The following is a 111,961-nucleotide window of genomic DNA, read 5'->3' as shown; positions in this document are numbered from 1 at the left end:
TCCAGACCAGGGCCAAACGCATGACGCCCTATGAGGAGGCCTATTTCCGGCAGGAAGTACAAAACACGCAGCAGGCCGGACGTGCACTATCGCAGCAGCTACTGGGGCACAGGGAGTGGTTGGATACGTTTCTGGCGGCGTATGCACGATCATTGCCTTCTCAGGCGGGCCATGCCGGACGAGCCTGAAGTCCCGGTCTGCCTTGTGCCCTAGAAATCGTAAAAGGAATTGACCGTCAAGCGGCCGGCGCGGGGGTCGGTGCTAAGGCTAAGCGACGGGTTGATACAGGCTGAATGTAGAAGGCTGCCGCGGTAGATGACCATACGGTTGAATTTGGTGGGGATCATCCCCAGCAACGTGAACTGTGTGTCGGAACTGTCGAAATACCGTTGTGGCGGACGTGTTGCATTGATTTCTGCATAGTACGTATCCAAGTAGTGCTCGCGGGTTCCCTCCGTAATTTGCTGCAGCCCTGTCGCGTTGTGCCGGTAGAAGCCGGTACCGCCATGTTGCCCATCGCAAAGGTACAGCAGGATGGCCATGTGGTTCGGCGTGCTGGCGTCAAAGTGGGGCGTGCGTTGCAAGGGCCCCAGCTCCGAAGGGGCCAAGGTGGTCAGGGAGAATGCGCACATGCTTTTGCGCATCGGCAACTCTTGCGACACCCCAAAATTCGTCTGTATTAGCGGAACCAGCAGATCGGCAATGCTTTGCGAATAGTCTGCAGGTGCCTCTGCCCGGATGCCGGGGTAGCCTTTGCGACTCTCAAGATTGGGGTAGGGAGCAAATTGGCTGCGGCTGGCAAGCTCCAGCATGTGGTGGGGATTTACCAGAAAATCGTCCATGATGATCGCCTGGTGTTCTCCTATTGCCACCGATCGGATGTCTGGCGGCATGCTTATCGCAAACGGGTCTTTCATGGCGATTCGATCCTGTGGGGTGACAGTCCTAGCAATGCGAAACCGACAAAGCCTGGACCAGCTTGTGCTGTGCCCCTGTCGCCAGCATCACCACATCCGCGCCCGCGTTCGCGGCTTCGAGGCACAGGAAACTATGCCACTGCGCCTCGGGCACGTCGGCCATGTCGCGCGCTTGATCAACGCCCGGGTTCCACACCACAAGCGACTGGCTGCCGTGCGTCGTGATGTGGATGTGGCGCTGCCAGGTGCGGTCCTCCAGCGTGTAGTGGTGGGTGGGGGCGTTGGTGGTGGTAGCGGTGGTCTGCTGGTAGACCCGGTCGCAGGCACGGTCCAGAATGAACGGACCCGTATGTTGCTGCTGCGTGGCACCCGTCAATTTGTCGTCGTAGGGCAGATCCGCCAGTTCTGCGACCTGTACTTGTGTCACATCGCTTACCGCAAAATAGCTGTGCAGCGCCTGGGTCAACGCAAACGGTTGACCCCTGTGGTTGCCCGTCGCGAGCGTTTGTACGAGGGTTTCGCCCAAGTCGATCTGCAGGCTCACCGTAAGTCCGGGTGCAAACAGCGCCAACGGGTCATGCTGCGTGGCAGCTTTGCACGGTGCAAGGGTCAGGCTAACAAAGTCATGGGTGTCGGCTTGAATGCTGACAACCTCCCACGGCCGGTTGCGCACCGGTCCGTGCTGCATGGCGCCATCGGGTATGCCTTGCTTGCCAAACCACGGCCAGCACACCGGGACACCGCCGCGTATCGCTGCAGGTGCCGGACGCGACAGGGGCGACAACCAGAACACGTCGCGCTGCGCTGTGGGTTGCCACGACAGGACCTGGGCTCCTTGCAGAGCCACGATGGCAGTCCCATGGCGGGTGGTGAGCTGCAGGCATTCGTGGCCTGCATGGATAAGGGGGTGAATACGGGATTGCGTTGGCATACCCAAGCTTAGCGCAGGCCTTCGGCAAAGGCCCGTGAGAAAGCCAGTGCGCCATGCGCATTCAGGCTGCTGCAGTTGGGTGACACGGCGGTGGCACCATTTGGGCACGGGGTATCGCGGTCCAGCGACCAGAAGTGCAGGCCGCCCAAGTTCTGCTGCCGCACCCAGTGGGCGAGGGCGGTGGCATCTTCGGGCGTAAACACGTTGTCCCCGACATCGTTGATGCCCAGCATGGCCGTCACCTCGATCTGGGCCAGCGGCACGCCATGGCGGGCGTGCAGGTTACGTACGGCCTGGGTGGCCGATGCCGCCATGTCGCAGCGGCCATTGCGTACCACGCAGTTGGCAGGCGTAGCCGGGCCGTAGTCCATGACCATCAGATTGATGAAGTAGTTGTCCAGCTTTGCCTCGCGTATGGCGGCCAGCACGCTCTGGCCCTGCGCGTTGATGCTGCCCTGTCCGTCATCGCTGGCGGCCAGCGTGGCTACCGTAAAACTCAGGCGCAAGTGGGGGCGGCGCAGTTGTGCAGTCTTGATACGCAGGAGCAGGCTGCGCACCATGTCGGGCGTCTGTCCGGCTTCGATATCAAAGTCCAAGCCCACCAGCTGGGGCGACGCATAGCGGGCAACAAACTGCTCCATGCCGGTATCGCTGCTGCAGGTAAACATGTTGCCCTCTCCGCCGGTGGAGATGATGTAGGGCAGGCCGGCCCGCTGCAGTGCGGCGATATTTGCGTCGGCCACGGCTTGGCCCGCCAGCGTGCCCCAGTGCTCCTGTCCGCATTCGCCGGAGGCAAACGCCAGCGTCAGCGCGTTGGCGCCGGGCAGCAGTGTGGTGCGCGGTGCTGTGGCGACGACCTGCCGCGTCCCGGTCACCTGGGTCGCTGCAACTGGCAGCTGTGGCTCCAGCGCCATAGCCAGGTGCTTGTACGGGCTGTAGACGAATCGGGAATGCGGCGCGGTGTCAGCGGTGCTAGCGCAAGCCATCAGGCCCAAGCACAGGGCGCCCATCGCCAAAGCGCGCACGCTGGTATTGAAGGGTGTGGGTGGTGACGTGACGGGCATGGAGTCGGGTTTTTTACAGATCGTTGCGGGCAAAAAAAGTGGGCAGGGAAATGAGCCCTGCCCACTAAACAGACTGCGGTCGCCCCGATTCAAGCAGCCCCCATCGCTCAGGAACAAATTGATAGCAATGCGCAACTGGCTTCGTTTTGCATGTGGGGATCGATCCACATGACATCCAGATGACAAGATGCCACTATGCTACCAATTTTAACGGTTTGCAAGCAAAATTGCTGTAAATCAACTCAGTGAAAACCCGGGGTGAGCGGCTTTCAGAAGTCGCAGGTACTGGCTAATGGCGGCGTCATGGCTGGCACATCGTCAATGGAAAAATGGGCATTGGTCCGTAAACTCTGCACCTGCGCGTCCACCTGGGCCGGTGTCAGCAGCTGGTCCTTGGCATGCAGCACCCAGTCGACATCCTGCTCGTACACACGCGCGATATTTGATACCGGTAAAAGACCACCAGGCGAAAACCATTGGTTGAAATTGATGGACATGGGTACTACCGGGTAATTGCGTCCGCCGTGTTCGGCCAGTAGCGCCCCGTCGAGGTAGTGGCGCGTCTTACCGTCCTTGATCTGCAAGATCAGCGTATGCCAGCCGGACACCGAGCGCTTCTCCTGGTGGGCCTGGTTGTGGGCCTGCCAGGGTTCGATGCGAACTGTTTGCCAGGTGATGCCATACAGCCGCGTCACAGGGTCGCCCCAGCCGCCGTTGGGCAAGTATTCCCAGTCCACCTCGCTGAACTCGGGGTCGAAGTCGTGCTTCAACGGGCTGACGGCATAAAAACTTTGGACCACGACATCGCCATCCTCGCCCAGCACAGGCTCGTCGGAGAAGCGAATGCGGGCCGCGTACGTGCCCTCGAAATATTTGCGGGCCTGGCAGATCTGCGCCTGGGCCGTGCCCTCGGGCGTGCCGTCGGTGCTGGCGCGCAAGCGCAGCAACTGGTTGCCGGGGATCGCCGGGTCGGGCACCAGGGCGATGGTCGCCGGGCCCCAATGGGCTCCGGGTATTCCCGGGTGGCCCGCTGCATGGCGCAGCTTCCAGCCGTTTGCAACCAGTGCTTGCAGGTTGGGTTGGCTGAAGTCGTCAAAAAACAAACCGTGAAGATGCTCAGCAAACGCAGGGCTGAAGCCCATCGCGGCCGCTAGCACGGCGGCGATCACAAAGTGTTTGGCAGGCATGGCGAGACCTATAAAGCGGGCTCCGCAGGCCCCGGAAATTTGACAAAGAACATCAGTAGCAAGGCCGGCACGCCGCAGGCAATCGTCCACAGGAAAAAGTGCTCATAGCCCATGCGGATCTGGATGTCGCCGCTGATGGTTTTGGAGATGATGAAGCCCAGTTGCATGACGCCCGAGCCCAGCGCGTAGTGGGCGGTCTGGAAGCGCCCGGGCGCCACGGCCTGCATGATGAATAGGATCATGCCGACAAAGCCGAAGCCATAGCCAAACATCTCAATGGCCACCGCAGCGCCAATGTGCACGATGTCGCTGGGCAGTGTGCTGGCCAGGTAGTAGAAAACGGCATTCGGAACAGCCATCGCCACGATCAGCACCGGCATGGCGCGGCGCAGGTTCAGCCACGACGTGAAGTAGCCGCCCAGGATGCTGCCGACCAGGAAGGCCGCCGTGCCCACCGTGCCATAGATGCCGCCCACCTGCTCGGTGGATAGGCCCAGGCCGCCCTTGTCGCGCGCCTCGATCAGGAACAGTGGGCCAATGGTCTGAACCTGGCCTTCCGCAAAACGGAACAGCACGATGAACAGGACGGCCAGCCAGATGCCGGGCTTCTGCAAAAAGTCTCTGACCACTTCCAGTAAGGTGCGCAGAACGCTGGCCGCATTCAGGTCGCTGTGTTCGGTATTCAGCGTGCCGGGCAGGGCCCATGCGTTGTAGCTGGCCAGCACGGCCAATACCATTGCCAGCAACACAAAGATCGCCGACCAGGCGTTGAACACCCCGAACCGGGTTTCGAGATGACCCGCTAGCACCAGTAGGCCGCCCAACGTCAGAAATTTGGACGCGTTGAAAAATGCGCCCTGCCAGCCCGCATAGGCCGCCTGCTGCTTGTCGCTCAAGCTGGCCATGTACAGGCCGTCGCAGGCAATGTCGTGCGTGGCTGAGGCGTAGGCCAGTACAAAAAACACCGCAATGCTGGCCGCGAAGTACATTGGCAGTTGCAGTGCCATCGCCATCAGCGCCAGCCCCGCAGCACCGGTGAATTGCATGGCCACGACGATCAGCTTCTTGCTGCGCGCCATCTCCAGGAAGGGGCTCCACAGCGGCTTGAAGGCCCAGGCCAGCCCCAACAGGCCAGTCCAGCGCGCGATCTGGTCATTGGCTACGCCCATGTTCTTGAACATCAGGCCGGCAATCAGCATGACGACAAAAAATTGCATGCCCTGCACAAAGTACAGGCTAGCCACCCAGGTGATGGGCGATCGCGCAGGGGCGGTAGTGGCAGTGGTCATGGGGAATCCTGTCAGTCGTTGAATGAGGCGGGTTCAGGCGTGCGCCAGTTCCACGGGCGCGAAACCGGGCGCGGTGGCCTCGCCCTGCAGCCAGGCCTTGAGTGCCACCATGGCTCCGTCGGCGTAGCCCCAGGTCACAACGGCGGGGGCGCGTATGTCCATGACCTGGAATGGGTTCCAGATCGCCAGGTGCAGGTCCACACCGGCGGCGGTGCTGGGCACCCTGAAACGCCCTTTGTGGTTGGAGACCAGCACATTGCAGCGCCCGTCGCGCGGCAGCGTGCCGACATCCAGATCGCGCAACGCCGCTACCGGCAGGTATTCCACGTCGGTAAATCCCGAGAACAGTGCCTGCACCTGCTCCAGCGGCAAGCCCGCTTCCGACACGCCATCGCTGGCCACCGATGCCTGGGCAATCACGCGCAGTGGCTGGTTGCGGCTGGGCACGCGCGGCTCGCCAATGGCGGTCAAGCCACGGGCCCAGGCCCGGTTCACGATGAAAAGGTCTTCAGCTTCCCGTCCTGCGCCATACGGTGCCGTGTGCAGCGGGAAGCGGCTGGCCAGACCATCCACACGGTCGCGCGCTGCCATCAATGCGGTGGCGTCCAGCGCGCCGTTTTGCAATGCTGCGCCAATGGCCTGCAGTGCCGCGAGTTGCTCGGCCCGCGCGCCCTGCGCCAGCACCAGGTCGGCGCCGGCCTGCAGCGTCAGCACCGATGAGCGGGCATGGCCGTAGCGCTCGTACACGGCCTTCATCATCAGCGCGTCGGTGATGATGACGCCTTCATAGCCAATGGCTTCGCGCAGCACACCGGTCAGCACCTTGCGGGACAGCGTGGCCGGGTGATCGGGGTCGATCTGCGGATAGACGATGTGCGCCGTCATCACGGCGGGTGCGGTACTGGCCAGCGCACGGAACGGCACCAGCTCCAGCTGCTCCAGCTCGGCCAGGGATTTGTCCACGGTGGGCAGCGCGTGGTGCGAATCGGTGTGCGTATCGCCGTGGCCGGGAAAGTGCTTGATACAACAAGCCACGCCCTCGGACATGGCACCCTCCATCCACGCACCCGCCAGGCGTGCCACAGCCATCGGGTCGGCCGAGAAGCTGCGCTCGGCAATCACCGGGTTGGCGGGGTTGTTGTTGACGTCCACCACCGGCGCGAAATTCCAGTTGATGCCCAGGCTGCGCAGGCCACGCGACACGACGGCGCCCACATGGTGGGCCTGCTCCAGATCACCGCAGGCGCCCAGCGCCATCGCTGCCGGTGCCTGAGGCAGGAACGTGGCGCGTATCACGGAGCCGCCTTCCTGGTCCAGGCCTATCAGCGCCACCGGCCCCATGACTTCGTGCAGGTCGGCCGTCAGCTTGCGCACCTCGGCCGCGGCGCCCAGATTCTTGCGGAACAGGCACACCGCACGGATGTGGTGGGTGCGCAGGAAATCGGCCGTATCGGCATCGAGGGACGTGCCCTCGATATCCACCATCACCAGTTGCCCGGGATGCAGGGGTTTGTGTTGCATGGGTGGGTGCTCGGCAATCAATGGGTTTTCGTAACCTTGGCCAAAAAACGCGGCTCGTCGGGGTTGCGGCCGCGGGCGCGCGCCAGCTGTTCCACCATGGGGTAGAAGCTCTGGATCAGCGAAATCGGATCCAGGTCAATGGAGTCGGTTTCGACGATGGGCAGGTTGGTTCCGGGCGTGCCAGCTGGCGCGGCCAGTAGCACCTTGGCGCCGCGCAGGCGCATCTCTTCTGCCAGTGCCAGCAGGCCGGCCTGTGCCGGGCCACGCGGCGCAAACACCAAGAGCGGGTAGCCTTCTTCGATCAGCGCCATGGGGCCGTGCTTGACCTCGGCGCTGGAGAAGGCCTCGGCCTGGATGCCGCAGGTTTCCTTGAACTTCAGCGCGGCTTCAAGTGCCACCGGCATGCCGGTGCCGCGTCCGATGACGAACAGGCGGTCCACGTTCTGCAGCACCTCCACGGCCACCGACCAGTCCATGTAGGCCGCGCGGGACAGCACGCCCGGCAATGCCGACAACGCGGATTGCAGCACCAGATCATCCTGCCACGCCGCAACGACACGGGCACCTGCTACCAGCTGGGCGATATAGCTCTTGGTGGCGGCCACGCTGGCCTCGGTGCCGGCATGCAGCGGGAACACCCACCGCGCGGCCTGTGCCAGCGGAGAGTCTTCCTTGTTCACAAAGGCGGCCGTCACGGCACCGCCTTCGGTGAAGAAACGGGTGGGGGCCACCAGGTCCGGGCTTTGGCCGGATTGCGAAAAAGCCATCGACACCAGACCCTTGCACGCGATCTGCGACTGGTACAGCGTGATCAGCGACATGGGTAGCGATGTGACCAGGCGCCCCATGCGGGCCATGACCAGGTACGCCAAAAAGTGTGCCGCGTGGTCCGAGCTGCCACGTGCAACTGTCAGCACGGCGGACGGATTCTGTGTGCGCAACAGGGCCCCAAAGTCAAAGTATTCCTTGTCGTTGTGGGCCAGCTGGTGGGCCACGGCCTGCGAGGCTTCGCGCGCCTCAGAAAGCATCAATGTGTTCAACGGGATTCCCTTCAATGTAGACAGATTGCAGTTGCAGGTCGCGGTCCAGCACCACCACGTCGGCCCACGCGCCCATGGCCAGGCGGCCGCGGTCGACGACGCCCAGGTAGTCGGCTGCGTGGGTGGAGACGCGTTTGGACGCGTCCAGAATCGACAGGCCTAGCGTGTCCACCAGGTTGCGCAGCGCCTGGTCCAGCGTCAGCGTGGAGCCGGCCAGCGTGCCGTCGGCCAGGCGCACACCGCCCAGGCACTTGAACACCTGGTGGCTGCCCAGGCGGTACTCGCCATCGGGCATGCCGGTGGCGGCCGTGGAGTCGGTCACGCAATACAGGCAAGGGATGGAGCGGATGGCCACGCGGATGGCACCGGGGTGCACATGGATCAGATCGGGGATAAACTCGGCATACTGGGCATGGGCCAGCGCTGCGCCCACCATGCCGGGCTCGCGGTGGTGCAGGCCGGTCATCGCGTTGAACAAATGCGTGAAGCTGCGTGCACCATTGGCCAGTGCCTGCACGCCGTCATCGTAGGTGCCCAGGCTGTGGCCGATCTGCACGCGGTAGCCGGCATCGCACAGCGACTCGATCAAATCCATATTGCCCGGCACTTCGGGCGCCATCGTGATGACGCGTATCGGTGCCAACGCGTTGAGCTGGCTCAGCTCGTCGGTCTGCGCGGGCCGTGCAAAGGCGGGCTGTGCACCGAGCTTGCCGTCGTTGATGTAGGGCCCTTCCAGGTGCACACCCAGTACGCGGGCGCCACCGACAGCACGCGTGTGACAAATGCCGCCCAGCGCCTGCATGGCTGACACCAGATCTTCCATCGGCGCGGTCATCGTCGTGGCCAGCATGGATGTGGTGCCATGCTGTGCATGGACCTGGCTGATACGCACCGCGGCGTCGCCGCCTTCCATGATGTCGCGTCCACCGGCGCCATGCACGTGCAGGTCGATGAAGCCGGGCAGCACCAGCGGATCGCCGGAGGCACGTGCCGCCTCTTCGCTGATCGCCTTGCCGTGGATGTGCGCTATGCGGCCCTCGGCCGTGAATGCGATGGACCCGTGCACAAAGCCGGACGGCGTCAGGATGTTGCCGACAACCACCCTCATCGTTCGCGCCTCATCTCTGCGACGAAGTCGTAGTAGTCGCTGCGGCAGTAAGAGTGCGTCAACTCCACAGCTTGGCCCGATTCCAGGTACCCGATGCGGGTGATGAACAGCACGGCCTGGCGGTCGGGAATGCCCAACTGCTCAGCTAGGCGCGGTTGCGCATTCAATGCGCGGATGTGCTGCAGCGCGCGCACCGGTGTCTGCTGCACGCTGTCCAGGTATTCGTACAGCGAATTGCCGACCAGCATGGGGTCTGCAATGATGGTTTGTGGCAGCACGCTGACCTCGTAGGCCATGATGACGTTGTCGGCCAGGCGCAGGCGCTCCAGCCGCACGACCTTGGCGCCGGGCGACAGGCCCAGCGACAGCTGTTCGTCCGTCATAGCCACGTCGATCTTGCGCTCCAGCCAGCGCGACGATGGCGTGTAGCCCCGGCGCAGCAGTTCCTCGGAAAAGCTGGTCAGTTGCGACAACGGCTGCTCCAGCATAGGCGCGATGTAGTTACCCGAGCCGCGCTTGCGCACGATCATGCCCTGCGACACCAACTGGTCGATGGCCGAGCGGGCGGTCACGCGCGACACATTCAGCGTCTCGGCCAGCAGGCGCTCGGAGGGAAGGGCCTCGTCGGGCTTGTAGTGGCTTTCGCGGATCAACTGGGCCAGCCGGCGGGCCAGCTGCATGTAGATGGGTGAGCTGTCGCGGGGATCCGGCTCGAAGGTCAAGGTTTCGCCTGGTGTCATGGTGACTTTTCCAATGATTGGTGGACAAGCGTCAGGGCGCCGTGTACGGCGTCCTGGGGTGAAGCGATGGCGCGCGCGCGGGTAGCGCTGGCCAGTCGCGGCAAAAGTTGGCGGCCCACACTGCCGCAGATGGCCAGCGGCAGCTTGGCTTCTGGGTCCAGCGCTGCGGCCATGCGTTCGATGGCAGCAGCAGCCTCCACCAGCAGGGCCTCGGCCGCGGGGTCAGTGGCGGCGGATGCGAATACCGTTGGCGCCAGCTGGGCATATTCGTTCTGGCCGGCCGTGGCGCACCAGGCCTGCAGGGAATCACGGTGGTTGCCGCAGCTGTGGTGGATGCTGGCTGCCAGCGCGCCGCCAGGCAGGCGGCCGTCCATGACCTCCTGTGCGTGGGCCACGGCGCGCAGACCCAGCCAGGCGCCGCTGCCCTCGTCACCTACGGGGTAGCCCCAGCCGCTGACCTGGTGGCGTGTGCCGTCGGCGTACAGCGCTTCGCCCACGCTGCCGGTGCCTGCCGCCACCATGGCACCAGGTTGGCCGTTGTGGGCGGCCAGGAGCGCGATGTAGGCATCGTTTTCGACCGCCAGGCGGGCGAAGCCGGGGTTTGTGGCGACAAATTCATCGCACCAAGGCTGGTGGTGCACGCCGGACAGGCCGGCGCCCAGCGCGCACTGCGACCAATCGGGTACCGCCAACTCGGCCAGCGCAAACGCCTGCTCTGCGCCTGTCAGGATGTTGCGCCATGCCGCAGTCACGCCTTGCCCCAGGGCCGAAGGCCCGGCGCTCGCTTGGGCCATGACGGCACCTCCTCGGGTGGCTAATAGAACGCGGGTACCGGTGCCTCCACCATCTACACCCAACAAATACTTAATCATTGCGGTTGTGGACTTGCTGTGCCGCACCAGAATAGGGTGCTGTTTGAACGTGGGAATATCTTAACATACCAATTTAATACCACTGTTAGGGTTTCTTCGGAGTTTTGTGTAAGTTTTTGCGCGCATCAGGGACTACGGAACTCACCGGCCACTGTTGTATTGAGGTCATATTGCGAGGCAGAGTGTGCCAGCCGCGGCTGTCCCGAGTGCTGGTATGGTCTTGGTCTGGCGTCTCAAGCCAGTAGCGGGCGAAAGCAGAACCGCCAGCGTACCGCTACGGCTGAGTAGCACCTTTAAGACGCTAGGGCGGTCGGCTAACGCCCATGGCGCTAGACCAAGGTGCCAAATCGGCCTCCAGCCCTCGTGGAACGAGCGTAAGCCGCTATCACAAGCATAGCAACTAAACCGAGCCCTTAGCCTGCGAGTGCAGCCCCTGCATAGCCGAGTCCCGCCGCCACGCCGCCAAAACGGTTGCCCTCAACCAGCGTGGCGCCCGGCATTGCTTTGCGCAGGGCCTGCACTAAAGGGCGCAGCGCGGAGGAGCCGCCGGTCAGGTAGACAGCGTCCACGCTGGTCAGGCCAGAGCGCTGCACGCACGCCTGAGCGCACTCCACGACCTGGGCCAGTGCCTGCTGCAGCGTATCCGCCATGCCGGTGGCGCTGACGGTGGCGCCCAGGTGTTCGCTGGGGCCGTGGCCTAGAAAGTCGAGGTCGACCAGCGCGTCCTCGCCCGAGATCGAGCAGGCAATCTTGGCGGCCTCCACCCCGGCCAGCATACGGTGGCCGTGCTGGCCCTCCAGCGCATCCATCAGGCGGGCATGCAGGCTCTGGTCGGCATAGTCGGTCCACAGCTCCTTGGCAAAGTGCATCGCTTTGCGGCTGTAGGCCTGGTGGATAAGGTGCCAGGTGGTCAGGTCGAAGAACACGCTGTTGGGCACTGGGCGGCCGCCCGTGCCCACGTGGCGGTAACCCAGCAGTGGCATCACGGTGGATAAGTCCAGCATGCGGTCAAAGTCGGTGCCGCCTATGTGCACGCCGGTCGTGGCCAGGATGTCGGATGAGCGGTCGCTGATGCGGCTGCGTGCCGGGTTCAGGCGTATCACCGTGAAGTCGGATGTGCCGCCGCCAATGTCGACCACCAGTGCCGTAGTCTCTTGCGCCACGCGCTGCTCGTAGTCCAGCGCGGCGGCAATCGGTTCGAGCTGGAAGGCAATGTCGGTGAAGCCGGCCTCGCGGGCGGCGCGGCCCAGTGTCTCCTGCGCCAGTGCGTCGCGCTCGGCATCGTCGTCGACAAAATGCACCGGGCGGCCCAGCATGGCGCGGGTCAGCGGCTGGCCCACCTGCGCCTCGCAGCGGCGCTTGAGCTCCTTGAAGAACAGCACGACGATGTCAAAGAACCGCATGCTCTGGCCATTGACGGCCGTGTACTCGTCCATCAGGCGGCTGCCCAGCAGGCTTTTCAGCGAGCGCAGCAGCCGGCCTTCGGTGCCTGCCAGGTAAGCCTGCATCGCGTCCGAGCCATACAGCACGGTGTGCGTCTCGCTGGCAAAGAACAGCGCTGTAGGCATTTCAGCGCGGGCGCCATCCAGGGCGATCGTGTGGATCTGGCCATCGGCCCCGACAAGCGCAGCGGCGGAATTCGAGGTGCCGAAGTCAATGCCCAGCGTGAGACTGTGGTCCGGCTTACTGGGCACTGGCAGACGCCCCTAGCACCTGTTTGAGGAAGGCAGAGATATCAGCCACTTCCCGCGGATGCACGCTGTGCGGCATGGGGTAGGTGTGCCACTGCACCGGGTGGCCCAGTGCAGCCAGCGCGTTGCGCGAGTCTTCGCCGCGGGCCAGCACCACGACCGGGTCTTGTGTGCCGTGGGCCATGAAGACGGGTGTGGACGCATTGGCCTCGTTGCGCTCGCTGGCAAAGCGGTCTGCCAGCGGCAGGTAGCCGGACAGCGCGATGATGCCCGCCAGACGTTGTGGCAGGCGCAGGCCCGTGTGCAGCGCCATCGCACAGCCCTGGCTGAAGCCGGCCAGCACGATGCGTTCCGTGGGTACGCCGCGTGCCACCTCGTGGTCAATCAATGCGGTAATGTCTTTCTCGGATTTCTGGATGCCTGCGCTGTCCTGGCGGTCCACCAGGTTCAGGCCAAAGATGTCGTACCAGGCCGGCATCACATAACCGCCGTTCAGTGTGACCGGGATGCTGGGCGCGTTGGGAAACACGAAGCGTATCGGAGGGCAGCCGCGCAGGTCCAGCTGCGGCAGCAGGCTGGCGAAGTCATTGCCGTCGGCGCCCAGGCCATGCATCCAGATGACGGCGGCCGTGGGGTTGGGGGCGGATTCGAGTTCGATGCGGGGAAGCAGAGTCGATGGGGTGGCAGTCATGGCGGAGGGCTCGGTGGCAATTGCAGAACCCTCCATTGTCCATGAACGCCGCCGCGCGTGCGCAGGTGCTGCGCGCAGCGGTGCGCGCCGTGCCGGCTCAGTAGAAGCAGTCGGGGTAGACCAGGCGGGCCTGGTCCAGTGCGCGGTCACCCAGTGTGACGAGGTCTTTCAGGTCGCGCTCGCCGACGTTGGCATGGGCCAGGCCGGCGATCTCTTCCAGGTGCCGGTTAGCCGCCAGGATGTGGTGCAGGTCCTGCACCGTCATGTCCAGCAGCTCGAAGGCCAGCTGTATCGCCATCGCGCGGCTGCCTTCCCGCTCCCGCGGCAGCAGGCCGTGCAGATACACCGTGCCCAGGCACAGCGCATAAATACCTTCATGGGCCATCAGGTAGCGGCCAATGGGGCTCAGCGCAGGCGTCTTGGCATCCCGCACGGACACCAGCGCGTTGGACAGGAAGCGCAGGGCTGCGACTTCATCGAAGCGAACTTTTTGCAGTTGGCGGCTCCACAGCAGCAATTCCAGCTGTGGCGTCGGCCGTTGGAGTAGGGACGTTGTCATACCGCTAAGCCTTTTTAATGGAGGTCTCACGGTATCTATCGGCACGTCTTTACAAAACTAAAGAACCGCGCTGCGGCGGAACGTGGGCTCCCAATAATCTAGGCTTGGACTTGGAAACCGGACAAATGGTTGGCAATGTGCATCGCGTGGGCACGTTCGTACGAGGGCTTGTTCAGCTCGCCGTAGGCGAAGTGGGGGTGCAGCGGCTGCGTGCTTTTGCGGAAGTCGGCAATGGCCTGCTGCAGCCGCACCATCGCCAGCGTGGCATCAGTGCTGGTGTCCAGTGCAGGTGCCCCGGGGATAGGCTCGGCCAGATCATGGCTCATGCGCCCGCGCCACGAAAACACCTGAAAGGCCACGGCACCCGCTGTATTCTGGAACAGTGCCGATTTGGGTTGTGGAAAGCCGGTCAGCGAGAACTCGATGCTTTGTGCACAGTGGGTCAGCGTCTGCGCCCACGACCATTGCGCGGCCGATGCCAGCGCCGCGGCCCTGCCCAGGCGGTCCAGTTCGCGCTGTGCCTCGCTGAACGATGCAAACACCAGTTGCCGGTCGGCCGCGCTGGCCTTTTGGCAGGCCGTGGTCGAGGCTGCGACCACACCGGCTGCCGCGGCTGTGACGATGAAGCTTCTGCGTGAGGTGTGGGGATGGTGTGTATGCATGGCGAACAGTCCTAAGGCTGCCTGGGCAGCCAGCCCAGTCCGTGCGCATGCAAGCTTTGCACGTAGAGGCGGTCTGGGGTTTCGGTGATGGCGGTGGTCTCGGGATAGGCGCCGCTGGGGTCTTGCAGGTCGGCGACGATCTTGCCGTCTTCGGTAAACGCGACCACGTGGCCGTAAGACTTGGGTACGGGCCACAAGGCACGCGGCAGGCGCAGCGTCAGGCGGCGCAGCCAGGGTTTGTCGGCCATGTTGTCGGCCGTGGGGTTGCGCGGCTTGGCAAAGCCCATCCAGATTTTGCCGTCCAGGCCGCGCATCAGGTTGTCGGGGTAGCCCGGCAGGTTGTCCAGCAGTACGGTGGCTTGCGCGCTTGGTTTGGCCACGCTCAGGCCGCTGGCGCTTGTGGCAATCTTCCACAGCCGGAACTTGCCGGTCTCGGTGACAAACAGCGATTGCTCGTCGGCGCTCAGCGCCAAGCCATTGGCAAAGCTCAGGCCATAGGCGACCACGCGCGTGCTCTGGGTTGCCGGGTCGTATTCCAGCACGCGGCCGGTGGATGCGCCTTCGATGATGTCCAGCACGCTGGCCTCGAACGTGCCGCCCCAGTCCTTGGGCGCAAAGCGGCCGGATGCATCGCTGAAATACATGCGGCCATTCTTGGCAACGACCACGGCGTCGGCGTAGCGTATGGGGTCACCGTTGACGCTGTTGGTCAGCAACGTGATCTTGCGGTCTATCGAGATGGATAGCAGGCCCTTGACGGCATCTGCGGCGATCAGATTGCCCTGCGCATCGAAGTCAAAACCCAGCACACGCCCGCCGGTGTTGGCAAACACCTCCTGGACCGTGCCGTTGGGATTCATGCGCAGGATGTTGCCGCTGGCCACCGTGGTGTAGAGCTTGTTGTCGGGCCCGACCATGATGTGCTCGGGCCCGACCTCGCCCTGCAGGTCGATCAATTGCAGGTTGGCCAGCTTGGTGTTGACCGCATGGGGCCCGACATAGCCCGGCGCGCGGGACAGGTTGTAGGCGACCGGTGCGATGGGTACCGGCCACAGCAGCAGGTAGGCCACGGCCAGCATCACCAAGGCGGCCAAGCTGTACAAGATTTTCTTCATGGCGGGGCTCCTTTGTCAGAACGCAAGGATAGCCCCAGTGTGGGTGGCTGTTTCACCGCCGGGCCGCCCCAAAGGTGAAACGTGGCCCCCTTGGGCGGCAGGAAGCCACACGCAGTGGGCGACCGTGGGGGCAACGTGTTACCCCAACAGCGCCTGCGCAAATTCCCGCGCGTTGAAGGTTTCCAGCTCTTCCAGCTTTTCACCGACACCGATGAAATACACCGGAACGGGTCGTTCGCGCGCGATGGCGGCGATGACGCCACCCTTGGCCGTGCCGTCCAGCTTGGTGATGATGAGACCGGTCAGCTTCAGCGCGTCGTCAAAGGCGCGCACCTGGGTCAGCGCGTTCTGGCCGGTGTTGCCGTCGATGACCAGCAGAACCTCGTGCGGCGCCGTGCCGTCGGCCTTCTGGATGACGCGTTTGATCTTCTTCAGCTCTTCCATCAGGTGCAGCTGCGTTGGCAGGCGCCCGGCGGTGTCGATCAGCACCACGTCCTTTCCGCGCGCTTTGCCCGCGCTGACGGCATCAAAACTCACTGCTGCGGGGTCGCCACCCTCCTGGCTGACGATCTCGACCAGGTTACGGTCCGCCCACACGCTCAACTGTTCGCGCGCCGCAGCGCGGAAGGTGTCGGCCGCGGCCAGCAGCACGCTGGCCTGGCTGTCGCACAAGTGTTTGGTCAGCTTGCCGATGGACGTGGTCTTGCCCGCGCCATTGACACCCGCCACCATGATGACGGTGGGCTTGTTCTCGCCAATCACCAGCGGCTTTTGCAGCGGTTGCAGCAGCTCGGTCAGCAGTGCGACAAGGATGTTTTTGAGTGCCACCGGGTGGGTCACGCCACTGTCGTTAACCTTGCGGCGCAGCTCCGTCAGCAGATACTGCGTGGCGGGCACGCCGGCATCGGCCATCAGCAATGCGTCTTCGAGCTTTTCGTACAGGGCCTCGTCGATCAGCGAGCCGCCAAACACGGTAGAAATGCTACCCGCCGTTTTGCCCAGGCTGGACTTGAGCTTGTCCACCCACTTCTGGCGCTCGGGTGGCGTGGCGCTGGGTTCGGGGATGTCGATCGGCGTGACCAGCGCACTGCCGATCAGCGATCCGCCACCGGCGGGCGGAGTGAAGCTGGGGCGAATCGGCGCGGGCGCAGCCGGGGCGGGTGCAGCCGGCTCCGCTGCTGCAGGCGTGGCCGGTACCGGGGGAACTGGGGGTTTCTTTTTGAAAAAGCTGAACATGGGCTGGGTTCTTAGAATGGAGCATTCTATGAAACACATCCGTTTATCCCACCGGCCACCGGCCGTTCGCCCTACAGCCGCCCCCCGTTTCTTGCGAAGACCCGGTGTTCTGGCCCCGCTGCTGTGGCTGCTGGGCCTGGTCTGCACCGTACCGGCGCTTGCAACGGATACAGCATCTGTGGCCGGTGTGCAGCAGTTCACACTGCGCAATGGCATGGCGCTGATCGTCAAGCCCGACCACCGCGCACCCACCGCCGTCAACATGGTCTGGGTGCGGGTGGGCTCCATGGACGAGGTGGATGGCACAACCGGCGTGGCCCATCTGCTGGAGCACCTGCTGTTCAAGGGCACGCCGACCATCGCCGAGGGCGAATTCTCGCGCCGCGTAGCGGCCCTGGGCGGCAGCGAAAACGCCTTCACCAGCAAGGACTACACCGGCTTCTACCAGCAGATACCGGCCAACCGGTTGCAGGACATGATGCGTCTGGAGGCCGACCGCTTTGCCAACAGCCAGTGGAGTGAAAGCGCGTTTGCCAAAGAGCTGGAGGTCGTCAAGGAAGAGCGACGCCTGCGCACCGAGGATGAACCCCATGCCCGGTTAGACGAGGTGCTGGAGGGCGCGATCTTTTTGGCCCACCCCTACCGCCGCCCGGTCGTGGGCTGGATGAGCGACCTGGATGCCATGACCGCTGACGACGCCCGTGCCTTCTACCAGCGCTGGTACACGCCGGCCAACGCTACCGTCGTCGTGGCGGGCGATGTGGACGTGCAGCAGGTGCGCGATTGGGCCGAGCAGACCTACGGCAGCATCCCTGCACGCGACGTGCCGCCCCGCAAGCCGCGCGAGGAGCCGGCGCAGCTGGGTATGCGCCGCGTGCTGTTCAAGGCACCGGCCGAGCAGGCATATGTAACGCTGGCGTTCAAGGTGCCGACACTGAGCCCGGCTGCGCTGGCTCCGGGCGTTACTGAGAGCAGCCGCGCAGACGAAGACGCGCTGGCGTTGTCGGTGTTGGCGGCGCTGCTGTCCGGCTACGACGGCGCCCGGCTGGAGCGCGCACTGACCCAGTCGCGCAACCACGTAGCCGATACGGCGAGTGCCAACTACGGTCTGGCCGGCCGCGGCCCGCAGCTGTTCACGCTGTCTGGCGTGCCGGCCCAGGGCAAGACGCCGGTACAGGTTGAGCGTGCGCTGCGCGCCGAAATCGCCCGCTTGGCGCGCGACGGCGTTGGCGAAGCAGAACTGCGCCGCGTCAAGGTGCAGTGGGAGGCCGGCGAGGTCTACAAGCGCGACAGCGTGTTCAACCAGGCCCAGTCGCTGGGGCAAAACTGGGTGCACGGCTTTGGGCTGGACGCAGAGGAGCGCCTGATTGCCCGGCTGCGGATGGTGACTGCCCGTCAAGTGCAGGCCGTGGCTGCCCGTTACTTTGGCGACGACACGTTGACTGTGGCCACGCTGGTGCCGCAGCCCGTCGACAACGCGCGCACGCCCCGCACACCCGCGCCTGGCGCGCGCCACTAGACCCATATGACACACACGCTTGTCGCTGCGCGTACTACGCTGCCCCCCCAAGAGGGCCCTTCGCACCTTGGGGCGGCCCGGCGGCGCTTATCAGGAAACCCCATGATTGCTATCAAAAAAAGAGCGGCTTACGCTCTGTTTGCGGGGGCTGCAGCCCTGTTTGTATGTGAAGGTGCCAACGCAGGCATCCCCATTACCCATTGGACCCAGGCCTCCGGCGCGCAGGTTTACCTGGTACAAAGCCCGTCCATCCCCATGGTGGATGTGCGTGTCGAGCTGGATGCAGGCGCGCGCCGCGACCCGGCGGGCAAGACTGGCTTGACGCAGGCCATGGCCGCGGCAATGTCCGACGGCGTGCGGGCTAGCCGCGGTGAAAAAGCGCTGGACGAAAACGGCCTGGGCGAAGCATGGGCTGACCTCGGTGCCGGCTTCTCAGTGAGTGCCAATGCGGACCGATTGAGTTTCTCGCTGCGCACGCTTACCGAGCCGGAGTTGTTGGCCAAAGCTGTCGCGCTGGCCGCCCGCCAGCTGGCCGAGCCGGCCTTTCCGGCCACGCTGTGGCAGCGCGACCGCCAGAAGTGGATTGCGGCGCTAAAAGAGGCCAACACGCGCCCCGCCACGTTGGCCGGGCTGGCGTTTGCGCAAGCGGTGTACGGCGGCCACCCCTATGGCAATGATGTGACCGAGGCGGCACTGATGCGCATCAGCGTGCAAGACATGGCAGCGCTGCATGCGCGCGCCGTGCGGCCTTGTTACGCCAAGGTCAGCGTTGTGGGCGCGCTGAACCGGGCACAGACCGATGCGCTGGTAACCCGGTTGCTCGGGTGGCTGCCGGCCGGCAGTTGTCCGGCTCTGCCAACCGTGCCCGAGGTGCCGGCCCTGGCCCAGGCGCAGGAACAGCGCCTGCCATTTGCGTCGGCCCAGGCACATGTGCTGTTGGGCCAGCCTGGCTACCGCCGCAACGACCCCGATCACTTGGCCCTGTTCGTGGGCAACCATATCTTGGGCGGGGGGGCTTCGTCGCGCCTCAGCGATCAGGTGCGTGAGCAGCGGGGCTTGACCTATGGCGTGGAGAGCTATTTCGCGCCCGGGCTGCATGCTGGTGCGTTCACCATCAACCTGCAGACCCGCCCCGACCAGGCCCAGCAGGCGCTGGAACTGGTGCGGCAGATTCTTCAGGACTTTGTGGCCCAAGGGCCGACTGAAGCGGAATTGCAGGCCGCCAAGGAGCATCTGGTGGGTGGTTTCCCTCTGATGCTGGACGGCAACCTCAAGCTGCTGGACAACGTGTCCAACATCGCATGGAATGGCCTGCCGCTGGACTACCTGGAGACCTGGGCCGCCAAGGTGCAGGCCTTGACTGTGGCCGATCTGCGCGCCGCTTTTGCCCGGAAGCTGCAGCCCGAGCGCATGGTGACGGTCGTGTTGGGCGGCAAGTAGGGGTAATTTTCGGTGATTGGGTCGTGATAATTGCACAGGCTGGTTGCACAATGTAACAACTTGGATCTCGTCACATTCGATGCATTACACCCTGATCATCAACGCCGCCGTCAGTCTCATCATGGGGTGCGCGCTGGTGCTGGTGTGGCGGCGCGACCCGACCCAGGCCTTCAGCCGCTACATCGGCTGGGCCAACCTGGTCCAGCTGCTGGTGCCGATGACCTATTGGGGAAAAGTCCAGGGTGGTGCGGCGGGTGAAGCGGTTGGCAATATCGTATTAGCTGGCATCGCGGGCTGTTATTCCACCCTGCTGCTGCTGGGCGCTGCCCACCTGGCGAATCGGCGCCTACCGCGCACGACGGTCTTGATCACCTGGCTATCGCTGTCCGTCGCCGTTGCCCTGGCGGTGGGTTTGGGTGGCACGCGGGTTGGGCAAGCGAGCATGGGATCCATCAACACGGTGCTCGGCCTGGTATGTTGTTACTGGCTCTGGAACGCCGGAGGCACACGCTTCAGCTCGGAGAAATGGGTTGGGCCACTGCTGGTGCTGCTGGGTTTGATCCAGTTTATTTACGTGGCTTATCAGGATGCAGGCACCGACCTGCTGGCCACGTTGGGATCGTTGCTGCGCATCATCCTGGGTCTGGTATTGGTCTACGCGGCGCTGGAGCGCGGCGCGCTGGCCACCCGCAAGCTGCAGCACCGCTTTGAGCGGCTGGCAGAGCGCTCGCGCCAGGGCATCATGATCAGCCTGGGCGAGAGCAGCATCGTCTACGCCAACCCGGCCTGCCTGGCCATTTATGGCGTGCAAAGTCTGGCCGAGCTGCAGGTGGCGACCGTGGCACGCACTATTCCCAAAACCGAACGCGCCAAGGTCGGCACGATACTGGCTGATATGCAGGCAGGTCAGCTAGACCACGCGGGCTACGAGGCGCTCCGCCACCGCGCCGATGGCACGCCGATGTGGCTTAACTTTCACTATTTTCCAACCGAGTGGGACGGGTCCCCGGCTGTGCAGGTGCTGATCTCCGACGAGACTCGGCGCCACGAGGCCACGCAGGCATTGATTCACCAGGCGCTGCACGACGAATTGACCGGCCTGCCCAATCGAGCAGCGCTGATCGCCAGCCTGCGCGAGCGCTGCAAGCCGCAGGAGCCGCTGGAACGCTTTGTGCTGGTGCTGATGAATATCGACCGCTTCCAGCTGTTCAACGAAGCCCACGGCCATTCCATGGGCGACGCGGTGCTGGGCGCTATGGGCGTGGCCCTGCGGGCGGCGCTGGAGGCCGATTGCGAGGTCATGCGCTCGGCTGGTGATGAGTTCGCACTGGTACTGTCGGCAGCACCCCAAGGCAGCAGCGACACCACCGTAGACCTGGTGTCTCGGGTGCGCCAGCTGCTGGCCAAGCCGCTGGCAGTGGCGGGCCAGGAGTTCTTTCTGGATGCGTCGTTGGGCATTGCGCTGTACCCCAACAGCGCGCGCGACGCGGATTCGCTGTTGCGCGCCGCCAATGCCGCCATGCATGTGGCCAAGCGCACGCCGGGCACCTCGCACCAGTTGGCGGAGAAAGCTTTCGAGCGCGGCTCCAGCAATGCACTGGAGCAGGAGCAGGCCATGCGCGCTGGTATAGAGCGCGCCGAGTTCGAGCTGGTCTACCAGCCCAAGGTGGATGCGCGCACGGGCCGCCTGACCAGCCTGGAGGCGCTGGCGCGCTGGGACCGGCCGGGTGTGGGCCGGGTCAGCCCGGTGGAGTTCATTGCCGCAGCCGAACGCACCGGCCTGATTGGCGCGCTGGGCACGGCACTGCTGAAGCAGGCCTGCCAGCAGATGGCCCAGTGGCAGTCGCAGTTCTCGCACTGCGTGCCGGTGGCGGTCAATGTGTCGCCGCTGCAGATGCTGGACCCGCGCTTTCCACAACTGGTGGCACAAACGCTGCAGTCTTGCGGCCTGGCTGCGCACTGGCTGACGCTGGAGATTACCGAGAGTTCGGCCGTGCAAAACCTGGAGCAGACAACGGCCCAGGTCGAGCAGTTGCGCGCCATGGGCGTGCACGTGGCCATGGACGATTTCGGGACCGGGTTCTCATCGCTGAACATGCTGCGAAGCCTGCGCTTGCACACGGTCAAGATCGACCGCGGCCTGATCGACCCGCTGCCGCTGCCCGACGCCGTGGCCGTGGTGCGCGCCATCTGCCAGCTGGCTGACGCGCTGCACCTGCACGTAGTGGCCGAGGGTGTCGAAACCCAGGCCCAGGCCCACGCCGCGCGTGACGCTGGCTGCGGTGAACTGCAGGGCTATCTGTACGCCCGGCCGTTGCCCGCAGAGGACGTCGGTATGTGGCTGACGCGCAGGGCCATGGAGAACCAGGCCGACACCGAGCCGCTGCCGCTACAACCCGTGGATGTAGCCTCCACGCTGGCGGTTAAGCTTGCGCTATGAAGAAACCCAGCAAGTCCCCCTCCAAAAATGCCGGCGGCGCCAAGGCGCCCGGCAAGAAGACTCCCCGCGTACCGGTACATAAAGGCCCATCGGGCGAAATCCGCCTGATCGGCGGCCACTGGAAGCGCATCAAACTCAAGGTGGCCGATCGCCCCGGCCTGCGCCCCACGCCAGACCGTGTGCGCGAAACCCTGTTCAATTGGCTGGGCCAGGATCTGCACGGCCTGCGCTGCGTGGATGCCTTTGCCGGCACCGGCGCGCTGGGCTTTGAGGCGGCGTCGCGCGGCGCCGCCGAGGTGCTGCTGGTGGAGCACGACAGCGCGCTGGTGGTGCAGCTGCAGCGCGTGCAGGCCCAGTTGCTGGCTATCGAACTGCCCGAGGCCGCCGCGCCGCAAAAGCTGAACATCGTGCGGGGCGAGGGCGTGGCCACGCTGCGCCAGCTGGCCCCCGCCAGCTACAACGTGATCTTTCTGGACCCGCCTTTTGATGGCGAGCTGTACGAGCCGGCTTTGGCCGCTGCAGCCCGCGCGCTGGCCGCCAATGGGTCCATCTACCTGGAAGGCCCCAAAGCCTGGACCGATGCCATGCTGGAGCCGCTGGGCCTGGAGGTGTACCGCCACCTGAAGGCCGGCGCCGTGCATGCCCATGTGCTGCGCGCGGCAAGCCCTACTGTGGATACCCCCGCTGCATAATTGCTGGTATAGCTGGGTCCTGTGGCCCCGGAGCTTTCTTGATGCCAAATCCCGTGATCGCCGTCTACCCCGGCACCTTTGACCCCATCACCCTGGGCCACCAAGACCTGATCCGCCGGGCCGCCGGTTTGTTTGGGACTGTCATCGTAGCGGTAGCTGCGGCCCATCACAAAAAGACAATGTTCAGCCTCGAAGAGCGGCTGGATACGGTGCGCGAGATCATGCAAACCTATCCCAATGTGCGGGTGGAGTCGTTCAGCGGCCTGGTGCGCGACTTTGCGGTGGACCATGGCGCCAAAGCCATGCTGCGCGGCGTGCGCTCGGTGACTGATTTCGATTTCGAGAACCAGCTCGCTGGCATGAACCGCGCCTTAGCCCCTGATGTGGAGACGGTGTTTCTGACACCGGATGCGCGCTTTCAGCACATTTCCAGTACGCTGGTGCGTGAGATCGCAACGCTCAAGGGCGACGTGGCGCAGTTTGTGGCGCCGACTGTGCATGCGCGGCTGATGCAAAAATTGGGAACACTATGAAAATCTTGCTGCCTGTCGATGGTTCGGAGTTGTCGCTGGAGGCTGTGCGGTTTGCGATCCGCATGCTGCTGGCCGGCCTGCGCGGCGAAGTGGTGTTGGCCAATGTGCAGGAGCCAGCGTCGCTGTACGAGTTGTTGGTGGCGCATGATCCCGAGGTCATCAACCGCGTGGCTGACGAGGCCGGCAAACATACATTGCTGTCTGCCCAAGAGCTGCTCAATGCCGCAGGTATCGAATACGAATGCGAAGTCTCCAAGGGCGACCCGGCCCACACCATTGTCGACATCGCCGAACGCTATGCCTGCGACCTGATCGTTATGGGTGCCCGCGGCAACAGTGCTGCACGCAGCGCGCTGATCGGCTCGGTGTCCAACGAGGTGCTGCACGCCAGCCCGGTGCCCGTTGTCATTGTCAAGCCGGACGAGGTCTGAACACACGCCATGGCCCTGCTGATTACCGACGAGTGCATCAACTGCGACGTCTGCGAACCCGAATGCCCCAACGACGCCATTTACATGGGCGTCGAGATCTACGAGATCGATCCCCACAAATGCACGGAGTGCGTCGGCCACTTTGACGAGCCGCAATGCGTGCAGGTGTGCCCGGTGTCGTGCATTCCGGTCCACCCGCAGTTTGTGGAAGACAAGGAAACGCTGTGGCAGAAATACCGGCGTCTGCAACAGGACGCCGCAGCCGCTAAGCCGTAGGTTTCATCGCCGGGCCGCCCCAAGATGAAACGCTGCCCCCTCGGGGGGGCAGCGACCCGCGCAGCGGTGGAGCGTGGGGGCTAGCTCCCCAAATAGGCGGCTTGCGCTGCTTGGTGTTTGACGGCCCAGGCGGCCATCTGCTCCTTGGGCATGGGCTTTCCGTAGTGGTAGCCCTGCGCGTGACTGCAACCCAATGCGCTCAAACGCTCGCCAATTTCCGCGTCTTCAATGCCCTCGGCAATCGTGCTCAGGCCTATGGAGCGGGCCAGTTCCAGTGCGGCCTTGATGATGTGCAGACTGCGGTCTGACTGGTTGACTTGCTGGACAAAGGTCTTGTCGATCTTCAGGCAGGTGAAGGGCAGGGACTGCAGGTAGTCCAGGCCGGCGTACCCGGTGCCGAAGTCGTCCAGCGCAATGCCTATGCCCAGGGCGCGCAGCCGGTGCAGCGAGCTGGCCACGTTTGCCATGTTGTGGATGATGATGGTTTCCGTCAGTTCGATGCGCAGCTCTTGCGGCGCCATGCCGTGCCGGGCCAGGCAGGCCTGCACGGTAGTCACGATGTCATCGCCACCCAGCTCGGGTGCCGACAGGTTGATGCTCATAAAGGGCGTGTGGCGGTCATTGGCGATGCAGAAGGGGCGCAGCTCCGCCCAGTCGGCAACGGCGCGGTGCAGCACCCACTGGCCTATGCGGTGGATCAGGCCGGTCTTTTCGGCCAGCGGGATGAACTCGGCCGGGCTGATCAGCCCCAGGCTGGGGTGGTGCCAGCGTATCAGTGCCTCAAAGCCGACCGCGGTCAGCTGGTCAAACGCGATCAGCGGCTGGTAGAACAGTTCGAGCTGCTGGCGGTCAATCGCATCCGACAGGTCTTGCGCCAGTGACAGGGTGCGCACGGCCGCCTTGTGCAGGTCCAGCGTGGACGACGCGGCATCTGCGGCGGGGCTGCCCGCAGTACCCAGGCGTTGTTGCTGCAGGCCGGCTGCATCGTGCGTGCTGCGAAAGCGCGCCAGCAGCAGGTGCATCAGGTACTGGATCACGGAGTCCGAGCGCAGCAGCAACTCTTCGACATGGCTGCGGTCTATGCGGATCAGGCGGGTTGGTACGAGCGTGCGTACCGAGGCGGTGCGGGGCTGGCGATCCAGCAGAGCGACTTCGCCAAACATCGCGCCTTCGGTCAGGATGGCGATGCGCCGCTGATCGGAGCCTACGCCGGCCAACACCTCCACGCAACCTTCTTCGATGACGTAGGCGGAGTCCCCGAGGTCGCCCCACTGGAAAACCAGTTGCTGGCCTTCGAAAACTTCCCTGTCAAAAGCGTCAGTCATGGATGTACCCCGGGTCGTGTTGTCTGCAATGCAAAGCGGTACGCGGGTCACTATAAACCAAGCGTTCGTGCTTGGCGCACGGGCCTATTTGCCCTTGCTTGCGCCTGAGACGGGCTTCGCTTTGTCGGCCGGTGCGCTGGCGACGAAGGCTTCAGGCTCCTTCGTCATCTTGCCAGACGCGCTTTTCTTGCCCTTTCGCTTGGGTGGCTTGGCCTCTGCCGTGTCCGTGACGCTGGCCGGCTTGTGCGGTTTGGACGCCGCCTTCTTGCGTTCGGCGGCGGCTATTTTGGCTTGCGCGGCGCGCGCTTGGGCTTCTTCCTTCTGGCGGGCTTTTTCTATGGCTTGGACCTGGGCCATTTCGTGGCGTGTCTTGGCGTCGGCCTCGGCTTTTTGGGCGGGGGTGCGTGCGTCCTGCACGTCGACCACCACGGCATTAGGGCAGGGCTTCTGGCTGTAGACGTTGCCACACTTATAGACATTTTGGGCGCTAGCCCCCGTGCAGAGAGCGTAAGCAGCTATGAAAAGTGTAGCAATGCAACGGATGTTTTTCATGGTGTTGTGGTGTGGGGGGTGGGCGTTGCAGCGGCGGGCTTGGGTGGGGGTGGCGGCGTGTGCGCGCGTGGCGGTTTGCTGGTGTGCACCAGCAAGGTGGCTTTTTCCATGTCGCCCGCCAGAAAGGCCGGCAGGGCCTTCAGTGAACGGTCTATGCACTGGTCGACAGCGATACGGTGGTCCAGCGAAGGCTTCTTCAGCACCCAGTTCGCGACCTCGGCCTTGTCACCCGGATGGCCTATACCCAGGCGCAGGCGCCAGTAGTCGCCAGTGCCCAGTTGCGCATGGATGTCGCGCAACCCGTTGTGGCCGGCATGGCTGCCACCGAATTTGAGCTTGACCTGGCCGGGGGCGATGTCCAGTTCGTCGTGCGCGACCAGGATCTCGTCGGACGCAATCTTGAAGAACCGGGCCAGCGCGCCTACCGATTTGCCCGACAGGTTCATGAAGGTCTGCGGCTGCAGCAGCCACACCGTCTGGCCATGCACCGTGGTGCGGGCCAGCAGGCCGTGGTAGCCCTTGTCCATGGACAGGTTCACCTTGAGTTCGCGGGCCAATGCATCGACCCACCAAAAGCCGGCGTTGTGGCGGGTGGCCTCGTATTCAGGTCCGGGATTACCCAGGCCGACAAACAGTTTGATCATGGAAAGCAGGTGAAAGGTGTTGCCCCGGATGGTAGGGCATATACGGCGGCACTTCAAACGAAAACGGCCCACCGAAGTGGGCCGTCACCAACGGCTTGCGCCGTGGAATGGATCAGTGCGTGCGCAGCGGATTACTTCTTGGCAGCGGGAGCTTTGGCAGCAGCAGGCGCCTTGGCTGCGGGCGCAGCCTTGCCACCCTTGCCAGCTGCGGGCGCAGCAGCAGCGGCTTCAGCAGTCGCTTCGGCGGATGCTTCAGCAGCCGATGTCACCACCGACACCAACACGGGGTTTTCACGACCCTTGATCACAGCCTTGACGCCTGCGGGCAACTTGACGTCGCTCACGTGGAAGGACGAACCCTTGGTCAAGCCGGTCAGGTCCACCTCGATGAACTCGGGCAGGTCCTTGGGCAGGCAGGAAACGTCGATCTCGTTGAGCACGTGCGTGATCAGGCAATGGTCGATCTTGAAGGCAGGCGACTCTTCCTGGCCCTTGAAGTGCAATGGCACCTTGGTGTGCATGCGGGTGTTGGCATCGACGCGTTGGAAGTCAATGTGCAGGATCAGTTGCTTGAAGGGGTGCATTTGCACGTCACGCAGCAAGACCTTGCTTTCCTTGCCAGCCAGTTCCATGTCCAGCACGGATGCGTGGAAGGCTTCCTTCTTGATGGCGTGCCACAGTGCGTTGTGGTCCAGTTCGATCAACAGCGGCTCACCGGCTCCACCGTAAACGATGCCAGGGGTGCGACCCGAATTGCGGAGACGGCGGCTCGCACCCGTGCCCTGCTTAGCGCGCTCAAAAGCGACAAATTTCATAAATTACTCCTGAAGGAATCCACCGCGACCAGTGGGCTCCGGTTTAACAAAAACGCTGGATCGCTGCCCTATGCAGCGGCGTCTGCTTTTTGTCCCGTCCAGGCCTCTTGTTAGAAGAGGTTTTCCTGATCCGAGAACAAACTCATGACCGACTCGCCCTTGGCAATGCGCTGTATCGTCTCTGCGATCAGCGGTGCCACGGTGAGCTGGCGAATTTTTTGGCACTGCGATGCAGCAGCGCTCAAAGGAATCGTATTGGTCACCACGACTTCATCGAGTGCGCCGCCGTTGGCGATGCGCTCGATGGCGGGACCCGAAAAAATGGGGTGTGTGCAATAGGCATACACCTTCTTGGCGCCGCGCTCTTTCAACACCTCGGCAGCCTTGACCAACGTGCCGGCCGTGTCGATCATGTCGTCCATGATCACGCAGTTGCGACCATCGATCTCGCCGATGACATGCATCACTTCGGACACATTGGCCTTGGGGCGGCGCTTGTCGATGATGGCCAGGTCGCAGTTCAACTGCTTGGCCAGCGCACGGGCACGCACCACACCACCCACGTCGGGCGAGACCACGATCAGGTCTTCGTAGTTCTTCTGGCGCAGGTCGCCCAACAGCACGGGCGACGCGTAAATATTGTCTACAGGGATATCGAAGAAACCCTGGATCTGGTCGGCATGCAAGTCCATCGTCAGCACGCGGGCCACGCCTACGGTCTGCAACATATTGGCCACCACCTTGGCCGTGATCGGCACGCGGCTGGAGCGGGGACGGCGGTCTTGCCGTGCATAGCCAAAATACGGAATCACCGCGCTGATGCGTTCGGCCGATGCGCGTTTCAGCGCGTCGACCATGATCAGCAGTTCCATCAAATTTTCGTTGGTCGGGGCACAGGTGCTTTGCACCACGAACACATCCCGGGCCCGCACGTTCTGGTTGATTTCGACAGTGACTTCACCGTCGGAGAACCGTCCGACCGTTGCAGCCCCCAGAGAAATACCCAGGTGGCGGGCAATGTCCGCAGCCATGCCAGGATTGGCATTGCCAGTGAAAACCATGAAATCTGGGGGTGGTGAGGCCTGCATGCGGATTCCAGCGATTAGTTTGGGTTTGTGCCTGTACGTTGCGCTTGCTGCGACCGGATCAGTACCGGTCAACAGATTTGGCAGGGGAAGAAGGATTCGAACCTTCGCATGCTGGAATCAAAATCCAGTGCCTTAACCAACTTGGCGACTCCCCTACACCGGTTGACAGCCAGAAGCTGCCCACCCTAAACCTTCTTGTAAACCGTCTTTCAATCCGTCTCAACCCATCACTGGAGCCCAACCCACCAGAGGATGAACATCCATGTTGCTGCAGAGCCTGACTTGCAACGCGTCCGGCGCGTTATGCCTGTCAATCTTCTCGTCAATACCGTGCAGCAGTTGCGCAAACACTGCGCTTCCAGAGCCTGTCATACGACCTTGCAATCCCTGCGATGCCAGCCATTCTAGAGCCTGGTTTACACCGGGGCACAGCTTCTGGGCAACCGCTTGCAAGTCATTGCGACCGTATTTGAAAATACGCTCTGCCGTGTTTGCAGCGAAGCCTGAAATTATAGCAGTTTCAGAATCGCGCTTCAATGCCGGGTCAGAAAAAATTAACTGTGTCTGCAAACCCGCATCTGGTTTCACGACGACAAAGCGCTCTGCCGGCAATTCTATAGGCGTGATTTTTTCGCCTATGCCTTCGACCCAGGCGTGGTGGCCGCATAAAAAAAATGGCACGTCCGCGCCTAGTGCCAAACCGATTTTGGACAGGGCTTCTACGGATAGATTCAGTTTCCACAGCCGGTTCAAGGCCAGCAACGTGGAAGCTGCGTCGGACGATCCGCCACCCATGCCAGCCTGGGCTGGCACCGATTTGGTAATGCCGATGTGCGCGCCGTGTGTACAGCCGGTTGCCTGCTGCAACGCCTTGGCGGCGCGCACCACCAGATCATCTGCGGGCAACGCCCACGTCAGGTCTTCGCGGCTGATCTGGCCGTCTGCACGGAGGCTGAAGTGCAGCGTGTCGCACCAGTCGATCAGCATGAAGACGGACTGCAGCAGGTGGTAACCATCGGCGCGTCGACCGGTGATGTGCAGGAAAAGATTGAGCTTGGCAGGGGCGGGTACGTCGTAGAGCGACTGCATGGGTGTGGCTTGGCTTGGCGCTCAGCGCTGCAGGATGATTTTCAGATCGGCGGGAATCTCGGGCGCAAGCCGCTGGGCGGTGATACGGCCATTTCGCAGATCCTGCAGGTCCACTTGCCAGCCGGGAGCCGGAGCCTCGTTGCCCTTGAGCCAGGCGAACAGACTGTGGATAGGCAGCGTGGCGCCCGTGCTGTGTAGCGTCAACGCGTCCAGCGATGCAAAGCGCTGCGGCTCGCCAGTGGTTTGGAGTTGGGCGCCCGTAGCATCCCACTGCAGGCGCGCGGCGGTGCTACCCAAAGGCGTGAAGAACGACAACGTCCCGGCGTCGGCACTGCCCTGCAATTCGAAGTCGGCAGAAAAAGCCTGCACCGGATCACTGTGGACCTTCAGCGCCAGGCGCCCCTGCCAGTATGCATCTCGTATGTCATTTGGGCCTGTAGCCCTCATGGGATGTGCGCAGCCAGCTATGAAAATAGTAGCAGTTGCTAGCAGCAGTGTAAAGAACCGGTACAAGCCGGAGCGGTGCAGACTGCTCACGGCGCGCCACGCAGGCGCCGCATGGTCGCGCGCAAGGTCTCGTTTTGCGGATTCAGTCCCGAGCCTTCTTTCCAGATGGCGCTGGCCTGGTCCTGCTGGCCCACGCTCCACAGCACTTCTCCCAGGTGGGCGGCAATCTCGGCATCGGGCCGGGCCTGGAACGCGCCCTGCAGCAGGCGTATGGCCTCGGTCGCATTGCCGGAGCGGAACTCCACCCATGCCAGGCTGTCCATGATGAAAGGATCGTCCGGCGCGAATGTCAGGGCCTGGGTGATCAACTCGCGCGCCTCGGGCAGGCGGATGTTGCGATCGGCCAGCGAATAGCCCAGCGCGTTGTAGGCGTGGTGGTAGTCGGGCTTGGCCGCAATCACCTGGCGCAGCAGTTTTTCCATCTCATCGAGCTTGCCCAGCTTCTCGGCCACCATCGCCAGGTCGTAGACCAGCTCGGTGTCGTTCGGATACTCGGCGCTGGCCTCCAGCAGCAACTGGTGTGCGGCCGCGTAGTCCTGGGCATCGCGCAGCAACTGTGCTTCGGCGTTGATCTTGTCCAGTGCATCGGATGCCTGCAGCTCGGGCACGCTGCGTATGGCTTCGCGGGCCTCGGCCAGCTTGCCCTGGCGCAGCAGGATGGCGGCATGGCGGCGCTGCACCCGCAGTGCGTCCCTGGGGCTGGCGATCTGGTCCAGGTAGGCCTTGGCCTCATCCAGGCGCTTGCCCTGTTCTGCCACCTGCGACAGCAGCAGGTAGGCCTGCACGAGACCGCGGCCCATCGTGGCGCTGTGGCTGGGGTCGGCGGGCGGCGGGTTCAGAGCCACGTAGGTTTTCAGCGAAGACTCGGCCTGCGCCAGTTTGGCGTCTTGCAGTTCCAGTGAGCCACGCAGCAGCCAGGCTTCGGCATATTCGGGTTTTTCTACATTCAAAAGCTGCATCTGGGTGTACGCCTCGTCGTAGCGCTGGGCGTTGATCGCGCTGCGTGCGTAGGCCATGCGTACTTCGGGGCTTGGCTTGCCATCGAGGTATTTGCGCACCATAGCTTGGGCTCCGGGAGCTTTGGGGCCTACCAGAGCCACGGCAAGCAGCATTACGTCTTCCGATTCGGGGTCCAGTGCCGCACCGCGGCGGGCCGCATCCAGTGCGCCATCCGCATCGTCGGCCTGCAGCCGCATGGTGCCAACAGCAGCCCACGCGGCAGGGCCAGTGGTGCGGCTGACCAGGTCCGGCGCCAGGGCTTTCTCCACCACCAAGGCCGCAAGTTTTTTGTCGGTGGTGCGGGCAAAGTAGCGCGGCACCAGGTTGATGGCCAGCGCGCGCTCAGCCGGTGTCAGCGCTGCCAGTTCGCGCTTCAACGGTTCTTGCGATTCCGCGACTTTGTTCATCCCCAATAACAGCTGAAAGTGGTAGCGGTTGGCTTCCTTGGAGGAGGGTTGTGCGCGGGACCAGGCCTGCGCGGCCTGCAATGCTGCGTCGCCGCTACGCGCACGGTAGGCAATTTCAATGGCGCGCTCATACAAGCGGGCTGAGTTGGATTTGCGGGCCGCATCCAGCATCAAGGCATAGGCTGAGCCCGCGTCGCCGGCCTGCGCCGTCATCTCGCTGACGATCAGTTCATAAAATAACTCGCCATCCAGCTCGGAGTTGTTGGGACCTTCGGTCTTTGGGGGGGCACCCAGTGCCGTACCGCAGATGCTGGTTGCAATCAGGGTCAAGGCGCAGAGTCGGTGGATTCGTGACATCGGACCATAATAATCCAACCCGAAAGAGCCCAACGCACCATGCCTGAATTGCCAGAAGTCGAAGTGACACGCGCCAGTTTTGCCGACCGCATCGCCGGCGCGCAGATTGTGGAGGTACACATCGGCAAGCCCTTGCGCTGGCCGCTGGATTGTGAGCCCGACTCCCTGGTGGGCCAGCACGTGCTGGCCGTGCGCCGCCGCGGCAAGTATTTGCTGATGGATCTGGACGGAGGCCTGTTGCTGCTGCACCTGGGCATGTCGGGCAGCCTGTCCTTCATGCAGCGCCCGCCAGAGCCGGGCAAACACGACCACTTTGAACTGCGTACCTCACGCGGTGTGTTGCGGCTCAATGACCCCCGCAGATTTGGCGCCGTCGTCTTTGCCACCCATGAAGGCGACGCCGTGGCCCAGAAGCTGCTGGGCAAGCTGGGCATGGAGCCGCTGGATGCGAGCTTTGACGCCAAGCTGTTCCACGAGGGGCTGGCCAAGCGCAAGGCGCCGATCAAGCAGGTGCTGCTGGCCGGCGATGTGGTGGTGGGGGTTGGCAACATCTACGCGTCCGAGGTGCTGTTTCTGGCCGGCATTCGCCCCAGCACGCCGGCGTCCCGCCTGAGCCGGCCGCGCGCGGCACGCCTGCACCAGGCCATCCGTGACGTGCTGGCACGGGCGGTGGCACGCGGTGGCAGCACGCTGCGAGACTTCTCCAATGCGCAAGGCGAAGCCGGCCATTTCCAGCTGGATGCCATGGTCTACGCGCGCGACGGCCAGCCCTGCAAGGTGTGTGCGAGCCCCATTCGGGCGATACGCCAGGGCCAGCGCTCCACATTTTTCTGTGCCCAATGCCAAAAACCCTGAGGTACAAGGCGGGGCGCAGTGCTATATTGAATAGCTAGACGGGGAAACTTTTGACTACTTCATTTAACGACCAATTTGACCAACTCGGCACGTGGCGGCGCGAGTTCGCGCTGCGGCTGAAGCTGCTGGGCGAGTGGATGAAGGACAACGAGCTGCTGGACGCTGCGGTTGAGGAACGGCTGCGCCGCCTGGGCACCCAAGTGCGTTCTGACAAGGTGATGGTGGCCTTTGTTGCGGAGTTTTCGCGCGGCAAGTCCGAGATGATCAACGCGGTGTTTTTTGCCGGCTATGGCCGCCGCATCATGCCCGCCAGTGCCGGCCGCACGACGATGTGCCCGACCGAAATGGGCTACGACGCCGACGTGCCGCCCTGCCTGCGCCTGCTCCCGATCGAGACCCGTTTGCAGCCCCAGGCGCTGATGGAATGGCGCATGGCGCCCGAAAAGTGGACGCGGATCGACCTGGATGTCAACAATCCGCAACAGTTGGCTGGCGCTTTGGAAAAAGTTGCCGAGACCCGCAAGGTGACCCAAGACGAGGCCCGGGCGCTAGGTTTTTGGCACAACCAGGCGCCCGAAGATAACCCCATGGTCGACGCCCAGGGCATGGTCGAAGTGCCCAAGTGGCGCCACGCGCTGATCAATATTGCCCACCCTTTGTTGAAGCAGGGCCTGGTCATTCTGGACACGCCGGGTCTGAACGCGATCGGCGCAGAGCCCGAATTGACTGTCAGCCTGATCCCCCAGGCGCATGCGGTGGTGTTCATCCTGGGTGCCGATACGGGTGTCACCAAGTCCGACCTGGCCATCTGGCGCGAGCACCTGATTGCCGAGTCCGGCGACACCGATGCGCGCTTGGTGGTACTGAACAAGATCGACACGCTGTGGGACGACAAGCTGAGCACCCCTGCCCAGATCCAGTCCCAGATCGACCGACAAAAGATCAGTACCGCCGAAATTTTGGGCATACCCCGCGACCGTGTGATTGCCGTGTCTGCCCAAAAGGGTCTGGTAGCCAAGGTCACCGAGGACGAAGAACTGCTGCAACGCAGCTGCCTGCCCTTGCTGGAGGACGCACTGGGCCGCGGCATGATGGGCAAGCGCCAGCGCATCCTGGGCGAGGCTATGGCCGCCGGCATTACGGACCTGCGCGCAGAGACCGGCCGCGTCATCAACATCCGCAAGCGCGACATGACCGAGCAGATGATGGAGCTCAAGGGTTTGCAGGGCAAGAACGCGGCGGTTATCAAACACATGCGTTCGCGCATTTCACAGGAGCAGGCCGAATTCGACCTGGGCGGCGCGAAGATCCACGCCGTGCGTTCCGTGCACCTGAAGCTGTTGCGCGAGGTGTTTGGCATCCTGGGCTCCACCGCCTTGAAGAAGGAAATGACCAACCTGACCGGCACGCTGCTGCAAAAGGGTTTGAAGCTGGGTGTCAAGCGCGCGTATGGCGAAACTTTCGACCGCCTGCGTGCCAATCTGGAACGGGTGCAGAGCCTGTGCGCCGAGATCCAGTCCATGCTGGCAGCCACCTTCCGCCAGTTGAATGCAGAGCACGGTTTTTCGTTGCAGGCGCCGACCGAGCCGCAAATGGCGCAGTACCTGACCGATCTGAACATGGTGGAACGCAGCCATGTGCAGTATCTGGGCATTGGCAATGCCTTCAAGCTGGCGCAGCCCGAGTTTGCGGACCGCCTGGTGCGTGCGCTGTCGACCCGGCTGCGCGGCATCCATGAAGCCGCGTTGGGCGATGTGGAGCTGTGGAGCAAGTCGGCCGCGGCCCAGCTGGACGCCCAGTTGCGTGAACGCCGCCGCAACTTCAGCCGCCGTATTGAGGCCATAGACCGTATCCAGCAGGCCGCCGGTGGCTTGGAAGACCGCATTCAGGATGTGGACCAGCAAGAGGTGGCGCTGAGCCAGATTGAACTCAAGTTGATCGAGTTGACCGACTACCTTATCGCCGCCAATCGACCCGCCGATACCGAAGTCGATATCGCGTTCGCCTGAGCGTGCAGGCGGTGGCACCAGGCGCCTTCGCCGGGCGGGTAGTTGCGTGGCAGGCCACACACGGGCGCAATGATTTGCCGTGGCAAAACACGCGAGACCCGTACCGCGTCTGGCTCTCGGAAATCATGCTGCAGCAGACGCAGGTGGTCACGGTCCGTGACTACTTTGTCCGCTTTCTCGCCCGCTTTCCTGATGTGGCTTCTCTGGCAGCAGCCAGCTTGGATGATGTGCTGGGCCTGTGGAGTGGCCTGGGCTACTACAGCCGAGCCCGCAACCTGCACTGCTGCGCGCAGCAGGTTATGGCGCTGCATGGCGGAACCTTTCCCACCAAGGCCGAAGTATTGGAAATCCTGCCCGGCATAGGTCGCTCCACTGCGGCCGCCGTTGCCTCACTGTGCTTCGGCGAGCGGGTTGCGATACTGGATGCGAACGTCAAGCGTGTCGTGACCCGTGTGCTGGGTTTCGATGCCGACCTGGCCCAAGGTGCTAGTGTGCGCGCCCTGTGGGATGCGGCTACGCAACTGCTGCCAGTGGGTGAGGACGCGGCATCGGCCATGCCGCGCTACACCCAGGGCATGATGGATTTGGGTGCCACCATCTGCCTGCCCAGAAAGCCTGCCTGCCTGCTATGCCCCGTGCGCCAGGACTGTGTGGCGGCGGCTTCGGGTGATCCCGAGCGCTACCCCGTGCGCACGCGTACCCTCAAACGTAGCACCCAGGCCATCCGGTTGCTGTGGGTACAAAGCGCTGACGGTGCCGTGTGGTTGGACAAGCGCCCGACTCCTGGCGTTTGGGCCGGACTGCACTGCCTGCCGTTGTTCGACAGCGAAGAAGCGCTGCTCAACCAAGTGCCCACTCGGCTACGAGGCGGCCTGCAGGCTCTGCCAGTCTTCACCCATGTGTTGACGCATAAAGACTTGTACTTACACACCTGGCATTTGCGTGTGCCGGCCCCGTCGATGGGTTGGGGTCCCGGTCAGTGGATCGGTGCAGATGCATGGCCCCTTGTGGGACTGCCCGCACCGATACGCAAAATTTTGCAGCAGGGCACAGCGCGCTGATCAGCGACGCCTAGAGCGCGTCGAGTTCGCGGTGGCGCGTCAGCGTGACCCATTGCGGCGTGAAGCGCTGGCGCAACTGCTCTACCAGGTAGACCGAGCGGTGTTGCCCGCCCGTGCAGCCAATCGCCACTGTCACGTAGCTGCGGTGGTCGCGCGCCAGGGCGTCCAACCAGGTTTCCAGAAACTGGGCAATGTGCTGCAGCATAAGGCCCACCTCGGTTTGTGCCTGCAGGAATTCAGCCACCGGCTGGTCTTTGCCTGTCAGGTGCCGCAGTGCCGGATCGTAATGCGGATTGGGCAGCATGCGCACATCAAACACGTAGTCGGCATCGGTGGGCACGCCACGTTTGAACGCAAAGGACTCGAACACCAGTGTCAATTGCCCCCAGGGGGAAGAGATCATGGCCTTGATATACCCTTGCAATTGGGCCGCGCGGATGATGCTGGAGTCGATGATGTGCGCCTGCTCGCGCAGTGCGGCCAATAGCGTGCGCTCCAGTTCGATCGCGTCCACCAGGGCGCGGCGCGCGTCCTGCGCACGGTTGCCGGGGTCGGGCTGCGACAGCGGGTGCTTGCGCCGCGTCTCAGAGTAGCGGCGCACCAGGGTCTCGGTATCCGCATCCAGAAACAGCGATTTCACCTGCACGCCCAGCTTGCGCAGCGTGTTCAGATGGTGGGGTACCAGAGGCAGTGATGTTGCGCTGCGCACATCCATCGCGATGGCGATGCGGCGTGCATGGTGTTGCTGCTCCAGCTCCACAAAGGGTAACAACAGTTCGGGTGGAAGGTTGTCCACACAGTAGTAGCCCGCATCTTCCAGCGCATGCAGGGCTACCGACTTGCCGGAGCCCGACATGCCAGTGATCAACACCAGTTCCATAGGTTGCGCGCCGTCTTGCATGGAATGTCAGGCCCCCGACTGCAGCATTTCCTTGGCGTGCGCCAGCGTCGTGCTGGACAGCTTCTCGCCACCCAGCATGCGTGCAATTTCTGCAACGCGCTGCTCGCCCAGTACGGCACCCACGGTGCTCAAGGTCACCTTGCCACTCATCTGCTTGGCCACGACAAGGTGGTGGTCCGCGCAGGCGGCGACTTGGGGCAGGTGGGTAACAGCCAGCACCTGCCGGTCTACGCCCAGCTGGCGCATCAGGCGGCCTACGGTCTCTGCCACGGCACCGCCGACACCGGAATCGACTTCGTCAAAAATCAGCGTCTGCGCCGTGCCCAGGCGGCTGGTCGTGACCGCAATGGCCAGGGCCATGCGCGACAACTCGCCACCGGAAGCCACTTTGCCCACAGGCCGCGGTGTGCTGCCCGCATGGCCGGCAGCCAGAAAACTGGCATCTTCCAGGCCGCTTTGCATGGGTTGCGCGCTGGACTCCAGCGCCACCTCAAACCGCCCACCTTGCATGCCCAAGCCCTGCATGGCCTGCGTGATGGATTGGGCTAGCAGCGGCGCCGCTTTGGCCCGAGCCTTGGACAGCAGCTTGGCCTCGGCCAGGTAGGCTGAATGGGCCTTTTGCTCGGCACTTTGCAAACCATCCAGGTCGGATGCCGCATCCAGTTGTGCCAGCTCTGCGCGCCATGCTGCCAGTAGCGTCGGCAGCTCTTCCGGCGCCCGCTTGTAGCGCCGGGCCAGCGATACCCACAGCGACAGGCGCTCATCCAGCTCGGCCAGACCCTGTGGGTCCAGGTCGGTATGGCGTAAATAGCCACGCAGGGTGCGCACGGTGTCTTCTACCTGGGCCAGACTGGACGCGAGCACGTCCATCGGATCGGTGAACTGTTTTTCCAGATGGGCCTGGCTTTGCAACTGCTGCAATGCTCCGTTCAGCAGGCTTAAAGCGTTGCTGTCGTCGTCCTCCAGCAGCTGCAAGGCGGCCTGCGCCGCGTCCATCAGGGCTTGGCCGTTGGCCAGACGGCTGTGGTTGCTCTGCAGTTCGTCCCATTCGGCGGGCTGCGGGTTGAGTTTTTCGACCTCGCCAATTTGCCACGCCAGGCGTTCGCGCTCGCGTTGCAAGGAGTCTTGCGCAGCCATGGCCTGCGCCAGCGCGGCTTGGGCCTGGCGCCAGTCGTGCCACAGAGCGGACAGCGCGTGGGTAGATACCTTGGCATAGGCATCCAGCAGACCACGCACGGCGTCCGGACGGGTCAGGCTTTGCCAGGCGTGCTGGCCATGGATGTCCAGCAACTGTTCGCCCACCGTGCGCAACTGCTGTGCCGTGGCCGGACTGCCGTTGATCCAGGCGCGGCTTTTGCCCGCCGTGTCCACGGTACGGCGCAGCAGTAGCGTGTCGCCATCGTAGCTATCAAAACCGGCCTCTTGCAGCGTGTCGCGCACGCCGGCCGGGGTATCGAATTCGGCGCTGACATCGGTGCGGCTGGCGCCCTCACGGATGACGCCGGTGTCGGCGCGCGCACCGGTCACCAGTTGCAGTGCGTCAATCAGGATCGACTTGCCAGCGCCGGTCTCGCCAGTCAACACCGTGAAACCACCGTCCAGATCCAACTCCAGTTCGCTGACGATGACGAAATCGCGCAAAACTATGCGTCTCAAAGCCATTGTTTTAATCCCAGTTCACTTGATTGAAGCGGTGCTGCGCTGCGTTCATCAGGCAACTCCCTCATTCCAATGTAGTTTTTGCCGCAAGGTGGCGAAGTAGGTCCAGCCCTCAGGGTGCAGAAAGCGGACCTGGTACTGCGACCGTGTCACCACAATACGGTCGCCGTGCATCAGTGTGGCCAGCGACTGCATGTCAAAGTTGGCGCTGGCATCGCGCCCGGCCACCAGCTCGATCACCACTTCGGACACATTGGGCAGCACGATGGGCCGGTTCGACAAGGTGTGTGGCGCAATCGGTACCAGCACCCAGCCAGGTATGGACGGGTGAATCAGCGGCCCGCCGGCCGACAGCGCGTAGGCAGTGCAACCCGTGGGCGTTGCAATGATCAGCCCGTCGGCGCGCTGGTTGGCGACGAAATTGCCGTCCACCTCTACCCGCAGCTCGACCATGCCGGCCGTAGCCCCACGATTGACGACAACATCGTTCATGGCCAGCGCCGAAAACACGCACTGCCCGCCGCGCATGACCCGGGCCTGCATCAGGCTGCGGTGGTCTTCCACGTACTGGCCCGACAGCATGGGTTGCAGCGTGGCCTCAAAATTGTCCAGCGGAATGTCGGTAATAAAGCCCAGGCGCCCCTGATTGATGCCTATCAGCGGCACGCCGTATTGCGCCATCTTGCGGCCAATGCCCAGCATCGTGCCGTCACCTCCCACCACCACACAGACATCGCAAGAGTTGCCAATGGCCGCGACGTCCATCGTCGCGTAATTGTTGAGCCCCATATTGGCAGCGGTGTCGGCCTCGACCACCACCTCGCAGCCCTGCGCCATCAAAAAGTCTGCAATACGCTCCAGCGTCAGCCGCGAAGACGGCCCCGTAGCGCCAGACGACACAGCGTGGAACTTGCCAATCAGGGCAACCTGGCGGAATTGGGACTTCATTGGCAAATTACATCATTAAAATGAGCCAATGCTCGATGATCGTTCCAAGTTGTTGTTGAAGGCGCTCGTGGAGCGTTACATAGCCGATGGGCAACCCGTCGGCAGCCGCACCTTGTCGCGGGCCTCTGGTTTGGAATTGTCGCCCGCGACCATTCGCAATGTGATGTCGGACCTGGAAGAACTGGGCCTGATCGTCAGCCCTCATACGTCGGCTGGGCGCATACCTACAGCGCGCGGTTACCGCATGTTTGTCGACACCATGCTCACCGTGCAGCCAAGTCAGTACGGTTCGCACATCCTGGCACCCGACCAGCCGCAAAAGGTGATCTCCAACGCGGCCAATCTGCTGTCCAACTTATCCCAGTTTGTGGGTGTGGTTATTGCGCCCAAACGTACATCGGTCTTTCGGCACATCGAGTTTTTGCGCCTGTCCGAGCGGCGGCTGCTGGTCATCATCGTGTCGCCCGACGGTGACGTACAAAACCGCGTCATCTTCACCGAGCAGGACTATTCGCAAGCCCAACTGGTGGAGGCGGCGAACTTCTTGAATAGTCATTACGTCGGTCTGGACATGGAGCATGTACGCGAACGCCTGCAAAGTGAGGTGGAATCGTTGCGTACCGAGATCGCCACGTTGATGCAGGCAGCCGTCACTGTCAGTTCCGAAGCCATCACCGAAACGCAGGACGAAGTCATCATCTCTGGTGAACGCAACCTGCTGTCGGTGTCCGACTTCTCCAGCGATATGGGCAACCTGCGCCGCGCTTTTGAGCTGTTCGAGCAAAAGGCGCAGCTGATGCGCCTGATGGATGTGGCCGGCCAAGCCGAAGGCGTGCGTATATTCATCGGCGGTGAAAGCCAGGTCGTGCCGTTCGAAGACCTGTCCATCGTCACCAGTCCCTACGAGGTGGACGGCAAGATCGTCGGCACGTTGGGCGTCATAGGCCCCACGCGCATGGCCTACGACCGCATGATCCAGATCGTGGACATTACGTCCAAACTCGTCAGCAACGCCTTAAGCCACCACAAATAGACGGATATGCAATCCGTTCAGCGCCACGCTAGCGGTTGCCGGGTTGCCCCGCCTGCCTGGTGTGTGCCACCAATCCCCCCAACAGACGGTAGAGCACGAAGAGCAAAATCAACGGTATTACGATCGTCTGCATCAGAAACACAACAATCAGACTGATCAGGCGTTCGGCAATTCTCTCTGCCATAGCCTGTATCCCCTCGAACCTGGCTTGCACCTTGTCTGCGGAGGCGTCCATGGCGTCAGATATCTGGTCCTTTGCGGCCACCACCGCGTTTTTTGCGCTGCTCAAAGCTTCCAATGCGCCAGAGAAGATCCCCGCTTTTTCCGATTGCGTTCCGGGAATGCTCGTCGGCGGGACCGCTGAACCGGGTGCCGTCGGCTTCTTCGTGTCGCCATTGAGCTTTTTCAACTCTGCGCTGGTTTGGTTTAAGGCCTGCAGACCGGTCTGGTAATCTGATGCCAAAAATCGCTCAAAGATTAACGCACTGCCTATCAGCGTGACTGGCATCACCAGACGGAGAAACACCACGACGACCAGCAGGCGGGAGAGCAGTTCGGGCGCCTTATTCGTCCAATACAGGCTTGCCCAAACCAGTGCTAGCCCTGTCACGGCGGCCGACACCAGCCAAGCTGAGCCTATGGTCAACAGCAGCTTTTGAATACCGAAAGCCACGCTGGCTACCAGCATGATCGACGAGAACTGCTCAACGAGGTCGTTGATGGGGTCGAGTACCTGTCCCAAAGCCAATGTGATACCGAAGCCCAGTGGATGAACCACGATTTCAGTCCCCTGGATCACAGAAATGACGGCGTTGAGCGCCCGCGCGGAGGCAAAACTCACCAGAGACCGCTTAAGCCCGGAGTCCACCTGCGCATTGGCCATATCGCTGATGTCTTGCGACCAGCTCAGCACAACGAAAAGCAGGACCAGTGCAATCGCTGCAAGCTTGGAAATATATTTCCCCTGGCAATACGTCTCGCGGTATTCGCTGAACTTCGGCATTGCAACTCCTGATGGATGCCGACGATTGTGCATGACATGCGAGCGATGCAGCAACGCGCGAAAGCTGCCGACCGGAGGTTTGATAGGTAAAATAGGGATGTAGCCCTCGCGGGATGCGCGTAAGCAGCTATCAAATGAATAGCATTTAGTGGCAGTCTCACGCCGCCCCTAAATCCGCGATGTGAGGCCATTACAATCACCGCCTGTGTTGGGGCGTTAGCTCAGTTGGTTAGAGCAGAGGACTCATAATCCTTTGGTCGTAGGTTCAAGTCCTACACGCCCTACCATTTCAAAATCAAGTGGACCCACATTGCAGCCGTGTCGCACTGGCATAGCCACCGCCCACGGCGCGGGCTACCGCTCGGGCTGGGGCGGGCCGCTTGTTAGAATAGGGCCCACTTTTGGGGAGTGCTACGGCGCCCGGCGGGACGGTTTTTTGGACCAGTTCCTGACTTGGTCGCAATCCCTTCGCGCTGACTATATTTTTCAAATTTGCGCGAACTATGACAGTTAGGTTTTCTGTAGAACGCTGGGCTGCTTGGGCGCCTGGTCTGACTGACCATGTTGCATGGCAAGCGTGGCTGCGCCAACCCGGTCCTCTTTCCTATTTAAAAGATCCCCCGTTGACCGAGATGCCGGCCATGATTCGGCGCCGGGTAGATCGGTTGGGGCGCGTAGCCCTGCAGGCTGCATATTGGGGGCAAGGCGATAGCGAGCCCTGTCCCATCGTTTTTGCATCCCGCCGTGGCGATATCGGCCGATGTCTGCAATTGTTGCGCCAATTGGCGGTAGGAGAGGCCCCGTCGCCGGCCGCTTTTAGCACGTCGGTGCACAACGCCATCGGCGCACTCTATTCCATTGCCAACGTCTACACCGGTCCCTACACGGCCGTTGCGGCGGGTGAAGAGACGGTGGAGGCGGCATTCACCGAAGCGCTGGGCCAGCTGGCTGATGGAGAACCTGCCGTGCTGGTCGTGTATTACGACGAGCCGCTACCGGCGCCGTACGATGTTTTCGAGGACGGGGTTGAATTCCCGCGCGCCATGGCATACCGCGTCTGCTTGTCGGACTCCAAAAAAGGCTTTAGCCTTCAGTCGGGCCCCGCCCAGGGAGAGCTGGCAAACACAGCCGCAAGCATGACGACGGATCTCCAGATCCTCGACTTTTTGACCTCTGCCGCATCCGACCGCTACGTACATACTGTCGGCGCACGCCGTTGGGAGTGGGCAAGCCATGCTTGAGACGCTGGACCGCAGTTGGCGGGTGATCGCCACGGCCATTGCCTTTACGACGTTTGGACTGGGCGGTGTGGTTTTGCGTGTGGCCTTTTTCCCCTTGTTGCAGGTGTTTGTGCGAGAACCCGCGCGCCGCGTGAAGTATGCGCGGCTCACTATCCACCTCGCCTTTCGCGCATTCATCGGATTGATGCGTTTTCTGGGCATTCTGCGCTACCGCATCGATGGCCTGGAGAAGTTGGGCGGTCGTGGGCAGTTGGTGCTGGCCAACCACCCTACGCTGATTGATGTGGTTTTCCTTATTTCCCTGCTGCCAAATGCTGACTGCGTCGTCAAATCAAGCCTGGCCCGCAACCCCTTTACACGCGGCCCTGTGCGCGCGACCAACTACATCTGCAACGATGGTGGTGCCGATCTGGTGCAGGAGTGCATCAACTCCGTCAAGACCGGCAACAGCCTGGTCATGTTCCCCGAGGGCACCCGGACACCGGTTCATGGTCCCATGCACTTGCAGCGTGGGGCAGCCAATATCGCCGTTCGGGGTGCGTGTGACATCACACCAGTCACCATCAGTTGCGTACCCTTGAGCCTTACCAAGGGCCTTCCCTGGTGGCGAGTGCCACGGCGTCGCATGCAATTCACGATCAGGGTGCACGACGCAATACCCGTTGCACCATTCGTACAGCAGGCTGGGGGTGAATTGGCTATCGCTGCCCGCCGCCTGACAGAACATCTTCAACACTATTTTTCTACGGAGACCTCGACCCATGCAGGCACTTGAACAGGAAATCACCGCATTGCTCATTGAGGCCCTTAGCCTGGAAGATGTGCGAGCTGAAGACATTGACCCCGAGGCGGCGCTCTTCGTCGATGGGCTGGGGCTGGACTCCATAGACGCACTGGAGCTGGGGCTGGCCTTGCAAAAGCGCTACGGCGTAACGATGTCAGGGGACTCTCAGGAAACGCGTCGCCATTTTTCCAGTGTCCGTTCACTTGCCGCTTTCGTCCAGGCATCCAGAAAAAAATAAGACATCAGCGAAACCCCTTCAGCCGCGAGAGTTCCGCCACACCATTTGTTACCGCACCATGACCCAGCAAGAACTATTCAACCATTTGGCCGCCATCCTGCACGAAACGTTTGATATTGACACGGCCCTGATCAAACCAGAGTCGCGCCTGAACGAGGATCTCGATATCGACAGCATCGACGCGGTGGACCTCATCGTCAAGCTCAAACCCCTGGTTGGCAAACGCCTGCAACCGGACGCCTTCAAGTCGGTGCGTACGCTGCAGGATGTTGTCGATGCACTACACGGCTTGATGAACGACGCTTCACCAAGCTGAGTACACCAGATGCGGACCTTCGGGCTCACGCTGTTGACACTGGCCTATCCGCTGCTGGTGTACTTTGGCCTGAATTCTCACATCGAGCCACGGTGGCTGGCCTTGCTGCTGGTTGGTATGGCGCTGATGCGTGCAGCGTTTTCGCGTGAGCGGCTGTGGTTGGTGGCGGCGTTTGGCGCCCTGGTGCTGGCAGTTGCAAGTTTCTGGGGCAACCAAGTGCTGCCGCTCAAGTTGTACCCCTTGCTGGTCAACGTAGTGCTGCTGTGTGTTTTTTCCATCAGTCTTGTCTATCCACCAACGGTGATTGAACGTCTGGCGCGCATGCAAGAGCCTGATTTGCCCCCGGCCGGTGTCACCTACACCCGACGCGTGACCCAGGTGTGGTGCGGTTTTTTTGTCGTCAACGGGACCATTTCGCTGCTGACAGTTTTCTGGGCCACGGACGCCGGATGGGCGTTGTACAACGGCATGGTCAGCTACTTGCTCATGGGTGTGTTGTTCGCGGGGGAATGGCTACTGCGCAAGCGCATAAAGGCCGGGGCGGGGCATGGCTGAGTTCTTGTACCTTGCGGAGCTACTGCACACCGGACGCGCGGGCGACCATTGCGTTGCGACCCGCGGTCAAGACCGCTTGAACTTTTCAATGTTTGAGCGGGACGTGGCTGCCTGGCACGGGGCCTTCTCTGCCAGTGCAGGTACCCGATTTGGTCTGTACTTCCTGGACAGCTACACCTTTGCAACAGCGTTATTCGGCGCATGGCAGGCCAAAAAAACCGCTTATTTGCTGGCAGACATTGCAGCCGCCAATCTGGGCAGCCTGGCCACCCAGGTCGATGGTTTTGCAGGTGACATACCGGGGGTGGCCAGCATCAGCCCGTTGCCTGTCAATGCCGTGCCCGCGTGGCAAGCGCTGGACCCACAGGCCCGCGCGCTAGTCGTCTACACATCAGGGTCCAGCGCCGCACCCGTGGCCATCCCCAAACGGCTGTCCCAGTTGTTTGACGAGGTTGCTGCGTTGGCCCAATGTTTTGAAGGCCGCCTGGGCGACACCGAAGTTTACGCAACGGTATCCCACCAGCACATATACGGTTTGCTGTTTGGCGTGCTGCTGCCCCTGGCGAGCGGACGTCCATTTGCGGCACGACGCCTGGCGTTCGTCGAAGACATGGTGGGCGCGTTCGAGAAAGACGGCGCCTATGCCTTGGTCGCAAGCCCGGCGCACTTGAAACGATTGCCGGAGCAACTGGCCTGGGCCGCAGTGCGCAACAATTTGCGCGCGGTGTTTTCGTCCGGAGGCCCCTTGCCGGATGACGCATTGCCCGTCTGTCTGGAAGTGCTGGGGCAGACACCGATCGAGGTGTATGGCAGTTCGGAGACTGGCGGGGTCGCTTGGCGCCAACGCCAGCCCGGTGGTTCCCTGAGCTGGCAAGCGCTACCGGGCGTGGCCATCCAGGTGCAAGCTGATGCCCTGCATGTGCGATCTGCCCATACGGATTCCGAGGGCTGGCAGGCGATGGCGGACAAGGTACGTTGCGCCGACGGCGGTTTCGAACTGTTGGGACGTTCAGACCGCATCGTCAAGATTGAGGAAAAGCGGGTTTCCCTGCAAGCGGTAGAGCAGGCACTGGTCGCAACCGGGTTGTTGGTGGAGGTGCGGGCCCTGGTGGAAGCTGGGCGGCGCGCACAGTTGATCGTGGCCGGTGTGCCCAGCGATGCTGGATGGGGGCTGCTGGATGGCGAAGGCAAGGCCGCGCTCAATGCGCGTTTGCGCTCGGCTCTTCAGGCCGTCGTTGAGCCCAGTGCACTTCCGCGGCGGTGGCGTTATGTGTCGAACCTGCCGATGAATCCACAGGGCAAGACAACGGAGTCGGCCTTGCTGGCACTGTTTGATCCTCGCCGCCCGGCAATGCGGGTGCTGACACGTTCTGCACACGCAGTGTCCCTACAGATCCAGGTTGCGCCCGAGTCGCCCTATTTTGACGGCCATTTCCCGGGCGCTCCGATTCTTCCGGGCGTTGCGCAGCTGGATTGGGTGGCGCTGTTCGCTCGGGAGTTTTTTGAGTTGCCCCCAACTTTTCAGCGGCTGGAATTGGTCAAGTTTCAGCAAATCATCAGGCCAGGCATGGGGATAGACATGGCGTTGGCCGTTGATCTGGAGCGGGGGCGGTTGAGCTTTGCGTTGACATCGGTCGAGGGCTCGCATGCGAGTGGGCGCTTCATTTTTGGAACTGCCGAATGAGTATTTGCGCAGTGATCCCTGTCTACAACCACGGTGAAGCGATTGGTGCCGTCGTGAGTGCCTTTTTGGGCCATGCTTTGCCATGCGTACTGGTGGATGATGGCAGCGATGCCATTTGCGCCCGCGTGTTGTCCGACATTGCAGCGGCGAACCCCCAGGCCATCACCCTGGTCAGGCTGGCAGAGAACCAGGGCAAGGGCGGCGCGATGATGGCGGGTCTGCGCAAGGCTCTGCACCTGGGCTATAGCCACGCCTTGCAGATCGATGCGGACGGACAGCACGACGTAACCGACATCCCTGCGTTTCTGGCCGCTTCGGCAAGCCACCCTGAGCGCATTGTTTGCGGTTGCCCGACCTACGATGCCAGCGTACCCAAGGGTCGGCTGTACGGCCGCTATCTCACCCACGTCTGGGTGTGGATCAACACCCTCTCATTCGCGATTCGAGACTCCATGTGTGGCTTCCGGGTTTATCCGTTGGCACAGACGGTTACGCTGATCGACGACGTCAGCATTGGCCGGCGCATGGACTTCGACGTTGAAATTCTGGTCAGGCTGTACTGGCGTGGCATGGGCATCGTCAACTTGCCAACGCGTGTCAGCTATCCCACTGATGGCGTGTCGCACTTTCGGGTGTGGCTGGACAATGCGCTGATATCACGCATGCATGCAAAGCTGTTTTTCGGCATGCTGTGGCGTTCTCCCCTGTTGCTGTGGCGCAAGGTGCGTGGATGAGCAAGGTGCAAAACAACTCCCACTGGGCAGAGATAGGGGAGAGCACCTTTGTCTTTGGCATTTGGCTGCTGTTCTGGGTCCACCGGCTGGTAGGGCGTTGGCCTTTTCGCGTGTGCATCTATCCGGTAGTTGCGCTGCATTGGTGGACACGCCCGCTGGTGCGTCTGTCGTCGCGCCAGTATTTTGAACGTTTGCAAAGCCATACTGGGGCTCTGGGCAGGGCGCCGGACTGGCGCGACGGTATCCGGCATTTGGCGCTATTCGCAGAGACCATGCTGGACAAACTGGTGGCTGCGTCGGGTCGCTATCCTATACAAAACGTCAAGAGCACCGGGCGGGAGGCCATTTACGAGTTGGCGCAACAAGGGCAGGGCGGACTCATTGTGACGGCCCACATGGGTTGCCTGGAACTCTGCCGCGTCATGGAAGAACAGCATGGCTTGCTGCGCCTCAATGTGTTGGTGCACACACGGCATGCGCAGAAGTTCAACCGCATATTGAAGCGGCTGAACCCCAAACATGACGTCAAGCTGATCGAGGTAACCGAAGTCGGGCCAGCCACGGCCGTGCTGCTTGCAGAAAAGGTGGCCGCGGGGGAATTCATTGCTATCGCCGGGGACCGTGTTCCTGTATTTGCGAGCAAGACGGTACAGGCCGAATTTCTGGGGCACACCGCGCCGCTGCCCGTAGGTCCCTATGTGTTGGCCAGTTTGTTGCAGTGCCCGGTGTATGTGCTGGCCTGCGTGCATGAGGGCAATGGCTACCGGCTGCACTTCAAACCGCTTGCGGAGCGTGTTCTCTTGCCACGGCGTGCACGCGAAGCCGCCATGGTGGTCTATGCCCAACGTTATGTGGATGCGCTGACCGAAGTGCTGGTGCGCTCTCCCTACGACTGGTTTAACTTCTTTCCCTTTTGGGACCAAACAGCGTCCGAACCCCATGTCCACACATAGCCCTGAACCCGTAGTTTTCGATGGCAGCCGCCTCTGCATTGAAGATGTGCTTGCCTTGGCACTCCAACATCGCGTCGCATGCCTTTCGCCGCAAGCCGAGTTTCGCGCCCGAATTTCGCGCGGGGCAGACTTTTTAGACCGCCTGCTGGCCGAGGACGGCTTGATATACGGTGTAACGACGGGCTACGGTGACTCGTGCACCGTCAACATTCCCCCTGCCTTGGTAAATGAATTGCCACACCATCTCTATGCCTACCATGGCTGTGGCCTGGGGCGATTCCTCACCCCAGAAGAGACCCGTGCCGTGCTGGTAGCACGGCTGGCGTCTTTGGCGCGTGGCATGTCGGGTGTCAGTGTCGCTTTGCTGGAACAAATAGAAGCGCTGCTGCGCCATGATGTCCTCCCTTTGATTCCGGCCGAAGGTTCGGTGGGTGCCAGTGGTGATCTGACACCCTTGTCGTATTTGGCGGCCGCGCTGTGTGGTGAGCGCGATGTGCTGTTCAAGGGCCTTGTACGTCCGGCCGCCGAAGTGTTGGCCGAATTGGACATTGCGCCGCTGCGCCTTCGGCCCAAGGAGGGGCTGGCCATCATGAACGGAACAGCCGTGATGACGGCGCTGGCCTGCCTCGCATGGGCCCGAGCCAGTTATGTGAGCAAACTCGCTACCCGGCTCACCGCCATGAACGTGCTGGCAAGCGCCGGCAATGCCAACCACTTCGACGAGGTACTCTTTTCGGTCAAACCCCATGTTGGCCAGCAATTGGCCGCCGAGCGCATACGCAAAGATTTGGCATGCGACCAACCCAGCCGCAACGAGCAGCGCTTGCAAGACCGCTATTCACTGCGGTGCGCACCCCACGTGGTTGGTGTGCTGGAAGATGCGTTGCCATTCTTCCGCACGCAAATCGAGAACGAGCTCAACAGCGCCAACGACAATCCCATCGTCGATGCGGACAACGAGCGTGTGCTGCATGGCGGTCATTTTTATGGTGGCCATATTGCTTTCGCCATGGATGGGCTGAAGAACGCGGTGGCCAATGTGGCCGACCTGCTGGATCGTCAATTGGCCTTGCTGGTGGATACACGTTTCAATCACGGCTTGCCGAGCAATCTGTCGGCGGCCACCGGGGAGCGGGCCGCCATCAACCATGGGCTCAAAGCCTTGCAGATCAGCGTATCGGCGTGGACCGCCGAAGCCTTGAAACTGACAATGCCGGCATCGGTCTTCAGCCGCTCGACCGAGTGTCATAACCAAGACAAAGTCAGCATGGGAACCATTGCAGCCCGGGATTGTCTGCGCGTGCTGGAGTTGACCGAACAGGTGGTTGCAGCGATGCTGATTGCGGCCCGTCAAGCCGTGGCCCTGCGCCAGCGCGACCATGCGAGTGTTGAATTGCCAAAGGCCTTGGCCGCCATGCAGGCCGACCTGTCCGAGCGTATCGTTTTGGTAACGGAAGACCGGGCACTGGACCACGATTTGCGTGCCCTGCTGAGCGCAATCCGCAGTGAAGCATGGAGTCTGTATGCAACCTGACCTCAGTAACGAGATCGAGCTCTCTCCCGCCTTCCACGATCTCGATCCCATGAACATTGTGTGGCATGGAAACTATGTGAAGTACCTGGAGCTGGCCCGCTGCGCCTTACTGGCCAAGTTTGGTTACGACTACCCCCAGATGCGCGACTCCGGCTACGCGTGGCCCATCGTGGATATGCGTCTGAAGTATGTCAAGACGATGGAGTTCGGACAGCGCATCCGCATTCGTGCCGAGATCGTTGAGTGGGAAAACCGGCTCAAGATCGAATACCTTATCCGGGACGCGCTGACCGGGCACAAGGTGAACAAGTCCTACACCATTCAGGTGGCAGTGGATATGCAGAGCAGGGAAATGCTGTATGTATGTCCGGACGTGTTGTGGCAGAAATTGGGGGTGGAACGCCTATGAGACGCTTTGTATTTTTTGTTATTGGGTTGGTGTTGGTGTGCACCGCGCACGCTGCCGACCTAGCCGCTGACGTGCGGCAACGTTTGGCCCAACCACAGGTTCTGCGTGGCGAGTTTGAGCAGGCCAAGCAGGTGCGTGGCTTCAAAAAGCAACTGCTGTCCAAGGGTGACTTTCTGGTCGCACGTGAACGCGGTGTGATCTGGCGCACGCGCGAACCGTTTGCCGGGGTTCTGAAGCTTACGCCGAACGAAATCGTTGCCACGCAAGGTGGTGACGTCGCGTTCCGACTGTCGGCCAGCACCGAGCCCACGGTGCGTGTCATCAATGGTCTGATGTTTTCTCTGCTCAATGGGGATGTTGCGGCGCTGGGTGAGCAATTCGTTGTCAGCGGTAGCGTGGACGGTAAAACCTGGTCTCTGGTATTGGTCCCCAAGCAGACGGCATTTGCCAAGATTCTGACGCGGGTGGAGTTGGGTGGGGATCAGTACGTGCGACGGATCGTCATGGATGAGGCCAACGGTGACAAGACCACGATAGCGTTCCACGCCCAAAGCTCCGATCCCGCCAAGCTGAGTCTTGAAGAGGCCAAGCGGTTTGACTGAGGAGCGCAGAGCTTTCGCGCAACCACAGCGCTGGCTGGCAGGGGCGTGGCTGGTCTTGGTTGTCGCCTTTGTCGGACACAACCTGTGGTTGTGGACGGGCGGCCATTTGCAGCTGGATACCGATGTTCTCGCCATGTTGCCCCAGGATGAACGTGACGCTACGGTGGGAAGCGTCACCCGCCAGCTCACCGACGCCGCGTCCCGGCGCATCGTGGTCCTGATCGGAGGCTCGGAATGGGCTACGGCACGGCAAGCAGCAGATATTTATGAAGCCACGCTTTTGGCAGCGGGTGCGCCGGTAACCACACGCTACCGCGTAGATGAGGTGATGGCCACGCACACCATCGAATTTTTCCAACCCTGGCGCGGGCAACTGCTGACGGAACAGCAACGCCAACTGCTGGCCAGCCAAGACCCTGCGCGGTTGGCAGGCAGTGCAGTCGAGGCCTTGTACCGACCGATGGGCATGTCAAGAATCGGCGAATGGCGGGACGACCCTTTGAACCTGTTTGGCGGCTGGCTGAGCAGCCGTGCGGGTGACAGCCTGGTGCGGGTGACTGACGGGCGTTTGTCCGTGTCCGATGGCCAAAACCACTACGCGTTGCTAATGCTGGAGCAAAAGGGCTCCGCCTTTTCGATGGAAGCGCAGCAGGCCCTGGTGCCGTTACTGGCAAAGGCGAAGGCCGCAGCAACCACTGCAGCCCCCACTGCACAGGTGTTGGCCATTGGCGTGCCCTTGTATGCCGCTGCCGCCGCGTCGCAGGGGCAGCACGAAATGCACACGATCGGTGCCGGCTCTTTGGTCGGCATTGTGCTGTTGACGCTGTTCGCCTTCAGCGCCATTCGACCTCGGATCTTGGTCACGCTGTCTATCGCGGTTGGCATCCTGGCGGCGATTTCGGTGTGTGCGCTACTGTTCCCGCGGGTTCATCTGATCACGCTGGTATTCGGAGCGAGTCTGGTCGGGGTTGCGGAAAACTACGGAACCAACTATTTCAGCAATCGCCTGGGCCGTGACCCGTCAGAGCGATGGGCCATGCTCCGTGAGCAGGCTCCGGTCATGTGGTTGGCCATGTTGACCACGGCCATCGGATACGGACTGCTGGCATTGACACCGTTCCCAGGCTTGCGCCAGATCGCCGTATTCTCCGCGGTGGGGTTGCTTGCCGCATTTGTGACCGTGCTGTGGTGGTTTCCCTATCTGGACCGTGGAACGATGGATGTCACCCGGCTCGCACAGTGGATCGGCAGCCGCAGAGCCTTATGGCCGTCATTGGGGCGTAATCGGTTTACGCTGGTTTTTATGGCCGGCACGCTTGTGCTGCTGGCTGCGGGCATGGCGCGTATCCAGGTCAACGATGACATTCGTCTGCTGCAAAACGCGCCACCTGATTTGGTCGAGCAGCAAATACGTGTCGGCAAATTGTTGGAGCTGCCTAACCCTGGGCAGTTCTATCTGGTGCAAGGCAAGACGCCTGATGATGTGCTGATGCGTGAGGAAGCCCTCAAGGCTAGACTGGACGGTTTGCGGTCAGTCGGTGGTCTGTCCGGATACCAGGCTATTTCTGACTGGGTGCCATCTGCCAGCCAACAGGGGGCAGATGCTGCATTGGTCCGGCATGTCGTTGAGGGGGCGTCCGGTGTGAGAGCACTGGCGCTTGCCCGGATGGATGAGCCCGCGCCGTCAACCGTAGCGTCGGGCGACATCGTGCCGTTGCGTCTGGAATCATGGTTGAGCGCGCCCGTGTCAGAGCCTTTTCGTACCCAATGGCTTGGCCGGTTCGCCGACGGCTATGCCAGCGTCGTCCTGCTGCGGGGAGCGGATTCGACGGACAAGCTGGCGCGTGCGCAGAGTCTGGCTTCTACGGTGGACGGTGTGCGCTGGGTAGATACGGTGAGCGATGTGTCCAGCATCATGGCGCGCTACCGCTACCGCATGGGCGGTGTTATTGCCGTCAGTTACCTGCTGGTGTTTCTCGCATTGAGTTGGCGTTTCGGGCGTCGCGCATGGCGGGCGTTGATGCCTACTGCACTGGCCAGTGGCCTGACCCTGGCGTTGTTGGCCCTGCTGGGGCAGCCTTTGCAATTGTTCAATGTGCTGGCGCTATTGCTGGTGTTGGGCATGGGGGTGGACTATGGCATCTTCTTGCTGGAGCAGCCGGGGCGCGACGCTGTCCGGCCGTTTCTGTCAGTAACTCTGGCGGCCGCCAGTACACTGCTGGCGTTCGGGCTTCTGGCGCTGTCCGCAACGCCAGCTCTACGCGCATTCGGTTTGACCATGCTGTTCGGCATCGCGTTGAGCTGGCTGATGACCCCCGTGTTCCTGCCTTCGACAATACAAGTTAATCCTGAAAGTGAAGCCTGTGCGCACTGAAGAAATCGATGTTCTCATTATTGGTGCCGGGCCTGCAGGGTCCGTCGCGGCGGGCTTGTTGTTGCAGCAGGGGCTTAGGGTTCTCGTCGTCGAAAGAGAACAATTCCCCCGTTTTTCCATTGGCGAAAGCCTGTTGCCACAGAGCATGGAATACATAGAAGCAGCCGGTTTTCTGCGCGACGTCGTGGAGGCTGGGTTTCAATACAAGAACGGCGCGGCTTTTGTGCGGGGTGACAAGCACACTGCGTTTGACTTCAGGGAAAAATTCTCCGAGGGCTGGGGTACGACCTACCAAGTGCAACGTGCGGATTTTGACCATGTGTTGATAAAGGCCGCGCAGAAGGCCGGTGCCGAAGTGCGGTACCAACACCAGGTTGTGGCGGTCGATGTGTCCGGTGACCGACCTATGGCACAGGTGGTGTCGGCGGAAAAGGGAACCTACCGAATCAGCGCCCGGTTTCTACTGGATGCCAGCGGGTTTGGGCGCGTCCTGCCGCGTCTGCTTGATTTGGAAACCCCGTCGGCATTCCCGGTGCGCGGCGCCTATTTCACCCACATCGAAGACCACATTCCGGTCGGCACCTTCGACCGCAACAAAATATTGATCAGCGTGCATCCTGAGCACGTTGGCGTCTGGTATTGGACCATTCCTTTCTCCAATGGCCGGTGTTCCGTTGGGGTAGTGGCTGCAAGCGAGTTCCTTGAGCAATTTGAGGGCACCGAAACGCAGCGCCTGCAAGCCATAGTCGCGCAAACGCCGACACTTGCGACGCTGTTGGGCGGTGCGGTATGGGATACGCCAGCCCGCAAATTGCTTGGTTACGCCACCAATGTGAAGTCCCTGCATGGCAAAGGTTACGTGCTGCTGGGCAATGCGGGTGAGTTTCTGGACCCCGTTTTTTCCAGCGGCGTGACCATCGCAGTGAAGTCTGCCGGCTTGGCCGCGCAAGCTATCGCCCGCACGGTTCGTGGCGAAGTGGTGGACTGGCAGACCGACTATGCCGACCCCCTGCGAGCGGGCGTGGATGCCTTCCGTTCGTTTGTGGAGAGCTGGTATGCCGGCGGCTTTCAGGACGTGATCTTTCATGTCCACCAGTCACCAGAAGTGAGGAAAATGATCACATCCATCCTGGCTGGATATGCATGGGATACGCGCAATCCTTATGTTGCTCAGCCTGGCCGACTGAAGACGCTGGAGCAACTATGCGCCGCTTGATGGCACTGCTTGCACTGCTGGTTTTAGGAGGCTGTGCAGCGACGGTCACTCCGCAGGTCCAGTTGCCGCAGCCTCGGTTGGCACCTTCTGCGATGGGGGCAAGCGTCAGCCTGGAGCAGCGCCTGACGGTTGAGCGTACTCCGGCGGGCCAGCCTGTTGCGACGCGCAGCCTAGATACTTTGCTGGAGATTGATGCCACGGGGCTGCGAATGGCTGCGTTTGCGTTGGGACAGCGCGTGCTGACTCTGAACTGGGATGGCGCCAACCTGGTCAGCGAGCGCCACCCGTTGCTGCCTGCCGAGGTCGATGCGGCCTACGTACTACGCGACATACAGTGGATGTACGCCCCGCTGCAAGCCCTGCAATCGGCTCTGGGGCCCGGTTGGCAGCTACAGGAGGTCGGCAACGAGCGCATATTGAGCCACGGTGACGTGCCGGTGTTGCTGATCCATTACGAATCTGCGTCGCATTGGACGGGGCGCAGCCGGGTGGAAAATCGCCTCGAAGGCTACAGTCTGACGCTTGAATCCGCCGCACCAAAGGGGAACTGACCGTCATGCCTGCGTCCATCTATTTGAACGATATGGGAGTCGTCTGTGCCCTGGGCATCGACAGCGCCAGCGTGCGATTAGGCCTCTTCGGCGACAAGCCTAGCGGTGTCCAGGTCAATACATCGGTAGTCTCAGGTTCGGAATTGTTTTTGGGAACGGTGACGCAGGCCCTAGCCGACGTCTCAGTGCTGCCTATGCATTTGCGCAGTCGGAACAACGCGCTGTTGCTGACGGCTTTACAACAGGTACGCGGTTCGGTGGATGCCGCCATCCACCGTTACGGCCCGCACCGGGTGGCGGTCGTGGTGGGAACCAGCACCGCAGGAATCGGTGAAGCGCAGCTCGCCATGGAGCGCCATCATACAAGTCATGTTCTTCCCACCGAGTTTCATTTCAGCCAACAGGAAATGGGCTCTCCGGCGATGGCCCTCAATGCGATGCTGGGCCTTAGTGGTCCAGTCGTGGGCATATCCACGGCATGTTCGTCCAGCGCCAAAGCCCTTGCAAGTGCTGCGCGGCTGTTGAATGCAAATATGGCCGATGCTGTCGTTGCCGGCGGCATGGACGCGATGTGCAACTTCACTGTGGCGGGTTTTTCCGCGTTGGAGGCGGTCAGCGCCACGTTGTGTAACCCCCTTAGCCTGAACCGTTGTGGCATAAATATCGGCGAGGGCGGAGCTCTCTTTGTGATGACACGGGACCCCGGTGACGTGCGTCTGGCGGGCTGGGGAGAGTCGTCGGATGCACACCACATATCGGCACCGGCCCCGCGCGGAACAGGGGCACTTGCCGCGATGCGCGCGGCTGTGGCCCGCGCCGGCATCCAACCGGCTGATATCGATTACATCAACCTGCACGGTACGGCGACGCGGCAAAATGACTCGGCCGAATGCATTGCGGTGCACGAGCTGTTTCCCGAGAGCGTTGCCCTCAGTTCCACCAAGCCGTTGACCGGCCATACGCTCGGGGGCGCTGGTGCATTGGAGGCGGCTTTGTGCTGGCTGACCTTGCGCGACAACCCGCAAGGCTATCTGCCTCCCCACTGGTGGGATGGGGTAGTTGACCCCGAGCTTCCGCCACTGAACATCGTTGGCAGTGGGCACAGCCTGGGGCGTGCTCCCCAATATCTCTTAAGCAATTCCTTTGCCTTTGGCGGCAGCAATGCCAGCCTGGTTTTGGCGGGTGCCTGACGGACAAGATTGATGGAAGCCAATACCGTGCGTTTACCTGTGGCATATGCGATTGCCGACATCGTGCCCCACGCGGGCCGGATGTGCCTGCTGGATAAAGCCGTTGACGGCGACGCGGAGAGCCTGAATTGTGAGGTCACCATCCAAGAAGACAACCTGTTCTTTGCCAATGGCGGTGTGGATGCATGGGTAGGCATAGAGTACATGGCGCAAGCCGTAGCCGCTTGGGCAGGTTGGCGGGCCCGGTTGCGGGGTGAAACGCCCAGGATTGGTTTTTTGCTGGGCAGTCGCCGCTACGAGTGCAAGCGCCCACGTTTTTTGCTGGGGGACAATCTGCACGTTGGGGTGCACCGCCAGTTTCAGGCGGACAACGGCATAGGGCAGTTCGATTGCTGGATCGCCATTGCCGGCGACACCGTTGCCCAGGCAATGTTGACCGTATTCGAGCCGGCCAGCGCCGATGATTTTTTGATGGGACAAGCCAGTGAGTGAGCACAACGTTTTAGTGACCGGTTCCAGCCGCGGTATTGGCCGTGCGATTGCCCTGCGTTTGGCGCGGGATGGATACGACATCGTTCTGCATTGCCGCAGTGGCCTGCAGGAGGTGCAGGCAGTGGCGGAGCAGGTTCGCGGCATGGGGCGTTCGGTACGCGTGTTGCAGTTTGACGTGGCGGATCGGGCAACTGCAGCCAGACTGCTATTGGAAGATGTCGAGGCCAATGGTTGCTACTACGGCGTGGTCTGCAACGCGGGTATTGCCCGGGACAACGCGTTTCCAGCCATGCCGGCCGAAGACTGGGACGCCGTGGTACACACCAATCTGGACAGCTTCTACAACGTGCTCAACCCCTTGACCATGCCCTTGGTACGCCGACGCAAACCCGGGCGCATCGTGACGCTGTCCTCGGTATCAGGGCTCGTCGGCAATCGGGGGCAAGTCAACTACAGCGCCGCCAAGGCCGGCATCATCGGCGCAACCAAGGCGCTGGCGGTGGAATTGGCCAGCCGTGGCATCACGGTGAACTGTGTAGCCCCCGGATTGATCGACACCGACATGGTCGACCAGCATGTGCTGGACGAAGCGCTGAAGCTGATTCCCGCCAAACGCATGGGGCGGCCGGAAGAGGTGGCTGCCGTGGTTAGCTTTTTGATGGGTGAAGACGCGGCGTACATCACGCGGCAGGTAATTTCCGTAAACGGGGGAATGGTGGGATGACGCGCGTAGTAGTAACCGGCTTTGGTGCATTGAGTCCGTTAGGGCATGATTGGGCGACGGTCCATGCGCGTTTGAAGGCGTGCCAAAACGCGGTGCAAAAAATTGGGGAATGGGCGGACTACGAAGGTCTGAACACCCAGGTCGGCGCACCAGCGCAACCGTTCGAGCTACCCACCGATCGCTACAACCGCAAGTCCACACGCAGCATGGGCCGCGTGGCGTTGATGGCGGTGCGAGCCAGTGAAGTGGCGCTGCAGGACGCGGGTCTTCTGGGTGATCCCGTGTTGAAGAGCGGACGCGTGGGTATTGCCTATGGTTCTTCCTCTGGCACGCCGAAGTCGATCGGCGATTTTGGGCGCATGATCATCAACAAATCCACTGAAGGGATCAACGCCACCACGTACATCAAGATGATGTCGCACACGGCGGCCGTCAATATGGGAGTTTTCTTCGGGCTGACCGGCCGTATTGTGCCTACGTCCAGTGCTTGCACCTCGGGCAGCCAGGGTATCGGCTATGCCTACGAAATGATCAAGAACGGCAAACAGATTGCCATGCTTGCTGGAGGAGCGGAGGAGTTGGACGCAACCGAAGCAGCGGTATTCGACACGCTGTTTGCGACGAGCGTCAAACATAACAGTACGCCTAGTCTGACACCGCGCCCCTTTGACGCCAGCCGTGATGGCCTGGTGTTAGGCGAGGGGGCTTGTACGCTGGTGCTGGAAGCGTTGGATCACGCGCTGGCGCGCGGTGCCAACATTCATGCGGAGGTCCTTGGCTACGGCACCAATAGCGATGGCCTGCATGTGACCCAACCCAATGCCCAAACCATGGCGCAGGCCATGCACTTGGCGCTGGAGGATGCCGGCCTGAGCCCAGACCGTATTGCGTATGTCAACGCCCATGGCACCGCCACAGACCACGGGGATGTAGCCGAGTCCGTTGCCACCCATAGTGTTTTTGGTGAAGGCGTTGCCATTTCATCCCTCAAGAGCTATATGGGTCACACGCTGGGGGCGTGTGGTGCGTTGGAAGCCTGGATGAGCATAGAGATGATGCGTAGCGCCTGGTTCGCACCCACGCTGAATCTGGAGACCGTCGACCCGCGTTGTGCGCCGCTGGACTACATCACGGGTGAGGGCCGAAAGATCCAAACCGATATTGTCATGAGCAATAACTTCGCGTTTGGCGGCATCAATACCTCATTGATTTTCAGGCGCTGGAACGGCTGATTACCCGGGTAAACGCTGTGTATCCACGCCTCGCAATCCAGACATGCGCATATTTGCTGGCTGATTGGCGGTCGAGATCCTCTGAGTCGGAGCTGTCTCCAGAGGAGGGTGTGCGTGCCCAGGCTATTGTGTCGACAACCCGGCGCGAGCAATTTCTGGCCGGTCGATGGTTGGCCAAGACGCTGTTGTCCCAGTCGAAAGGAGGAGCGCCTACGGACTGGCACATCAGTGCTGACGGAAACCAAAAGCCTCGCGTCATCGACCATGATCTGCAACTGTCAATAGCCCACAGCGGTGTGTTTGTAGCCTGTTGCGTTGCAAACCAAGCGGTTGGCGTCGATGTAGAACGCCTGGAGCGCGTCCGCCCCATCCTAGATATGGCGCAGCTGGTGTGCAGTGAGACCGAGCAAAGCGCGTTGCGCGCATTGCATGGGACTGCATTGACGCAATATTTTCTTCAGCTGTGGATCTGCAAAGAGGCCCGCCTGAAGCAAAGGGGCATGGCGTTCTCTACGGAATCGTTGCGCGCTACGCAAATGGAGCCCGTTGGCCGTGGACAGGCCCAAGTGGCTACCTGGGTTTTTGCGCAGCAGAACGTGATGCTGTCCGTTGCTGTGGAAGGCCTGGCGCAGCTGCATGCACAGTGGCCCGCCGGTTGGGTGGCGGACTCCGCCCACTGGTATCGCTATATTTGACCAACAAAGGGTTTTTGATGATTGCAACTGCGCGTGCCCTGGCCACGATTGCACTGTGGGTGGTGATGGGAACTGCTATGGGTCAAGCCTTGCCGCCTATTCGGTTCCTGCTGACTTTTGATGACGGCCCCAGTCTTTGGAGTTCGGCACCCACGCAGCGGGTTTTGGCCCAGTTAGCCCACAATCCTGTGATGCCGAATGTGACTGCGCTGTTCTTTGTGCAGTCGGTGCACCACGCGCATGGGGGCAGCGATGCGGGTCGCAAATTGATGCGAGAGACCTGTGGCGCCGGCCACGTGTTAGGTTTGCACTCAGGCTCCGCGCGCGGCCATATCCCACACCCCAGCCTTGCGCCGCAGGAGTTGGCGGAGTCGCTGACGTTGGGCAATTCGGCAATCGAGCAGGAGTGTCCAGGCGCGGTGCAGTTCGTCCGGCCGCCGGACTGGGTCTACACGGATGCCACGCTCGCCGCATACGAGACTGCGCACCTGAAGATGCTCCAGGCCGACATCAGCGCCAACGATGGAAAGATTTACGGCTGGAATATCAGTCTGCGCCGCAGATCCCATTTGCGCAGCGGGCTGGAAAGAGTGGCCCTGGCGCGCGCTGCGGGGCAGCTCCCTGTGGTCGACGGTGCCATACCCATCATCGTTGCATTCCACGACACCAACCCCTACACAGCAGACCACATGACAGAGTACTTGCAGATATTGGTGGATGAGAGCGCCGACGCCAACCTGCCACTGGCCAATGAACCCTTTTACTCCGATGGGCCATCGCTTGCGCGTGCTGCGAATGCACGCGCTGCCCGACAACTGTATGTATGTGACACCGCAGCCCTGAGTACGCCCTGGACGGTGCGGATGGGCTTATCACCCGGTGATCCACGCCGGGGCTGCTTCTGAGTGTGGCTTACAGCGGCTTGATTGCCACCAGATTCACCAGCGTTTCATTGCGCTCTCTGGGTACTGGCCGACCGATCCACTCGAAAAAACCGATGTCCGGCCGACTCCACCACAGATAGGGCAACGATATCCTGCTGTCGGGCGCGTCGAACCCGGCCGCGCGAACCATGCTAATGTATTCACCCGCTGTCCTTTGCACTTCCATGGGGTGGCGGAAAAGGAAGCGGATCTGTGGCGTTTGAATGTAGTACTTCGTCGACTCGGCAAACAACAGCATGCCACCCGGCTTGAGGATGCGGTAAAACTCTGCCATCGCGGCCTCTTGCTCCACGATATGGTGGAAGGTCTGGTGGCAAAAAACTACGTCGAAACTTGTGTCCGCCAGGCCGGTGCTGGCCGCGTTGGCTTCCAGGAGCTGGACCTCGCAAGCGCAGGCGTTTGCTTCATCTCCAGCACGTGCCTGCAACCCCGGGTCAGCGTCCAACCCTACGATGGTGGATGGCGCAAATCGCTGCGCCAATTCTGCAAAGGAGTGGCCGAAACCGCAACCCACGTCGATCATGCGAGGCCGGTGTACCAAACCACCGACGGGGATCATGCGTTGCAGATCGTCCAGTGCGCGTACCAGCACGCTGCGCTTCCATACCGCGGTTTTTAAGAACCAATTCCCGAAGCTTGTTTCCTCAACAAAGTCTGCTGTTTTAGTCATGCGCAAAGTGTAAAGGCGCTAACTAATCAACAACAACCTTTTGGCTGGACTCGCGCAGTACCCAGGTGACGGCAAAGCCCCCGGCGAACCCGCTCTTTTGCGTCACCAGGGGGCTGTTTTCAAACACCGCCCCCCGCACGTCGTCATAGCGCACAAAGCCGCCCAACCAAAATGACGGGAATCGCTTCCACAATGCTGACAAAACCTGCACGCCTGCATAACCGGATTTGGCCTCGTAGGCGCTACGCGAGGCGGTCGCATACTGCTGCGAGACGCCGTAGAAATAATCATGTTGTTCGCGGCTACCAAATACCGGTCCACCGACCACGGCGAACGCCCAGCCGCGCTGCCCAAACGGGTTGGCAACGTCGAGGTTGAGGCGCGGTGTAAATTGCCAACCGATGAATTTGGGATCGCTCTGCAGCGTCATCGCTGCCCGCACGGGCACAAACAGTTTTAGCTTGGTATCGTGGTCGCTGGATTGCCACAGTTTGAAGTCCACGGACGGTCCCAACTCCAGGCTCGAATTGAGGTCCGGCATGCCGTCGCGCGCCTTGACGTCACGGCTGTTGACGGGAGGCGACGCGGCGAGGCTGAGGTTGATCTCAAAACGCTCGGAATCAAACAGTACCCCTCTGACGCCATCCTTATCTGCCTTCAGATGGTCCCCCCGGTAGACCAGGTAGGGGATAGGCAGCACATCGGTTCTGGTTTCTGCTGAGCCACGGTAGGCGGGCAGTTGCAGGGCGGAAACGCCCAATCCCAGTTCCCACAATGGTTTTTCAACCGCCATCGCCTCGCCGTAAAGAGTGCAGGCAAGAAGAATGAACGTTGACCAAAATTTGGCGGAGTGTTTCGGACGCATCTAAATCATCCTAGCAAGCGAACAATTTCCGGCTTACCCAGTTCCTGCGCTAGGGCCAGCGCAGTCTTGCCGTCCACCACCGTGTCGCGCGACACACCCTGGCCCGCCACAAACAGCGTCACGGCCAATTGGTCGCCGCGCTGAATGGCTGAAACGAACTGCGCATGGTCAAAATACTGCAAGCCCATGGCCGTGAGTTGTTTGCGGGCCTCCAGTTCTGGCCACTGCGCCAGGGTGTTCAACACCGGGATCGCAGCACCGACGGGTGCGATCAGCGAAGCGGCAGACCGAGGAACCGGCAGAGTCTGGATCATTTCTTCTTGTACATCCGCGGGGGCAGCCACTGGCGCTGGCGCCAGCTCAGCCGTGACCACGCCCTTGCGCCGCAGCTCGCGGTTGGCGTCCAGCAGCATTTCGATATGGGCAAACACCTCGTAACGTGAGAACGGCTTCTTCATGAAAAGGTCGGCGCCAATCTTGTTGGCGTAGAACTGTTCGGTAGCATGCTCGTTGCCGCTGATCATGATGACGGGGATGTGCTGGGTTGCCGGGTCTTTGCGAATGGCGCGCAGTGCGCCAAAGCCGTTCATGCCGGGCAACACGATATCCAGAAAAATAATGTCCGCCTTGACCTCGGCCAGCATCGCCAAGCCCTGTTCTGCGTCGCCCGCATCCCGGGTGACGTAGCCGGCGGAGCGCAGTATCTTGCGCAGCGTGGCCACCACCGTGGCGGAGTCGTCGATGATGAGCGCGGTGGCGCCCTGGCGCGCATTCTTGCGCTTGCGGTTGCGGCGTTCGACAGCAGCTTGTAACGGGCCAGCAGTCGGCGCATCGGACGCAGGGCTACCGGGTTTCAGCTCTTCTTTTTTGCTGGTGGTTCTGAAACGGTCAAAAAAACTCATGGCACTGCCTTATGGTTCGAGCGGGAGGGTATCAGTGTAATTTTCCCAGATAAGTTTCCGAAAAAAGCGATTTGCGAAATTCCATTTCCTCTGGCTTGTGGTCGTCGTCCAGCGCCAGGCGCTCCAGCTCGTAGGCCGGCATGGGCAGCGAAAACAAAAATCCCTGCAGTTCGTTGCAGCCCATGGCTACCAGCAGGTCGCGCTGACCGGGCGTTTCCACGCCCTCGGCGATGACACGCAGGTTCAATGCGGTGGCCATGTTGACGATGGACTGGGCTATGGAGCGGGCATCTTCGCTTTCTTCCAGGTCGGACACGAAGGCGCGGTCGATTTTCAGCTCCGCTGCTGGCAGCTTGCGCAACGCGGCTAGGCTGGAATAACCAGTGCCAAAGTCGTCGATGGAGACGTGAAAGCCCGCGTTGCGCATCTTCTCGAAGGTCTGCTGCGTGACCTTGGTGTCTTCCATGGCCACGGATTCGGTTATTTCACAAGTAAAGCGGTCGGGCTGTATGCCGTGGCGCTGCAGCGCGGCCTCTATGCGCTCCACCAGGTCGTCTTCGCGCATCTGGTAGCCGGAGATATTGACCGCCACGCGCATGCGCAGACCTTGCTCGCGCCAGCGCGCGGCCTTGCGGCAGGCTTCTTCGATGACCCAGTTGCCGATAGGGCCGATCAGCCCGTACTGCTCGGCCAGCGGAATGAAGACCACAGGGCTGATCAGGCCGCGCTCTGGATGGTGCCAGCGCAGCAGCGCTTCAGCACCCGTTACCTGCAGGCCGATGGCGTCTATCTTGGGCTGGAAGTACAGCTCGAACTCCCCCTTTTCCAGCGCGCTGCGCAGGTCGTTGAACAGCAGGGCCTGTTCGCGTACCTCTACACCCATCTTGGGGTCGTACAGGCAAAAGTCGCTGCCGCCGTTGAACTTGACGCTGCGCATGGCCAGCGCCGCATTGCCCAGCAGCTTACCGACCGCACCGTGGTCGGGGTATACGGCAACGCCGATGGAGCAGGTGAACTGGGCGCGTACGGCTTCGAACGCTAAGGGCACAGCCAAGGCATTGGACACGCGCTGCGCCGAAGTGCGGGCACTGCGGTGGTCGCCGTCGACGACCAGTGCGAACTCGCCGACCCCGATGTGACATGCCTGTGTTTCTTTGGCGCCATCGCCCATGACCAGGCGGCGCGACACTTCTTTTAGCATCCGGTCGCCGCTCTCATTGCCAAAGGCGTCGTTGAGCATGACGAAATTGTCCAGCGCGACATACAGGACGCAAAAGGGCCCGCTGCCGGCATCCACGGCGTGGGCCTTTTTGGCCAGCGCGGCTTCAAAGCCCGCCCGCGTCATCAACCCGGTAAGGGTATCGCCGCCCAGTTTGGTGGACAGCTGTTTTTCAAGCCCGTTCAATAGCAGCGACAGGTGCTGCCGATGGTGGCGTTCTCGCCAATACAGTCCACACATGGCCGCAGTAATAAGCAGGCTGGCGGCGGCAATGGCGGACCAGATGTTCATTTATGTGGCAGCGTGGTGGGGTATGGCTTGGCGCAGAAAAGGCACGAGACATCATAGCCAGTTTCAAGCCCCGGACGGCGGCTTTCGCAGACTCAGGTTTTGGCGCCCGAACGCTGGCGGGCCTCTAGCTGCTGGCGTGAATACGCGTTGATGACGCGCAGTTCGGCCAGCGTTTCGTCGATCTTGGCCCGCTTTTTCTCCAGCTCCGCGATCTCGGCATCGGTACGCTCAATGACGTAATGCAGTTGTTGCGTACGGCCTTCGCCCTGTTGTCCATACAGATCCAGGTAACGCTTGATCTCCGACAGCGGCGAACCAATCGCCTTGGCGCGCAGGATCAACGCCAGGCGTGCCCGGTCGCGCCGTGTGTAGACCCGTGCCCCGTTGATGCGCCTGGGGGCCAGCAGTCCCTTGTCCTCATAGAAGCGCAGCGCCCGCAACGTGATGCCAAACTCGCGGCACAGCTCGGTGATGCCAAAGAGTTCGGTCGTGGCCTCGTCGCGGTGGGAGTCGACAAAAGCCTGTGCGTCGGTTGCGCACATCGCTCAGATCACCCGTTGCAGGCGCATAGCCACGCCCATGTCGCCACTGACCTTGAGCTTGCCGGCCATGAAACCCGTCGTGGGTTCCAGGTCGCCGCTGAGCAGCGCGTTCAGGTTGTCCAGCGTGATGCCAACCGTGCAGTCAGCGTCGATGTTGTCGTTGGTGACCGTGTTGGGGGTGGACGCACCATCGATGCGGATCACGCCATCGGAGCCGCAGTCAAACTTCAGCGTGGCGTTCAGGCCGCTGTCACTACCGACCTTGTTGCGGATGGCTTGGGTGCAGGCTTCGAGGTTCATGTGAGGACTCCTTGGTTTGTTGTGGCGATGGAGCCGCATGGTAGCCCGCAGGCATACCGTAAACATCAGTAAAAACACCTATGCGGCATTAGGTTGACGTTAACGTCACCATGCCGTCTAATTCCAAACACCAACGCAAGGACTTACGCCGATGCCTGCCATCCGATCGAAGATCAAACCCACTTCTGACGCCTTTGCCGCCAATGCCCAGCGCATGTCAGGCCTGCTGGCCGAAGTCCAGCGCCTCGAGGGGCTGGTCATCGCCGAGTCTGAATCCAAACGCGACAAGTTCGAGAAGCGTAATCAGTTGCTGCCGCGTGAACGGGTTGCCCGTTTGCTGGACCGGGGCACGCCGTTTTTGGAGCTAAGCCGGCTGGCCGGGCTGAACATGCACGACGATGATGGCAAAAAGTCTGTGATGGGCGGTGGCTCCATCGTCGGCATCGGCGTGGTGGCTGGCAAGCGCTGCATCATTTCTGCAAACGACAGCGCGGTCAAAGGTGGCACCGTGGCGCCCATGGGTCTGAAGAAAGGCCTGCGCGTGCAGCAGATTGCGCTGGAGAACAAGCTGCCGCTGATCTCGCTGGTAGAAAGCGGTGGAGCCAACCTGATGTACCAGAGCGAGATTTTTATCGAGGGCGGCCGCACCTTTGCCAACCAAGCCCGCATGTCGGCGATGGGCCTGCCGCAGATTGCGGTGGTGCACGGCTCCTCCACGGCCGGGGGTGCTTACTTGCCGGGTTTGTCGGACTACGTGATCCTGGTGCGGGGGCGCTCCAATATCTTTCTGGCCGGCCCACCCTTGGTAAAGGCCGCCATTGGCGAGGACTGCACTGAAGACGAATTGGGTGGCGCCGAGACGCATGCCCAGGTTACCGGTCTGGGCGAATACCTGTGTGAGGACGATGCCCACGCCATTGGCATGGCGCGCGAGGTCATGGACAAGCTGCGGTGGGACACCGTGCCATCCGCCACCGCCTTTGCCGAGCCCTTGTTTGACGAACAGGAGCTGATGGGCATTGTGCCCGCCGACGAACGCGAGCCCTATGACGTGCGTGAGGTCATTGCCCGCCTGGTCGATGGATCGGATTTTCTGGATTTCAAGGCCGAATACGCCCCCGAGATGGTGTGTGGCCACGCCCGCGTGCAGGGCCATCTGGTCGGCATTCTGGGTAATAACGGCCCCATCCAGCCCACAGGCTCGACCAAGGCCGCGCAGTTCATCCAGCTGTGTGATCAGACCGGCACGCCGTTGGTCTTTTTGCAGAACACCACGGGTTATATGGTGGGCTCGGCGGCGGAGCGGGGCGGTGCCATCAAACATGGCGCCAAGATGATCCAGGCAGTGGCCAATGCGAGGGTGCCCAAGTTCACCTTTGTGCTGGGCGGGTCCTACGGGGCCGGCAACTACGGCATGTGCGGGCGCGGGTTTGACCCCCGCTTCATCTTTGCCTGGCCCACAGCCCGCACGGCTGTGATGGGCGGTGCGCAGGCGGCCAAGGTCATGGATATCGTGAACCGCGCCAAGATCGAGCGCACCGGCATGGAGGCCAATGAAGAAGCGTTGGCTGCGATGTCCGACGGACTGCGTTTGCGGCTGGACAAGGAGTCTGCCGCGCTGTTTGGCACGGCGCGGCTGTGGGACGACGGCATCATCGATCCACGCGATACGCGGCGCTTTTTGGGTCTGGGTTTGGCGCTGGCGGCTGAGGCGGATCAACGCAAGTTATATCCAAACACCTTCGGCGTAGCCCGCATGTAACACCCCTACCCACCACAAAAAGAACACTATGAAATTCACCCCCGAGCACGAGCAGATTGCCGACACGGTCCGCAAATTTGTCACCAAGGAAATCAACCCCCAACTGCCCGAGTGGGAAAAGGCCGGCATCTTCCCCGCCCACCAGTTGTTCAAGAAGATGGGCGACCTCGGCCTGCTGGGCATCAAGTACCCCACCGAGTTTGGTGGCCTGGGGCTGGACTTCAGCTACTCCATGGTCATGGCCGAGTCGCTGGGCGAGTGCAATGCCGGCGGCGTGCCCATGGCCATAGGTGTGCAGACGGATATGTGCACGCCAGCACTGGCCCGCTTTGGCAGTGACGCACTGCGCCACGAATTTCTGGCGCCCAGCATTGCTGGCGACATGGTGGGTTGCGTGGGCGTCAGCGAGGCCGGTGGCGGCTCCGACGTGGCCGCGCTGAAGACCACGGCGCGCAAGGATGGCGACGACTACTTGATCAACGGCTCCAAGATGTGGATCACCAATGGCATGCAGGCCGACTGGTGCTGTCTGTTGGCCAACACGTCTGAAGGCGCTGCACACAAGAACAAATCCTTGATCGTGGTGCCGCTGAAAAGCCCCGGTGTCACGCGCCAGAAGATCGAGAAGATCGGCATGCACTCCAGCGACACGGCCCAGCTGTTTTTCGACAACGTGCGCGTGCCGCAGAAGAACTTGATCGGCCAGGAGGGCATGGGCTTCATGCTGCAAATGCTGCAGTTTCAGGAAGAGCGCTTGTATGGCGCCGCCGGGTCCTTGCGTTCGCTGGACCGGCTCATCGACCAGACCATTGACTACACGCGCCAACGTCAGACGTTTGGCAAGCCCATTTTGCACAACCAAGTGGTGCATTTCCGCCTGGCCGAGTTGCGCACCGAGGTGGAGGCCCTGCGTGCGCTGACCTATCGCGCGGTGGAGCAGTACGTAGGCGGCAAGGATGTAACCCGGCTGGCATCCATGGCCAAACTCAAGGCTGGACGCCTGATGCGGGAGGTCGCCGACAGCTGCCTGCAATACTGGGGCGGCATGGGCTTCACGGCCGACAACCCCATCGCGCAGTCGTACCGAGATGGGCGTTTGATCTCGATAGGCGGCGGTGCGGACGAGATCATGCTGGGCATCATCTGCAAGCTCGAAGGCACATTGCCGGGCAAGGCATGACCATGCAAGCTGCTCTGTCTGCTATGAATTTAGTAGCTGCTCACGCGCGCTGGGCGGGGGCTACCCTGCATATCGACTTGAACCGTCCCGCATCGCGCAACGCCATGTCGCTGCAAATGGTGGGCGAACTGCGCCAGCTGCTGCAAGCGGCGGAAGCCACGGCAGGGCAGCCGGATGCCGTGCGCGTGGTCGTGCTGCGCGGTGCCGGGGGCCATTTTTGCTCGGGTGCAGATTTGAAGGACATGGCTGCGGCACGCATGCGGGCCCTGCAGGCACCGGCGGAAGGGGTTGACCCCATTGCCGAGGTGAACGCCGCATTTGGGGAGCTGTGCGTGGCCTACGCTCGCACGCCGCTGGCGGTAGTCGCGGTGCTGGAAGGCTCGGTCATGGGTGGCGGCTTTGGCCTGGCCTGCGTGGCCGATGTCGCCATTGCCAGCGAGACCGCGCAGTTCCGCCTGCCGGAAACTGCGCTGGGCGTGGTGCCGGCGCAGATAGCACCGTTCCTGGTGGAGCGCCTGGGCTATTCGCAGGCCAAACGCTTGGCCGTCACCGGTGGGCGCTTGGACGCAGCTGCGGCCCTGCGCCTGGGGCTGGTGCATGCTGTTGTTGATACCGCAGACCTACAAACCGAGTTGGACAAAGTGCTGGCCGACATCCTGGCATGCGCGCCGGGCGCACTGGCTGCGACCAAGGCCTTGATGGCCCAGGCCCGGTTGCGCGAACCGCAAGACCTGGTGCAACATGCCGCCGCCATCTTTTCCCGCGCTGCACAGGGCCCGGAAGGGCTGGAGGGCATCGCCGCATTTATGCAAAAGCGCAAACCACAGTGGGCCATGCCATGACGTTCTCGAAAATTCTGATTGCCAACCGCGGAGAGATTGCTTGCCGTGTCATCCGCACCGCCCGCAACCTCGGCTACCGCACGGTGGCGGTATTCAGCGATGCAGATCGGGACGCGCCCCACGTGGCGTTGGCAGACGAGGCCGTGCACATTGGCGCATCGCCGGCAGCCGAGTCTTATCTGCGTATCGATGCCATTGTGGAAGCGGCCCGTAAGACCGGCGCCGATGCCGTGCACCCTGGTTACGGTTTTCTGAGCGAAAACGCCGGCTTTGCGCAAGCCTGCGTCGATGCTGGCCTGGTTTTCATTGGCCCGCCCGCCAGCGCGATCGAAGCCATGGGTGACAAGGCCCTGGCCAAGCGTCGCATGCTGGACGCTGGTGTTCCCTGCGCGCCCGGCTATCTGGGTGGAGAGCAGGGCGATGTCGCGCTAATGGCCGAGGCAGATAAGCTGGGCTACCCACTGCTGGTCAAGGCGGTCGCTGGCGGCGGCGGGCGGGGCATGCGCCTGGTGCGATCCGCGGCTGAATTGCAGCAAGGCATAGAGGGCGCGCGCCGCGAAGCCACCAGCGCCTTCGGCGATGGCACGCTGATGCTGGAGCGCCTGATTGACAACGGCCGCCACATCGAGATTCAGGTTTTTGCCGACGCACACGGTAACGCCGTCTACTTGGGCGAACGTGACTGCACCGCCCAGCGCCGCCGCCAGAAGGTCATTGAAGAGGCGCCGTCGCCTGTGGTCACGCTCGCCATGCGGGAAGCCATGGGAAAGGACGCTGTAGCCGCCGCGCTGGCCGTGGGCTACCGGGGTGCAGGCACCGTGGAGTTCATCGTCGACGACAAGCTGAACCACTACTTTCTGGAGATGAACACGCGCCTGCAAGTTGAACACCCTGTGACCGAAATGGTGACGGGTTACGACCTGGTGGAGTGGCAGTTGCGTGTCGCGGCGGGTGAGCCTTTGCCTGCGCAGCAGCAAGACATCACGCTGACCGGCCACGCCATCGAAGCCCGCTTGTATGTAGAAGACCCTTACACCGGTTTTGCACCGCAGACCGGCAGGGTCTTGTGGTGGCAGCCTGCGGATGCGTTGCACGCCGGCGTCCCGAACTGTGGAAACGCGTACGGAGTCCGCGTGGACGACGGCATTGCGCAGGGCAGTGTCATCTCTCCCTACTACGACCCCATGGTTGCCAAGATCATTGTCCACGGCCGCGACCGCGATGACGCCATCCGCCGCCTGCGCGCTGCCTTGGCGAACACGCCGCTCTTGGGTCTGAAGAACAACAGCCGCTTCCTCAGTGATCTGGTCGACCACCCGGCTTTTCGCAAGGCCGAGATGACCACGACACTGATCGACCAATGGCAGGAGCAGGGCGAGGACTTGCTGCAAGCACCGGTTCCGGGCGACGCCGTGTGGCGTGTCGCCGCAATGTCCCTGGCGATGCGAGGCATGGAGGGTTGGCGCGGCAACAACTGGCGGGCCGACAGCGTGGCGGCTTTCGATGTGCGTTTGCAGTGCGGCGATGAGGTGCGCAGCATCCGCGTACGCCCAGACCGCCACAGCGGCGTCGCACTGACGCTGGATGGTACGACGGTGGACGTCAGCGTATTGGACTTTAGCGATGGCAGGCTGCGCTACACAGTGGACGGTGTCACCCGCAACGCCATTGCCGTGTTTGCCGGCTCTACGCTGCACCTGGCGTTGGACGGACACAGCTTTGTATTCGCCGAGTTGTCGCCCTTCCCGGATGCCGATGCCCGCAAAGACGCCAGCAAAGCGCGCTCGCCAGTGGCAGGCAAGGTCACGCAGGTGTTGGTGGCGGCAGGCGCATCCGTGCAGGGCGGCCAGCAACTGGTGTGCGTGGAAGCCATGAAGATGGAAATGTGGCTGTGCGCAGAGGCAGGAGGCATCGTGCAGGCCGTGCACGCCAAGGCGGGTGACCAAGTGGAATCGGGCGCATTGCTGGTGGAGTTGGCAATCGCTTCAATACAAAAGAAGGAAGCATGAAAATGGAAAAAGCCATACTGACCTGCGCGCTGACCGGCGTGCTGACCAACCCCAAGCAACACCCGGTGCCCGTCACGCCGGCGCAAATGGCAGCCGAGGCGCGCGACGCATTCAACGCCGGTGCGTCTGTCATGCACGTGCATGTGCGCAACCAGGATGAGGGCATGGGCCACTTACCATCGTGGGACCCGGAGGTCATGGCGTCCGTTACCGATGCCATCCGCGAAGCCTGCCCCGGGGTCATCATCAACCTGACCACGGGTGTGGTGGGCAAAGACATCTCCGGCCCCCTTGCTTGCATACGCCGCGTCAAGCCCGAAATCGCTGCCTGCAATGCCGGCAGCCTGAACTACCTGAAGATCAAGGAAGACGGCCAATGGGCCTGGCCACCCATGGTGTTTGACAATCCCGTGGCCAAGGTCCAGCAGTTTCTGGATGTCATGGCCGAGTGCGGCACGCACCCCGAGTTTGAGTGTTTTGATGTGGGCATCGTCCGCTCGGTGGGCATGTACATCAAGGCGGGCATGCTCAAGCCCGAAATGGGCCGCGCAGAATACAACCTGGTCATGGGCGTGGCATCCGGCATGCCTTGCGATGCGGACCTGCTGGCGCTGCTGCCGCAGTGGATGGCCCCCAACAGCGTCTGGCAGGCCACGCTGATAGGCCGCGCCGAGATCTGGCCCGTGCACCAGAAGACCGCAGACGTGGGCGGCATGTTGCGCACCGGGCTGGAAGACACCTTCTATTTGCCCAATGGCGAGCGGGCCAGCGGCAACGGGGCGCTGATCGCCGAATTGGCCCAATGCGCGCAACGGGCAGGCCGCGCCATTGCCAGCCCTGAGGAGGCCCGGGCGATGCTGGGTTTGAAAGCCTGAAGGGGGCGCCAAAACCTGTGCTATAATTTTTTGCTTAGCGGCTGTAGCTCAGTTGGATAGAGTACTTGGCTACGAACCAAGGGGTCGTGGGTTCAATTCCTGCCAGCCGCACCATCTTTTTAGTAAGAGAATCAATAGCTTAGAAGTTAACGCTTCTAGGCTATTTTTTTGCCTGGGTAGCTTTTGGGTAAGTCAGCTCCCGTACGGCATCTTCCTGCTCCATCCTCAGAGTTGCCAGACTCTTGTTCCAGCGGCCAGTGTCGTCCTTGATTTTTTCCAGCGCGTCGTGCAGTTCCACGATCTGAGCCACGCTGTAGTGCTGGGTCATCGAAGCCGTTGTGTGCCACAGAATGTCTGACCGGGTGCCCTCTGACACGCCAGCCTCCCGTAGCCGCATACCCACAGTGTGGCGGAGATCGTGCACATGTAGGTCACCCAGCCCGGCAGCAGTCCGCGCTCGTTGCCAAGCAGTATTGTTCATAGTCTGGATGCGCCGGTAGGGCATCACTGGCGGCATGGCGATGTTTTTGACACGTTCACGCCGGTACACGAACACATACTCTGGGTGCTGACCACGTACCGACTCAACAACCGATTGCGACACACTGTTGCAGATCACCACGCGCACCAGCTTGCGTCCCTTGACGTTGCTGCGAGGCACCTCAAAGACCGATATGCCCAGCTCGGGTACCTTGATCTCCCAATCCCAGCGGAGGCTACAGGCCACATCGTCGCGCACGCCGCTGTTCAAAATGAACAATGACATGCGTGCCAGGTGGTCGGGTAGCTTGGGCATTAGGTTGCGCTGTTGGCCCCATGTGATGGGCATCGGCTCACGCTGATGGCCTACCAACGGCAGCATGGTGATCTTGGGGGCCAGCTCCAGCCAAGTATTGCTATCGCCATCCCGCCAGCTTGTGGCCGCCAGGTTGAGGATACGCCGCACCACACCCAGCGCCAGGTTGACCGTCTTGTGGGCACGGCCTTCCTTCAGCCGCTCATTCTTGAACGGCAACAGTGTTGCATCGTGCACCTGGTGCAAGTCCAGTTTTCCGATGTATGGCATGACGCCCTGCAGCATGTAAATCTCGGTCTCAATAGATGCCTTCTCGGCATGCAAGCTGACGTAGTGGGCAGCCGCCTGGTCAAACGTGTAAGTGGTTCGCTTGCCGTGCACCACGGTCTCGCGTAACTCACCCAACGCCTGTATCAGCCAGCGTTCTGCTTCGTCATAACTCTTAAAGCCGCGCTGGCGAAATCGAGTGCCCCACTTGGACCGGTCGATCTGCCAGAGCCCGTTTTGGTCGGGGTAGATACCCCTTGTGTTTTGGCCCATGTAATAACTCCTTTTGTGATGATGGGCCGTCCATTCCGAGGAGCATTGTGCGCCAATCTATGGGTATCGTTTGCTGCGTCATGGGAGCAGTCTGCGGCTTCTTGCTTGAATCTGTCGAAAAGCTGATCGAGATCTTTGCGGTCAAAGATCACGCACGCACCCTGACGCATGGCTACGAGCTGGGGACGCCACACCTCATCGAACGTGCGTCGTTTGACGCCGACGTATGCCATGGCTTCTTGATGGTTTAGTCCGCGCTTCGGGGTCATTGCTCCCTCCTAATGCTGATGTAGATAAGGCCGGCTGAGCCTCTAACGAAACCACGCTCCTCTATCCAAAGACCGTGCTCAACCTTGCAGCGACTGGATTTTTCACTTAAACCAGCAACGACTGAGGCAAGCGGAACGATTGAAAAGTGTGTCGGGGCCACGAAGATTGGCGCTTCGTTCATGCGTTCAGTCCAGTTCCATCGATTGAGGAAATTCCGCGCCTGTTGCCAGGGATTGGTCATGAATATCCAATGCGGCCAAGTTTTCAATTTCCCGGCTCATTGCAAAGGGCAGCATTTCACGATCATCGGTGTAAATTTGTACGTGATGTCGGGCACGGCTGATAGCGACATAGAACGTGTTTTCATTCGCAGTCAGGCTATGGGAATCCGCTTCGATCAACACCCTGTCGCAGGTCTGGCCCTGGCTGGCGTACACCGTCGAACAATAGCCATGGTCAAGCGCCAAAGGCCGTCTGCCATCCAGTAGTACCGTGCGCCCATCGTCAAAGCACACCGTCAGAGTTTGCCCCTCTGGTGCAATGGCACTCACCCGCGCCATGTCACCATTGACCAATCCGCGCATGCGGTCATTGGCTGTCACGCGCACCAGGTCGCCAACAGACAACGAGCGCTTAACCGGCACATAAGCGGTCAACTTGGTGGCCAATGCCGGTTGCCACGCTATGCGAGCGCCATCCATGCGTTCAAGCATGATGCAATGGTCCAGCCGCTCCACCACCGCCGCTGTTTCACCGCGCTTCAAGCCCAACGAGGCGTAATCCGTTTCCGCCAATACCAGGTCGCCCGCTTCATAGCTCAAGACCGAGCGGGCCTGTTGTGCCGTCATGTCTTTGCGATCCAGCAATACGAATTCCTGGCCTTCGTCTGCCAAACCCAGTTGGCTCCGGATACAGCGGTTGATCTCGCCGCGCGCATAGCGGGTGCCGGCAATCACGCGGGTCGTGGCACGCTCAGCCTCCGACAAGGCAGCGTAGTCTTTGGCAATTTTTTTGAAGCGCGTGGGTGAGTGGGCAATCTCGTTAATATGCTTGTCCAGTACCTGCACCGCCATCGCGGTCTGACCATCCACAGCTAACTCGACCGCATGTTTTAAGACTTGGTTTTTTTGACGCTGAATCTGATTGACTGTCGCGGTATGCATGCCGTGGGCCTGCAATTGTGCAAAGGGCTTGCCCGCTTCCACTGATTGCAATTGCGCCGTGTCACCGACCAGGACCACCCGGCAACCTACGGCAGCGGCTTCGCTCAGAATCCCATGCAGCTGACGGGTGGAGGCCATGCCCGCCTCATCCACAATGAGCAGATTCTTGGCATCGAGCGCCTTGAATTGCTGGTGGCTAAAGGCGGTAATCGTTTGCGCATCAATGCCAGCTCCAGCCAGCTCGCGCGCCGCACTGGCGCTGGGTGCCAGTCCTTTGACGGCATAGCCGCAGGCCCTGGCCTGTGCCGCCGCCATCTTGAGCAAGGTCGTTTTACCCACCCCCGCACGCCCTTGGATGCCAATGATTTGATTGGCGCTCAGCAAGACGCCCAATGCGGCATCTCTCTGGCCGTCCGACAGTCCGACCAGTTGCGCCACCAGGGCCGAGCGCTCGCCCTGGTAGATAGGGCGCAACGTAGCCCGCCCGTGGGCCTCGATTCCCAGAATTTCGCGTTCCAGTTGTTGCGCTTCAGGCGTGGTGTAACGCTCACCCTCCCGAATCAACTCCCCGCGCTCAATGGCTTCCTTCAGTTCCGCTTCAATGTCACCTAAGGTTGCGACTCCCACCCCGCGCTCTAGCGAGGCTTGCAAAATGGCTTGCTGGCTAAATACTGAATTGCGTTCGCTCACATGCAAGATGGATTGGCACAATACAGCGGCGGCATCTGGCGCATCCCGGCTTAACGCTGGCTTTGGTTCTCTGTAATCAATGCCTTGGGCAGCGCCCAACTCTTCCCATTCCTGGCGCAAATAAGCGCGATCCACGTCGGTCTTTTTCTCACGCGTGATTACCGCCACCAATTTCTTATCCCACGCACTGGCCTCGCCGCGCTCCAGCCCTTGATGCTCTTTCAAATACGCTTCAATGGCGGCGCTGCGCTGGCTGAAGGCTTTCACTTGCCGCTCATTGATGTGGGCCAACTCGAAGCGACCATCCCCATGGGTCAGGCGCACCGCGTAACCCAGTGCCTGCAGCTCGCGGGCCAGCTCTGCACGGTACAGCGCGCCCAAGAGCATTTTGTGGCGATAGATCGCCTGGTTGTCGCTGGCACGCCACTGGCCATCGACGCGGCGCGTAGCGTTGACCATAACGCAATGGGTGTGCAACTGGGGGTCACACGCGCGGCTCAAATCATGGGTAAAGCGTGCCACCACCAGGTTGCCAGTGCGTTCGCTGTGCGTGATACCGTCCTCAGTCACGCGGCAACCGACCAGAGTTTGGGCATAGGTCAGTGCCCGCTCCACGGCTAGGCGGTGCGCCTCGATGATGCGTGAATCGCCTCCCACCAGCGCTTGCAAGGATACAGATTTGGGCGCGCTAAACGTGCCATCGGTGCCGCCACGCCGCCCTGCTGCCGCGTGGTGCAGGGTCTCGCCGTTTGGCAAGCGTCCATCCAACAGGGCGGCAAACTCGCCCGCATCTACCGCACCCTGTAATCCCAGACTGGTCGCACCTGTTCCCCACCAGGCGCTCGGCCCCGTGTCGCTGGTGTAGTAATCATCGGCGGCTTCGTAGTAGCTGGCGGCCACCTGGCCGTTACCCACATTGGATAGGCTCAGCATGATCAGCGCTCCACACGTGGCGAGGTGGTGGAAATCCACGACCCCGCTCGCGGCCTGGTGAAACTCTCGCTGGCAGAAGTCTCCACCCACTTCAGCGGGGTCGCACTGGAGCTGACCCCTACCGACAAATTCGAAAAGCTCGATGAGACGCAAAAGCTGCGGCTGCGGGAAATGATGGGCCGGGTTACCGGCCTCAAGCGCTCACTGGGCCAGATACTACTGCTGGCCGGCGCGTTGGAGGTGTTTGCGCTCGTGGTGCCCTTCTTTATGCAGTGGGTGATTGACTTTGCCATAGTCAGCGCCGATCGCAATTTGCTCACCGTGCTGGCGCTTGGTTTTGCCCTGCTGGCTGTCGTGCAAACCGTGATTGGCTTGGTTCGCTCCTATGTGGTGCTGTACATGGCCACCCACGTCAACCTGCAGTGGGTGGCCAATGTGTTCAGCCACTTGATGCAGCTGCCGGTCAGCTACTTTGAGAAACGCCATCTGGGCGACGTGATGTCCCGCTTCCGCTCCATCGAGACCATTCAAAAGTCGCTGACCACCAGCTTTGTCGAAGCAATGGTGGACGGCGTGATGGCTATAGCCATGTTGGTGGTGATGGCCTACTACAGCGCGCTGCTGTGCGCGCTGGTGCTGGCCGCCATCGTGCTCTACGGCCTGTTGCGCTGGATCAGCTACGCCCCGCTGCGCCGCGCCACCGAAGACCAAATTGTTTTGCAGGCCAAGGAGCAAACCCTGTTTCTGGAGTCTGTGCGTGGGGTGCAGGCCATCAAGCTGTTCAGGGCCGAGGCCGACCGAACCGACCGCTGGCTCAATGCGGTGGTCGATGCCATGAATAAGGTCTTGAGCACCCAAAAGCTCAACATTGGCGTGCAAGGTGCGCACCAAATACTGTCGGCACTAGAAAACATCCTGGTCGTTTGGCTCGGTGCGCGTCTGGTGATGGACAGCCAGTTCACGGTCGGCATGCTGACCGCCTTCATCAGCTACAAGACAACCTTCGCCCAACGCGTGCACTCGCTGATCGACAAGCTGGTGGAGCTGATGATGCTCAAGGTGCAAGGGGCGCGCCTGGCCGATATTGTGCTGACCGCGCCTGAACCAGACGCCCTGGGCCTGCTGCCACCCGTTGACATGACCCTCAAGTTAAGCGATGTCTGGTTTCGCTATAGCGACTCCGATCCCTGGGTACTGCAAGGCGTGGACTTGACCATCAAGGCTGGTGAATCGGTGGCCATCGTCGGCGGCTCGGGCTGCGGCAAGACCACTCTGTTGAAGTTGATGCTGGGCCTGCTGGCGCCCAGCAAAGGTGAGATCAGCCTGGGCGGTGTATCGATTGCAACGCTAGGGCCATCGGGCTACCGGCCCCTGATTGGCGCGGTGATGCAAGACGACTTAATGCTGGCCGGCACCTTGATGGAAAACATCAGCTTCTTTGACCACCAGGCCGACATGCAGCGTGTGGCCGGCTGCGCCCACATGGCGGCGATCCACGAAGACATAGTTGCCATGCCCATGAACTACAACACGCTGGTGGGCGACATGGGCAGCAGTTTGTCGGGCGGGCAAAAGCAACGCGTGTTGCTGGCTAGAGCCCTCTACAAAAACCCCACGCTGCTGTTTCTGGACGAAGCCACCAGCCACCTGGACGCCCAGTGCGAGAGTTTGATCAATGAAGCCGTCAAGCAACTACCCATAACCCGAATCATTGTGGCGCATCGGCCTACCACCATAGCGGCGGCCGAGCGGGTGGTGACGCTGGATGGCGGGAGAGTAGTGCGCGATAGCGACGGAGACAAAGGTAAAGAATTTCGGTCATGTTGACCGGGAACGCCGATGGTGCCGGGGCGAATCTGGCACCGAATTTGGAAGAGTAAACATGAAGTCATTTGCAAAATCAAGCGCGGCCGGAAAAAGCCGCCCATTGGGCCAACAACTTGCAGTCGAATTGTCGCCGCAAGAAATCCAGCAGGTAAGTGGTGGATGCTACAACACTACTTACTCCAACTCCGGCAAGAGCACCGTAGCGGATGATTGCGACGACCCAAAGACCACGAACCCAATGCAGTGATGCAGTGAATTGGGCGCACTGGCAGCGGGTCAGGTTGACTTGACGGGTGCGGCACTGATAGCAAGTATTGATTAATGGCGGCATCGCCTGATGGGCATGCCGCCTCTTCTTTTCGCCGAAAGTGACACTTTCAAAATGAGTATCTTGATTTTTTCTACGCTGGAAGACATCCACGCGCGGGCTGTAGCGTGGTGCTTGAGCCAAGCCGGCATTTCCGCTTACATCGTCAGTACAATTAATTTTCCATCCAGCGAAGCCTTCACAATTAATTTGACCAATCAGCCACAGCCAAGCATCGCGTTATTGGCATGTAATAACTCCGATGAGAGGATCAATCTGGATGAAGTAAGGTGCTGCTGGCGCCGCAGAATGGTGGGAGATGCCTCATATCATGATTTTTCGGCACTCTATGAGTCTGACTTGCATAATGCGGTTGTCGAAACCCAAGGCTTCTTAAATAACTATTTTCTGGAGATTAGGTGCTTGTTTGGTACCGATGTCGCTTGGGTAAATAAATTTAAGGGATCTGCTGTCGCTGCAAGTAAATTGCATCAATTGAAAATAGCTAAGTCAATTGGATTTTCAGTACCGAATACAATTATGAGCAATAGCCCTTCGGCAATTAGAAAATTCTACGATGACAATCAAGGCGCCATTATTTTGAAGCCGTTTTATCAACAGCTATGGCAAGGCAATGATGGCGGAACCCATTGGCAAGCCACTTTTAAACTAACAGCCGACCATTTGAACGACGACGGTGCACTGCAAGCGTGCCCAGGAATATATCAAAATTACATTAAAAAGAAATTTGAATTAAGGGTGCTTGTTCTTGGTGATGAATTGATTGCAGCAAAGCTGGATTCACAAGCGGCGGCGCACACAACAGTTGATTGGCGAGTCGATGCGTTGACCCAAACCATGCAGGTCACACCCTATCAATTGAGTATGGCGCAACGGGCGCAAGTGTTCTTATTGATGAAAGAACTTGATTTGCGATTCGGCAGCCTCGATTTCATTGTTACTATGAATGATGAACTGGTTTTTCTTGAGGTTAACCAACAAGGGCAATTTCTATTTCTTGACCACCGTTGCCCGGATTTAGGCGTGTTGGGCGCAATGTGCCAGTTCTTAACAAAAGAGGCCGGATTGAACATCGCCCACGAATGGCCCACGTTTGCACAATACTGCGAAAGTGAAGATGATGCGCTACGGAGACAGCAATTTAACGCCGCTGAAGAAAAAAATATACCTGGGATAAGATTCACCTTTGTAGAAGAAACCCAATGAAATTGTATATTCAGTCCATATTATTGCGCATTGGCGTGTTCTTGATCATGGTGTTTGGTTGTCAGAGCCTCTTTGCCTGCGATGTGATCGATAAAAAGTTTTTGACAAAAATTAATGCACGGGTGATTTTGCTGGGTGAAATTCATGGTACGGTTGAAATGCCGGCATTTGCCGGCAACCTGGCTTGTCATTTTGCGCAGACAAGACGCGCCGTTATGCTGGGGTTGGAAATGCCAGAAAGCATGCAGCCAATATTGAATGACTACATGGTTTCCAGTGGCGCGGCGGGTGACCTTAGTAAGCTGATGAATGCACCATTTTGGACATATGCTAGGGATTATGGATCGGCCAGTTCAGCCATATTTGCCCTGATCGAGAAGGCACGCAAATTAAAAAGCGAAGGCTATCCCATTTTATTATTCGCCTTTGATGGATCCACCGAGGAAAATACTTTAAAACTCACTGAATCTGAGAATATTGAGCCACGGGATTTTATTATGGGGGTCACTATTGCGAGGCGAGCTCTGCAATATAAAAATCATCAAATTGTTATTTTGACGGGTAATTTACATGCCGAGAAAACGCGTGCGAAAACCAGGATGGCCAGTTACATCGAGAAATTCTTACCCGCTTTTTCAGCCAGATTTATGCCAGTCAAAGGTGGGGAAACTTGGGGCTGTTCTGGCAAAAGCGTGGAAACGATGTTTTGCGGGGTAAGTGCCTTAAGCCCTGACACTAGAATGAGCGCGCCAGGCTACGACGCAATCATCAAACTGGCCGAACTTCATGCCGCGCCGCCAGCGATTCAAATGACCGCAACGACGGATGGCAAAGTCAATTAGCTTAGCGTATTTTAATTTCCGTTTTCTGAGACGACCCCTATCGCGACTCGTTGGGCCAGGAGCATGGCGCAAAAGAGGGCCGCTACGCCCCACTGCGGGTCCAGAATTCGCTCCAAAGCAACGGGCATAGATTTCTGATGGATTAAGAGTTGCGGCCTTGCCACGGTCCGAAGCAATTTTGTGGGATATCGTCCATCACGAAACGTGATTATTGGTCCATCAATTTGGTTGATCACACTCAATTTGCTGAAACAATTTCGGACGCATTGCGAGAGTTGGCTCAGTGCGCAGCATAGAGCGCGGGGGGGCGTTGACATCGCCCTGGATTTTCCGATCTTTCGCTGTGTTTACGATTCGCTCAAATGAACCCATCTATTCATTGGATTTACCAGCGTTTACCAGGCGCTGCGCCAGCCGTCAGTTATGCTCCGTTGTGTCTGTCCTGCCTTGCGGTGCAGTGAAACGCCGGTATTCCAAAAACGACAGCCTCAAAAATAATCGTAGTGCCTATCGGAATCTCATGGTGGGGCTCTTGCGCTATCGGTATGCACTTCAGCGATACAGGCGTTCCATATAAAACGCCACCAAATTTCATTACCTTTTGTCGCCGTGTATTCACATATGTGGCAATCGTCGCGAATTATGTGATCTTTGCCAAGGTTACCCAGGAGTGACAGTCGAACACTGATCCGCGACCAGTACTAACCCAACGACGGAATTTTTCCTCTGAAAACTCGAAGCCCCACCGCTGGTCAATTGTCACGTTTCCCATAGTGAAGTTGGCATCCACATCCTTATAGTTCTCACGTATAAATTGTGAAATTAAATAGTGAACGTTCCCACAATCGCCACCCAACGACATGTGTTCATTTTGATTCCTCAACCGATATTGTTTTATCTGGTCGTATAGTCCTCGCGCAACTTCACTTGCGATGATTGCTACCTGCTGGGCGTCAACGGATTTGTTTGTCAGAAATGCGTCTGGCTGAAATCCCCCGCTAAAGTAAATTCGTAGGCTTGATTGACGCTCGCACTGAATGACATCGGCTGTGGGTGGTTCGCTTCCGGTTTTGCTTGAAAGACTGAAAGTATTTTGTGAAGCATGCAGCTGGACTAGGGCTCAAGACAGGTAGATAGTGACAAGTGCCGTTGACGGCTTAAAGGGGGTGGTGGGGTATCTGTACTAATTTTAAAGGGATATATAGGGGGACAATGTGTGGTCACCTGGGGGCAATATTGGCGGTTTCGAGCCCCATCAGCAGTGGAATCTGTGAAGTCATCAAGAGTCCGCACCAATTCGAAGCTGTGGGTAGCGTTTGGGTAAGTGACCAGTTAGGCTCTGTACAAAAGGGTGCACAATCAGTTGGAATGGACGGCACCAACCCCTTATGAATCAACACTTAAAAGCGACGGCAAAACTACGAACCAAGGGGTCGTGGGTTCAATTCCTGCCAGCCGCACCAAACGATAGCCCTAGAACAGCAATGTTCTAGGGCTTTTTCGTTCTTGTTGGCGTTCTTTTATCCTATGCACCCATGAGCAAGGCTTTCACCAAAGAGTCCGACAATGCTGACGACGAGGATGGCGATCCGCAGCTTCCCCCCATACCGGGCGGTGGCAAGAACTACATCACGCCCAAAGGTTACGCCGCGCTGCGCAGCGAATGGCTGGACCTGATGGACAACGAACGTCCCAAGATCGTCGAAGCGGTGCACTGGGCTGCCAGCAATGGCGACCGCTCCGAAAACGGCGATTATCTATACGGCAAAAAACGCCTGCGCGAAATTGACCGCCGTATCCGTTTCCTGACCAAGCGTCTGGAGATCGCCGAAGTGACCAACCCGTCCGTGCACCACGGCAACGACCAGATTTTCTTTGGCGCCACCGTAACGTACGCGGATGAAGCTGGATTGGAACGCACGGTCACGATCACTGGCATCGACGAGGCCAACAGCGCACTGGGAGAGGTGAGCTGGGTTTCACCGATTGCCCGCACGCTGCTCAAGGCCCATACGGGCGACGTGCTGAAGTTGGTGATGCCCGGCAAGGTCGAGGACATCGAGGTCCTGTCGGTGACTTACCCCAAACCCCTCGCTAGTTAGAACCCCCGAAATAGGTCGGCATTGCCACCTTGTGGCGTTCCGCCCGCATCACGGATGCCGTGCGAGTCAGGTTACGCAGCACCACGGCTAGGTGCGCCGTGTCGCGCACGCCCACCACAAAACGGAAATCCACATCCTGCTGCGCACCTTCGCTGCCCATGTCGATGTGCACGATATCGGCCTCGGCCGCAGCCAGGGCGGCGGCCACTTTGGCCAGCACGCCTTTGCCGTTCTTGGCGGTGACCATGACACCGGTTTCGAAAGAGCGTACCGGCTCGTCCGACCAATCCACGCTGATAAACCGCTCGGCATCCTTGTACAGCAGCTTCTTGGCCACCGGGCAGTCGTGAACATGCACCACCAGGCCCTCGCCCCGGCCCAGGTAACCGACGATGCTGTCGCCCGGTATTGGCCGGCAGCAAGTCGCAAACTGCACCGATGCGTTCTCGCTGCCATCCAATGTGATCGAACCTTGGGACGTGGATTCGTGGGCGGTGAAGCGCTCGCGGGTCAGCAGTAGCGCATCGGGCTTTTGGCCGCTGTCAGCCAGCAAAAGCACCAGACGTTTGGCCACTATGTTGGCTATGCGTTTGCCCAGGCCGATATCGGTCAGTAATTCCTCGCGATTCTTACTGCCGGTGAAACGCAGCAATTTCTCCCAAATAGGTTCGTATGCCGGGTCCAGTTCGGCATCGGGAAATCGATCGATGCCTTCGGCGCGCAGAGCTTGCACCAGCAATTTTTCACCCAGTTCCTCGGACTCGGTGTGCGCCATGGTCTTTAAATGGTGGCGAATCTTCGAGCGGGCACGGCCGGTGCGCACAAAACCCAGCCAGGCCGGGTTCGGCGTGGCCATGGGCTCTGTTAGCACCTCTACGACGTCGCCATTTTTGAGTTCGGTACGCAACGGCACTTGTTCGCCGTTGATGCGTGCCGATACCGTGCGATCACCGACATTGCTGTGTATGGCGTAGGCAAAGTCCACAATGGTTGCGCCGCGCGGCATGGCCATGATCTGGCTCTTGGGCGTGAAAACATAGACGGCGTCCGGGAACAGGTCAACCTTGACATGGTCCCAGAACTCGCCCGCGTCGCGGGTCTCGTCCTGGATGTCCAGCAGCGACTGCAGCCACTTGTTGCCCAGGCGGTCGGAGGGTGCCTCGTCCGGGTTGTTGACCTTGTACAGCCAGTGTGCAGCCACGCCGGATTCGGCCACCACATGCATGGCCTCGGTCCTCACCTGGAATTCCACATTGACACCCGACGGCCCGACCAGCGTGGTGTGCAGCGACTGGTAGCCATTGAGCTTGGCAATAGCGATGTGGTCCTTGAACTTGCCCGGCAGTGGTTTGTACAACTGGTGCAGCACGCCCAATGCGGTGTAACAGTCGATAACGGAAGGAACTATTACCCTGAATCCGTAAATATCGGTGACCTGGGCAAAGCTCAGGTGCTTGGTGTCCATCTTTTTGTAGATGGAGTACAGCGTTTTCTCGCGCCCGGCAATCCGCACATGGATGCCCGCGCCGTCAAAGGCGGCTTCCACTTCCTTGTCCACCTTCTGGATCAGGTCGCGGCGGCGGCTGCGCGCCTTGGTGACGGCCTTTGCCAGCGTGTTGTAGCGCCAAGGCCGCAGGTAGCGGAAGGACAGGTCCTGCAGCTCGCGGTAGGTCTGGTTCAGACCCAGGCGGTGGGCGATGGGCGCATAGATTTCCAGGGTCTCCGACGCAATGCGGCCCCATTTGCTGCGGGGCACATCACCCAGGGTGCGCATGTTGTGGGAGCGGTCGGCCAATTTGATCAGGATCACGCGGACATCGCGCGCCATGGCCAGCAGCATTTTGCGGAAGGACTCAGCCTGGTTTTCTTCGCGGGTGTTGAATTGCAGCTTGTCCAGCTTGGTCAGCCCATCGACCAATTCGGCCACTGGCGAGCCAAACCGCTCAATCAACTCGGCCTTGGTCACGCCACAGTCTTCCAGCGAATCGTGCAGCAGGGCCGCCATCAGCGCCTGGGCGTCGATCTTCCACTCGGCGCACTGGGCGGCGACTGCTATGGGGTGGGTGATGTACGGTTCGCCGTTGTTGCGTAGCTGGCCCAAGTGGGCCTCGTCGGCGAAACGGTAGGCTTGGCGCACCTTTTCCAGGTCTTCGGGCGACAAATAGTCCAGCTTGGAGACCAGCCCGGCAAAACTGGCGGCGGCGGCATTGGCTGCGGCGTTTGTGGTCGCCGGGTCTGACACGGGCGCATCTGCCGCACCCGAGGCGGGTGCGTCTTTGCGCGGCGGTGGTTTGACAGGGGTACCCATGGTGTAAATGTAGCGTGCTCTAAAAAACATTGGCCGCTCAGCCCTCAATAGGCCAAAAAAAAGCACCGCATGCGGTGCTTTTTGGGAGCGCCAAGGCTCAGAGGGGGACTTTTTTCAGCATTTCAATGCCGACCTTGCCAGCAGCGATCTCGCGCAGCGCGGTGACGCCAGCCTTGTTTTTGCTTTCTATCTTGGGAGTGTGGCCCTGGTTCAGCATGCGCGCACGGTATGTGGCCGCCAGCACCAATTGGAAACGGTTGGGAATCTGCACCAAGCAGTCTTCTACAGTGATACGGGCCATGGAGTTCTCCGAAAGACTAGGGGATGAGCAATGCTCTGAAAGTTTCGGCTCTGGCACGACGCTGCGCTGCAAACTTGAGCCGCTGGGAGTGAACAATGGCTTTCAAATCGAAAAGCGCACGGTCAAACAGCTCGTTGATTATAACGAAGTCGAACTTCCCGGCCTGGGCGACCTCAATTGCCGCGTTTTTCATGCGCACGTCGATGACCTCGGGCGCGTCCTCGCCGCGGCGCTCCAGCCGCGAGCGCAGCTCTTCCCAGCTGGGTGGCAGGATGAAGATGGAGATCGCGTTGGCAAAGATGTTCTTGATCTGGATGGCGCCCTGGTAGTCGATTTCCAGGATCACATCGGCGCCCTGGGCCATACGTTCTTCGATGGCCCGCTTGGAGGTGCCGTAGCGGAAGTTGTGCACATGCGCCCATTCAACAAAACCGTCGGCAGCCACCATAGCGTCAAACTCTTGCTCGGAAGTAAAGAAGTACTCCCGACCATGCTTCTCCTGACCCCGGGGCGGCCGTGTGGTGTGCGATACCGAGGGCTGCACGTGGGAATCCAACTCCAGCAATGCCTTGACCAGGCTGGATTTGCCGGCTCCACTGGGGGCGGCGACGACAAAGAGGTTACCGGGGTAGTCCATACCTTATTCTATGTTCTGAACCTGCTCGCGCATCTGCTCAATCAGCACCTTCATATCCACGGAAATATGGGTCAGCTCCAGCGCCGCCGACTTGGAGCCCAGCGTATTGGCCTCGCGGTGCAATTCCTGTATCAAAAAGTCCAGCCGTTTACCAATCTCGCCACCCTTGTTGATCAGGCGCTCGATTTCGTCCAGGTGAGAGCTGAGCCGCGTGATCTCCTCGGCCACGTCGATACGAATGGCAAAGGCAGTGGCCTCGGTCAGCGCGCGGTCTTGGGCGGCCTCTGGTAGCGTGGCGCCGTCGGTCAGGGCCATCGCTTCTTTCCAGCGGGCCAAGAAGCGCTGGCGGTTTTGTTCCACCAACTGGGGAACCAGCGGCACCGCCTGCTGGGCCAGCGTGCGCAGCTGGGCAATGTGGTCCAGCAGCATCGTGGACAGGCGCGCGCCTTCGCGCTGGCGGGCGTTCAGCAGGGCCTTCAGCGCCTTATCCGCCAAGGGCACGACGACGGCCGCCCAGTCGTGTGAGCCGGTTTGCTCCGCGGCCGAGAGCCGTATCACATCGGCCACGCTCAGCGGCGTGGCGTTGGGCAGCCAGGCTTTGACATTGTCTTGGACGGCGTTCAAGCGCTGCAGCATTCGCGTGCTGGGTTCGGCAATAGTGCTGGCGGCCTGCATCTCGATGGAGGCGCGCACCTCGACCTTGCCGCGCTTAAGCACACCCACCAGCAGGTCGCGCAGCACGGGCTCGAACTGGCGCAAATCTTCGGGCAGGCGGAACGCCAAATCCAGAAAGCGACTGTTGACCGAGCGTATCTCCAGACCCAGTTGTCCGGCCGGGCCTTTGGCCTCGCCATCGGGTGTGGCGAGGCCTGTGCTGTGCTGTGCACTGGCGTAACCTGTCATGCTATAAACTGGCATTTCTTATTCTCGCTTCATGAAACGGCCCTGAGAATAACCCGGTTCAGACGGATCAGACAGGCGTGTAACTCTTAATTTATGTCGAAGGTCAAACCAGCACCTCTACCCCCCGACACCACGATTGGCGGCTACCGCGTCATTCGCAAAGTCGCTGCGGGCGGCTTCGGCTTGGTGTATCTGGCGCTGGATGCCGACGGCCAGCGCGTCGCCGTCAAGGAATATTTGCCATCGTCGCTGGCCACCCGCGCACCGGGCGAATTGCTGCCCCAGGTGCAACCCGAGAAGCTGTCGCTGTACCGCCTGGGCTTGAAAAGTTTCTTTGAAGAAGGCCGCTCGCTGGCGCAAATCTCCCACCCCTCGGTGGTCAGCGTGCTGAACTTCTTCCGCGAGAACGAGACCGTTTATATGGTCATGAACTACCTGGAGGGCGCGGCCCTGCAGGACTTCATTGTCACTGCGCGCGACCTCAAGCAGAGCAAGGTGTTCCGCGAATCGACCATCCGTTCGCTGTTTGACGAAATCCTGCGCGGCCTGCGCATCGTGCACCAGCACAAGATGCTGCACCTGGACATCAAACCCGCCAACATCTTCATCACCGACGACAACAAGTCTGTCTTGATCGACTTTGGCGCCGCGCGCGAAGTGCTGAGCAAAGAAGGCAACTTCATCCGCCCGATGTACACGCCCGGCTTTGCCGCCCCCGAGATGTACCGCCGCGATGCCTCCATGGGACCGTGGACCGACATCTACGCGATTGGCGCCTGTATTTATGCCTGCATGCAGGGCTTTCCCCCCAACGAGGCCCCGCAGCGTCTTGAGAAAGACCGTATCGCCGTGGCCCTGGCCCGCTTGCGCGGTGTCTATTCCGACAACCTGATTGAGGTTGTGGAGTGGTGCATGTCGCTGGACCCCCTGTCGCGGCCGCAATCGGTCTTTGCCTTGCAAAAAGAGTTGAGCCGCGAGGGCGAACGCCGCTACACCAAGCTCAGCGTGGGTGAAAAGGTTCGTATGCAGTTTGACACCATGGTGACGGACACCAAACGCAGTGTGTTGGGTGTCTCTAACGTGGGTGTCAAACCGAAATGACAGCCCCCCCGCTCACTATGTTCCCTGCCCCCCAAGGGGGTGTCGACCTCCTTGAGGCGGCTCTGCGAAGGTCAAAGATGCAAGCCCCCACGGTCGCGTTGCTCCCTGCCCCCCGAGGGGGCGTCGACCTCCTTGAGGCGGCTCTGCGAAGGTCAAAGATGCAAGCCCCCACGGTCGCGTTGCTCCCTGCCCCCCGAGGGGGCGTCGACCTCCTTGAGGCGGCTCTGCGAAGGTCGATATGAAATTCTCCGTATTCCAGATCAGCCGAAAAGGTGGCCGCGAAAAGAACGAAGACCGCATGGGGTATTGCTACACCAAGGCGTCTGGTCTGTTCTTGCTGGCGGACGGCATGGGCGGGCACCCTGAAGGCGAAGTGGCAGCCCAGATGGTGCTGCAAACCATCTCTGCGCTGTACCAGAAAGAGGCCAAGCCCGAGATCGAGGACCCCAAGGCGTTCTTCAACATGGCCATCATGGCCGCACACCGTCAGATCCTGCGCTACGCCGCTGAAAAGCATCTGATGGACACCCCCCGCACCACGCTGGTCGCCGCCATTGTGCAAGGCGGCACGGCCCATTGGGTGCACTGCGGTGATTCGCGGCTGTACTTTGTGCGCCATGGTGAGCTGCTGGCCCGCACGCGCGACCACTCGTATATCGAGCAGCACCAAGACTCCAAGCCCGACGTGCCGCTACCCGAGAAGTTCAACCGCAACGTGCTGTACACCTGCCTGGGCTCGCCGACCAAACCGGTGTTTGACGTGACCGGCCCGGTACCGCTGCAACAGGGCGACCGCATCTTGCTGTGCTCCGACGGCTTGTGGGGCAGCCTGGATGATGCCGACATCGTCTACCAACTGGGCCAAAAACCCGTGGGTACGGCCGCACCCGAGCTGGTGGAGCGCGCGCTGATCAAGGCCGGCGCGCACAGTGACAACGTGACGGTGATCGCCATGGAGTGGGAGACACCGGATTCCTTCGAGTCCACGCGCGGCAGTATCTCCACCGACTCCATCGACGACGGCGTGTTTGCATCCACGGTGCAGGCCGGCTGGCTCGACTCTGGCGTTGATGATCTTGATGACGCGGCGATTGAGCGCTCCATCGCCGAAATCAACGAGGCTATTCGCCGCTCTGCCGCCCGCAAGGCCTAGCGGCCGCGGCGCAGACCCCACACACAAACGGCGCGGGCATTGCTGCTGCGCCGTTTTTTGTTTTTACCGACTTACATCTTCTTGGAACGTCTATGACCGAATTTGCCCGATCCAGCGCTCGCGCTGCTGACCAGTTGCGCCCCGTACGCATCACCCGCAGCTTTACCATCCATGCGGAAGGTTCGGTGCTGATCGAGTTTGGCAACACCAAGGTGTTGTGCACCGCGTCGGTCGAAGAACGCGTACCGCCCCACAAACGTGGCAGCGGTGAAGGCTGGGTCACGGCCGAATACGGCATGCTGCCCCGCGCCACCCACACCCGCAGTGACCGTGAAGCCGCGCGCGGCAAGCAAAGCGGCCGCACGCAAGAGATCCAGCGCCTGATCGGCCGGTCCATGCGCGCCGTGTTTGATTTGAAGAAGCTCGGCGAGCGCACCATCCAGTTGGACTGCGACGTGCTACAGGCCGACGGTGGTACACGCACCGCCGCCATCACCGGCGCATTCGTCGCCGCGCAGGACGCGGTCAACGGTTTGCTGAAGGCCGGCAAGATCACCGAGTCGCCCATCATCGCGTCGGTGGCCGCCATCAGCGTGGGCATAGTCCAGGGCACACCGCTGTTGGATCTGGAATACACGGAAGACTCCGCCTGCGACACCGACATGAATGTGGTAATGACCGGCGCAGGCCATTTTGTCGAAGTGCAGGGCACGGCCGAAGGCGCTGCCTTTACCCGCGCCGAGATGGACCAACTGCTGAGCCTGGCCGAAAAAGGCATCACCGAGCTGATGGACATGCAACAAAGATCGCTATCAATTTAGTAGCTGCTCACGCTCTCTGCACGAGGGCTAGAGCCTCAAAACGTATTGAAGACTTGTATGAAAATCGTTCTCGCATCCAACAACAAAGGCAAGCTGGCTGAACTTCAGACCATGCTGACGCCGCTGGGCTGCACGCTGGTACCCCAGGGCGAGCTGGGCGTGCCCGAGGCGCCCGAGCCCTACCGCACCTTCGTCGAAAATGCCTTGACCAAGGCGCGCAACGCCGCGCGCCACACCGGCCTGCCCGCGCTGGCCGATGACGCCGGCCTGTGCGTGGACGCCTTTGGCGGCCTCCCGGGTGTGGACACGGCCTACTACGCCACGCAGTATGGCTACGCCAAGGGCGACGACAACAACGTGGCGGCCCTGCTGGAGCAGATGAAACACATCGACAACCGCCGCGCCGCGATGGTCAGCACGCTGGTGGCTGTGCGCAGTGCGGACGACCCCGAGCCACTGATCGCCGTGGGCCGCGTGGTGGGCGAGATTGCGCGTGAGCGGCTGGGCAGCAACGGTTTTGGCTTCGACCCGGTGATGTGGATCCCTGAGTTTGGCCAGACCTTTGCGCAATTGCCAAACGAAGTCAAAAACGCCAACAGCCACCGCGGCCGCTCGGCCAAGGCCATGTCGGCGCTGATACGCGAGCATTGGTTGTGATCCCCATCGTCCCCGCGACGCCGCCCAGCACCAGCGGCGAACCCGCAGCCCGGCACGATATCCAGCACTACATGCGCCCTGGCACGCTGCAACTGGCCGCCTTGCCCCCGCTGTCGCTGTACGTGCACCTGCCCTGGTGCCTGAAGAAGTGCCCGTATTGCGACTTCAACTCACACGAGAAACCGGGTGGCGAACTTCCCGAGCTACGCTACGTGGACGCCGTGATTGCCGACCTGGAAGCATCCCTGCCGCTGATCTGGGGCCGCACCATCCACAGCATCTTCATCGGCGGTGGTACGCCCAGCCTGTTTGCACCGGCGACGATAGACCGGCTGCTGGGCGACATACGTGCACGGCTCAAGCTGGAGGCCGACTGCGAGATCACGATGGAGGCCAACCCTGGCACGTTTGAGAAAGACCGTTTTCGTGCGTTCCGCCAAGCAGGGGTCACGCGGCTGTCCATCGGCGTGCAGAGCTTCAACGACGACCACCTCAAGGCCCTGGGTCGTGTGCACGACCGCGCCCAGGCCACAGCTGCGGTGGAGGAGGCGGCACAGTCGTTTGACACGTTCAACCTGGACATCATGTACGCGCTGCCCGGCCAGACGTTGGAGCAGGTGGGTGAAGACATGGCTCTGGCGCTGACTTTTGCACCGCCGCACATCTCTATCTACCACCTGACGATCGAGCCCAACACCTACTTCGCCAAGTTCCCGCCGGTGATACCGGAAGACGACACCGCTTACGCGATGCTGGACCACATCACCGATCTGACGGGTGCGGCGGGGCTGGAGCGCTACGAGGTGTCGGCCTATGCGAAGCAAGGTCACCGCTGCAATCACAACCTCAATTACTGGCAGTTTGGCGACTATTTGGGTGTTGGCGCTGGCGCCCACACCAAGCTCAGCTTTGCCCACCGTGTGGTCCGCCAAGTGCGTTTTCGCGAGCCCCGCCTGTACATGGACCACGCCCTGGCCGGCAATGCAGTGGCGCAGGACGACGAGGTGGCGCGCGCTGACCTGCCGTTTGAATTCATGCTGAACGCCCTGCGTCTGCGCAACGGCTTTGGGCTGCGCGATTTCACCGAGCGCACGGGTTTGGCCGTGACTGCGATTGCCAAGGCGCTGGAAGAGGCCGAGCGCAAAGGCTTGATCGAACGGGACTTTGCCCGCGTACGGCCGACGCTAAAAGGTTACGATTTCCTCAGTGACTTGCAGGCGCTTTTCCTGCAAGATTGAATGTATGTTCTCGGTCTACGGCAAGGCAGGTCGCACCTTCAGAGGCTCGCTCGAAGAGCTGCGCCAGGTCGGACCCATAACCCGCGCCACGCGCACCAGCGTGGTGGCGCCCGTGGGTTCGGATCCGCAGGATCAGAATCCCAGTCACTTTGCCGATCTGGTGTCTCATCCGCCAGCTCCGGTCGATGTAGCCCACCGCACCGCGTTGGCCGCGTACGCGCAGACCAGCAACCCTGGCTTGCCGCGCCACCCGCTGACCCGTGTCGATGCGGTCATGAGCAGCGCTGTCGTCACGATACCGGACACGTCTACTGTCGCGCAGGCTTGGCAGGTGCTGGCGCAGGGCAAGCTGGGCCAAGCGCCTGTTGTCGATGCCCGGGACATGCTGATTGGCCTCTTTACCCGCGCCGACCTGTTGCGCCCCGAGCACCTTCCAGCGCCCGACAGCCATGCCGAAGCCTGGGCCGAGATGTTGGCCCAGAACGTGACCGATGTGATGTGGACGCCAGTGCCCAGCGTGTCGGCCGAGGCGGACATACGCCGCGTTGCCCGTGTGTTGTTGGATTCGGGCTTGCCCGGCCTGCCAGTGGCAGACGATGAGGGCCGCGTCATCGGCTTTGTGTCGCGTTCCGACATCCTGCGCGCCGTGGTGGCCGACCCGCCGCTGGATCTGTGGATTTAGCGACCCGCACAGCGGCGGAGCGTGGGGGCCTAATTATTGGGCGCAGGTCTTGCCAATCAGGCGGGTGCAGGGCCTGACGACAGGTGGTGTGATCGTCGGCAGTTTGACCGCGTTCACCGGCGTCACCGGTGCCACGGGCGCGACTGGCGGCCGCGCGGCGGGTGAGGCCATGGGTCCAGAGCCTGCCAACGTCACGGGGCCGGTATTGGCGCCGCCGACAAAGCTAACCTGGCGGGGTGCCAGCGTGGCTACCTGGCTGTTATTGGCGACACTGGCGCTACCTACCAGCAAACGCTGGTAGCTGCCTGGCGTTACGGCACCCGCGGCCAGCCTGGTATCGGCTTTGACCACGGTGGACTCCAGATCTGCGGCTTTGAGGTTGACGGTGGCCGCGCCCGACTGCAGCGTGAAGTTCGATATTTTCTTGCTGTCCATCAGCTCCGCACCAATGACACGCGCCGTGCCACTGATCAGTCCGACGACAGGTGCCTTGCTGTCCGACCCAGCCACCGCCGCAGTGATCTTCAGTTCGGATTCGGGCCGCATGCCGACCAGGCTGCCGTCGGGCAGCGCTACCTGCGATATCGATCCCGCGGGCGTCACCAGGCGGTCCCCGGTCTGGAGCACATCGCCTTTCTTGGCAGGGCGGGCCGCACCAGACTCGCCCACGATCTGCGTGCCCGCCTGTGCGAACAACACAGTGCCTGCCACGTCGGCAGACGCAGCCTGGGCAAACCCCCACGCTGCAAGGGCGCAGCTGGTGATCCGTAGTAGCTTGGTCTTCTTCATCATCGTGTGTCTCCAGGGGCGATTGCCCTATGTTGGCTGCCGTTGTGCGATACGGTTGCGGTGGTTGCGCTTACCGGCGTGGGCTTGGGGCCGTCAAGGGGGGCGTCGCCGAGTCGGGTTTTGTCGGGGGTGTCGTGTTGTTGTTGATGATTTGCCCCAACTGCCGTCTCTGCTCCGGCGTCAATGTGGGGTTACCTGTGCCGGTGGCACCCACCGGGGCACTCTGCTGTGATGGTGCGGTGGGCATCGGGGTCGGGCCTTCCGCGGTGCTTCCCCCAGTGCCGCTTGGGGTGGGGCTGCCGGTGGTTGACAGGGCCTCGCGCCGCGCGCTGATCGAAGGCCGCAACAGGCCGCCCGCGTTGCCGCCACCGGCCCTGCCGCCTTCGGGGCTGTCTTTGGGGTCGCGCGCATCGGTCTTGACGTCCATCTTGTAAAACTCCGGTATCTTCAGCAAGACTTGCGGCGGCAGGTGGGTGTTAAGTGGCACAAAGCCTATGTCTCCGCGCTTGAGCGGTAGCACACCACCCCGGGTGGTGATAAAAGTTTCGCCGTCATTCACCTTGTCGTACAGGCCGGGAGGGCTCAAGGCTCTTGCCTGTGCATCGGGCGTGTCTAGCACCAGCACCGGCTCGTGGTCGGTTCCTCGGATTCCGATCGTGGCTGTACCTGCACGGATCTGGTAGCCACCGGGGTTGCTGCGCCCAATCAGCCCAGTGATAGAACGAAAGCCACCACGCACCAGCGACAGTAGAAACCGGGAGTTGAAGGACTCTTTCTCATCAAACACATATTGGTCTATCACCATCTCGGTATTGGGGCGCATCGACATGTAGCCGCCGTCGTTCATACGCATTTGTACCAGCGATGCATCACCGGTGACTACCTTGTCGCCCACCAACAGCGGCGCACCTTTTTCCAGCATGCGCGCACGGCCTTGTGCGTCTATGGCTTCGGCCTGGCCGGTGACGGCCATCACGATGGCAGCTTTAGGCTGTTGCAGTAGCGGCACCTGGGCCCATACCGGGTTGACCCAACACAGGCTGGCAACCAGCAGCAAGCTGGCATAGATGGAAGCGGGAGATGTGGAGTGATACATATCGGCAGATGGGGTGTTAATCAGTAATCCAGACGAATGTTTACCGAGAAATCATTCTTGTCATACGAATACAGCTCGGCATTGCTGGTGTTGCGCATGGCGCTGAACTGAGGACGCACAGAAAGGCCCTTGCCCACCGATACGCTCATGCCCAGCGAAATGTCGTACAGCGACTCGTCGCGGCTGATCAGGTACAAGCCGTTGTTGCCCGAATATTTGGAGAATGTTGCGCCTACCGACGCATAGCCGCCAAGCTTCTCGGCAAAGTTTTTTTGCACCGTGAGCCGCGGGCCATAGAAACGGCGGTCACCGTCGTCGCGCCCGCCCACCGCGCGCTCAATGCCGTAAGCGCCAGTCAGGCTGAACACCGTGCTGCTCCCCTCCAGCGATGTCAGCCAGCCGGCCGACAGGGTGGTGGTTTGCGTGTCCTGGCTACTGTAGATGGGCAATTGGTATTTGGCATCGCCAAATGAGCCGCCCAACGAGATCTGGCTGCTGCCCAGCGCCATGCGCCAGTCCAGCGTGGCGCCCAGTGTGTCGCGCAGGCGCGAGCGGTTCAGCACATATTGGCCCGCTGTCAGCCCGCCGCGCACCAGCCAGTTACCGCCGGTGTAGTTCAAGCCAAAGCGGCCGTCCAACGTGGCGTAGTCCGAATCACCAAACTGCTGATAGCCGCGGCCCCGGTAGTCGGCACCGCCATACAGGCCCCATTGCTCATTCAACTGGTGCGAAATGTCGCCACCCAGACCCACTGTGCCGTAGTTGTCCTGGGTCTTCTGACCCGTGGGTGGCGCGGGTGAGTACAGGCCGGTAGACGGCAGATTGACCGACCCCAGCGCCGTGGCGCTGCCGATGTTGGTGTCGGCCCCCACGCCCACGTCAGCGTAGCCGGACACGACGGTGCGCTTGTTCTGCGCGCGGGCCTCGGCCAGCTTGGCGTAGCGCTCCACCGAACTGCGCAGGTCTGGCGGAAGGTTTGGCACCGCCAGCACCGATTCAAACTCGATCCGCGCGCGGCCGTAGTCGCCCAGTGCCAGGTAGGCCCGCCCCATGTCAGCCCGTATGCCGATGTAGGCGGGCGCCACCGCCAGGATGCGCTCGTAGACAAAACTGGCCTTGCTGGGTCGATTGCTCTCCAGTGCGGCCGTGCCCAGCAGGTAGTCGTAAACCTGGTCGCCAGCGCCGGCCACCTCCCACGGCTCCAGCAGCGCGTAGGCGGCTTCGTATTCGTTGGCTTTCAGCAGGCTCTCGGCCTTATCCAGCAAGGATTGCTCCACCTGAGCCCAAGACGCCATGGGTGTGATGGCCAGCAGCAAGAGTCCCATGCGATGCAAGGTGGTGGTCCTGGGGGGAGGATGGGCCATACCAAAAGTCCTTTCGCGGCCCTGTGCCGTAGCGGGCCTGTGGTTGTGTCTTGATGCGCCAAGTATAGAAAGCCAGCGCAGCCTTGGGTAACAATTTTGGGATGCAAAAATTGCTATCAAAACAGGAGCTGCTTACGCACGATCCACGAGGGCTACGGGCCGATTCGCTGTTGTGTTTTTAGATGGCGTGCCTGCGCTGCCGATGTGGCACGCGCAGCGTGTGTCGCATCGCACCGACACCCCCGAACCGGGTGTCCAGAATGGATGCACTACAACAACGGATGCAACTATTGCGAACAAGATACCTACACGGCACCACAGTCCGACTGGACGACCAACAGATCACCGATAGATTGCGGATGGCCCCAGACATCAGTCTGGGCGGCAAGACCATGCAAATCGGCATTCGCAACGAAGCCGGGGTCGTTTACCGCAGCATCCTGGCGGTGGGGCCGGGCCAGATCATCCAGGCCATTCAAGCCATGCACGACTTGCAGTTCAAGGACGAGCTGGAACAAAACAGCGCGCAGCTAGATGGGTTTGATGCGATCTTTAGCAGGTAGGGGCGCCTGCGTCGACGGTTTGCGACCCCATTCAGCGGGGCAAGGGTGAAGCTTCTATAAATGCCTGCACGTCGTCCAAAATCGGCGCGATGGAGCGTAGCGGCCATGCAAAAGCGCCTATCAGTGTCACGTGGCTGGCTTTGGGATAAAGCTTCAGCGTGACAGGTACTCCAGCGGTTTGGAGCTTGTCAGCGAGTTGTACGGTGTTGCGCTTGGGGTTGACGACTTTGTCTTCTGACGCGGCAGCAAGAAAGCTGCGGGGCGCGGCGGGCGAGGCGAACCCTATGGGCAGGGAGTTCTCTGGATAGTTTGGATGGAAGAACACCGGCTTGGCATCCGGGTTTTCGATCGGATAAAAGTCGTAAGGGCCCGCCAGACCGATCCAGCCGGCCAACTCATTTGGTGAGTGACCGGTGGCCTTGAGCCAGCGTGCGTCAAGCGCCAGCATCGCTGCGTTGTAGCCGCCCGCGCTATGACCCATTACAAACACCCGTTTCGGATCGCCCCCCATTTGCGCGGCATGGTCTAAGCCGTAGGCCAAAGCCTGCGCGCTGTCGCTCAGGAAATCTGGGTAACGCACTTCAGGGTAGAGCCGGTAGTCCGCCACCAGCGTCACGATACCGCGTGCCGCCATGGCTTCGCCTACGAATTTGTATTGTGTGCGGGCCCCTGTGTTCCAGGAACCACCATAGAAAAATACTACGACCGGCCAACCGGTGGCTGGTGGGGCGGCGGTCGGCGTGTAGATGTCCAGCCTTTGGCGCGGCTGCGTGCCGTAAGCGATGTCGGCGCTCAGCGTGTAGCTGCTGCTGGTCGTAACCGCGTTTAGCGCGCTGGTAGCGGAGCAACCGGCCAGCAGGAGGGTGGATATGCTGGTGAGCAGTGCGATGAGTCGTGTAAAGGGATGTGTCATTTAACCGACTTTACGCGCAGGGTGCGCTGACAACTGTGCGGTTAGGTACGTCTAGGCTGTGAACCCCATGCGCTGTGTTCCGTATGGCGCAAGCCATTAGCGCAACAGGACATGCAAAAACGGGGGGTAGAAAGGCGGGTAGAGGTACCAACGGCCCGGGATCCCTTGAGGGACAAGGCTCCGTGGCGGAAGCTGTGAGATTCGAACTCACGGAGGACTCACATCCTCGCCGGTTTTCAAGACCGGTGCCTTAAACCGCTCGGCCAAGCTTCCAGAGGCGCCTATTCTAACCTCTGTGTGGGGCGATACCGCCCACTCTGGCTAACCCGCGAAACGCATTGCCCAATCCCCAAAATTTGGCGATGATGGCACCCAGCGTTGCACAAGGGGAGGCAGTCGCACTCGCCAGAAGACCAATAGACCTAAAACAGAAGCAATGCCAATCCGCAAGGGAGTTCACCCACATGACAGTTGCTGCTCAACCCAGCGTTCCCGAGCGGCGTAGCACGCCCAGGCCGGACCCGCAGGCCGAGCGCCTGCTGGCGGCGGACAAGAAGGTAGCACTGTTGGTCCAGTTCAACTGGGCGGTAGTGTTTTTCTCGGCCTTTTATGTGTTCGTCAGTTGGGCCATAGACTTTACGCCCGGCATCTACACCATGACGCTCAATGGCCTGCTGCTGCTGGCCAATCTGGTGTATATCGCCCGGGGCGGCAACTACACGGTGGCGGCCAATGTCTACCTCAGCACCAATACGCTGGTAGCCGTGGCGGGCTGTACCTATTTTTCGGGCGGTTTGTATTCGCCGGTGATACCGTGGTTTGCCTTCGGGCCGGTCACCGCCACGCTGATGCTGGGGTTTAACCGCAACACGCTGTGGTGGCTGTTCGTCAATGCGGCGTGCGTGCTGGCGTTTGGCGTGGCCGGCATGCTGGGTGTCGAATTGCCCATGCACTTCAATAAGCACTATTCGGGCTTCTTCTTTGCCGCCTGCCAGATCGGTTTGGTGTTTACGCTGCTGATACACACCCGCATTTTTGATTCTGAAAAAAACCGCGCACTGGGCGAGGTGGAGACCAAAAACGTGGAGCTGCACACCGCGCTGCGCGACACGGCGCAGGCGCGGCAAAAGGCCGAGGCCGCCACAGCCACCAAGTCGGCCTTTCTGGCAAACATGAGCCACGAGATCCGCACGCCGATGAACGCCATCATCGGCATGTGCCACCTGGCGCTCAAGACCGAGCTGACGCCGCGTCAGCGTGACTACTTGCACAAGGCCCAGCAGTCCAGCCAGCACCTGCTGGCCATCATTAACGACATACTGGAACTGTCCAAAGTAGAGGCCGGCAAGCTGGAACTGGAGATTGGCGAGTTCAGCCTGGAGCGGCTACTGATCAAGGTAGCCGACCTGCTGGGTGACAAGGCCGAAAGCAAGGGGCTGGAGTTGCTGTTTGACGTGGCGCACGATGTGCCGGACGCGCTCAAAGGCGACGCACTGCGCCTGAGCCAGATGCTGATCAACTACGCCAGCAATGCGCTGAAGTTCACCGATGCTGGCGAGATCGACATCGTGGTTCGCCTGCAGGAGCAGCCGGCCGACCAGCGCGTGGTCTTGCGCTTTGAGGTGCGTGACACGGGTATCGGCTTGACGCAAGAGCAGATCGGCAACCTGTTCCACAGCTTCCAGCAGGCCGATGTGTCCACCACGCGCCGGTACGGTGGCACGGGCTTGGGGCTTTCCATCACCAAGGTACTGGCGCAGCAAATGGGTGGCGATGTGGGTGTCAGCAGCGTGCACGGCAAAGGCTCCACGTTCTGGTTCACCGTCGACCTGGAGCTGGGCAGCCCCAACACCCGCCAGATGGAGTTGCAAAACGACATGCGTGGGCGCCGCGTGCTGGTGGTGGACGATGTGGAGAACACGCGCCAAGTGTTGTCTGAAATGTTGGGTTGGATGAGTTTTGTAGCCTGCACTGCCGACACGGGCGAGGCTGCGCTGCAAGAGATCAGCCGCGCGGACGGCGCGGGCCAGGCCTACGACGTGGTGCTGCTGGACTGGCATATGCCCGGCATGGATGGCGCTACCACCGCGCGGCGCCTACAGGCCTTGCCGCTGGCGCACATACCCAAGTTGGTGGCGCTGACCCACCACCACAGTGAAGAGCTGGTGCAGTCGGGAGCACTTGCCAGTGAATTGAAAATAGGTGCAACCCTGAGCAAGCCGGTGGCGCCGTCCCGCCTGTTTGACGCCCTGATGAATCTGCTGGCGCGCAGCCTGCAGCGGGCGGGGGTCCCGGCCGACACGCGCGTGGGCGCGGCGCCTGCGGCCCTGCGCAGTGTGCGCGGTGCCCGTATTCTGCTGGCCGAAGACAATGCGCTGAACCAGCAGGTGGCCAGCGAGCTGCTGCGCGATGCGGGCTTTACAGTGGACATTGCAGACGATGGACGCATTGCCTGTGACATGGCGTTGGAAGCCTGTGCAGCAGGCCAGGCCTATGACGTCATCATCATGGACATGCAGATGCCGGGTATGGATGGCCTGGAGGCCACGCGCCGCATACGTGCCAGCCCCCAGGGCACGGCCGTGCCCATTGTGGCCATGACCGCCAACGCCATGGCTTCTGACAGAGAGAAATGCCTGGCCGCTGGCATGGTGGATTTTGTGCCTAAGCCGATAGATCCTGACGAGCTTTTCAGCGTGTTGGTGCGCTGGATCGCGCCGCGCAACACCGACGATATTTTGGTGTTACCTGAACCAGCACCCGCATTTACGGTCGCTGCACCCGTCGCGCCACTGGAGACGCTTCCGGCCTTTGTGGAAGGCCTGGACCAGGTCGCGGGCCTGCGCCGGGTGATGGGCAAGCAACACCGCTACCTGGCCATGCTTCGGGGCTTTGCGGATACGCAGGCCGGGGTGCCGCAGGCCATAGCGGAAGCCTTGGCGGGCCACGACTTGCAAACTGCGACACGCCTTGCCCACACGCTCAAAGGCCTGGCCGGCAATATTGCGGCTGCCGAAGTGGCGCGCACTGCCGAGGCCATGGAGCAGGCGCTGCAGAGTCGCGCGGGGGCGGAGGTGCGGTCCGGCCTGCTGGCCAGCCTGACGTCGGCGCTAGGCGCGCAGATTGCGGCCATCCACAAAGCCCTGCCAGCTGAGGCCTCTATCGGGGCGCATTCGCCCGAAACCGCGGACCCCGGGCAACTGGAGGACTTGTGCGAGCAATTGGAGGCAATGCTGCGCAACGACGATGGCAATGCCGAACGCCTGCTGGCACGGCACGCTGCCCTGTTCAAGCTTGCATTTGCGACCCACTTCGTTGCCCTGCAGGCGGCCGTGAATGCCTTTGACAGCGAGCGTGCGCTCACGGTGTTGCAAGAAGCAGTCGCACTAAAAACCATGGAGAGCTCACAGTGAGTAGAATTTCTGCAGTTCAACCCACTGCCAAGAAATGCTTTGACCATGCAACGTGCAGAACTGCCGGCAAACGAACGCGAACGACTGGCAAGCCTCCATGCGCTGGATGTGCTGGACAGTGGACCGGAGGATGAATTTGATGCGTTAATCAAGGCGGCATCGCTGGTCTGCGGAGTGCCCATATCACTGATCAGCCTGATCGACAGCGAACGTCAGTGGTTCAAAGCCAACGTTGGCTTGCCCGGAGTATCCGAGACACCGCGCGATGTTGCCTTTTGCTCCCACGCGATTTTGGATGACAAACTGCTAGAGGTACCCGACGCCACACTGGACGCACGCTTCGCCGACAACCCGCTAGTAACCGGCACACCCGATATTCGCTTTTACGCAGGCGCCCCAATCGTATTGGGTGATGGCAGCCGCGTGGGCACGCTGTGCGTCATCGACCGTCGGCCAAACCAGTTGAACGCTACGCAGCGCGAGATCGTTAGCAACCTCGCCCTGGCTGCTGCCCGCGCGCTGGAGGGTCGGCGCGCTACACGCGCCATCAACCAGCATGCCGTCCAACTAGCGGCCAGCGAGCGCAGCTTGAGAGGAGCGCGAGACAGCGCGCAGGCGGCCAACATTGCGAAGAGCCGCTTTCTGGCGACGATGAGCCACGAGATCCGAACGCCTATGAACGGAGTATTGGGCATGGCGCAACTATTGTTGGCGCCAAACCTGGCGGACACTGACCGCACCCGCTATGCCCAAACCATTCTGACTAGCGGCCACACGCTACTGGCATTGTTGAACGACATACTTGACCTGTCCAAGATAGAGGTCGGCAAGCTGCAGCTGGAAGCCACGCCCCTCCACGTGGCCGAGCTACTAAAAAACACCTGTAACCTATTCTCCGGCGCGGCGCAAGCCAAGGGGTTGCAACTTGCCTTTGAATGGTTGGGTCCACCAGACCAGCGCTACCAAGGCGATGCATACCGCTTAGGCCAGATGCTGGCAAACCTGGTGGGCAACGCGATCAAGTTCACAGCCAGCGGCAGCGTGCGCATGGACTGTGTGGAGCGCAGCCGAGAAGATGGGCGTGCGCAACTGGAATTCTCTGTCACAGACACCGGCATCGGTATTGCACAGGAAGATATTGCACTGTTATTTAGGCCGTTTTCGCAGACCGACTCGTCGGTCACCCGGGAGTTCGGTGGCACGGGGCTGGGGCTATCTTTGGTACGCATGTTGGCGCAGGCTATGGATGGCGAAGTGGGGGTCAGCAGCGAGTTGGGGCGCGGCACGCGCTTCTGGTTCCGTGTGACATTGGATGCACCAGCCGGGCAGCTCGTTCCGAAGACCGACTCGCAACGCGCGGTACCCCTCCAGGCTGCTGCGCCCGTAGCAGATGACCAACTGCACGGCCACATTCTGGTGGCGGAAGACAACCCCATCAATGCGATGGTGATGCAGGCATTTGCAGCCCGCCTGGGCCTGACGATAGCACTGGTGGGCGATGGGCAAAGAGCGCTGGACGCCATCACGCAGCCGGCGACTGGCGCGCAACGGCCTGATTTGATACTAATGGATGTGCAGATGCCGGTCATGGATGGCTACACCGCGACGGAGCGCATCCGCGCGTGGGAGGCCGCACACCAGCAGCGGCGCATTCCCATCCTGGCGTTGACTGCCGATGCATTTGAAGAAGACCGCCAGCGCTGTATAGCCGCTGGCATGGATGACTTTTTGACCAAGCCTATCGCCGTTGCGACCCTTAAGGCGGTGCTGACCCAGTGGCTATAGTTCGCGGCACCTATGCATTGGATCAAACATTACCGCAGAGAATTATTGGCAGGCGATATTGGCGCGGGCGTCATCGTCGCGCTGATGATGATTCCCCAGGGCATGGCCTATGCGCTGGTGGCTGGCCTGCCGCCGGTGACGGGGCTGTATGCCAGCCTGCTGCCGGCTTTGGCCTATGCCGTTTTTGGCAGCAGCATGGTGCAGTCGGTCGGGCCTATGGCCATTACTTCGTTGATGGCGGGCACGGCCATCGCCGCGCTGGCTCCGTTGGGCAGTGACTTATACCTGCAGTTGTCGCAGCAGCTCGCGCTAGTGGCAGGCCTGGTGCTGTTTGTGTGCGGCGTGCTGCGCCTGGGTTTCTTGTCCAGCTTTTTCAGCCGCCCGGTCATGAGCGGCTTCACCAGCGGAGCGGCTATTGTTATCGCCATGGAGCAGGTGCGGCCCATGCTGGGCCTGACGCACCCGTGGTCGGTGTCCGCCGTCCACCTGCCCAGCGCGGCTGTCGGGCTGGTGGCGTTGTTGCTACTGGTGCTGGGTCGCTACTGGCTGCCGCCGCTGCTCAAGCCGCTAGGCGGCTGGATGGCAGACATGCTGCCGAAGTTGGTACCTATTTTTGTGATTGTCGGCGCGACGGTGGCCGTGGTGCTGCTGGGGCTGGATCGCGCCGGTGTCAAGACCGTGGGCGCGATTCCTGCCGGCCTGCCGACCATTGGGCTGACGGTGTCGCACGAGCATTGGCGCAGCCTGCTGCTGCCGGCGTTGGTCATTGGTTTCATGGCTTTCCTGGCAGCGCAGTCGGCCGCGCAGACGCTGGCCCAAAAGCGCAATGAACGCATAGACACCAACCGCGAGTTGCTGGGCCTGGGTGCCGCCAACCTGGCCAGCGCCGTCAGCGGCGGCTTTGCGGTGACGGGCAGCATTTCACGCTCGGCCGTCAACTACGCGGCGGGCGCGAATACGCCGCTGGCCAGCCTCATATCCGCCGTTCTGATCGCCATAGCGCTGTGCGTGCCCAATGCATGGCTGTCGCTGATACCGCTGCCGGCGATGGCTGCAACCATTGTGGTGGCCGTTGTGGGCATGATGGATGTGTCCACACTGGTCGAATCGTGGCGCCACGACCGCAGCGACGCGGCCACGCTGCTGGCCACGCTGGTCGGCGTGTTGGTGTTCGGCGTGGAACAGGGCGTTCTCATGGGGGTCGTGCTGTCATTTGCGTCGCTGATCTGGCGCAGCAGCCGGCCGCACATCGCCATCGTCGGACGCATGCCGGGCACCGAGCACTTTCGCAATGTGGAGCGCTACACGGTAGAGACACTGCCGCAGGCCTTGATGCTGCGCATTGACTCGGACCTGATCTTCAACAATATGGATGGCGTCATCGAGCGCATTGAGCACGAGCTATTGGCGCGTCCGGAGGTCCGGCACCTGGTGCTGGTGCTGTCGTCGGTCAACATGGTAGACACCACGGCGTTGTTGGCGCTGGCCGAGTTGAACAAGCACATGCGAGAGCAGAAGCGATGTCTGCACCTGTGTGAGATCAAGGGCCCAGTCATGGACCGGCTCAAGCTCAGCAGGCTGGTGGGCCGGGATTTGACCGGACAGGTGTTTCTGAGCGCCGCTCAGGCCTATGCATACCTTGCAGAACAGGGTCCCGCGACGCAATTTCCCGCGGTGCCCTGACCCGAACGACTCTACTGCTTCAGCATTCCCTTGGTTTCGATAAAGGCAATCACCTCTATCAAGCCGGCTTGGGTCTTCAGGTTGGTCATCACAAAAGGTTTCAGTCCCTTGGCCGTAGTGCGCATGCGGATGGTGTCCGACTCCATCACCGCCAAGTCAGCGCCCACATGGGGTGCCAGGTCGGTCTTGTTGATGACGAACATATCGCTCTTGGTAATGCCAGGGCCACCTTTGCGCGGAATCTTTTCACCCGCCGCCACGTCGATGACATAGATCGTCAGGTCGGACAGCTCGGGGCTGAAGGTGGCGGCCAGGTTGTCGCCACCACTCTCAATAAACACGATGTCGGCATCGGGAAACTCCACCAGCATGCGATCAATGGCTTCCAGGTTGATGGACGCGTCTTCGCGGATGGCGGTGTGCGGGCAGCCACCGGTCTCCACTCCCATGATGCGTTCGGCCGGCAGCGCGCCGCTGACGGTCAGGATGCGCTGGTCTTCCTTGGTGTAGATATCGTTGGTGATAGCCACCAGGTCGTACCGGTCACGCATCGCCTTGCACAGCATTTCCAGCAAGGTGGTCTTGCCCGAGCCTACGGGGCCGCCTATGCCCACGCGCAGGGGAGGCAAGGTCTTGGTGCGGTTGGCGATGTGGTGCAGTGTGGGCATGGTGGGCTATCGTGTATGGAAGTTGCTATCAATAAGTGAGCTGGTTACGCACGGCTGGCGAGGGCTAGGACCGAAAAAGCCTTGAGTACTGCACCTCGTGCTGGCTGCTGAGTAATGCCAGCATGGGTGCGAACGCCTGGCGGGTTTCATCGGTGGCAGTCAGGGCGTGGTCAATGGCCGTGGGTATCTCGGCCGCAAGCGCGGACAGTGTGCGTTGCCCCGCGCTCTGGCCCAGTGGTACCGATTTGATCGCGGCCTGGGTCATGTTCTCTGCCCAGCCAAAAGCATAGGCAAGCAGGCAGTCGCGCAGCGGGGCTTGCGTGGCGCTGGCCGCTAATGCAAAGGCAATCGGGTAGGTGGGCTGCTGTGCCGCCAGCACCGCAATCTGCGCCGGTGTGGCCGTGGTGTGATTGCGCAGCCAGTCCAGCAGGCTCTTGCCCATCTGCTCGGTTTGCGCACGCAGCTCGCTGCTCTCACGGGTTTGCAGCACCCAGGCATTCAATGTGGCGATGCGCGCGTGGTCATCTGCGCGCCAGGCGGGGATGGCCTGCGCCACGGCGGGCAGGTCCGAACGTCTCAGGCTCAGGTGCAATTGGTCAACCAACCATGCGGACGCGTCGGCTTCTGTGGCCGCAAGGTCCGAGTCCACTGCAGCTTCCAGGCATTCGGAATACGAAAAACCACCAATAGGCAAGGCCGGCGAGGCCAGCCACATCAGCTGCATCAGGCTGGAGTCAAGCATGGGGTGGCGCGCGCCTCAGTGCTTGTGGTCGTGGCCGCAACCGGGGCCATGCACGTGGGGTGTGGGGGTGGCGGCTGCTATGGGGATGGACGCGAGCTTTTTGCTGGCCGATGGTTTGGCTTCGGCGTGGGGGTGATCGTGGTCGTGTTTATGACCATGTGCGCCTGCCTGCGCGTCGTCGTGGTGCGCATGGCTGTGTCCATGGTCATGGCCGGTATGCGCGTGGCCGCCAGAGGCATAGGCGCCGTTCTCCGGCTCAAACGCTTCGTCCACCGCGTTCACGATCAGGTGCATGGCGCGCAGCATGTCGGCCAACACATGGTCGGGCTCAATCTTCAGGTGGTCGGGTTTGAGCTCAATCGGTACATGCCGATTGCCCAGGTGGTAGGCCGCGCGTATCAGGTCGTAAGGCGAGCCGTGTTCTGCGCAATGCGTGATCTTCAGCACGGCCTGCGGCGCAGCAATCACCTTGATCAACGAACCATCCTCCGCAACCAGCACATCGCCACCACGCACCGCGGTGCCGCGTGGCAGGAAAACGCCGATCTGCCGGCCAGCGGAGTCGGTTGCATCAAAGCGGCTTTTCTGTCGGACGTCCCAGTCGAGTTCGACTGTGGAGGCGCGTTTCAGGAGGACGGGAGCGAGGCCTCGGCCTTGAGGGATTAGCTTGGATGAATGGATCATGCTGCGCTTGAAATGGGGAATGACTGGTGATAATATAACAAACGTTATAACTCCAGGGGTCAGACAATGTCCGCACTTAAACTAACGCAGATCGGTAATTCGGTTGGCGTCATCGTACCCAAGGAATTGTTGGCTCGGCTCAAAGTCGAGAAGGGCGACTCACTATTCATGACTGAAGCGGCGAACAGTTTCACTTTGTCCAAGTACAGCCCCGAATTCGAGGCGCAGATGACGGAAGCGCGCCGCATCATGAAAAAACGCCGCGCCGTCTTGCATGAATTGGCCAAGTGATGGCTTCTCAGAAGGCTTGGGTTTGGATTGCCAGCGAAGTTTTGTACGCCGTTCACGACGAGCAGTTGGCTGAGCATGGAGGTCTTGCCGGGTTGCGTGACGCGAACGCCTTGGAGTCCGCCATTGCGCGCGCTGAACAGCTCGCGCACTATGGCACTCCCGACGCCGCCGATTTGGCCGCAGCCTATGGCTTTGGCATTGCCCGTAACCATCCGTTCTCTGACGGCAACAAGCGCACTGCGTTCGTCGCAGTGGAGCTTTTCTTGGCTCTGAATGGCTACGAGTTGGTGGCAACCGATGCCGACTGCGTGATCACCATGCTTGGTGTTGCGGCAGGAGACACGGAAGAGTCCGTTTTCGCACACTGGATTCGTACGCATATCCAAGCCCATTCAGCCTAACAGCCCGGCGAGATCAAAACAAAAAATACCGCTGTGCCATCGGCAAACTGACCGCCGGTTCGCAGGTCAGCAATTGCCCATCGGCCCGCACGCTGTAGGTTTGCGCATCGATCTCCATGGTTGGCAAGTAGCTGTTGTGCACCATGTGCTGCTTGCGCACGCCGCGGATATTTTTCACCGCGCTCAAAGTCTTGGCCAGGCCAAAGTTTTCCTTGATGCCGGCGTTCAATCCGGCCTGCGATACAAAGGTCAGCGAACCCCGTGACAAGGCTCCGCCAAACGAGCCGAACATGGGGCGGTAGTGCACGGGTTGTGGAGTCGGTATCGATGCATTGGGGTCACCCATGGCGGCCATGGATATGAAACCGCCTTTTAAAATCAAGGCTGGTTTCACGCCGAAGAAGGCGGGCTTCCACACCACCAGATCGGCCCACTTGCCAACCTCGATACTGCCGACCTCGTGGCTGATGCCGTGGGCTATCGCCGGGTTGATCGTGTACTTGGCGATGTAGCGTTTGGCGCGGAAGTTGTCGTTGCGCTGCAGGGCTTCCACCGGTTCAGAGCGGCCGGCATCCGGGCTTAACCAGCCGCGCTGCGCCTTCATTTTGTGCGCCGTCTGCCAGGTGCGGATGATGACCTCGCCGACGCGGCCCATGGCCTGGCTGTCACTGCTCATCATGCTGATAGCGCCCAGGTCGTGCAGGATGTCTTCTGCAGCAATCGTCTCCTTGCGGATGCGGCTCTCTGCAAACGCCAGATCCTCGGCAATGCCGGCGTCCAGGTGGTGGCAGACCATCAACATGTCCACATGTTCGTCCAGCGTGTTGACCGTGTACGGCATCGTCGGATTGGTGGAGCTGGGCAGAAAATTGTCTTGGCCCACGACACGCAAGATGTCCGGCGCATGGCCGCCGCCCGCGCCCTCGGTGTGGAACGCGCACAGGCCACGTCCCTTGGTAGCGGCGATCGTGTCCTCCACAAAGCCGGATTCGTTCAGCGTATCGGAGTGGATGGCCACTTGCGTGTCGGTGGCGTCGGCCACATCCAGGCAGTTGCTGATGGCGGCGGGGGTTGTGCCCCAGTCTTCGTGCAGTTTCAGGCCGATGACGCCAGCGTTGATCTGCTCATGCAGCGCAGCGGGCAGCGACGCATTGCCTTTGCCCAGAAAACCCAGGTTCATCGGAAAGGCATCGGCAGCCTGCAGCATGCGTTCGATATTCCACGGCCCCGGCGTGCAGGTGGTGGCAAAGGTGCCGGTGGCCGGGCCGGTACCGCCGCCCAGCATCGTGGTCACGCCGCTGGCAGCGGCTTCTTCGATCTGCTGCGGGCAGATGAAGTGGATATGCGAATCGATGCCGCCGGCGGTAACGATATTGCCTTCGCAACTGATGACCTCAGTGCCGGGGCCGATGATGATGTCCACGCCGGGTTGGGTGTCGGGGTTGCCGGCCTTGCCGATGGCGACGATGCGTCCGCCTTTCAAACCGATGTCGGCCTTGATGATGCCCCAGTGGTCGATGATTAGCGCGTTGGTCATCACGCAATCGACGGCGCCCCCGGCCTGGGGGCCGGTTCCCGTTCCATCGCGGGTGCGCTGTGACTGTGCCATGCCGTCGCGTATGGTTTTGCCACCACCAAACTTGACCTCTTCGCCATAACCACCAGCGGCCAGCGTGTAGTCTCTTTCAACCTCAATCAACAGACCGGTGTCCGCCAGCCGCACCCGGTCGCCAACGGTGGGGCCAAAGATTTCCGCGTAGGCGCGGCGTCCAATCGTTGCCATATCAGAGTTTCCCTTGCACTAAACCGCGGAACCCATAGACGATGCGGTCGCCAGAAAAATCTACCAACTCCACGGTGCGCTGCTGGCCGGGCTCGAAACGCACGGCGGAGCCGGACGCAATGTTCAAGCGCATGCCCTGTGCCGCCGCACGGTCAAAGCCCAGGGCGCCATTGGTCTCGGCAAAGTGGTAGTGCGAGCCCACTTGAATAGGGCGGTCGGCCGCGTTCTCCACGACCAGCGTCGTGGTCCGCCGGCCGGTGTTGAGCGCGTGCTCGGGCCCGTCGTCGCAAAGGATTTCACCGGGAATCATGTGCAGCTCACTTTCCTTTGCGCGCAAACCATATGGCCGCGGCAGACAGCGCGCCTACGACTACGAAGCCCCACGCATCGGTGGCATGCCCATGGGCCCCCGTCAGGCCGTGGCCTTCATGGGCAAATGCGGCGCTAGCCCCCGTGGAGAGCGCGTAAGCAGCTAGCAAAACAATAGCGTTTGAAATTCGGTTGTGCATGGGTGCTCCAGAAAACGAGGGGTTCAAACAATGGGTTGGTGCACGGTGACCAGCTTGGTGCCGTCGGGGAAGGTGGCTTCGACCTGGATGTCCGGGATCATCTCTGCAATGCCTTCCATGACATCGGCGCGGGTCAGCACAGTGCGGCCTTCGCTCATCAGCTGTGCAACGGTCTTGCCGTCGCGGGCGCCTTCCATGACGGCTGCGCTGATCAGGGCCATCGCTTCGGGGTAGTTGAGCCTGAGCCCACGCGCCTTGCGCCGTTCGGCCAGCAGGGCTGCGGTGAAGAGCAGCAGTTTGTCTTTCTCGCGGGGGGTGAGTTCCATGTCTCGCTCTCAGATGGTTGGCAGAGGTCTTTGGGATTATTAGGCAATATCCGTGCCCCAAGTCTTCGCCGTGTACGCCAAATGCCGGATGTCTGTTGGTGTGCGCCCGCAGTGGGCATTGGGTGGCTGTTTTGCTCCGTGTCCCCCGCCCGCTGTGCGGGCTCCTCCTTTACCTGCGCAGAACAGCCACCCAATGTCCACTGCTCGAACCGTTGTTTGCAATGGTCGATATCCCATCGGTTTTGGACCTGAGTGGCAAGCACCAATCCCGTTGTATCAACCGGGTAGCGGGTTTTGCGCAGGTAAAGGAGGAGGCCGAAGGCCGGGGGACACGGAGCAAAACCCGCTAGCCGGCTGATACAAAAGCAAAAAGCCGCTATGGCATGGAATCTGCACCATGCCTGCGTGCAAGCCGTACCAGATCTTCACCCCGCACCCGCCGCCCCCCTGCAGCGGGTCGTCAAGATCCGCCGCGACTACAACAACTGGGTGGCCAGCGAAACCATGGAAGACTACGCGCTGCGTTTCACCCCGCAGCGCTTCCGCAAATGGTCCGAATGGCGGGTGGCCAACACCGCCTTCGGCGCGGCGTCCTTCCTGGTGCTGGAAGCAGTCGGCGCCACGCTCTTGGTGCAATATGGTTTTGTCAACGCCTTCTGGGCGATTCTGGTGACCGGGCTGGTGATCTTTCTGGCTGGTCTACCTATCAGCGTCTACGCCTCGCGCTATGGCGTGGACATGGATTTGCTGACCCGTGGCGCCGGGTTTGGCTACATCGGCTCCACCATCACCTCGCTGATCTACGCCACCTTCACCTTCATCTTCTTTGCGTTGGAGGCCGCCATCATGGCCTATGCGCTGGAGCTGGCGCTGGACATCCCGCCCAGCTGGGGCTACCTGATCTGCGCGCTGGTCGTCATTCCGCTGGTCACGCACGGGGTGTCCGCCATCAGCCGGCTCCAGGTCTGGACCCAACCACTGTGGCTGCTGATGCTGATCGTGCCATTTGGCTTCGTGCTGGTGCGCAACCCTGCTGCATTTCAGGGCATCACGCACTATGGCGGTGACTTTGGCGTCGGCGGTGTATTCAATCTGCACTTGTTTGGTGCCGCGCTGACCGTTGGCATTGCGTTGATCACACAAATGGGTGAGCAGGCCGACTACCTGCGTTTCATGCCCGCACAGACCGCGCAGAACCGCAAACGCTGGTGGCTGTGCGTGATGCTGGGGGGGCCTGGCTGGGTGGTGTTGGGTGTGGCCAAGATGCTGGGCGGCGCTTGCCTGGCCTACCTGGCCATCAGCCACAGTGTGCCCACTGACCGCGCGGTAGACCCCAACCAAATGTACCTGGCGGCATACGAGCATGTGTTCACGTCGCTGCAATGGGCGGTGGCGGCCACGGCGGTGTTTGTCGTCGTGTCGCAGCTCAAGATCAATGTCACCAATGCTTATGCGGGTTCGCTGGCCTGGAGCAATTTTTTCTCGCGCCTGACGCACAGCCACCCGGGGCGTGTGGTGTGGGTGGTGTTCAACACGCTGATCGCCTTCATGCTGATGGAGATGAATGTGTTCCGTGCGCTGGGTGATGTGCTGGGGCTCTACTCCAACATCGCCATCGCATGGATCATGACCGTGGTGGCGGACCTGGTCATCAACAAGCCGCTGGGCTTGAGTCCCAAGGGCATCGAGTTCAAGCGGGCGCATTTGTACGACATCAACCCGGTCGGGGTAGGGTCGATGGCACTTGCATCGGCGTTGTCGGTGATGGCATACCTGGGCTTGTTTGGGGCCGATGCCAAAGCGTTTTCGGCAGTGGTGGCGCTGGTCACGGCCTTCATTGCGGCGCCGTTGCTAGCTTGGGCCACAAAGGGCCGGTATTACATCGCCAGAACAAGCCCCGGGAGCCTGGGTGGCAATGCGTTTTGCGCAGGTAGAGGAGGAGACCGCGCAGCGGTCGGGGGACACGGAGCAAAACGCATTGCCGCCCAGGCTCCAGCGCAACATGAAGCGCCACACGTCCAGCGCTGCGTAATCTGCGAAAGGGAATACGAAGCCCCGGACATGGCCCATTGCCCCGCCTACCGCGGCGCCATCTGCTCTTTGTGCTGCACGCTGGACGCGCGCTGTGGCGACCTGTGCAAACCCCACGCCAGCCTGTCCGCCCAATGGTCGGCGGCGTTGCGCTGGCTGCTGCCCAAACGTACCTGGCCTTTTCTGGACACCGGCGTCGGCCACTTCCTATTGCTGATGCTGATCATCGTGCCCCTGCTGGCAACAGTGTTTGGCATGTTCTACCGCCAGGAGTTGTCGGGCATGGCCGAGGCCACTGGTGGACAGCCCGCACTCCAGGAAGCGCTGCGGTCAGGCTTCTTCAAGGCCTATATGGCGCTGCTGCTGCTGGGCGGCATCGTGGCCTGGTGGCTGGTGCTGGCGCACAAGAGCCGCCAGGTAGCGCAGGAAGAATCCAATCGCCAAACCCACCTGCTGATGCAGGAAATTGAATCCCACCGCCAAACCGACGAGGCCCTGCAGGCCGCCACCGCGCTGGCCGAACGGGCCAAACAACAGGCCCAGCAGGCCAACCAGGCCAAGAGCCGTTACATCAGCGCCATCAGCCACGAGCTGCGCACGCCGCTGAACAGCATCCTAGGCTATGCGCAGTTGATGGGTGAAGACACCTCGATACCGCCGCACCGCATGCAGGCCGTCAGCGTCATCAAGCGCGGTGGTGAACATTTGCTGTCGCTGATCGAGGGCACGTTGGACATGGCGCAAATCGAAGCCGGCAAGCTGACTCTCAATGCCAAGCCCATGCAGTTTGCCAACGGTATGCACGAGATCGCCAGCCTGTTTGAGCTCCAGGCCGCGGCGCGCGGACTGGCCTTTCGTTTTGAGGTGCAGGGTGCCATACCCGAGTGGGTCAAGGCCGACGAAAAGCGCGTGCGCCAGATCATCATCAACCTGCTGGGCAATGCGATCAAGTTCACGCAGCAGGGCAGTGTGACGTTTCGGCTGCGCTATGCGCGCGAGATGGCGCAGGTGGAGGTGCACGACACCGGCCCCGGCATGCAGCCGCAGGAGTTGGAATACATCTTCGACCCCTTTGCCCGCGCCACCAGCGTGGCCGTGGGTGCCACAGGTTCTGGCCTGGGCCTGACGATTGCCAAGATGCTGACCGATCTAATGGGCGGTGAGCTGACAGCCAGCAGCCAGCTGGGCGTGGGCTCCGTCTTCAAGGTGCGTTTGTTCCTGCCTGAACTGCATTTGAAGGCCGGGCACAGCCTGGAGCGCCTGACGCAGGCGGTGCGCCAGCCGCGCAAGG

General features: G+C 61.2%; 107 protein-coding genes and 4 tRNA genes (2 of these 111 only partly in view). 58 read left to right on the top strand and 53 right to left on the bottom strand.

Going from position 1 to position 111,961, the window contains the following annotated elements; translation table 11 throughout:
* A protein-coding gene (locus AC097P_RS13305; RefSeq protein WP_479610894.1) for a tryptophan halogenase family protein crosses the window boundary here: on the top strand, positions 1-188 show its 3' end. 1,369 nt of this gene lie to the left of the window's left edge; 188 of the gene's 1,557 nt are visible here — the last part of the coding sequence; its start codon lies off the left edge, out of view; the stop codon is at positions 186-188.
* 21 nt (positions 189-209) lie between these two features.
* Here the strand turns inward: AC097P_RS13305 and AC097P_RS13300 are convergent, their stop codons facing one another.
* The 16 genes from AC097P_RS13300 to ftsY all read right to left on the bottom strand — a co-directional run bounded on the left by AC097P_RS13300 (position 210) and on the right by ftsY (position 16,623).
* The gene (locus AC097P_RS13300; protein WP_479610893.1) at positions 210-917 is read right to left on the bottom strand and encodes a DUF6445 family protein; all 708 of its coding nucleotides are present in this window, start codon (positions 915-917) and stop codon (positions 210-212) included.
* 28 nt (positions 918-945) lie between these two features.
* Complete coding sequence (locus tag AC097P_RS13295; protein WP_479610892.1) at positions 946-1,848, bottom strand: D-hexose-6-phosphate mutarotase; 903 nt, start codon at positions 1,846-1,848, stop codon at positions 946-948.
* Positions 1,849-1,856: 8 nt separating this feature from the next.
* Positions 1,857-2,912: a glycoside hydrolase family 18 protein gene (locus AC097P_RS13290; RefSeq protein ID WP_479610891.1), complete on the bottom strand. Its 1,056-nt coding sequence runs from the start codon at positions 2,910-2,912 to the stop codon at positions 1,857-1,859.
* 269 nt (positions 2,913-3,181) lie between these two features.
* On the bottom strand, positions 3,182-4,099 hold the full coding sequence (locus tag AC097P_RS13285; RefSeq protein WP_479610890.1) for a glycoside hydrolase family 16 protein: 918 nt from the start codon (positions 4,097-4,099) through the stop codon (positions 3,182-3,184).
* A gap of 8 nt (positions 4,100-4,107) precedes the next feature.
* Positions 4,108-5,388, bottom strand: a complete 1,281-nt coding sequence (locus AC097P_RS13280) for an MFS transporter (RefSeq protein ID WP_479610889.1) — start codon at positions 5,386-5,388, stop codon at positions 4,108-4,110.
* Between the two features lie 33 nt (positions 5,389-5,421).
* On the bottom strand, positions 5,422-6,909 hold the full coding sequence (gene nagZ, locus AC097P_RS13275) for a beta-N-acetylhexosaminidase (protein WP_479610888.1): 1,488 nt from the start codon (positions 6,907-6,909) through the stop codon (positions 5,422-5,424).
* 17 nt (positions 6,910-6,926) lie between these two features.
* Positions 6,927-7,937 carry an SIS domain-containing protein gene (locus AC097P_RS13270; RefSeq protein ID WP_479611073.1) on the bottom strand — a complete coding sequence of 337 codons (1,011 nt, stop codon included), beginning with the start codon at positions 7,935-7,937 and terminating at the stop codon, positions 6,927-6,929.
* Positions 7,927-9,057, bottom strand: coding sequence for an N-acetylglucosamine-6-phosphate deacetylase (gene nagA, locus AC097P_RS13265; protein ID WP_479610887.1), 1,131 nt, complete (start codon positions 9,055-9,057; stop codon positions 7,927-7,929). The genes AC097P_RS13270 and nagA overlap by 11 nt, the downstream gene beginning before the upstream one ends.
* A complete protein-coding gene (locus tag AC097P_RS13260) occupies positions 9,054-9,797 on the bottom strand; it encodes a GntR family transcriptional regulator (RefSeq protein ID WP_479610886.1) in 744 nt (247 codons plus the stop codon). The genes nagA and AC097P_RS13260 overlap by 4 nt, the downstream gene beginning before the upstream one ends.
* Positions 9,794-10,669, bottom strand: a complete 876-nt coding sequence (locus tag AC097P_RS13255) for a glucosamine kinase nucleotide-binding domain-containing protein (protein WP_479610885.1) — start codon at positions 10,667-10,669, stop codon at positions 9,794-9,796. The genes AC097P_RS13260 and AC097P_RS13255 overlap by 4 nt, the downstream gene beginning before the upstream one ends.
* Positions 10,670-11,082: 413 nt before the next feature.
* The gene (locus tag AC097P_RS13250; protein ID WP_479610884.1) at positions 11,083-12,363 is read right to left on the bottom strand and encodes an Hsp70 family protein; all 1,281 of its coding nucleotides are present in this window, start codon (positions 12,361-12,363) and stop codon (positions 11,083-11,085) included.
* Positions 12,353-13,051 (bottom strand): alpha/beta hydrolase, encoded by a 699-nt coding sequence (locus AC097P_RS13245; RefSeq protein WP_479610883.1) that lies wholly within the window; start codon positions 13,049-13,051, stop codon positions 12,353-12,355. The genes AC097P_RS13250 and AC097P_RS13245 overlap by 11 nt, the downstream gene beginning before the upstream one ends.
* Before the next feature lie 97 nt (positions 13,052-13,148).
* Positions 13,149-13,610 (bottom strand): hypothetical protein, encoded by a 462-nt coding sequence (locus tag AC097P_RS13240; RefSeq protein WP_479610882.1) that lies wholly within the window; start codon positions 13,608-13,610, stop codon positions 13,149-13,151.
* Positions 13,611-13,708: 98 nt separating this feature from the next.
* Positions 13,709-14,272, bottom strand: coding sequence for a DUF1569 domain-containing protein (locus AC097P_RS13235; RefSeq protein WP_479610881.1), 564 nt, complete (start codon positions 14,270-14,272; stop codon positions 13,709-13,711).
* Between the two features lie 11 nt (positions 14,273-14,283).
* Entirely contained in the window at positions 14,284-15,387 is a 1,104-nt protein-coding gene (locus tag AC097P_RS13230; protein ID WP_479610880.1) for an SMP-30/gluconolactonase/LRE family protein, read from the bottom strand.
* A 138-nt stretch (positions 15,388-15,525) separates the two neighbouring features.
* Entirely contained in the window at positions 15,526-16,623 is a 1,098-nt protein-coding gene (gene ftsY / locus AC097P_RS13225) for a signal recognition particle-docking protein FtsY (RefSeq protein ID WP_479610879.1), read from the bottom strand.
* A 28-nt stretch (positions 16,624-16,651) separates the two neighbouring features.
* Here ftsY and AC097P_RS13220 point away from each other — a divergent pair, with 28 nt between their 5' ends.
* The 7 genes from AC097P_RS13220 (at position 16,652) to AC097P_RS13190 (ending at position 23,954) form a co-directional block, all read left to right on the top strand.
* Positions 16,652-18,142, top strand: a complete 1,491-nt coding sequence (locus AC097P_RS13220; protein ID WP_479610878.1) for a M16 family metallopeptidase — start codon at positions 16,652-16,654, stop codon at positions 18,140-18,142.
* A 102-nt stretch (positions 18,143-18,244) separates the two neighbouring features.
* Positions 18,245-19,582, top strand: a complete 1,338-nt coding sequence (locus tag AC097P_RS13215; RefSeq protein WP_479610877.1) for a M16 family metallopeptidase — start codon at positions 18,245-18,247, stop codon at positions 19,580-19,582.
* Positions 19,583-19,661: 79 nt separating this feature from the next.
* Positions 19,662-22,022, top strand: a complete 2,361-nt coding sequence (locus AC097P_RS13210) for a putative bifunctional diguanylate cyclase/phosphodiesterase (protein ID WP_479610876.1) — start codon at positions 19,662-19,664, stop codon at positions 22,020-22,022.
* Positions 22,019-22,714, top strand: a complete 696-nt coding sequence (gene rsmD / locus AC097P_RS13205) for a 16S rRNA (guanine(966)-N(2))-methyltransferase RsmD (RefSeq protein WP_479610875.1) — start codon at positions 22,019-22,021, stop codon at positions 22,712-22,714. Before AC097P_RS13210 ends, rsmD begins: the two co-directional genes overlap by 4 nt.
* 41 nt (positions 22,715-22,755) lie before the next feature.
* On the top strand, positions 22,756-23,247 hold the full coding sequence (gene coaD, locus AC097P_RS13200) for a pantetheine-phosphate adenylyltransferase (protein ID WP_479610874.1): 492 nt from the start codon (positions 22,756-22,758) through the stop codon (positions 23,245-23,247).
* Positions 23,244-23,678 (top strand): universal stress protein, encoded by a 435-nt coding sequence (locus AC097P_RS13195; RefSeq protein WP_479610873.1) that lies wholly within the window; start codon positions 23,244-23,246, stop codon positions 23,676-23,678. Before coaD ends, AC097P_RS13195 begins: the two co-directional genes overlap by 4 nt.
* A 9-nt stretch (positions 23,679-23,687) precedes the next feature.
* On the top strand, positions 23,688-23,954 hold the full coding sequence (locus AC097P_RS13190) for a YfhL family 4Fe-4S dicluster ferredoxin (protein ID WP_479610872.1): 267 nt from the start codon (positions 23,688-23,690) through the stop codon (positions 23,952-23,954).
* 80 nt (positions 23,955-24,034) lie between these two features.
* On the opposite strand, the gene AC097P_RS13185 is transcribed toward AC097P_RS13190, so the two are convergent.
* The 9 genes from AC097P_RS13185 to AC097P_RS13145 form a co-directional block, all read right to left on the bottom strand.
* Positions 24,035-25,279, bottom strand: a complete 1,245-nt coding sequence (locus AC097P_RS13185) for an EAL domain-containing protein (protein WP_479610871.1) — start codon at positions 25,277-25,279, stop codon at positions 24,035-24,037.
* Positions 25,280-25,363: 84 nt separating this feature from the next.
* Positions 25,364-25,831, bottom strand: coding sequence for a hypothetical protein (locus AC097P_RS13180; RefSeq protein ID WP_479610870.1), 468 nt, complete (start codon positions 25,829-25,831; stop codon positions 25,364-25,366).
* Positions 25,828-26,475 (bottom strand): aminoacyl-tRNA hydrolase, encoded by a 648-nt coding sequence (gene pth / locus AC097P_RS13175; protein WP_479610869.1) that lies wholly within the window; start codon positions 26,473-26,475, stop codon positions 25,828-25,830. The genes AC097P_RS13180 and pth overlap by 4 nt, the downstream gene beginning before the upstream one ends.
* A gap of 131 nt (positions 26,476-26,606) precedes the next feature.
* Positions 26,607-27,290, bottom strand: coding sequence for a 50S ribosomal protein L25/general stress protein Ctc (locus AC097P_RS13170; protein ID WP_479610868.1), 684 nt, complete (start codon positions 27,288-27,290; stop codon positions 26,607-26,609).
* A gap of 110 nt (positions 27,291-27,400) precedes the next feature.
* Complete coding sequence (locus AC097P_RS13165; RefSeq protein WP_479610867.1) at positions 27,401-28,378, bottom strand: ribose-phosphate pyrophosphokinase; 978 nt, start codon at positions 28,376-28,378, stop codon at positions 27,401-27,403.
* A gap of 78 nt (positions 28,379-28,456) precedes the next feature.
* Positions 28,457-28,533 (bottom strand) — tRNA-Gln (locus tag AC097P_RS13160).
* A 64-nt stretch (positions 28,534-28,597) separates the two neighbouring features.
* Positions 28,598-29,467, bottom strand: a complete 870-nt coding sequence (ispE, locus tag AC097P_RS13155) for a 4-(cytidine 5'-diphospho)-2-C-methyl-D-erythritol kinase (protein ID WP_479610866.1) — start codon at positions 29,465-29,467, stop codon at positions 28,598-28,600.
* A 21-nt stretch (positions 29,468-29,488) separates the two neighbouring features.
* Positions 29,489-29,914 carry a lipoprotein insertase outer membrane protein LolB gene (locus AC097P_RS13150; RefSeq protein ID WP_479610865.1) on the bottom strand — a complete coding sequence of 142 codons (426 nt, stop codon included), beginning with the start codon at positions 29,912-29,914 and terminating at the stop codon, positions 29,489-29,491.
* 86 nt (positions 29,915-30,000) lie between these two features.
* Positions 30,001-31,710, bottom strand: coding sequence for a tetratricopeptide repeat protein (locus AC097P_RS13145; RefSeq protein WP_479610864.1), 1,710 nt, complete (start codon positions 31,708-31,710; stop codon positions 30,001-30,003).
* 66 nt (positions 31,711-31,776) lie between these two features.
* Between AC097P_RS13145 and mutM the strand changes: the two genes are divergently transcribed.
* Genes mutM through mutY form a run of 3 tightly spaced genes read left to right on the top strand, consistent with a single transcriptional unit; the run spans position 31,777 to position 35,662 of the window.
* A complete protein-coding gene (gene mutM, locus AC097P_RS13140; RefSeq protein WP_479610863.1) occupies positions 31,777-32,592 on the top strand; it encodes a bifunctional DNA-formamidopyrimidine glycosylase/DNA-(apurinic or apyrimidinic site) lyase in 816 nt (271 codons plus the stop codon).
* A 50-nt stretch (positions 32,593-32,642) separates the two neighbouring features.
* Positions 32,643-34,601, top strand: a complete 1,959-nt coding sequence (locus AC097P_RS13135) for a dynamin family protein (RefSeq protein WP_479610862.1) — start codon at positions 32,643-32,645, stop codon at positions 34,599-34,601.
* The gene (mutY, locus tag AC097P_RS13130) at positions 34,598-35,662 is read left to right on the top strand and encodes an A/G-specific adenine glycosylase (RefSeq protein ID WP_479611072.1); all 1,065 of its coding nucleotides are present in this window, start codon (positions 34,598-34,600) and stop codon (positions 35,660-35,662) included. The genes AC097P_RS13135 and mutY overlap by 4 nt, the downstream gene beginning before the upstream one ends.
* Before the next feature lie 10 nt (positions 35,663-35,672).
* On the opposite strand, the gene rapZ is transcribed toward mutY, so the two are convergent.
* The 3 genes from rapZ to AC097P_RS13115 are packed head-to-tail and all read right to left on the bottom strand — an operon-like array spanning position 35,673 to position 39,170.
* Entirely contained in the window at positions 35,673-36,542 is an 870-nt protein-coding gene (gene rapZ / locus AC097P_RS13125) for an RNase adapter RapZ (protein ID WP_479611071.1), read from the bottom strand.
* Between the two features lie 27 nt (positions 36,543-36,569).
* Positions 36,570-38,225 (bottom strand): DNA repair protein RecN, encoded by a 1,656-nt coding sequence (gene recN, locus AC097P_RS13120; protein WP_479610861.1) that lies wholly within the window; start codon positions 38,223-38,225, stop codon positions 36,570-36,572.
* Positions 38,226-38,273: 48 nt separating this feature from the next.
* Entirely contained in the window at positions 38,274-39,170 is an 897-nt protein-coding gene (locus tag AC097P_RS13115) for an NAD kinase (protein ID WP_479610860.1), read from the bottom strand.
* A 28-nt stretch (positions 39,171-39,198) separates the two neighbouring features.
* On the opposite strand from AC097P_RS13115, the gene hrcA reads away from it, so the two are divergent.
* Positions 39,199-40,203, top strand: a complete 1,005-nt coding sequence (hrcA, locus tag AC097P_RS13110; protein WP_479610859.1) for a heat-inducible transcriptional repressor HrcA — start codon at positions 39,199-39,201, stop codon at positions 40,201-40,203.
* A gap of 28 nt (positions 40,204-40,231) precedes the next feature.
* Here the strand turns inward: hrcA and AC097P_RS13105 are convergent, their stop codons facing one another.
* Positions 40,232-41,206 (bottom strand): hypothetical protein, encoded by a 975-nt coding sequence (locus AC097P_RS13105; protein ID WP_479610858.1) that lies wholly within the window; start codon positions 41,204-41,206, stop codon positions 40,232-40,234.
* A gap of 210 nt (positions 41,207-41,416) precedes the next feature.
* Here AC097P_RS13105 and AC097P_RS13100 point away from each other — a divergent pair.
* From AC097P_RS13100 to AC097P_RS13000, 21 genes are all read left to right on the top strand, one after another.
* A tRNA-Ile gene (locus AC097P_RS13100) sits at positions 41,417-41,493 on the top strand.
* 216 nt (positions 41,494-41,709) lie between these two features.
* Complete coding sequence (locus AC097P_RS13095; RefSeq protein ID WP_479610857.1) at positions 41,710-42,447, top strand: beta-ketoacyl synthase chain length factor; 738 nt, start codon at positions 41,710-41,712, stop codon at positions 42,445-42,447.
* Positions 42,440-43,222 carry a lysophospholipid acyltransferase family protein gene (locus AC097P_RS13090; protein ID WP_479610856.1) on the top strand — a complete coding sequence of 261 codons (783 nt, stop codon included), beginning with the start codon at positions 42,440-42,442 and terminating at the stop codon, positions 43,220-43,222. The genes AC097P_RS13095 and AC097P_RS13090 overlap by 8 nt, the downstream gene beginning before the upstream one ends.
* Positions 43,209-43,469, top strand: coding sequence for a phosphopantetheine-binding protein (locus tag AC097P_RS13085; protein WP_479610855.1), 261 nt, complete (start codon positions 43,209-43,211; stop codon positions 43,467-43,469). Before AC097P_RS13090 ends, AC097P_RS13085 begins: the two co-directional genes overlap by 14 nt.
* A 58-nt stretch (positions 43,470-43,527) precedes the next feature.
* Positions 43,528-43,785 carry an acyl carrier protein gene (locus AC097P_RS13080; RefSeq protein ID WP_479610854.1) on the top strand — a complete coding sequence of 86 codons (258 nt, stop codon included), beginning with the start codon at positions 43,528-43,530 and terminating at the stop codon, positions 43,783-43,785.
* 9 nt (positions 43,786-43,794) lie between these two features.
* Positions 43,795-44,340, top strand: coding sequence for a COG4648 family protein (locus tag AC097P_RS13075; RefSeq protein WP_479610853.1), 546 nt, complete (start codon positions 43,795-43,797; stop codon positions 44,338-44,340).
* Complete coding sequence (locus tag AC097P_RS13070) at positions 44,333-46,024, top strand: ApeI family dehydratase (protein WP_479610852.1); 1,692 nt, start codon at positions 44,333-44,335, stop codon at positions 46,022-46,024. The genes AC097P_RS13075 and AC097P_RS13070 overlap by 8 nt, the downstream gene beginning before the upstream one ends.
* Positions 46,021-46,758 carry a glycosyltransferase family 2 protein gene (locus AC097P_RS13065; protein WP_479610851.1) on the top strand — a complete coding sequence of 246 codons (738 nt, stop codon included), beginning with the start codon at positions 46,021-46,023 and terminating at the stop codon, positions 46,756-46,758. The genes AC097P_RS13070 and AC097P_RS13065 overlap by 4 nt, the downstream gene beginning before the upstream one ends.
* Complete coding sequence (locus AC097P_RS13060) at positions 46,755-47,711, top strand: LpxL/LpxP family acyltransferase (RefSeq protein ID WP_479610850.1); 957 nt, start codon at positions 46,755-46,757, stop codon at positions 47,709-47,711. The genes AC097P_RS13065 and AC097P_RS13060 overlap by 4 nt, the downstream gene beginning before the upstream one ends.
* Positions 47,698-49,245, top strand: a complete 1,548-nt coding sequence (locus AC097P_RS13055) for an HAL/PAL/TAL family ammonia-lyase (RefSeq protein WP_479610849.1) — start codon at positions 47,698-47,700, stop codon at positions 49,243-49,245. Before AC097P_RS13060 ends, AC097P_RS13055 begins: the two co-directional genes overlap by 14 nt.
* A complete protein-coding gene (locus AC097P_RS13050; RefSeq protein ID WP_479610848.1) occupies positions 49,235-49,654 on the top strand; it encodes an acyl-CoA thioesterase in 420 nt (139 codons plus the stop codon). Before AC097P_RS13055 ends, AC097P_RS13050 begins: the two co-directional genes overlap by 11 nt.
* Positions 49,651-50,256, top strand: a complete 606-nt coding sequence (locus tag AC097P_RS13045) for an outer membrane lipoprotein carrier protein LolA (protein ID WP_479610847.1) — start codon at positions 49,651-49,653, stop codon at positions 50,254-50,256. The genes AC097P_RS13050 and AC097P_RS13045 overlap by 4 nt, the downstream gene beginning before the upstream one ends.
* Complete coding sequence (locus tag AC097P_RS13040) at positions 50,249-52,630, top strand: MMPL family transporter (protein ID WP_479610846.1); 2,382 nt, start codon at positions 50,249-50,251, stop codon at positions 52,628-52,630. Before AC097P_RS13045 ends, AC097P_RS13040 begins: the two co-directional genes overlap by 8 nt.
* A complete protein-coding gene (locus tag AC097P_RS13035; protein ID WP_479610845.1) occupies positions 52,620-53,846 on the top strand; it encodes an NAD(P)/FAD-dependent oxidoreductase in 1,227 nt (408 codons plus the stop codon). The genes AC097P_RS13040 and AC097P_RS13035 overlap by 11 nt, the downstream gene beginning before the upstream one ends.
* A complete protein-coding gene (locus AC097P_RS13030) occupies positions 53,834-54,397 on the top strand; it encodes a DUF3261 domain-containing protein (protein WP_479610844.1) in 564 nt (187 codons plus the stop codon). The genes AC097P_RS13035 and AC097P_RS13030 overlap by 13 nt, the downstream gene beginning before the upstream one ends.
* 5 nt (positions 54,398-54,402) lie before the next feature.
* Entirely contained in the window at positions 54,403-55,587 is a 1,185-nt protein-coding gene (locus AC097P_RS13025) for a beta-ketoacyl-ACP synthase (protein ID WP_479610843.1), read from the top strand.
* Between the two features lie 12 nt (positions 55,588-55,599).
* Positions 55,600-56,079 carry a hotdog family protein gene (locus AC097P_RS13020; protein WP_479610842.1) on the top strand — a complete coding sequence of 160 codons (480 nt, stop codon included), beginning with the start codon at positions 55,600-55,602 and terminating at the stop codon, positions 56,077-56,079.
* Positions 56,072-56,803, top strand: coding sequence for a 3-oxoacyl-ACP reductase FabG (gene fabG, locus AC097P_RS13015; RefSeq protein WP_479610841.1), 732 nt, complete (start codon positions 56,072-56,074; stop codon positions 56,801-56,803). Before AC097P_RS13020 ends, fabG begins: the two co-directional genes overlap by 8 nt.
* Positions 56,800-58,035 carry a beta-ketoacyl-ACP synthase gene (locus AC097P_RS13010; RefSeq protein ID WP_479610840.1) on the top strand — a complete coding sequence of 412 codons (1,236 nt, stop codon included), beginning with the start codon at positions 56,800-56,802 and terminating at the stop codon, positions 58,033-58,035. The genes fabG and AC097P_RS13010 overlap by 4 nt, the downstream gene beginning before the upstream one ends.
* Positions 58,036-58,145: 110 nt before the next feature.
* Positions 58,146-58,730: a 4'-phosphopantetheinyl transferase family protein gene (locus AC097P_RS13005; RefSeq protein ID WP_479610839.1), complete on the top strand. Its 585-nt coding sequence runs from the start codon at positions 58,146-58,148 to the stop codon at positions 58,728-58,730.
* Between the two features lie 17 nt (positions 58,731-58,747).
* Positions 58,748-59,635, top strand: coding sequence for a polysaccharide deacetylase family protein (locus tag AC097P_RS13000; RefSeq protein WP_479610838.1), 888 nt, complete (start codon positions 58,748-58,750; stop codon positions 59,633-59,635).
* A gap of 7 nt (positions 59,636-59,642) precedes the next feature.
* Here the strand turns inward: AC097P_RS13000 and AC097P_RS12995 are convergent, their stop codons facing one another.
* The 6 genes from AC097P_RS12995 to AC097P_RS12970 form a co-directional block, all read right to left on the bottom strand.
* A complete protein-coding gene (locus tag AC097P_RS12995) occupies positions 59,643-60,344 on the bottom strand; it encodes a class I SAM-dependent methyltransferase (protein ID WP_479610837.1) in 702 nt (233 codons plus the stop codon).
* Positions 60,345-60,366: 22 nt separating this feature from the next.
* A complete protein-coding gene (locus tag AC097P_RS12990; protein ID WP_479610836.1) occupies positions 60,367-61,209 on the bottom strand; it encodes a MipA/OmpV family protein in 843 nt (280 codons plus the stop codon).
* Positions 61,210-61,214: 5 nt separating this feature from the next.
* The gene (locus tag AC097P_RS12985; protein ID WP_479610835.1) at positions 61,215-62,111 is read right to left on the bottom strand and encodes a response regulator; all 897 of its coding nucleotides are present in this window, start codon (positions 62,109-62,111) and stop codon (positions 61,215-61,217) included.
* A gap of 31 nt (positions 62,112-62,142) precedes the next feature.
* Positions 62,143-63,621 (bottom strand): putative bifunctional diguanylate cyclase/phosphodiesterase, encoded by a 1,479-nt coding sequence (locus AC097P_RS12980; protein ID WP_479610834.1) that lies wholly within the window; start codon positions 63,619-63,621, stop codon positions 62,143-62,145.
* 92 nt (positions 63,622-63,713) lie between these two features.
* Positions 63,714-64,163 carry a MerR family transcriptional regulator gene (locus AC097P_RS12975; protein WP_479610833.1) on the bottom strand — a complete coding sequence of 150 codons (450 nt, stop codon included), beginning with the start codon at positions 64,161-64,163 and terminating at the stop codon, positions 63,714-63,716.
* 3 nt (positions 64,164-64,166) lie between these two features.
* On the bottom strand, positions 64,167-64,463 hold the full coding sequence (locus AC097P_RS12970; RefSeq protein ID WP_479610832.1) for an SCP2 sterol-binding domain-containing protein: 297 nt from the start codon (positions 64,461-64,463) through the stop codon (positions 64,167-64,169).
* A 151-nt stretch (positions 64,464-64,614) separates the two neighbouring features.
* Here AC097P_RS12970 and AC097P_RS12965 point away from each other — a divergent pair, with 151 nt between their 5' ends.
* The 6 genes from AC097P_RS12965 to AC097P_RS12940 all read left to right on the top strand — a co-directional run bounded on the left by AC097P_RS12965 (position 64,615) and on the right by AC097P_RS12940 (position 71,245).
* Positions 64,615-66,225, top strand: a complete 1,611-nt coding sequence (locus AC097P_RS12965; RefSeq protein WP_479610831.1) for an acyl-CoA carboxylase subunit beta — start codon at positions 64,615-64,617, stop codon at positions 66,223-66,225.
* Between the two features lie 28 nt (positions 66,226-66,253).
* A complete protein-coding gene (locus AC097P_RS12960; protein WP_479610830.1) occupies positions 66,254-67,405 on the top strand; it encodes an acyl-CoA dehydrogenase family protein in 1,152 nt (383 codons plus the stop codon).
* A gap of 2 nt (positions 67,406-67,407) precedes the next feature.
* Positions 67,408-68,247, top strand: coding sequence for an enoyl-CoA hydratase/isomerase family protein (locus AC097P_RS12955; RefSeq protein ID WP_479610829.1), 840 nt, complete (start codon positions 67,408-67,410; stop codon positions 68,245-68,247).
* Positions 68,244-70,256, top strand: a complete 2,013-nt coding sequence (locus AC097P_RS12950) for an acetyl/propionyl/methylcrotonyl-CoA carboxylase subunit alpha (protein ID WP_479610828.1) — start codon at positions 68,244-68,246, stop codon at positions 70,254-70,256. Before AC097P_RS12955 ends, AC097P_RS12950 begins: the two co-directional genes overlap by 4 nt.
* On the top strand, positions 70,253-71,131 hold the full coding sequence (locus tag AC097P_RS12945) for a beta-keto acid cleavage family enzyme (protein WP_479610827.1): 879 nt from the start codon (positions 70,253-70,255) through the stop codon (positions 71,129-71,131). The genes AC097P_RS12950 and AC097P_RS12945 overlap by 4 nt, the downstream gene beginning before the upstream one ends.
* A gap of 37 nt (positions 71,132-71,168) precedes the next feature.
* Positions 71,169-71,245 (top strand) — tRNA-Arg (locus AC097P_RS12940).
* 46 nt (positions 71,246-71,291) lie between these two features.
* Here the strand turns inward: AC097P_RS12940 and AC097P_RS12935 are convergent.
* Positions 71,292-72,467: a tyrosine-type recombinase/integrase gene (locus AC097P_RS12935; protein WP_479610826.1), complete on the bottom strand. Its 1,176-nt coding sequence runs from the start codon at positions 72,465-72,467 to the stop codon at positions 71,292-71,294.
* A gap of 101 nt (positions 72,468-72,568) precedes the next feature.
* Here AC097P_RS12935 and AC097P_RS12930 point away from each other — a divergent pair, with 101 nt between their 5' ends.
* A complete protein-coding gene (locus AC097P_RS12930) occupies positions 72,569-72,718 on the top strand; it encodes a hypothetical protein (protein ID WP_479610825.1) in 150 nt (49 codons plus the stop codon).
* Between the two features lie 204 nt (positions 72,719-72,922).
* Here AC097P_RS12930 and mobF read toward each other — a convergent pair whose 3' ends face one another.
* Positions 72,923-75,523 carry a MobF family relaxase gene (mobF, locus tag AC097P_RS12925; RefSeq protein WP_479610824.1) on the bottom strand — a complete coding sequence of 867 codons (2,601 nt, stop codon included), beginning with the start codon at positions 75,521-75,523 and terminating at the stop codon, positions 72,923-72,925.
* A 27-nt stretch (positions 75,524-75,550) separates the two neighbouring features.
* Between mobF and AC097P_RS12920 the strand changes: the two genes are divergently transcribed.
* The 5 genes from AC097P_RS12920 (at position 75,551) to greB (ending at position 81,828) form a co-directional block, all read left to right on the top strand.
* Positions 75,551-77,350 carry a peptidase domain-containing ABC transporter gene (locus tag AC097P_RS12920; protein WP_479610823.1) on the top strand — a complete coding sequence of 600 codons (1,800 nt, stop codon included), beginning with the start codon at positions 75,551-75,553 and terminating at the stop codon, positions 77,348-77,350.
* A 55-nt stretch (positions 77,351-77,405) separates the two neighbouring features.
* On the top strand, positions 77,406-77,597 hold the full coding sequence (locus AC097P_RS12915; protein WP_479610822.1) for a hypothetical protein: 192 nt from the start codon (positions 77,406-77,408) through the stop codon (positions 77,595-77,597).
* Positions 77,598-77,732: 135 nt separating this feature from the next.
* On the top strand, positions 77,733-78,884 hold the full coding sequence (locus AC097P_RS12910) for an ATP-grasp domain-containing protein (RefSeq protein WP_479610821.1): 1,152 nt from the start codon (positions 77,733-77,735) through the stop codon (positions 78,882-78,884).
* On the top strand, positions 78,881-79,726 hold the full coding sequence (locus AC097P_RS12905) for a hypothetical protein (RefSeq protein WP_479610820.1): 846 nt from the start codon (positions 78,881-78,883) through the stop codon (positions 79,724-79,726). Before AC097P_RS12910 ends, AC097P_RS12905 begins: the two co-directional genes overlap by 4 nt.
* A 1,535-nt stretch (positions 79,727-81,261) precedes the next feature.
* Positions 81,262-81,828 (top strand): transcription elongation factor GreB, encoded by a 567-nt coding sequence (greB, locus tag AC097P_RS12900; protein WP_479610819.1) that lies wholly within the window; start codon positions 81,262-81,264, stop codon positions 81,826-81,828.
* Here greB and AC097P_RS12895 read toward each other — a convergent pair.
* The 4 genes from AC097P_RS12895 to AC097P_RS12880 form a co-directional block, all read right to left on the bottom strand.
* On the bottom strand, positions 81,821-84,136 hold the full coding sequence (locus AC097P_RS12895) for a RelA/SpoT family protein (RefSeq protein WP_479610818.1): 2,316 nt from the start codon (positions 84,134-84,136) through the stop codon (positions 81,821-81,823). The two genes, greB and AC097P_RS12895, sit on opposite strands and share 8 nt — an antisense overlap.
* A 97-nt stretch (positions 84,137-84,233) precedes the next feature.
* Positions 84,234-84,437 (bottom strand): DNA-directed RNA polymerase subunit omega, encoded by a 204-nt coding sequence (gene rpoZ, locus AC097P_RS12890; protein ID WP_479610817.1) that lies wholly within the window; start codon positions 84,435-84,437, stop codon positions 84,234-84,236.
* A 16-nt stretch (positions 84,438-84,453) separates the two neighbouring features.
* Entirely contained in the window at positions 84,454-85,074 is a 621-nt protein-coding gene (gene gmk, locus AC097P_RS12885; RefSeq protein ID WP_479610816.1) for a guanylate kinase, read from the bottom strand.
* Positions 85,075-85,077: 3 nt separating this feature from the next.
* Complete coding sequence (locus AC097P_RS12880) at positions 85,078-85,992, bottom strand: YicC/YloC family endoribonuclease (protein ID WP_479610815.1); 915 nt, start codon at positions 85,990-85,992, stop codon at positions 85,078-85,080.
* Between the two features lie 78 nt (positions 85,993-86,070).
* Between AC097P_RS12880 and AC097P_RS12875 the strand changes: the two genes are divergently transcribed.
* From AC097P_RS12875 to AC097P_RS12850, 6 genes are all read left to right on the top strand, one after another.
* Positions 86,071-87,078: a serine/threonine protein kinase gene (locus tag AC097P_RS12875; protein ID WP_209397286.1), complete on the top strand. Its 1,008-nt coding sequence runs from the start codon at positions 86,071-86,073 to the stop codon at positions 87,076-87,078.
* Positions 87,079-87,316: 238 nt separating this feature from the next.
* Positions 87,317-88,231, top strand: a complete 915-nt coding sequence (locus AC097P_RS12870; protein ID WP_479610814.1) for a PP2C family protein-serine/threonine phosphatase — start codon at positions 87,317-87,319, stop codon at positions 88,229-88,231.
* A gap of 92 nt (positions 88,232-88,323) precedes the next feature.
* Positions 88,324-89,052, top strand: coding sequence for a ribonuclease PH (gene rph / locus AC097P_RS12865; protein WP_479610813.1), 729 nt, complete (start codon positions 88,324-88,326; stop codon positions 89,050-89,052).
* 57 nt (positions 89,053-89,109) lie between these two features.
* Positions 89,110-89,709 carry an RdgB/HAM1 family non-canonical purine NTP pyrophosphatase gene (gene rdgB, locus AC097P_RS12860; protein ID WP_479610812.1) on the top strand — a complete coding sequence of 200 codons (600 nt, stop codon included), beginning with the start codon at positions 89,110-89,112 and terminating at the stop codon, positions 89,707-89,709.
* Complete coding sequence (gene hemW, locus AC097P_RS12855) at positions 89,700-90,947, top strand: radical SAM family heme chaperone HemW (RefSeq protein ID WP_479610811.1); 1,248 nt, start codon at positions 89,700-89,702, stop codon at positions 90,945-90,947. The genes rdgB and hemW overlap by 10 nt, the downstream gene beginning before the upstream one ends.
* A gap of 4 nt (positions 90,948-90,951) precedes the next feature.
* Positions 90,952-91,629 carry a CBS domain-containing protein gene (locus AC097P_RS12850; protein ID WP_479610810.1) on the top strand — a complete coding sequence of 226 codons (678 nt, stop codon included), beginning with the start codon at positions 90,952-90,954 and terminating at the stop codon, positions 91,627-91,629.
* Between the two features lie 33 nt (positions 91,630-91,662).
* Here the strand turns inward: AC097P_RS12850 and AC097P_RS12845 are convergent, their stop codons facing one another.
* The 3 genes from AC097P_RS12845 to AC097P_RS12835 all read right to left on the bottom strand — a co-directional run bounded on the left by AC097P_RS12845 (position 91,663) and on the right by AC097P_RS12835 (position 94,878).
* The gene (locus tag AC097P_RS12845; RefSeq protein WP_479610809.1) at positions 91,663-92,421 is read right to left on the bottom strand and encodes a FecR domain-containing protein; all 759 of its coding nucleotides are present in this window, start codon (positions 92,419-92,421) and stop codon (positions 91,663-91,665) included.
* Between the two features lie 67 nt (positions 92,422-92,488).
* A complete protein-coding gene (locus AC097P_RS12840) occupies positions 92,489-93,514 on the bottom strand; it encodes a FecR family protein (RefSeq protein WP_479610808.1) in 1,026 nt (341 codons plus the stop codon).
* A 20-nt stretch (positions 93,515-93,534) separates the two neighbouring features.
* Positions 93,535-94,878 carry a tetratricopeptide repeat protein gene (locus tag AC097P_RS12835; protein ID WP_479610807.1) on the bottom strand — a complete coding sequence of 448 codons (1,344 nt, stop codon included), beginning with the start codon at positions 94,876-94,878 and terminating at the stop codon, positions 93,535-93,537.
* A 359-nt stretch (positions 94,879-95,237) separates the two neighbouring features.
* Between AC097P_RS12835 and AC097P_RS12830 the strand changes: the two genes are divergently transcribed.
* Positions 95,238-95,441, top strand: a complete 204-nt coding sequence (locus AC097P_RS12830) for a hypothetical protein (RefSeq protein WP_479610806.1) — start codon at positions 95,238-95,240, stop codon at positions 95,439-95,441.
* A 31-nt stretch (positions 95,442-95,472) separates the two neighbouring features.
* On the opposite strand, the gene AC097P_RS12825 is transcribed toward AC097P_RS12830, so the two are convergent.
* Positions 95,473-96,354 (bottom strand): alpha/beta hydrolase, encoded by an 882-nt coding sequence (locus AC097P_RS12825; protein ID WP_479610805.1) that lies wholly within the window; start codon positions 96,352-96,354, stop codon positions 95,473-95,475.
* Positions 96,355-96,537: 183 nt separating this feature from the next.
* Positions 96,538-96,627: transfer RNA gene (locus tag AC097P_RS12820), tRNA-Ser, on the bottom strand.
* Positions 96,628-96,818: 191 nt separating this feature from the next.
* Here AC097P_RS12820 and AC097P_RS12815 point away from each other — a divergent pair.
* From AC097P_RS12815 to AC097P_RS12805, 3 genes are read left to right on the top strand one after another with little or no spacing between them, the layout of a single operon-like run.
* Positions 96,819-99,767, top strand: coding sequence for a hybrid sensor histidine kinase/response regulator (locus tag AC097P_RS12815; RefSeq protein WP_479610804.1), 2,949 nt, complete (start codon positions 96,819-96,821; stop codon positions 99,765-99,767).
* 45 nt (positions 99,768-99,812) lie between these two features.
* Positions 99,813-101,552 carry a GAF domain-containing hybrid sensor histidine kinase/response regulator gene (locus AC097P_RS12810; RefSeq protein ID WP_479610803.1) on the top strand — a complete coding sequence of 580 codons (1,740 nt, stop codon included), beginning with the start codon at positions 99,813-99,815 and terminating at the stop codon, positions 101,550-101,552.
* Positions 101,553-101,564: 12 nt separating this feature from the next.
* On the top strand, positions 101,565-103,235 hold the full coding sequence (locus AC097P_RS12805) for a SulP family inorganic anion transporter (protein ID WP_479610802.1): 1,671 nt from the start codon (positions 101,565-101,567) through the stop codon (positions 103,233-103,235).
* Positions 103,236-103,246: 11 nt separating this feature from the next.
* On the opposite strand, the gene ureG is transcribed toward AC097P_RS12805, so the two are convergent.
* The 3 genes from ureG to ureE form a co-directional block, all read right to left on the bottom strand.
* Entirely contained in the window at positions 103,247-103,903 is a 657-nt protein-coding gene (gene ureG / locus AC097P_RS12800) for an urease accessory protein UreG (RefSeq protein ID WP_479610801.1), read from the bottom strand.
* 64 nt (positions 103,904-103,967) lie between these two features.
* Positions 103,968-104,645, bottom strand: coding sequence for an urease accessory protein UreF (locus AC097P_RS12795; RefSeq protein WP_479610800.1), 678 nt, complete (start codon positions 104,643-104,645; stop codon positions 103,968-103,970).
* Between the two features lie 15 nt (positions 104,646-104,660).
* Positions 104,661-105,329: an urease accessory protein UreE gene (gene ureE, locus AC097P_RS12790; protein WP_479610799.1), complete on the bottom strand. Its 669-nt coding sequence runs from the start codon at positions 105,327-105,329 to the stop codon at positions 104,661-104,663.
* Between the two features lie 66 nt (positions 105,330-105,395).
* On the opposite strand from ureE, the gene AC097P_RS12785 reads away from it, so the two are divergent.
* Both AC097P_RS12785 and AC097P_RS12780 read left to right on the top strand, forming a co-directional pair.
* Positions 105,396-105,620, top strand: a complete 225-nt coding sequence (locus AC097P_RS12785) for an AbrB/MazE/SpoVT family DNA-binding domain-containing protein (protein ID WP_479610798.1) — start codon at positions 105,396-105,398, stop codon at positions 105,618-105,620.
* Positions 105,620-106,021, top strand: coding sequence for a type II toxin-antitoxin system death-on-curing family toxin (locus AC097P_RS12780; protein WP_479610797.1), 402 nt, complete (start codon positions 105,620-105,622; stop codon positions 106,019-106,021). The genes AC097P_RS12785 and AC097P_RS12780 overlap by 1 nt, the downstream gene beginning before the upstream one ends.
* 13 nt (positions 106,022-106,034) lie before the next feature.
* Here AC097P_RS12780 and ureC read toward each other — a convergent pair whose 3' ends face one another.
* Genes ureC through AC097P_RS12760 form a run of 4 tightly spaced genes read right to left on the bottom strand, consistent with a single transcriptional unit; the run spans position 106,035 to position 108,639 of the window.
* Positions 106,035-107,804, bottom strand: a complete 1,770-nt coding sequence (gene ureC / locus AC097P_RS12775) for an urease subunit alpha (RefSeq protein ID WP_479610796.1) — start codon at positions 107,802-107,804, stop codon at positions 106,035-106,037.
* A 1-nt stretch (position 107,805) separates the two neighbouring features.
* A complete protein-coding gene (locus tag AC097P_RS12770; RefSeq protein WP_479610795.1) occupies positions 107,806-108,114 on the bottom strand; it encodes an urease subunit beta in 309 nt (102 codons plus the stop codon).
* 7 nt (positions 108,115-108,121) lie between these two features.
* Complete coding sequence (locus AC097P_RS12765; protein WP_479610794.1) at positions 108,122-108,313, bottom strand: hypothetical protein; 192 nt, start codon at positions 108,311-108,313, stop codon at positions 108,122-108,124.
* 23 nt (positions 108,314-108,336) lie between these two features.
* Complete coding sequence (locus tag AC097P_RS12760; RefSeq protein WP_479610793.1) at positions 108,337-108,639, bottom strand: urease subunit gamma; 303 nt, start codon at positions 108,637-108,639, stop codon at positions 108,337-108,339.
* Between the two features lie 378 nt (positions 108,640-109,017).
* Between AC097P_RS12760 and AC097P_RS12755 the strand changes: the two genes are divergently transcribed.
* A protein-coding gene (locus tag AC097P_RS12755) for a hybrid sensor histidine kinase/response regulator (RefSeq protein ID WP_479610792.1) crosses the window boundary here: on the top strand, positions 109,018-111,961 show its 5' portion. It continues 668 nt past the right edge of the window; only the first 2,944 of its 3,612 coding nucleotides appear in the window; the start codon lies at positions 109,018-109,020; its stop codon lies beyond the right edge, outside the window.

The organism is Rhodoferax sp. ZS1R8, assembly GCF_056521325.1.
Note: the sequence above shows the minus strand (reverse complement) of the source record. Positions and strands in the feature narration are given on the sequence as shown.

What these genes read in the sequence shown, in the direction of transcription:
- AC097P_RS13300 (WP_479610893.1), bottom strand. Translation starts at nt 917, where the DNA reads ATGAAAGACCCGTTTGCGATAAGCATGCCGCCAGACATCCGATCGGTG.
- AC097P_RS13295 (WP_479610892.1), bottom strand. Translation starts at nt 1,848, where the DNA reads ATGCCAACGCAATCCCGTATTCACCCCCTTATCCATGCAGGCCACGAA.
- AC097P_RS13290 (WP_479610891.1), bottom strand. Translation starts at nt 2,912, where the DNA reads ATGCCCGTCACGTCACCACCCACACCCTTCAATACCAGCGTGCGCGCT.
- AC097P_RS13285 (WP_479610890.1), bottom strand. Translation starts at nt 4,099, where the DNA reads ATGCCTGCCAAACACTTTGTGATCGCCGCCGTGCTAGCGGCCGCGATG.
- AC097P_RS13280 (WP_479610889.1), bottom strand. Translation starts at nt 5,388, where the DNA reads ATGACCACTGCCACTACCGCCCCTGCGCGATCGCCCATCACCTGGGTG.
- nagZ (WP_479610888.1), bottom strand. Translation starts at nt 6,909, where the DNA reads ATGCAACACAAACCCCTGCATCCCGGGCAACTGGTGATGGTGGATATC.
- AC097P_RS13270 (WP_479611073.1), bottom strand. Translation starts at nt 7,937, where the DNA reads ATGCTTTCTGAGGCGCGCGAAGCCTCGCAGGCCGTGGCCCACCAGCTG.
- nagA (WP_479610887.1), bottom strand. Translation starts at nt 9,057, where the DNA reads ATGAGGGTGGTTGTCGGCAACATCCTGACGCCGTCCGGCTTTGTGCAC.
- AC097P_RS13260 (WP_479610886.1), bottom strand. Translation starts at nt 9,797, where the DNA reads ATGACACCAGGCGAAACCTTGACCTTCGAGCCGGATCCCCGCGACAGC.
- AC097P_RS13255 (WP_479610885.1), bottom strand. Translation starts at nt 10,669, where the DNA reads ATGATTAAGTATTTGTTGGGTGTAGATGGTGGAGGCACCGGTACCCGC.
- AC097P_RS13245 (WP_479610883.1), bottom strand. Translation starts at nt 13,051, where the DNA reads ATGACTGCCACCCCATCGACTCTGCTTCCCCGCATCGAACTCGAATCC.
- AC097P_RS13240 (WP_479610882.1), bottom strand. Translation starts at nt 13,610, where the DNA reads ATGACAACGTCCCTACTCCAACGGCCGACGCCACAGCTGGAATTGCTG.
- AC097P_RS13235 (WP_479610881.1), bottom strand. Translation starts at nt 14,272, where the DNA reads ATGCATACACACCATCCCCACACCTCACGCAGAAGCTTCATCGTCACA.
- AC097P_RS13230 (WP_479610880.1), bottom strand. Translation starts at nt 15,387, where the DNA reads ATGAAGAAAATCTTGTACAGCTTGGCCGCCTTGGTGATGCTGGCCGTG.
- ftsY (WP_479610879.1), bottom strand. Translation starts at nt 16,623, where the DNA reads ATGTTCAGCTTTTTCAAAAAGAAACCCCCAGTTCCCCCGGTACCGGCC.
- AC097P_RS13220 (WP_479610878.1), top strand. Translation starts at nt 16,652, where the DNA reads ATGAAACACATCCGTTTATCCCACCGGCCACCGGCCGTTCGCCCTACA.
- AC097P_RS13215 (WP_479610877.1), top strand. Translation starts at nt 18,245, where the DNA reads ATGATTGCTATCAAAAAAAGAGCGGCTTACGCTCTGTTTGCGGGGGCT.
- AC097P_RS13210 (WP_479610876.1), top strand. Translation starts at nt 19,662, where the DNA reads ATGCATTACACCCTGATCATCAACGCCGCCGTCAGTCTCATCATGGGG.
- rsmD (WP_479610875.1), top strand. Translation starts at nt 22,019, where the DNA reads ATGAAGAAACCCAGCAAGTCCCCCTCCAAAAATGCCGGCGGCGCCAAG.
- coaD (WP_479610874.1), top strand. Translation starts at nt 22,756, where the DNA reads ATGCCAAATCCCGTGATCGCCGTCTACCCCGGCACCTTTGACCCCATC.
- AC097P_RS13195 (WP_479610873.1), top strand. Translation starts at nt 23,244, where the DNA reads ATGAAAATCTTGCTGCCTGTCGATGGTTCGGAGTTGTCGCTGGAGGCT.
- AC097P_RS13190 (WP_479610872.1), top strand. Translation starts at nt 23,688, where the DNA reads ATGGCCCTGCTGATTACCGACGAGTGCATCAACTGCGACGTCTGCGAA.
- AC097P_RS13185 (WP_479610871.1), bottom strand. Translation starts at nt 25,279, where the DNA reads ATGACTGACGCTTTTGACAGGGAAGTTTTCGAAGGCCAGCAACTGGTT.
- AC097P_RS13180 (WP_479610870.1), bottom strand. Translation starts at nt 25,831, where the DNA reads ATGAAAAACATCCGTTGCATTGCTACACTTTTCATAGCTGCTTACGCT.
- pth (WP_479610869.1), bottom strand. Translation starts at nt 26,475, where the DNA reads ATGATCAAACTGTTTGTCGGCCTGGGTAATCCCGGACCTGAATACGAG.
- AC097P_RS13170 (WP_479610868.1), bottom strand. Translation starts at nt 27,290, where the DNA reads ATGAAATTTGTCGCTTTTGAGCGCGCTAAGCAGGGCACGGGTGCGAGC.
- AC097P_RS13165 (WP_479610867.1), bottom strand. Translation starts at nt 28,378, where the DNA reads ATGCAGGCCTCACCACCCCCAGATTTCATGGTTTTCACTGGCAATGCC.
- ispE (WP_479610866.1), bottom strand. Translation starts at nt 29,467, where the DNA reads ATGCAGTCGCTCTACGACGTACCCGCCCCTGCCAAGCTCAATCTTTTC.
- AC097P_RS13150 (WP_479610865.1), bottom strand. Translation starts at nt 29,914, where the DNA reads ATGAGGGCTACAGGCCCAAATGACATACGAGATGCATACTGGCAGGGG.
- mutM (WP_479610863.1), top strand. Translation starts at nt 31,777, where the DNA reads ATGCCTGAATTGCCAGAAGTCGAAGTGACACGCGCCAGTTTTGCCGAC.
- rapZ (WP_479611071.1), bottom strand. Translation starts at nt 36,542, where the DNA reads ATGGAACTGGTGTTGATCACTGGCATGTCGGGCTCCGGCAAGTCGGTA.
- recN (WP_479610861.1), bottom strand. Translation starts at nt 38,225, where the DNA reads ATGGCTTTGAGACGCATAGTTTTGCGCGATTTCGTCATCGTCAGCGAA.
- AC097P_RS13115 (WP_479610860.1), bottom strand. Translation starts at nt 39,170, where the DNA reads ATGAAGTCCCAATTCCGCCAGGTTGCCCTGATTGGCAAGTTCCACGCT.
- hrcA (WP_479610859.1), top strand. Translation starts at nt 39,199, where the DNA reads ATGCTCGATGATCGTTCCAAGTTGTTGTTGAAGGCGCTCGTGGAGCGT.
- AC097P_RS13105 (WP_479610858.1), bottom strand. Translation starts at nt 41,206, where the DNA reads ATGCCGAAGTTCAGCGAATACCGCGAGACGTATTGCCAGGGGAAATAT.
- AC097P_RS13095 (WP_479610857.1), top strand. Translation starts at nt 41,710, where the DNA reads ATGACAGTTAGGTTTTCTGTAGAACGCTGGGCTGCTTGGGCGCCTGGT.
- AC097P_RS13090 (WP_479610856.1), top strand. Translation starts at nt 42,440, where the DNA reads ATGCTTGAGACGCTGGACCGCAGTTGGCGGGTGATCGCCACGGCCATT.
- AC097P_RS13085 (WP_479610855.1), top strand. Translation starts at nt 43,209, where the DNA reads ATGCAGGCACTTGAACAGGAAATCACCGCATTGCTCATTGAGGCCCTT.
- AC097P_RS13080 (WP_479610854.1), top strand. Translation starts at nt 43,528, where the DNA reads ATGACCCAGCAAGAACTATTCAACCATTTGGCCGCCATCCTGCACGAA.
- AC097P_RS13075 (WP_479610853.1), top strand. Translation starts at nt 43,795, where the DNA reads ATGCGGACCTTCGGGCTCACGCTGTTGACACTGGCCTATCCGCTGCTG.
- AC097P_RS13070 (WP_479610852.1), top strand. Translation starts at nt 44,333, where the DNA reads ATGGCTGAGTTCTTGTACCTTGCGGAGCTACTGCACACCGGACGCGCG.
- AC097P_RS13065 (WP_479610851.1), top strand. Translation starts at nt 46,021, where the DNA reads ATGAGTATTTGCGCAGTGATCCCTGTCTACAACCACGGTGAAGCGATT.
- AC097P_RS13060 (WP_479610850.1), top strand. Translation starts at nt 46,755, where the DNA reads ATGAGCAAGGTGCAAAACAACTCCCACTGGGCAGAGATAGGGGAGAGC.
- AC097P_RS13055 (WP_479610849.1), top strand. Translation starts at nt 47,698, where the DNA reads ATGTCCACACATAGCCCTGAACCCGTAGTTTTCGATGGCAGCCGCCTC.
- AC097P_RS13050 (WP_479610848.1), top strand. Translation starts at nt 49,235, where the DNA reads ATGCAACCTGACCTCAGTAACGAGATCGAGCTCTCTCCCGCCTTCCAC.
- AC097P_RS13045 (WP_479610847.1), top strand. Translation starts at nt 49,651, where the DNA reads ATGAGACGCTTTGTATTTTTTGTTATTGGGTTGGTGTTGGTGTGCACC.
- AC097P_RS13030 (WP_479610844.1), top strand. Translation starts at nt 53,834, where the DNA reads ATGCGCCGCTTGATGGCACTGCTTGCACTGCTGGTTTTAGGAGGCTGT.
- AC097P_RS13025 (WP_479610843.1), top strand. Translation starts at nt 54,403, where the DNA reads ATGCCTGCGTCCATCTATTTGAACGATATGGGAGTCGTCTGTGCCCTG.
- AC097P_RS13020 (WP_479610842.1), top strand. Translation starts at nt 55,600, where the DNA reads ATGGAAGCCAATACCGTGCGTTTACCTGTGGCATATGCGATTGCCGAC.
- AC097P_RS13010 (WP_479610840.1), top strand. Translation starts at nt 56,800, where the DNA reads ATGACGCGCGTAGTAGTAACCGGCTTTGGTGCATTGAGTCCGTTAGGG.
- AC097P_RS13000 (WP_479610838.1), top strand. Translation starts at nt 58,748, where the DNA reads ATGATTGCAACTGCGCGTGCCCTGGCCACGATTGCACTGTGGGTGGTG.
- AC097P_RS12995 (WP_479610837.1), bottom strand. Translation starts at nt 60,344, where the DNA reads ATGACTAAAACAGCAGACTTTGTTGAGGAAACAAGCTTCGGGAATTGG.
- AC097P_RS12990 (WP_479610836.1), bottom strand. Translation starts at nt 61,209, where the DNA reads ATGCGTCCGAAACACTCCGCCAAATTTTGGTCAACGTTCATTCTTCTT.
- AC097P_RS12985 (WP_479610835.1), bottom strand. Translation starts at nt 62,111, where the DNA reads ATGAGTTTTTTTGACCGTTTCAGAACCACCAGCAAAAAAGAAGAGCTG.
- AC097P_RS12980 (WP_479610834.1), bottom strand. Translation starts at nt 63,621, where the DNA reads ATGAACATCTGGTCCGCCATTGCCGCCGCCAGCCTGCTTATTACTGCG.
- AC097P_RS12975 (WP_479610833.1), bottom strand. Translation starts at nt 64,163, where the DNA reads ATGTGCGCAACCGACGCACAGGCTTTTGTCGACTCCCACCGCGACGAG.
- AC097P_RS12970 (WP_479610832.1), bottom strand. Translation starts at nt 64,463, where the DNA reads ATGAACCTCGAAGCCTGCACCCAAGCCATCCGCAACAAGGTCGGTAGT.
- AC097P_RS12965 (WP_479610831.1), top strand. Translation starts at nt 64,615, where the DNA reads ATGCCTGCCATCCGATCGAAGATCAAACCCACTTCTGACGCCTTTGCC.
- AC097P_RS12960 (WP_479610830.1), top strand. Translation starts at nt 66,254, where the DNA reads ATGAAATTCACCCCCGAGCACGAGCAGATTGCCGACACGGTCCGCAAA.
- AC097P_RS12955 (WP_479610829.1), top strand. Translation starts at nt 67,408, where the DNA reads ATGCAAGCTGCTCTGTCTGCTATGAATTTAGTAGCTGCTCACGCGCGC.
- AC097P_RS12950 (WP_479610828.1), top strand. Translation starts at nt 68,244, where the DNA reads ATGACGTTCTCGAAAATTCTGATTGCCAACCGCGGAGAGATTGCTTGC.
- AC097P_RS12945 (WP_479610827.1), top strand. Translation starts at nt 70,253, where the DNA reads ATGAAAATGGAAAAAGCCATACTGACCTGCGCGCTGACCGGCGTGCTG.
- AC097P_RS12935 (WP_479610826.1), bottom strand. Translation starts at nt 72,467, where the DNA reads ATGGGCCAAAACACAAGGGGTATCTACCCCGACCAAAACGGGCTCTGG.
- mobF (WP_479610824.1), bottom strand. Translation starts at nt 75,523, where the DNA reads ATGCTGAGCCTATCCAATGTGGGTAACGGCCAGGTGGCCGCCAGCTAC.
- AC097P_RS12915 (WP_479610822.1), top strand. Translation starts at nt 77,406, where the DNA reads ATGAAGTCATTTGCAAAATCAAGCGCGGCCGGAAAAAGCCGCCCATTG.
- AC097P_RS12910 (WP_479610821.1), top strand. Translation starts at nt 77,733, where the DNA reads ATGAGTATCTTGATTTTTTCTACGCTGGAAGACATCCACGCGCGGGCT.
- AC097P_RS12905 (WP_479610820.1), top strand. Translation starts at nt 78,881, where the DNA reads ATGAAATTGTATATTCAGTCCATATTATTGCGCATTGGCGTGTTCTTG.
- greB (WP_479610819.1), top strand. Translation starts at nt 81,262, where the DNA reads ATGAGCAAGGCTTTCACCAAAGAGTCCGACAATGCTGACGACGAGGAT.
- AC097P_RS12895 (WP_479610818.1), bottom strand. Translation starts at nt 84,136, where the DNA reads ATGGGTACCCCTGTCAAACCACCGCCGCGCAAAGACGCACCCGCCTCG.
- rpoZ (WP_479610817.1), bottom strand. Translation starts at nt 84,437, where the DNA reads ATGGCCCGTATCACTGTAGAAGACTGCTTGGTGCAGATTCCCAACCGT.
- gmk (WP_479610816.1), bottom strand. Translation starts at nt 85,074, where the DNA reads ATGGACTACCCCGGTAACCTCTTTGTCGTCGCCGCCCCCAGTGGAGCC.
- AC097P_RS12880 (WP_479610815.1), bottom strand. Translation starts at nt 85,992, where the DNA reads ATGCCAGTTTATAGCATGACAGGTTACGCCAGTGCACAGCACAGCACA.
- AC097P_RS12875 (WP_209397286.1), top strand. Translation starts at nt 86,071, where the DNA reads ATGTCGAAGGTCAAACCAGCACCTCTACCCCCCGACACCACGATTGGC.
- AC097P_RS12870 (WP_479610814.1), top strand. Translation starts at nt 87,317, where the DNA reads ATGAAATTCTCCGTATTCCAGATCAGCCGAAAAGGTGGCCGCGAAAAG.
- rph (WP_479610813.1), top strand. Translation starts at nt 88,324, where the DNA reads ATGACCGAATTTGCCCGATCCAGCGCTCGCGCTGCTGACCAGTTGCGC.
- rdgB (WP_479610812.1), top strand. Translation starts at nt 89,110, where the DNA reads ATGAAAATCGTTCTCGCATCCAACAACAAAGGCAAGCTGGCTGAACTT.
- AC097P_RS12850 (WP_479610810.1), top strand. Translation starts at nt 90,952, where the DNA reads ATGTTCTCGGTCTACGGCAAGGCAGGTCGCACCTTCAGAGGCTCGCTC.
- AC097P_RS12845 (WP_479610809.1), bottom strand. Translation starts at nt 92,421, where the DNA reads ATGATGAAGAAGACCAAGCTACTACGGATCACCAGCTGCGCCCTTGCA.
- AC097P_RS12840 (WP_479610808.1), bottom strand. Translation starts at nt 93,514, where the DNA reads ATGTATCACTCCACATCTCCCGCTTCCATCTATGCCAGCTTGCTGCTG.
- AC097P_RS12835 (WP_479610807.1), bottom strand. Translation starts at nt 94,878, where the DNA reads ATGGCCCATCCTCCCCCCAGGACCACCACCTTGCATCGCATGGGACTC.
- AC097P_RS12830 (WP_479610806.1), top strand. Translation starts at nt 95,238, where the DNA reads ATGGCCCCAGACATCAGTCTGGGCGGCAAGACCATGCAAATCGGCATT.
- AC097P_RS12825 (WP_479610805.1), bottom strand. Translation starts at nt 96,354, where the DNA reads ATGACACATCCCTTTACACGACTCATCGCACTGCTCACCAGCATATCC.
- AC097P_RS12815 (WP_479610804.1), top strand. Translation starts at nt 96,819, where the DNA reads ATGACAGTTGCTGCTCAACCCAGCGTTCCCGAGCGGCGTAGCACGCCC.
- AC097P_RS12810 (WP_479610803.1), top strand. Translation starts at nt 99,813, where the DNA reads ATGCAACGTGCAGAACTGCCGGCAAACGAACGCGAACGACTGGCAAGC.
- AC097P_RS12805 (WP_479610802.1), top strand. Translation starts at nt 101,565, where the DNA reads ATGCATTGGATCAAACATTACCGCAGAGAATTATTGGCAGGCGATATT.
- ureG (WP_479610801.1), bottom strand. Translation starts at nt 103,903, where the DNA reads ATGCCCACACTGCACCACATCGCCAACCGCACCAAGACCTTGCCTCCC.
- AC097P_RS12795 (WP_479610800.1), bottom strand. Translation starts at nt 104,645, where the DNA reads ATGCTTGACTCCAGCCTGATGCAGCTGATGTGGCTGGCCTCGCCGGCC.
- ureE (WP_479610799.1), bottom strand. Translation starts at nt 105,329, where the DNA reads ATGATCCATTCATCCAAGCTAATCCCTCAAGGCCGAGGCCTCGCTCCC.
- AC097P_RS12785 (WP_479610798.1), top strand. Translation starts at nt 105,396, where the DNA reads ATGTCCGCACTTAAACTAACGCAGATCGGTAATTCGGTTGGCGTCATC.
- AC097P_RS12780 (WP_479610797.1), top strand. Translation starts at nt 105,620, where the DNA reads ATGGCTTCTCAGAAGGCTTGGGTTTGGATTGCCAGCGAAGTTTTGTAC.
- ureC (WP_479610796.1), bottom strand. Translation starts at nt 107,804, where the DNA reads ATGGCAACGATTGGACGCCGCGCCTACGCGGAAATCTTTGGCCCCACC.
- AC097P_RS12770 (WP_479610795.1), bottom strand. Translation starts at nt 108,114, where the DNA reads ATGATTCCCGGTGAAATCCTTTGCGACGACGGGCCCGAGCACGCGCTC.
- AC097P_RS12765 (WP_479610794.1), bottom strand. Translation starts at nt 108,313, where the DNA reads ATGCACAACCGAATTTCAAACGCTATTGTTTTGCTAGCTGCTTACGCG.
- AC097P_RS12760 (WP_479610793.1), bottom strand. Translation starts at nt 108,639, where the DNA reads ATGGAACTCACCCCCCGCGAGAAAGACAAACTGCTGCTCTTCACCGCA.